This window comes from Enterococcus sp. DIV1304_2 (assembly GCF_050555445.1).
Taxonomy (GTDB): domain Bacteria; phylum Bacillota; class Bacilli; order Lactobacillales; family Enterococcaceae; genus Enterococcus_B; species Enterococcus_B pernyi.
In genome coordinates this window covers 288358-403700 of sequence record NZ_CP187851.1, presented here as the reverse complement: position 1 = coordinate 403700, position 115343 = coordinate 288358, and the positions used below count along the sequence as shown (strand labels likewise).

Annotated in this window: 106 protein-coding genes, 3 pseudogenes and 1 other annotated feature (2 of these 110 only partly in view); of the genes and pseudogenes, 36 read left to right on the top strand and 73 right to left on the bottom strand. The window is 38.5% G+C overall.

Annotated elements, in window-relative coordinates; genetic code table 11:
• Positions 1-1306 carry the 5' portion of an MDR family MFS transporter gene (locus tag IGJ14_RS01960; protein ID WP_019723916.1) on the bottom strand. 167 nt of this gene lie to the left of the window's left edge, so only the first 1306 of its 1473 coding nucleotides appear in the window; the start codon lies at positions 1304-1306; its stop codon lies off the left edge, out of view.
• A 134-nt stretch (positions 1307-1440) separates the two neighbouring features.
• Here IGJ14_RS01960 and IGJ14_RS01955 point away from each other — a divergent pair, with 134 nt between their 5' ends.
• Positions 1441-1908 (top strand): MerR family transcriptional regulator, encoded by a 468-nt coding sequence (locus tag IGJ14_RS01955; RefSeq protein ID WP_010736380.1) that lies wholly within the window; start codon positions 1441-1443, stop codon positions 1906-1908.
• Positions 1909-2097: 189 nt separating this feature from the next.
• Here IGJ14_RS01955 and IGJ14_RS01950 read toward each other — a convergent pair whose 3' ends face one another.
• A complete protein-coding gene (locus tag IGJ14_RS01950) occupies positions 2098-2646 on the bottom strand; it encodes a PadR family transcriptional regulator (RefSeq protein WP_019723915.1) in 549 nt (182 codons plus the stop codon).
• A gap of 103 nt (positions 2647-2749) precedes the next feature.
• Here IGJ14_RS01950 and IGJ14_RS01945 point away from each other — a divergent pair, with 103 nt between their 5' ends.
• Together IGJ14_RS01945 and IGJ14_RS01940 are read left to right on the top strand one after the other, a co-directional pair.
• Positions 2750-3283 carry a phenolic acid decarboxylase gene (locus tag IGJ14_RS01945; protein WP_023519065.1) on the top strand — a complete coding sequence of 178 codons (534 nt, stop codon included), beginning with the start codon at positions 2750-2752 and terminating at the stop codon, positions 3281-3283.
• A gap of 264 nt (positions 3284-3547) precedes the next feature.
• A complete protein-coding gene (locus IGJ14_RS01940) occupies positions 3548-5227 on the top strand; it encodes a hypothetical protein (RefSeq protein WP_019723809.1) in 1680 nt (559 codons plus the stop codon).
• Positions 5228-5413: 186 nt separating this feature from the next.
• Here IGJ14_RS01940 and IGJ14_RS01935 read toward each other — a convergent pair.
• From IGJ14_RS01935 to IGJ14_RS01905, 7 genes and pseudogenes are all read right to left on the bottom strand, one after another.
• Positions 5414-5613 (bottom strand): annotated as a pseudogene (locus IGJ14_RS01935) (Txe/YoeB family addiction module toxin); the annotation flags it as partial.
• 7 nt (positions 5614-5620) lie between these two features.
• Complete coding sequence (locus IGJ14_RS01930; protein ID WP_019723810.1) at positions 5621-5890, bottom strand: type II toxin-antitoxin system Phd/YefM family antitoxin; 270 nt, start codon at positions 5888-5890, stop codon at positions 5621-5623.
• 195 nt (positions 5891-6085) lie between these two features.
• Positions 6086-6316, bottom strand: a pseudogene (locus tag IGJ14_RS01925) (DUF3788 family protein); the annotation flags it as partial.
• Between the two features lie 21 nt (positions 6317-6337).
• Positions 6338-6505 carry a hypothetical protein gene (locus IGJ14_RS01920; protein WP_019723812.1) on the bottom strand — a complete coding sequence of 56 codons (168 nt, stop codon included), beginning with the start codon at positions 6503-6505 and terminating at the stop codon, positions 6338-6340.
• A gap of 105 nt (positions 6506-6610) precedes the next feature.
• Positions 6611-7018 carry a GNAT family N-acetyltransferase gene (locus tag IGJ14_RS01915; protein ID WP_019723813.1) on the bottom strand — a complete coding sequence of 136 codons (408 nt, stop codon included), beginning with the start codon at positions 7016-7018 and terminating at the stop codon, positions 6611-6613.
• A 269-nt stretch (positions 7019-7287) separates the two neighbouring features.
• Positions 7288-8118 (bottom strand): endonuclease/exonuclease/phosphatase family protein, encoded by an 831-nt coding sequence (locus IGJ14_RS01910; protein WP_029594149.1) that lies wholly within the window; start codon positions 8116-8118, stop codon positions 7288-7290.
• A gap of 128 nt (positions 8119-8246) precedes the next feature.
• Positions 8247-10409: a PTS transporter subunit IIBC gene (locus IGJ14_RS01905; protein WP_195339576.1), complete on the bottom strand. Its 2163-nt coding sequence runs from the start codon at positions 10407-10409 to the stop codon at positions 8247-8249.
• Between the two features lie 284 nt (positions 10410-10693).
• On the opposite strand from IGJ14_RS01905, the gene IGJ14_RS01900 reads away from it, so the two are divergent.
• The 4 genes from IGJ14_RS01900 (at position 10694) to IGJ14_RS01885 (ending at position 15730) form a co-directional block, all read left to right on the top strand.
• A complete protein-coding gene (locus tag IGJ14_RS01900) occupies positions 10694-12988 on the top strand; it encodes a glycoside hydrolase family 65 protein (RefSeq protein WP_019722729.1) in 2295 nt (764 codons plus the stop codon).
• Positions 12981-13646: a beta-phosphoglucomutase gene (gene pgmB / locus IGJ14_RS01895; RefSeq protein ID WP_019722730.1), complete on the top strand. Its 666-nt coding sequence runs from the start codon at positions 12981-12983 to the stop codon at positions 13644-13646. The genes IGJ14_RS01900 and pgmB overlap by 8 nt, the downstream gene beginning before the upstream one ends.
• Entirely contained in the window at positions 13639-14649 is a 1011-nt protein-coding gene (locus IGJ14_RS01890; RefSeq protein WP_430608211.1) for an aldose epimerase family protein, read from the top strand. The genes pgmB and IGJ14_RS01890 overlap by 8 nt, the downstream gene beginning before the upstream one ends.
• 64 nt (positions 14650-14713) lie before the next feature.
• Positions 14714-15730 (top strand): LacI family DNA-binding transcriptional regulator, encoded by a 1017-nt coding sequence (locus IGJ14_RS01885; protein ID WP_019722732.1) that lies wholly within the window; start codon positions 14714-14716, stop codon positions 15728-15730.
• 389 nt (positions 15731-16119) lie between these two features.
• Here the strand turns inward: IGJ14_RS01885 and tyrP are convergent, their stop codons facing one another.
• The 3 genes from tyrP to tyrS all read right to left on the bottom strand — a co-directional run bounded on the left by tyrP (position 16120) and on the right by tyrS (position 21204).
• Positions 16120-17538, bottom strand: coding sequence for a tyrosine-tyramine antiporter (tyrP, locus tag IGJ14_RS01880; RefSeq protein ID WP_019722733.1), 1419 nt, complete (start codon positions 17536-17538; stop codon positions 16120-16122).
• Positions 17539-17782: 244 nt separating this feature from the next.
• Positions 17783-19657, bottom strand: a complete 1875-nt coding sequence (gene tdc, locus IGJ14_RS01875; RefSeq protein WP_010736392.1) for a tyrosine decarboxylase — start codon at positions 19655-19657, stop codon at positions 17783-17785.
• Positions 19658-19947: 290 nt separating this feature from the next.
• Complete coding sequence (tyrS, locus tag IGJ14_RS01870; protein ID WP_010736393.1) at positions 19948-21204, bottom strand: tyrosine--tRNA ligase; 1257 nt, start codon at positions 21202-21204, stop codon at positions 19948-19950.
• Between the two features lie 96 nt (positions 21205-21300).
• Positions 21301-21504: a binding site (T-box leader), on the bottom strand.
• A 295-nt stretch (positions 21505-21799) separates the two neighbouring features.
• On the opposite strand from tyrS, the gene IGJ14_RS01865 reads away from it, so the two are divergent.
• Positions 21800-22954 carry a hypothetical protein gene (locus tag IGJ14_RS01865; RefSeq protein ID WP_019722734.1) on the top strand — a complete coding sequence of 385 codons (1155 nt, stop codon included), beginning with the start codon at positions 21800-21802 and terminating at the stop codon, positions 22952-22954.
• A gap of 144 nt (positions 22955-23098) precedes the next feature.
• Here the strand turns inward: IGJ14_RS01865 and dhaL are convergent, their stop codons facing one another.
• Genes dhaL through dhaM form a run of 3 tightly spaced genes read right to left on the bottom strand, consistent with a single transcriptional unit; the run spans position 23099 to position 25102 of the window.
• Entirely contained in the window at positions 23099-23704 is a 606-nt protein-coding gene (dhaL, locus tag IGJ14_RS01860; RefSeq protein WP_029593968.1) for a dihydroxyacetone kinase subunit DhaL, read from the bottom strand.
• Positions 23705-23718: 14 nt separating this feature from the next.
• On the bottom strand, positions 23719-24702 hold the full coding sequence (gene dhaK / locus IGJ14_RS01855; protein ID WP_010736396.1) for a dihydroxyacetone kinase subunit DhaK: 984 nt from the start codon (positions 24700-24702) through the stop codon (positions 23719-23721).
• A gap of 1 nt (position 24703) precedes the next feature.
• Complete coding sequence (gene dhaM / locus IGJ14_RS01850) at positions 24704-25102, bottom strand: dihydroxyacetone kinase phosphoryl donor subunit DhaM (protein ID WP_019722736.1); 399 nt, start codon at positions 25100-25102, stop codon at positions 24704-24706.
• A 193-nt stretch (positions 25103-25295) separates the two neighbouring features.
• On the opposite strand from dhaM, the gene IGJ14_RS01845 reads away from it, so the two are divergent.
• Positions 25296-25616 (top strand): heavy metal-binding domain-containing protein, encoded by a 321-nt coding sequence (locus IGJ14_RS01845; RefSeq protein ID WP_019722737.1) that lies wholly within the window; start codon positions 25296-25298, stop codon positions 25614-25616.
• A 77-nt stretch (positions 25617-25693) separates the two neighbouring features.
• Here IGJ14_RS01845 and nagE read toward each other — a convergent pair whose 3' ends face one another.
• From nagE to IGJ14_RS01825, 4 genes are all read right to left on the bottom strand, one after another.
• Entirely contained in the window at positions 25694-27688 is a 1995-nt protein-coding gene (gene nagE, locus IGJ14_RS01840) for an N-acetylglucosamine-specific PTS transporter subunit IIBC (RefSeq protein ID WP_019722738.1), read from the bottom strand.
• Positions 27689-27957: 269 nt separating this feature from the next.
• Positions 27958-28740, bottom strand: a complete 783-nt coding sequence (locus tag IGJ14_RS01835) for an LPXTG cell wall anchor domain-containing protein (protein ID WP_019722739.1) — start codon at positions 28738-28740, stop codon at positions 27958-27960.
• 238 nt (positions 28741-28978) lie between these two features.
• The gene (locus IGJ14_RS01830) at positions 28979-30634 is read right to left on the bottom strand and encodes an FAD-dependent oxidoreductase (protein ID WP_019722740.1); all 1656 of its coding nucleotides are present in this window, start codon (positions 30632-30634) and stop codon (positions 28979-28981) included.
• A gap of 3 nt (positions 30635-30637) precedes the next feature.
• A complete protein-coding gene (locus tag IGJ14_RS01825; protein WP_019722741.1) occupies positions 30638-30949 on the bottom strand; it encodes a rhodanese-like domain-containing protein in 312 nt (103 codons plus the stop codon).
• Between the two features lie 171 nt (positions 30950-31120).
• On the opposite strand from IGJ14_RS01825, the gene IGJ14_RS01820 reads away from it, so the two are divergent.
• Positions 31121-31381 (top strand): metal-sensitive transcriptional regulator, encoded by a 261-nt coding sequence (locus IGJ14_RS01820; RefSeq protein ID WP_010736403.1) that lies wholly within the window; start codon positions 31121-31123, stop codon positions 31379-31381.
• A gap of 166 nt (positions 31382-31547) precedes the next feature.
• On the opposite strand, the gene IGJ14_RS01815 is transcribed toward IGJ14_RS01820, so the two are convergent.
• Entirely contained in the window at positions 31548-32363 is an 816-nt protein-coding gene (locus tag IGJ14_RS01815; protein ID WP_019722742.1) for a Cof-type HAD-IIB family hydrolase, read from the bottom strand.
• A gap of 73 nt (positions 32364-32436) precedes the next feature.
• Here IGJ14_RS01815 and IGJ14_RS01810 point away from each other — a divergent pair, with 73 nt between their 5' ends.
• Positions 32437-33384 (top strand): LacI family DNA-binding transcriptional regulator, encoded by a 948-nt coding sequence (locus tag IGJ14_RS01810; RefSeq protein WP_029593972.1) that lies wholly within the window; start codon positions 32437-32439, stop codon positions 33382-33384.
• A 274-nt stretch (positions 33385-33658) separates the two neighbouring features.
• On the opposite strand, the gene tnpB is transcribed toward IGJ14_RS01810, so the two are convergent.
• From tnpB to IGJ14_RS01785, 5 genes are all read right to left on the bottom strand, one after another.
• Positions 33659-34807: an IS200/IS605 family element RNA-guided endonuclease TnpB gene (tnpB, locus tag IGJ14_RS01805; RefSeq protein ID WP_430608206.1), complete on the bottom strand. Its 1149-nt coding sequence runs from the start codon at positions 34805-34807 to the stop codon at positions 33659-33661.
• A gap of 16 nt (positions 34808-34823) precedes the next feature.
• Positions 34824-35228: an IS200/IS605 family transposase gene (tnpA, locus tag IGJ14_RS01800; RefSeq protein ID WP_019723868.1), complete on the bottom strand. Its 405-nt coding sequence runs from the start codon at positions 35226-35228 to the stop codon at positions 34824-34826.
• A 220-nt stretch (positions 35229-35448) separates the two neighbouring features.
• The gene (locus IGJ14_RS01795; protein WP_019723867.1) at positions 35449-35820 is read right to left on the bottom strand and encodes a DUF7006 family protein; all 372 of its coding nucleotides are present in this window, start codon (positions 35818-35820) and stop codon (positions 35449-35451) included.
• Positions 35821-36193: 373 nt separating this feature from the next.
• Positions 36194-36745 carry a CDP-alcohol phosphatidyltransferase family protein gene (locus IGJ14_RS01790; RefSeq protein ID WP_019723866.1) on the bottom strand — a complete coding sequence of 184 codons (552 nt, stop codon included), beginning with the start codon at positions 36743-36745 and terminating at the stop codon, positions 36194-36196.
• A 123-nt stretch (positions 36746-36868) separates the two neighbouring features.
• Positions 36869-38785 carry an endonuclease MutS2 gene (locus tag IGJ14_RS01785; RefSeq protein ID WP_019723865.1) on the bottom strand — a complete coding sequence of 639 codons (1917 nt, stop codon included), beginning with the start codon at positions 38783-38785 and terminating at the stop codon, positions 36869-36871.
• Between the two features lie 414 nt (positions 38786-39199).
• Here IGJ14_RS01785 and IGJ14_RS01780 point away from each other — a divergent pair, with 414 nt between their 5' ends.
• Positions 39200-39577: a DUF1093 domain-containing protein gene (locus tag IGJ14_RS01780; RefSeq protein WP_019723864.1), complete on the top strand. Its 378-nt coding sequence runs from the start codon at positions 39200-39202 to the stop codon at positions 39575-39577.
• A 234-nt stretch (positions 39578-39811) separates the two neighbouring features.
• On the opposite strand, the gene IGJ14_RS01775 is transcribed toward IGJ14_RS01780, so the two are convergent.
• Complete coding sequence (locus tag IGJ14_RS01775) at positions 39812-40792, bottom strand: AraC family transcriptional regulator (protein WP_019723863.1); 981 nt, start codon at positions 40790-40792, stop codon at positions 39812-39814.
• A 122-nt stretch (positions 40793-40914) separates the two neighbouring features.
• Between IGJ14_RS01775 and IGJ14_RS01770 the strand changes: the two genes are divergently transcribed.
• From IGJ14_RS01770 to fucO, 6 genes are all read left to right on the top strand, one after another.
• Entirely contained in the window at positions 40915-42093 is a 1179-nt protein-coding gene (locus IGJ14_RS01770; protein ID WP_195273639.1) for an MFS transporter, read from the top strand.
• A gap of 40 nt (positions 42094-42133) precedes the next feature.
• Positions 42134-43582 carry a rhamnulokinase gene (gene rhaB / locus IGJ14_RS01765; RefSeq protein WP_019722529.1) on the top strand — a complete coding sequence of 483 codons (1449 nt, stop codon included), beginning with the start codon at positions 42134-42136 and terminating at the stop codon, positions 43580-43582.
• 14 nt (positions 43583-43596) lie between these two features.
• Positions 43597-44853, top strand: coding sequence for an L-rhamnose isomerase (rhaA, locus tag IGJ14_RS01760; protein ID WP_019722530.1), 1257 nt, complete (start codon positions 43597-43599; stop codon positions 44851-44853).
• A 372-nt stretch (positions 44854-45225) separates the two neighbouring features.
• The gene (rhaD, locus tag IGJ14_RS01755; protein ID WP_019722531.1) at positions 45226-46050 is read left to right on the top strand and encodes a rhamnulose-1-phosphate aldolase; all 825 of its coding nucleotides are present in this window, start codon (positions 45226-45228) and stop codon (positions 46048-46050) included.
• A gap of 17 nt (positions 46051-46067) precedes the next feature.
• Positions 46068-46709, top strand: a complete 642-nt coding sequence (locus IGJ14_RS01750; RefSeq protein ID WP_010736416.1) for a sugar O-acetyltransferase — start codon at positions 46068-46070, stop codon at positions 46707-46709.
• A 5-nt stretch (positions 46710-46714) separates the two neighbouring features.
• Positions 46715-47866 carry a lactaldehyde reductase gene (fucO, locus tag IGJ14_RS01745; RefSeq protein ID WP_019722532.1) on the top strand — a complete coding sequence of 384 codons (1152 nt, stop codon included), beginning with the start codon at positions 46715-46717 and terminating at the stop codon, positions 47864-47866.
• 112 nt (positions 47867-47978) lie between these two features.
• On the opposite strand, the gene IGJ14_RS01740 is transcribed toward fucO, so the two are convergent.
• The 8 genes from IGJ14_RS01740 to IGJ14_RS01705 all read right to left on the bottom strand — a co-directional run bounded on the left by IGJ14_RS01740 (position 47979) and on the right by IGJ14_RS01705 (position 56698).
• Positions 47979-48695 (bottom strand): MIP/aquaporin family protein, encoded by a 717-nt coding sequence (locus IGJ14_RS01740; protein ID WP_010736418.1) that lies wholly within the window; start codon positions 48693-48695, stop codon positions 47979-47981.
• Between the two features lies 1 nt (position 48696).
• The gene (glpO, locus tag IGJ14_RS01735) at positions 48697-50520 is read right to left on the bottom strand and encodes a type 1 glycerol-3-phosphate oxidase (protein WP_019722533.1); all 1824 of its coding nucleotides are present in this window, start codon (positions 50518-50520) and stop codon (positions 48697-48699) included.
• Between the two features lie 16 nt (positions 50521-50536).
• Positions 50537-52033, bottom strand: coding sequence for a glycerol kinase GlpK (glpK, locus tag IGJ14_RS01730; RefSeq protein ID WP_019722534.1), 1497 nt, complete (start codon positions 52031-52033; stop codon positions 50537-50539).
• A gap of 112 nt (positions 52034-52145) precedes the next feature.
• Entirely contained in the window at positions 52146-53606 is a 1461-nt protein-coding gene (locus IGJ14_RS01725; protein ID WP_065096969.1) for a helix-turn-helix domain-containing protein, read from the bottom strand.
• On the bottom strand, positions 53596-54894 hold the full coding sequence (locus IGJ14_RS01720) for an NAD(P)/FAD-dependent oxidoreductase (protein ID WP_065096970.1): 1299 nt from the start codon (positions 54892-54894) through the stop codon (positions 53596-53598). The genes IGJ14_RS01725 and IGJ14_RS01720 overlap by 11 nt, the downstream gene beginning before the upstream one ends.
• Before the next feature lie 144 nt (positions 54895-55038).
• The gene (locus IGJ14_RS01715; protein WP_019722536.1) at positions 55039-55311 is read right to left on the bottom strand and encodes a hypothetical protein; all 273 of its coding nucleotides are present in this window, start codon (positions 55309-55311) and stop codon (positions 55039-55041) included.
• 37 nt (positions 55312-55348) lie between these two features.
• Positions 55349-55666 (bottom strand): hypothetical protein, encoded by a 318-nt coding sequence (locus IGJ14_RS01710; RefSeq protein ID WP_019722537.1) that lies wholly within the window; start codon positions 55664-55666, stop codon positions 55349-55351.
• A 747-nt stretch (positions 55667-56413) separates the two neighbouring features.
• Positions 56414-56698 carry a type II toxin-antitoxin system RelB/DinJ family antitoxin gene (locus IGJ14_RS01705; RefSeq protein WP_019722538.1) on the bottom strand — a complete coding sequence of 95 codons (285 nt, stop codon included), beginning with the start codon at positions 56696-56698 and terminating at the stop codon, positions 56414-56416.
• A gap of 672 nt (positions 56699-57370) precedes the next feature.
• On the opposite strand from IGJ14_RS01705, the gene IGJ14_RS01700 reads away from it, so the two are divergent.
• Complete coding sequence (locus tag IGJ14_RS01700; RefSeq protein ID WP_019722539.1) at positions 57371-57970, top strand: hypothetical protein; 600 nt, start codon at positions 57371-57373, stop codon at positions 57968-57970.
• A 159-nt stretch (positions 57971-58129) separates the two neighbouring features.
• On the opposite strand, the gene IGJ14_RS01695 is transcribed toward IGJ14_RS01700, so the two are convergent.
• The 8 genes from IGJ14_RS01695 to IGJ14_RS01660 all read right to left on the bottom strand — a co-directional run bounded on the left by IGJ14_RS01695 (position 58130) and on the right by IGJ14_RS01660 (position 65006).
• On the bottom strand, positions 58130-58900 hold the full coding sequence (locus IGJ14_RS01695; protein WP_019722540.1) for a Fic family protein: 771 nt from the start codon (positions 58898-58900) through the stop codon (positions 58130-58132).
• A gap of 190 nt (positions 58901-59090) precedes the next feature.
• Complete coding sequence (locus tag IGJ14_RS01690) at positions 59091-59951, bottom strand: aldo/keto reductase (protein ID WP_029593947.1); 861 nt, start codon at positions 59949-59951, stop codon at positions 59091-59093.
• Between the two features lie 26 nt (positions 59952-59977).
• Positions 59978-60655: a type 1 glutamine amidotransferase domain-containing protein gene (locus IGJ14_RS01685; protein ID WP_019722542.1), complete on the bottom strand. Its 678-nt coding sequence runs from the start codon at positions 60653-60655 to the stop codon at positions 59978-59980.
• A gap of 16 nt (positions 60656-60671) precedes the next feature.
• Complete coding sequence (locus tag IGJ14_RS01680; protein WP_019722543.1) at positions 60672-61778, bottom strand: NADH-dependent flavin oxidoreductase; 1107 nt, start codon at positions 61776-61778, stop codon at positions 60672-60674.
• 96 nt (positions 61779-61874) lie between these two features.
• Positions 61875-62309, bottom strand: a complete 435-nt coding sequence (locus tag IGJ14_RS01675; protein ID WP_010736432.1) for a MarR family winged helix-turn-helix transcriptional regulator — start codon at positions 62307-62309, stop codon at positions 61875-61877.
• 221 nt (positions 62310-62530) lie between these two features.
• Entirely contained in the window at positions 62531-62797 is a 267-nt protein-coding gene (locus IGJ14_RS01670; protein ID WP_019722544.1) for a Txe/YoeB family addiction module toxin, read from the bottom strand.
• Positions 62782-63036 carry a type II toxin-antitoxin system Phd/YefM family antitoxin gene (locus tag IGJ14_RS01665; protein ID WP_019722545.1) on the bottom strand — a complete coding sequence of 85 codons (255 nt, stop codon included), beginning with the start codon at positions 63034-63036 and terminating at the stop codon, positions 62782-62784. Before IGJ14_RS01665 ends, IGJ14_RS01670 begins: the two co-directional genes overlap by 16 nt.
• Positions 63037-63386: 350 nt before the next feature.
• Positions 63387-65006: a glycoside hydrolase family 13 protein gene (locus IGJ14_RS01660; RefSeq protein ID WP_019722546.1), complete on the bottom strand. Its 1620-nt coding sequence runs from the start codon at positions 65004-65006 to the stop codon at positions 63387-63389.
• A 311-nt stretch (positions 65007-65317) separates the two neighbouring features.
• Between IGJ14_RS01660 and IGJ14_RS01655 the strand changes: the two are divergent.
• Positions 65318-65768 (top strand): annotated as a pseudogene (locus IGJ14_RS01655) (recombinase family protein).
• 18 nt (positions 65769-65786) lie between these two features.
• On the opposite strand, the gene IGJ14_RS01650 reads toward IGJ14_RS01655, so the two are convergent.
• The 4 genes from IGJ14_RS01650 to IGJ14_RS01635 all read right to left on the bottom strand — a co-directional run bounded on the left by IGJ14_RS01650 (position 65787) and on the right by IGJ14_RS01635 (position 70138).
• The gene (locus IGJ14_RS01650) at positions 65787-66704 is read right to left on the bottom strand and encodes a hypothetical protein (protein WP_430608201.1); all 918 of its coding nucleotides are present in this window, start codon (positions 66702-66704) and stop codon (positions 65787-65789) included.
• Between the two features lie 794 nt (positions 66705-67498).
• Positions 67499-67795, bottom strand: coding sequence for a bacteriocin immunity protein (locus IGJ14_RS01645; protein ID WP_019722550.1), 297 nt, complete (start codon positions 67793-67795; stop codon positions 67499-67501).
• Between the two features lie 24 nt (positions 67796-67819).
• Positions 67820-69898 (bottom strand): peptidase domain-containing ABC transporter, encoded by a 2079-nt coding sequence (locus IGJ14_RS01640; protein ID WP_019722551.1) that lies wholly within the window; start codon positions 69896-69898, stop codon positions 67820-67822.
• An 87-nt stretch (positions 69899-69985) separates the two neighbouring features.
• Entirely contained in the window at positions 69986-70138 is a 153-nt protein-coding gene (locus IGJ14_RS01635) for a leucocin A/sakacin P family class II bacteriocin (protein ID WP_039729568.1), read from the bottom strand.
• Positions 70139-70484: 346 nt separating this feature from the next.
• Between IGJ14_RS01635 and IGJ14_RS01630 the strand changes: the two genes are divergently transcribed.
• Entirely contained in the window at positions 70485-70547 is a 63-nt protein-coding gene (locus IGJ14_RS01630) for a hypothetical protein (protein WP_141566826.1), read from the top strand.
• A gap of 786 nt (positions 70548-71333) precedes the next feature.
• On the opposite strand, the gene IGJ14_RS01625 is transcribed toward IGJ14_RS01630, so the two are convergent.
• The 7 genes from IGJ14_RS01625 to IGJ14_RS01595 form a co-directional block, all read right to left on the bottom strand.
• The gene (locus IGJ14_RS01625; RefSeq protein WP_010736459.1) at positions 71334-72644 is read right to left on the bottom strand and encodes an NCS2 family permease; all 1311 of its coding nucleotides are present in this window, start codon (positions 72642-72644) and stop codon (positions 71334-71336) included.
• Between the two features lie 226 nt (positions 72645-72870).
• Positions 72871-73131: a hypothetical protein gene (locus IGJ14_RS01620; RefSeq protein ID WP_019724093.1), complete on the bottom strand. Its 261-nt coding sequence runs from the start codon at positions 73129-73131 to the stop codon at positions 72871-72873.
• Positions 73112-73522 (bottom strand): glyoxalase/bleomycin resistance protein/dioxygenase, encoded by a 411-nt coding sequence (locus IGJ14_RS01615; RefSeq protein ID WP_023519027.1) that lies wholly within the window; start codon positions 73520-73522, stop codon positions 73112-73114. The genes IGJ14_RS01620 and IGJ14_RS01615 overlap by 20 nt, the downstream gene beginning before the upstream one ends.
• Positions 73523-73741: 219 nt before the next feature.
• A complete protein-coding gene (locus IGJ14_RS01610) occupies positions 73742-74452 on the bottom strand; it encodes a B3/B4 domain-containing protein (RefSeq protein ID WP_065096961.1) in 711 nt (236 codons plus the stop codon).
• A gap of 3 nt (positions 74453-74455) precedes the next feature.
• Entirely contained in the window at positions 74456-74983 is a 528-nt protein-coding gene (locus IGJ14_RS01605; protein ID WP_065096962.1) for a GNAT family N-acetyltransferase, read from the bottom strand.
• Between the two features lie 13 nt (positions 74984-74996).
• A complete protein-coding gene (locus tag IGJ14_RS01600; RefSeq protein WP_062805801.1) occupies positions 74997-75449 on the bottom strand; it encodes a MarR family winged helix-turn-helix transcriptional regulator in 453 nt (150 codons plus the stop codon).
• A 68-nt stretch (positions 75450-75517) separates the two neighbouring features.
• The gene (locus tag IGJ14_RS01595; RefSeq protein WP_065096963.1) at positions 75518-76117 is read right to left on the bottom strand and encodes an NUDIX hydrolase N-terminal domain-containing protein; all 600 of its coding nucleotides are present in this window, start codon (positions 76115-76117) and stop codon (positions 75518-75520) included.
• A gap of 116 nt (positions 76118-76233) precedes the next feature.
• Between IGJ14_RS01595 and IGJ14_RS01590 the strand changes: the two genes are divergently transcribed.
• A complete protein-coding gene (locus IGJ14_RS01590; protein ID WP_065096964.1) occupies positions 76234-77676 on the top strand; it encodes a helix-turn-helix domain-containing protein in 1443 nt (480 codons plus the stop codon).
• An 834-nt stretch (positions 77677-78510) separates the two neighbouring features.
• Here the strand turns inward: IGJ14_RS01590 and IGJ14_RS01585 are convergent.
• From IGJ14_RS01585 to tdc (IGJ14_RS01575), 3 genes are all read right to left on the bottom strand, one after another.
• Positions 78511-81060, bottom strand: a complete 2550-nt coding sequence (locus IGJ14_RS01585) for an HAD-IC family P-type ATPase (protein WP_065096874.1) — start codon at positions 81058-81060, stop codon at positions 78511-78513.
• A 153-nt stretch (positions 81061-81213) separates the two neighbouring features.
• The gene (locus tag IGJ14_RS01580) at positions 81214-82668 is read right to left on the bottom strand and encodes an amino acid permease (protein ID WP_062805805.1); all 1455 of its coding nucleotides are present in this window, start codon (positions 82666-82668) and stop codon (positions 81214-81216) included.
• Between the two features lie 27 nt (positions 82669-82695).
• Complete coding sequence (gene tdc, locus IGJ14_RS01575; protein ID WP_065096875.1) at positions 82696-84531, bottom strand: tyrosine decarboxylase; 1836 nt, start codon at positions 84529-84531, stop codon at positions 82696-82698.
• A gap of 497 nt (positions 84532-85028) precedes the next feature.
• On the opposite strand from tdc (IGJ14_RS01575), the gene IGJ14_RS01570 reads away from it, so the two are divergent.
• Positions 85029-86459, top strand: a complete 1431-nt coding sequence (locus IGJ14_RS01570; RefSeq protein WP_065096876.1) for a DNA-binding protein — start codon at positions 85029-85031, stop codon at positions 86457-86459.
• A gap of 235 nt (positions 86460-86694) precedes the next feature.
• Here IGJ14_RS01570 and IGJ14_RS01565 read toward each other — a convergent pair whose 3' ends face one another.
• The 4 genes from IGJ14_RS01565 to IGJ14_RS01550 all read right to left on the bottom strand — a co-directional run bounded on the left by IGJ14_RS01565 (position 86695) and on the right by IGJ14_RS01550 (position 88012).
• On the bottom strand, positions 86695-87051 hold the full coding sequence (locus IGJ14_RS01565) for a DUF1622 domain-containing protein (protein WP_065096877.1): 357 nt from the start codon (positions 87049-87051) through the stop codon (positions 86695-86697).
• Positions 87051-87413 carry a DUF1622 domain-containing protein gene (locus IGJ14_RS01560; RefSeq protein ID WP_065096878.1) on the bottom strand — a complete coding sequence of 121 codons (363 nt, stop codon included), beginning with the start codon at positions 87411-87413 and terminating at the stop codon, positions 87051-87053. The genes IGJ14_RS01565 and IGJ14_RS01560 overlap by 1 nt, the downstream gene beginning before the upstream one ends.
• Positions 87414-87511: 98 nt before the next feature.
• Positions 87512-87760: a hypothetical protein gene (locus IGJ14_RS01555; RefSeq protein ID WP_081277468.1), complete on the bottom strand. Its 249-nt coding sequence runs from the start codon at positions 87758-87760 to the stop codon at positions 87512-87514.
• 9 nt (positions 87761-87769) lie between these two features.
• Positions 87770-88012 carry an AbrB family transcriptional regulator gene (locus tag IGJ14_RS01550; protein ID WP_065096879.1) on the bottom strand — a complete coding sequence of 81 codons (243 nt, stop codon included), beginning with the start codon at positions 88010-88012 and terminating at the stop codon, positions 87770-87772.
• Positions 88013-88242: 230 nt separating this feature from the next.
• Between IGJ14_RS01550 and IGJ14_RS01545 the strand changes: the two genes are divergently transcribed.
• Both IGJ14_RS01545 and IGJ14_RS01540 read left to right on the top strand, forming a co-directional pair.
• Positions 88243-88371 carry a hypothetical protein gene (locus tag IGJ14_RS01545; RefSeq protein WP_019724379.1) on the top strand — a complete coding sequence of 43 codons (129 nt, stop codon included), beginning with the start codon at positions 88243-88245 and terminating at the stop codon, positions 88369-88371.
• Between the two features lie 46 nt (positions 88372-88417).
• Complete coding sequence (locus IGJ14_RS01540) at positions 88418-90112, top strand: oleate hydratase (RefSeq protein WP_062805806.1); 1695 nt, start codon at positions 88418-88420, stop codon at positions 90110-90112.
• Between the two features lie 94 nt (positions 90113-90206).
• On the opposite strand, the gene IGJ14_RS01535 is transcribed toward IGJ14_RS01540, so the two are convergent.
• Complete coding sequence (locus IGJ14_RS01535) at positions 90207-91049, bottom strand: hypothetical protein (RefSeq protein WP_065096880.1); 843 nt, start codon at positions 91047-91049, stop codon at positions 90207-90209.
• 248 nt (positions 91050-91297) lie between these two features.
• Between IGJ14_RS01535 and IGJ14_RS01530 the strand changes: the two genes are divergently transcribed.
• Positions 91298-92431 (top strand): alcohol dehydrogenase catalytic domain-containing protein, encoded by a 1134-nt coding sequence (locus IGJ14_RS01530; protein WP_065096881.1) that lies wholly within the window; start codon positions 91298-91300, stop codon positions 92429-92431.
• Positions 92432-92458: 27 nt separating this feature from the next.
• Positions 92459-92785 (top strand): YrhK family protein, encoded by a 327-nt coding sequence (locus IGJ14_RS01525; RefSeq protein WP_010736481.1) that lies wholly within the window; start codon positions 92459-92461, stop codon positions 92783-92785.
• A gap of 21 nt (positions 92786-92806) precedes the next feature.
• On the opposite strand, the gene IGJ14_RS01520 is transcribed toward IGJ14_RS01525, so the two are convergent.
• Positions 92807-93265 carry a GNAT family N-acetyltransferase gene (locus IGJ14_RS01520; protein ID WP_181265169.1) on the bottom strand — a complete coding sequence of 153 codons (459 nt, stop codon included), beginning with the start codon at positions 93263-93265 and terminating at the stop codon, positions 92807-92809.
• A gap of 202 nt (positions 93266-93467) precedes the next feature.
• Between IGJ14_RS01520 and IGJ14_RS01515 the strand changes: the two genes are divergently transcribed.
• On the top strand, positions 93468-94196 hold the full coding sequence (locus IGJ14_RS01515) for a class I SAM-dependent methyltransferase (RefSeq protein ID WP_065096883.1): 729 nt from the start codon (positions 93468-93470) through the stop codon (positions 94194-94196).
• Between the two features lie 127 nt (positions 94197-94323).
• Here IGJ14_RS01515 and IGJ14_RS01510 read toward each other — a convergent pair whose 3' ends face one another.
• From IGJ14_RS01510 to IGJ14_RS01475, 8 genes are all read right to left on the bottom strand, one after another.
• Positions 94324-94725 (bottom strand): MmcQ/YjbR family DNA-binding protein, encoded by a 402-nt coding sequence (locus IGJ14_RS01510; protein WP_065096884.1) that lies wholly within the window; start codon positions 94723-94725, stop codon positions 94324-94326.
• 123 nt (positions 94726-94848) lie between these two features.
• Positions 94849-96102: a PTS sugar transporter subunit IIC gene (locus IGJ14_RS01505; protein ID WP_065096885.1), complete on the bottom strand. Its 1254-nt coding sequence runs from the start codon at positions 96100-96102 to the stop codon at positions 94849-94851.
• 35 nt (positions 96103-96137) lie between these two features.
• A complete protein-coding gene (locus IGJ14_RS01500; RefSeq protein ID WP_019723249.1) occupies positions 96138-96455 on the bottom strand; it encodes a PTS lactose/cellobiose transporter subunit IIA in 318 nt (105 codons plus the stop codon).
• Between the two features lie 23 nt (positions 96456-96478).
• Positions 96479-96799, bottom strand: coding sequence for a PTS sugar transporter subunit IIB (locus IGJ14_RS01495; RefSeq protein ID WP_010736487.1), 321 nt, complete (start codon positions 96797-96799; stop codon positions 96479-96481).
• A gap of 256 nt (positions 96800-97055) precedes the next feature.
• Positions 97056-97208 (bottom strand): hypothetical protein, encoded by a 153-nt coding sequence (locus IGJ14_RS01490; RefSeq protein ID WP_155756844.1) that lies wholly within the window; start codon positions 97206-97208, stop codon positions 97056-97058.
• A 4-nt stretch (positions 97209-97212) separates the two neighbouring features.
• Positions 97213-97641, bottom strand: a complete 429-nt coding sequence (locus IGJ14_RS01485; RefSeq protein WP_065096886.1) for a hypothetical protein — start codon at positions 97639-97641, stop codon at positions 97213-97215.
• Between the two features lie 79 nt (positions 97642-97720).
• Positions 97721-98422, bottom strand: coding sequence for a DivIVA domain-containing protein (locus IGJ14_RS01480; RefSeq protein WP_065096887.1), 702 nt, complete (start codon positions 98420-98422; stop codon positions 97721-97723).
• A 13-nt stretch (positions 98423-98435) separates the two neighbouring features.
• A complete protein-coding gene (locus IGJ14_RS01475; protein ID WP_065096888.1) occupies positions 98436-100004 on the bottom strand; it encodes a peptidoglycan DD-metalloendopeptidase family protein in 1569 nt (522 codons plus the stop codon).
• A gap of 509 nt (positions 100005-100513) precedes the next feature.
• On the opposite strand from IGJ14_RS01475, the gene IGJ14_RS01470 reads away from it, so the two are divergent.
• The 8 genes from IGJ14_RS01470 to IGJ14_RS01435 all read left to right on the top strand — a co-directional run bounded on the left by IGJ14_RS01470 (position 100514) and on the right by IGJ14_RS01435 (position 112397).
• The gene (locus IGJ14_RS01470) at positions 100514-101419 is read left to right on the top strand and encodes a helix-turn-helix domain-containing protein (protein ID WP_065096889.1); all 906 of its coding nucleotides are present in this window, start codon (positions 100514-100516) and stop codon (positions 101417-101419) included.
• Positions 101420-101806: 387 nt separating this feature from the next.
• On the top strand, positions 101807-103531 hold the full coding sequence (locus IGJ14_RS01465; protein ID WP_065096890.1) for a SpaH/EbpB family LPXTG-anchored major pilin: 1725 nt from the start codon (positions 101807-101809) through the stop codon (positions 103529-103531).
• A gap of 23 nt (positions 103532-103554) precedes the next feature.
• Positions 103555-108435: a SpaA isopeptide-forming pilin-related protein gene (locus IGJ14_RS01460; RefSeq protein ID WP_430608193.1), complete on the top strand. Its 4881-nt coding sequence runs from the start codon at positions 103555-103557 to the stop codon at positions 108433-108435.
• The gene (locus tag IGJ14_RS01455) at positions 108416-109129 is read left to right on the top strand and encodes a pilin N-terminal domain-containing protein (protein WP_071866196.1); all 714 of its coding nucleotides are present in this window, start codon (positions 108416-108418) and stop codon (positions 109127-109129) included. The genes IGJ14_RS01460 and IGJ14_RS01455 overlap by 20 nt, the downstream gene beginning before the upstream one ends.
• A 203-nt stretch (positions 109130-109332) precedes the next feature.
• The gene (locus tag IGJ14_RS01450; RefSeq protein ID WP_074799639.1) at positions 109333-111078 is read left to right on the top strand and encodes a class C sortase; all 1746 of its coding nucleotides are present in this window, start codon (positions 109333-109335) and stop codon (positions 111076-111078) included.
• A 61-nt stretch (positions 111079-111139) separates the two neighbouring features.
• Complete coding sequence (locus tag IGJ14_RS01445) at positions 111140-111463, top strand: hypothetical protein (protein WP_071866194.1); 324 nt, start codon at positions 111140-111142, stop codon at positions 111461-111463.
• Between the two features lie 51 nt (positions 111464-111514).
• Positions 111515-112003, top strand: a complete 489-nt coding sequence (gene lepB / locus IGJ14_RS01440) for a signal peptidase I (RefSeq protein ID WP_205216901.1) — start codon at positions 111515-111517, stop codon at positions 112001-112003.
• 19 nt (positions 112004-112022) lie between these two features.
• The gene (locus IGJ14_RS01435; protein WP_071866192.1) at positions 112023-112397 is read left to right on the top strand and encodes a hypothetical protein; all 375 of its coding nucleotides are present in this window, start codon (positions 112023-112025) and stop codon (positions 112395-112397) included.
• A 272-nt stretch (positions 112398-112669) separates the two neighbouring features.
• Here IGJ14_RS01435 and IGJ14_RS01430 read toward each other — a convergent pair whose 3' ends face one another.
• The 3 genes from IGJ14_RS01430 to truA form a co-directional block, all read right to left on the bottom strand.
• A complete protein-coding gene (locus tag IGJ14_RS01430) occupies positions 112670-113665 on the bottom strand; it encodes an aldo/keto reductase (RefSeq protein WP_071866190.1) in 996 nt (331 codons plus the stop codon).
• A gap of 220 nt (positions 113666-113885) precedes the next feature.
• Positions 113886-114704, bottom strand: a complete 819-nt coding sequence (gene msrA, locus IGJ14_RS01425; protein ID WP_074799636.1) for a peptide-methionine (S)-S-oxide reductase MsrA — start codon at positions 114702-114704, stop codon at positions 113886-113888.
• Between the two features lie 98 nt (positions 114705-114802).
• On the bottom strand, positions 114803-115343 hold the 3' portion of the coding sequence (gene truA, locus IGJ14_RS01420) for a tRNA pseudouridine(38-40) synthase TruA (RefSeq protein ID WP_074799635.1). 197 nt of this gene lie beyond the right edge of the window; 541 of the gene's 738 nt are visible here — the last part of the coding sequence; its start codon lies off the right edge, out of view; it ends in the stop codon at positions 114803-114805.

Sequence of the window (115343 nt, the reverse complement as noted above, 5' to 3'; positions counted from 1 at the left end):
ATACAGCATCCGTTGGTAGATTATCTTTCGTAACATTCGTCAACACACTGATCAAAATCGCAGTTCCGATCGAACTTGCGATTTGGCGGAAGGTATTGTTCACCGCTGTTCCGTGGCTGATCAAATTGTTAGGTAAAGCATTCATTCCTGATGTTGTCACCGGCATCATGACCATTGAGATCCCAAACATTCGGATCGCATAAAGAATGACGATATACAAAACAGGTGTCGTTTCAGTCAAGAAGGCAAAAGGTGCTGTAGCTGCTGTTAGGATGAACATCCCAACAATCGCAAGACGTTTTGCCCCGTGTTTATCAAAAATCGCACCAGTGATCGGCATCATGGCACCCATGATCAATGCACCAGGAAGCAACATCAAGCCAGAGTGGAATGCCGATTCTCCACGAATATTTTGAATATACAATGGCACGACCATTTCCGCACCGACCATCGCCATATTCGTTACGCCAGCTAAAATCGCTGCAATCGTAAAGGTTGGCGATTTGAAGACACGTAACTCTAGGAAAGGATGTTCTAAGTGCAATTGACGCCAAGCAAATGCGGCGATAAAAATCACACCGACAATCAAGAAGCTGATTACTTTTGTACTTCCCCAACCAGCGTCTCCTACGCTTGAAAATCCGTATAGCAAACTACCAAATCCAATCGTTGAAAGAATAGCAGAGAAAATATCAATACTTGGATTAGATAAAGGAATCACACTTTTCATCAAAAAGAATGCGAGTACTAAGACAAGAACGACGATTGGAATAACCATTCCAAACAGATCGCGCCAATGATAGTTATCAATGATATAACCAGATAATGTTGGACCTAATGCTGGCGCTAATCCGATAACGATCCCAGACATTCCCATAGCAGAACCTCTTTTTTCTGGTGGGAAGATCGATAGCATAATATTTTGCAATAATGGCATAGATACCCCTACCCCACACGCTTGGATCAATCGTCCAATCAGTAGTGTGCTAAAGTTAGGAGCCGTAAAACAGGTGATCGTTCCAATCAAAAAAATCGTCATAGCAGACAGATATAATTTTCTAGAACTAAATTTATTGATCAACCAAGCAGTGATGGGAATCATGATCCCGTTCACTAGTAAAAATCCTGTTGTCAACCATTGCACATCAGAAGCTGAAATATCAAAAGCTTTCATCAATGCTGGAAAAGCAGTTGTCAATAAAGTCTGATTCAAGACTGTACAAAATGTCCCAATCAATAACACGACAACTAATAGTGTACGATTATATGGTTTTCCGTAAATATCTACGGGTTGATTCTTACTCATGTTTCTCCTTCTTTCTGAATGTTTTCTGAAATCACTAAGATACTTTATTCCTATTTTTATCTTTTGTCAACCTACTTGACACGATAGTCAACAAAAGTATAATTAAGGGAACAACCAACAAAGGAGTGTGACGAATGGTGGGGGCTTCACTTAAACAATTATTGGAAAATGACCATTTATTAGTAGGCATCAGTGAATTGAGTGAGATCGTCGGAGTTTCACCACGACAATTGAGATACTGGGAACAAAAAGGCTTTATCCAATCCGTTACTGCTGACGCGAATTGTTCAAGAAAATACCGATTACCGACAGTAGTCAAAGTTGAGATCATCAAAAAATTTTTAGATGAAGGGTACACGTTGACCAAAGCCGCTGAAAAAGCTCAGGAACGTTTAAACAAAATGCACCATGTCCGAAAAGTTTTCTCAAAGTCCATCAAGGACATCCAATTGATTGATGAACGTTATACACTCCTTTTAATTGGCGACTTCAATGATCTGGAACAGCTATGTATTATTCATGACGAAGAAACGGATGAACTATCTTATAAGATCCTTCCAGCAGATGAAACGATCGATCCTAAAAAAGTACTGGAAAAATAAGAAAAGATTGCAGGTTGATTTTTTTACTCCATTAAAACTTGTAGCCGACATGCTACAGTTAAATAAAAAGCCACCACGAGGTCTAGACAGAAGTGTTCATCCTCGAGAAATAAGGCGCCATCCACGAAAATTGTTTTTCAAATTTTTGTGGATGGCGCCTTTTTAAGTTGTTTGTCATAAACTTTCCATTTATTTTCTTATTTCTTGTTCCAATACTTGTGTCAACCAGTTGATATATTCGGTTTCTCGATTGATTGCGTGAGACAAGATCAGATAATGGCCATAATTTTCATGTTGGTCTTTTTCTGTCGGGAAAATCACTCGTTGTCGGACGAATAAATGCTGTCTTTTTTCTTCATGAAGCTCCTTTTGCTGTTCAAGAATCTCGATCCATGTTGGATCATTGATATCTTTCACAAAATACAGTTTCAAGACAAATTCATCTCGGTTGACTGGAAGTTCATTTGGCGAGGTATGGATCCATTCGTTTAACAAAACACGCCCTTCTTCAGTCAGCTGATAAATTTTCTTTTCTAGCTTGACTCCAGTGATCCCTACTTCATGTTTGATGATTCCTAGTTCTTCCATTTTGGCCAGTTCAGGATAGATCTGACTATGCTTTGCCTGCCAGAATTCACCGATTTCATTTTTGAATGCTTGATTCAATTCATACCCCGTTTGATTTTTTTTGCTCAGTAATCCCAGTAATATATAGCGTAATGTATTTTTTCTAGCCATCAAAATTTCCTCCTTGACATTCTCTCAAAATCATTCTATCATAATCACGTAATCAAAAACATGTAAATTATTACATGTTTTAATTTAAAGGGAGATGTTTTACATGAAACAATTCAAAAACTTAGAAGATTTTATTGGAACTCACTTTATCTATACGTATGATAATGGTTGGGAATATGAATGGTATGCAAAAAATGACCACACCGTTGACTATCGTATTCATGGCGGAATGGTCAAAGGTCGTTGGGTCAAAGATCAAGAAGCAGATATTGTAAAATTAACAGATGGTGTTTTTAAAATCACTTGGACTGAACCAACTGGTACAGACGTTGCTTTAGACTTTATGCCAAATGAGAAAAAACTCCATGGCACGATTTTCTTCCCTAAATGGGTCGAAGAACATCCAGAGATCACTGTCACTTTCCAAAACGAACATATTGCGGAAATGGAAGCTGCTCGTGAAAAATATGAAACATACCCAAAACTAGTTGTTCCAGAATTTGCGACAATTACTTATATGGGTGATGCGGGTGTTGATAATGAAGATGTAATTAGCGAAGAACCTTATGAAGGCATGCCAAAAGACATTCGTGAAGGTCGTTACTTCGACGAAAACTACCGTCGCATCAATAAATAATCACTCTACCTCACTCGTATAAAATCAAAAGCCACTCCTTCAATTGATGAAGACCAGTGGCTTTTTGATCATTATAAACGGAGGCTTTTGTTTCTACCCTTTATTTTATTGTAAATAAATGTGGTCATTTAACTTTTCCAATTGATTTCTTTATGATTTACATAAATAATTTCATGTTATTTTCAAATTTTTTCTAATTCCTTGCCTCTCTTTTCATTAACCTTTATGATAAGTTTAGTTATTATATGAAAAGGAGCCAAACAGTTGAAAAAATATAGACCATATTTTTTGATTTTTATTTTCGCAATTATTTTCGTATTGCCAAATATATTATCACACAAATTGATCATCGGGGCTGATGCGCCATTTCATTACAATCGTTTTTATGATGCAGCCCAACAAATTATTCACGGAGACTTACACTACTTCCCATCGATGTATGGCTTTCAACAAAGCGGTCGGATCGTCAATGCAATCTACGGTCCCTTATTCTCATACTTTCAAGGGTTGATCGTACTCGTTGCTAGAAGTTGGTATCATTACCAGATTTTATCGAATTTTATCCTCTTCCTTATCGCAGGTTGGTCCATGTTGACTTTGTTGCGTTATGTAAAAGTACGTGAATGGGTAAGTGTACCGGTTTCAGTCCTGTTCATGACGACCTATTCGATCCAATATTGGGCTGTCAATCAAGGTTTTACGAGCTGGGGAACAGTATTTTATCCTTTATGTATGATCCCGCTCGTTGATTTCATCGTGCATAAAAAATTCCCTGTACTTAAAGTAACTGCAGCGATTGCATTGATGACGCAGATCCATCTGCTATCTTCTGTGATGCTAGTATTGATGTATATTCCTTTTTATGGGTATTATTTCTTCACACAAACCAACAAGGGAAAAGCTCTTTTACAATTAGGGAAATCAATTTTGCTTTACTTTATCCTAACGGCAAACATCTGGGTAGGTATGGCGATGGTTTACAGTGGTAATGAGATTCTTCCACCTTTCGTCAATCGACGCATGACAGAGAAATCAATCAATCTTGAGGGAAGTTACTGGTTGAATTATCCGAAAATCCTACCTGTCGTTTTATTTGCTGGATTTTTATGTTTCTTATTGTTCCGAAAAAGAGAAGAACTGTTTCCAAAACTTTTGTTGCGCACAAGTGTTGTGTTCTTCTTACTTTCAACCAGCCTGATCCCTTGGAATACATTAGTTGAAAACGAAGTACCATTTATTAGCTTGATCCAGTTTCCGTTTCGTTTCTTTGTCCCATTTACCTTGCTTTTCTTACTTTACTTTGCGATTGTCGCCAATCGTTGGGAACACAAAACCTGGTTACGGATAGCTGCGACCTTACTGATCCTGATCAGTTCTGTTCAGACCATCCAAAACTTATACCGTCACCTCGATAAATGGGAAGATGAAACCTTTGTCAGTCGTCATACGTATTTGTTCGATACACCTGATGAAGCAAGAAAAACCTTCTATAGTCGTGATATGTCGAAAAGTTTATTTGTTTTCCAAAAGACAACACCAGACTATTTGCCGATCTATAAACAAACGACAGCGAATAAATACGATCGCTACAATGAAGAAATTTTGGAAAATGAAACAACGTTTATCAAATCCCATCCTGATGGTCGGTTGAGCATCAAATGGAAAAACACTGGTGAACCAACTGTTCATGTACCAGTCATTGTTTATGATCGCACCGTCTTGATGCAAAATGGACAGAAATTAACGGATATTGAATTGACCGATATCGGGACACCGATCGTCAAGCAGCATAATGGCATTAACGAGATCATTCTTTATTATGACCTTCCAGTCTATTTCTACTTCGTTGTTGCTGCGACTATTGCCGGTTGGCTATCCTTTTTAGGCATCTATCTTTCACAAAAGTTTAATTTTAGGAAAGAAAAAAATGTGAAAATCAGCTAGACTATCATTTTTTTAGAACGTTCAAAACATATATGATAAATTGACGACTAAGCGGGGCTGTGACAGATTGACTGTCACAGCCCCACTTATGTTTTAAAATTTGAAAGTATGAAAATCATCCTTTCTCTGCATACAATCGATTGGTTAGTAATGATCTTTTGCAGAATAAATAAAGATCGTCTCATTCTAAACTATATATGTCAGTCTGTGTTCATCTGTAATCCTTCTTGACCATTTCCAAGATAAAACATACTTTAGCGGTTCAGGTTTTCCTAATCCAGCAAAGAGAGAACGGTCGATATCCTTTATTAACTTATTAATTTTTTTATATTCGTTTTGTTTCCTTGCTCATACCAATAAGGATAGTCCTCCCAAGAATCATCAGATCAAGCATTAATCATCAGATTCAACCTCGATTAAATCATGTGTCTTAAACGAAACTCTAGAAAATTGTTCATCTCCTCGATGAATTTTTTCCATCACGTAACTATTAGAAAGTGTTCTTAATGTTTCTTGCATAGAGTCATAGTCTCTTTTTGACAAGACAACCACTTTGTCCTCCACATCTTTACTTGTTACAATCAGAGTTTCTGCGTCTTCATTGACTTTCTTCATGTAACTACGTAAATTTTGTCGGAAATTAGAATATGCGACTGCTTCCATGACTTTTCACTCCCCCTTTAGTATTATCTGAATTAATTGTACAATTAATCAAATGAACATTCTTTTAAATTTTTATTTTAATAACTTTAAATTTCATTCTCTAGTACCCCGTAAGATATATTCTCCATATTTTCTATATGGTTACTCTGCCGCTTACTTATAAATACGTTTGTTTCTTCTTTATTTTTTAAATAGCTATCTGATCGCCACAATCTTCATCAAATCGTTGATGTCTGCTTCTGTCTTTAATTCAAATAGCAAGGGCCAACTAGATGGACCGAATTTTTTTCTTTTTTTCCAGTTTTCTTGGATCTCCGGTTGTAATTCGGCCTGTAGCCGTTCCATTTCACTCACTTTCTTATCGGTTATCGTCATTGTTACGATCAAGCCATTCTTTTTAAAAATAATATCAAATAGCCACTTTTTTTTATGCCAATAACCAAATTGTCAACTATCCCAAAATCTAAACTCACGTTTCACCTCATAACGATTATTTAATATCTCTTCTATCTTAGGTAGTCGTCCGTAAGCATCCTCACTAGTAAACATTTTTATTGATTCTTCTGTGGGTTCATTCTGTTTATCTGATAAAACTTCCGCTTTATTTCGTTTCATAACCTCATTCTCCTTAATCATAGTATTCATTGACAAACACTAAAACCATTTCTTTGAAATCGTTATCAAAATAGTGAAATACTTTAATTATCCTATCTTCAACAACTAAAACTCTTTGTAAAACGATACGAGATTACCTTTGTCGCAAGAAACAAATCCAAATCCCTCATAAAAGTGCCTTACATCTGGAGCATCTTCAGTCAAAAGAATTTTCTGTCTTACGTCTTTATATTCCTGTAAAATCTCAGCCAGTAAATAAGTTCCTATCTTTTTATTTTGGTAATCAGGATGAACTAAGAGATCTTGAATATATATAATTGTCTGACCATCACCAACCACTCTGATCAATCCTACTAATTTATCTTGATGCCAAGCAGTTATTACGGATAAGGAATGAGCGATTGCTTTTTCTAACCTATCTAAATCATTCGTATAACTAGTCCATCCCACACTGGCATATAGATTTTCAAGTTCACTTTTATGTATCTGTGCATTGGTCTGATAATTTATCATGGATTTTCACTCCTATTTATTTTAGCTTGCTCTTTTTATATCGTTACTTCGATTATATCAATATTCCTTCTAAACAGCTTGGTATAACTGCAAAGCAAGGCTACTTATCTCAATTTTTATCTGGCTATTCTAATATTGGTTTACAAATGTTTTTCTAGACCACCAATAATAGTCAGCAATGCTATAAAAGCACATCTTTTTAAAACAGCTGACTGTTTTTAAAAGATGTGCTTTTTTATTATTCGCCTTTTTCTATTTTCACTCTCACTTTATAGATCCATTTCCACAGCTACTCCAAAATGATCACTAACGATCGGACCATTCGTCCCATCAAAGACGCGCGTATACGTACTGACTTTACTCTCCGTTGGAACGAAAATATAGTCGATTCGCAGTGCTTCTGTATTGTTTTCCCAGCCATCGATTTTTTTCTCGATCGTGGCTTCTTCAGATTTTTGTTCAGCTAAAATATATGAATCTTTGATGTTCAATTGGTTGTCTTCATTAACTAAGCGATACCCTTCCTCACTTGCTGGATTATTAAAATCACCCATCAACAAGCAAGGTATTTGATAAGTTAGGAGTTCTTTCTGTAAGAATTGCCACTCGTAGGCAAAGCCCGTTTCTATATCTGACCACCAAGAGAAATGACAGCTTGCGACAACGATTGATTGATTGTCAATAACTGTTTTGGCAACAAGGATCATGCGTGTACGGTAGTTTTCTTTTTCTTTTGTTTCAGACACTATGTATGCCCGACTATCCAAAGGAGCCTTTGATAAAATAGCGTTTCCTTCTTCGTACTTGTCATAACCAATATGACTCATTTCCCAACTCCAAAAATAGGATTCTCCTGCTTCTGCCAGTCGTTGGATCAAGCAATAAGCGAAATTATCTTTGTGGATTGGGGTCTGATTCGTTACTGGACAAAAACCGACTAGCTCTTGTTCATTTACGATTTTTGTTTCAATCAGTTGATTGACCTCTTGTAAAGCAATGACATCATAGCGCTCAGTTAAAATCTTGTCTGCAAGGTCTTGTAGTTTAGTTACTGGTTCTTCTTCCAACCAACTATGGGTATTCAACGTCATTATTTTCACTTTTTTTGAACCTCTTTTCTATTTTTACATAAAAATCAGAGACTGTTACGTCAGCGCTGATCATTGAAGAAATCTCTCCTCAATCGTCTCGCTTTTTCGTCACAATCTCTGATCACTTCTTTTATTTATTATAGCTTGATTTTTCCGATTTCTGTACCCATTTCAACAGAACCAAGTGTAGTGATCGCCACTTCTTTCACTTTATCATCTGTGAAAATGACCATGATCGTTGTATCTTTTCCTTGTTCTTTGACTTTCGCCAGATCCATTCGAGCAATCGGCATACCTGGTGTGACTTCTTGTCCTTCTTTCACAGATACTTCAAATGCAGGTTGCGCCATTTGGACAGTATCGATTCCCATGTGGATCAGTACTTCTGCGCCTTCAGCTGTTTCCATCCCGATGGCGTGTTTCGTTGGGAATACGCTAACGATTTTACCCGCTACTGGAGCAGTGATCGCATCTGTTTCAGGAATGACTGCAAAACCGTCACCCATCATTTTTTGTGAAAAGACTGGATCATTGACCGCTGCTAAAGCAATCACTTCTCCTTTGGCTACTGCGTACAATTCTTTTTCGATTCCTAATGCTGCTGTCGCTGTTTCTTTTTCCATCACGACTTCTTTGACTTGTGGTTCAGGAATATCTGCGCCTGATTGCAACAAATCTTCAATATCTGATTTTAACACATCTGCTTTTGGTCCATAAACTGCTTGGACACCATTGTCTTTGACGATCAAGCCCATTGCGCCAGCACGTTTCCACGCGTCTTCTGAACCAACTCTACCTCGATCTGCCACTGTTACACGTAAACGCGTCATACAAGCATCCACGTCTTTGATATTTTCTTTTCCACCTAATAAATGGATGATTTGGATAATTTGTTGATCCGCCGCTCCTGTTGTCGTGCCAGCGGTTGTTTCTTCACTATCATTGTCATAGTTTCCATTACGTCCTGGTGTCGCAAAGTTGAATTTCTTGATCAAGAAGTTTGCTAAGAAATAAGTGACTACGCCAAAGAGAATGACACAGATGACGAAGTTGATCAAATCGCCGCCAAGTCCTGCTTTGATCCCTAATGGTGTTCGCGTCAATAATTCGATATTCCCGAAGGAGTGGACACGCAACGGTAAAATATCCGCCATCGCAAAAGCTGCTCCTTGGATCACTGCATAGATCGCATACAGTGGAACTGCCGCAAACATAAACATAAATTCTAGTGGTTCTGTTACCCCTGTTAAAAAGACAGCTAAAGCAGCTGAGAAATACATGGATTTGTATTTTGCTTTTTTGTCTGGATCGACATTGCGATACATCGCAAGCGCCATCCCCATCAAAATACCAGAAGAACCAATCATTTGACCGACTTTGAAACGTGCCGGTGTCCAATTGTTCAAGACGAATTCATACTGTGCCATGTCTCCTGCACCTCGCAGGTTCACTAAGTCAGTTGCCCAAGCTAACCATAATGGATCTTGACCAAATACTTGTGTACCGGCTTGTGCGCCAGATAAAATCTCATAGGTTCCACCTAATTGCGTATAGTTGATTGGAATCGTCAACATGTGGTGTAAACCAAAAGGTAGTAATAACCGTTCTAATGTTCCATATAAAAATGGTGCTAAAATTGGTGCGCTATCTTGCGATTGTGCAATCCATAAACCAAAGTTGTTGATTCCTGCTTGAATAGCTGGCCAAACTGCTGCCAAAATAAGAGCTACGATCGTTGACCAAAGAATCACTACAAAAGGAACAAATCGTTTCCCATTAAAGAAAGAAAGTGCATCTGGTAATTTACGGTAGTTATAGTATTTGTTATAAGCCATCGCACCGACGAACCCAGCGATGATCCCTACGAATACCCCCATGTTCAATGCAGGAGCTTCTAAGACACTCGTAAAGAATCCTTTCACCATGATTCGTGTACCGAACAACGTATGTGTGAAGGCGTCTTCGTTTGCTAACATCTCTGTTGTGACCCCGAAGATCGCTCCTGTGATCCGATTGATCAAAACAAACGAGATTCCGGCAGCGAATGCACCACCTGCTCGTTCTTTTGCCCAACTACCACCTATCGCTAATGCAAATAATAAATGCAAGTTCCCAATAATTGCCCAACCAATACTTTCAAGAACGCCACCCGTAGTGACAAGTGCTGCCATGTTCGGGTTGATCAATGGGATCGATTTCCCGATACTGATCATTAAACCAGCAGCTGGCATAACTGCTACAACGACCATTAAAGCCTTTCCAAATTTCTGCCAAAAATCAAAACTAAACATTTTCTTCAATTTCTATCTCTCCTTTACGCAATCGGTTTCGTTAATTCGTATTATAGAGGTAATTCCTTTTTTTGTAAATGCTTTATTTTTATTTTATTTATTTTTTTATCCAAAAGCATGATACAGCTAATATAATAAGAACTATAAAGAAAAACTAAGGCAATGATGCTTTCTATCCCCTTGCGAAGTATTCGCCAATAAAAAAAATTGAGTATTTATCAGTTTACTATTGACTGACGCAACCGGTTGCGTTTATTATAAACCTAAGAAATGAAACATTTAGGAGGAGAATCATGAAACAAATCAAACGCTTATTCCAAATCGACCCTTGGAAAATCAGCACGACAACATTAGATAAAGAAAACTTGCGCTTGCAAGAGTCATTGACAAGTATTGGAAACGGCTACATGGGAATGCGTGGAAACTTCGAAGAAACGTACTCTGGCGATCATCACCAAGGCACTTATTTAGCAGGCATCTGGTATCCTGACAAAACTCGTGTGGGTTGGTGGAAAAACGGCTATCCTGAATACTTTGGAAAAGTCATCAATGCAGTAAATTTTATTGCAATGGATATTTACATCAACGACCAATTGATTGACTTAGCTTCACTAGATCCAGAAGATTTCTCTTGGGAATTAGATATGAGAAACGGGGTCTTGTCACGTCAGTTTACGATTACGACAGCTACAAATAAAGTCCGTTTCTCATTTGAACGTTTCTTGAGTATTGTTAAAAGCGAAGCGGCTTATATTCGTGTAAAGGTTGAATTGATCGCCGGCTCTGCCACTGTAAAATTTGTTTCGAAACTGGATGGAAATGTCCAAAATGAAGATAGTAACTACGATGAGCATTTCTGGAATCAGATCGACCGTGGCACAAAAGACTCGATCGGTTATTTGACAACGAAGACCATTCCTAATGCATTTGACATTGAGCAATTCACCGTCACTGCAGGCATGCGTCATTTTATCAACGGAGAAGCAGCGACACCTCTATTTGAAGAACAAACATTAGCGTTACAAGGTGTCTTCTCGTATGATCTAACACAAAACGAACCTGTGGTCGTAGATAAAGAAGTCTTGATTTTGACAAGTCGTGATATCCCTGAAGCACAACAAGTGGCAACACTTATGGATGAATTTGATCAGTTAACTACTCATTATGATGAAGCCAAAAAAGAACAAACAACCGCTTGGGCAAAACGTTGGGAATTGGCTGACGTAGTGATCGAAGGTGACGACGAAGCGCAACAAGGCATCCGTTTCAATCTTTTCCAATTGTTCTCTACTTATTACGGAGAAGACGAACGGTTGAACATTGGACCAAAAGGCTTCACTGGCGAAAAATACGGCGGTGCGACGTACTGGGATACAGAAGCTTACGCTGTGCCATTATATCTGGCATTAGCTGACCCAGAAGTCACAAAAAATTTATTGAAATACCGTCACAATCAGTTACCACAAGCCATCCACAATGCCCAACAACAAGGATTGAAAGGGGCGCTTTATCCAATGGTGACCTTTACAGGTGTCGAGTGCCACAATGAGTGGGAAATCACCTTTGAAGAGATCCATCGTAACGGTGCGATTGCTTACGCGATCTATAATTATACAAATTATACTGGCGATACCTCTTATCTGAAAAATGAAGGACTTGAAGTATTGGCTGAGATTGCTCGTTTCTGGGCGGATCGTGTTCATTACTCCAAACGTCAAAACAAGTATATGATCCACGGCGTGACTGGTCCGAATGAATACGAAAACAATATCAATAACAATTGGTACACGAACACGATTGCCGCTTGGGTCCTTCGTTATACTCGTGAAAATTATTTAGCGTTCAAAGAAGAAACAACCATTGAAATCAGCGAAGAAGAATTAGCAAAATGGGCAGATATTGTCGAAAACATGTACTACCCGATCGACGAGGAACAAGGAATTTTTGTCCAACATGATACATTCCTAGACAAAGATTTGATGCCAGTTTCGGATTTACCACTTAGCGAATTACCATTGAACCAAAAATGGTCTTGGGATAAGATCTTGCGTTCTTGCTTCATTAAACAAGCGGATGTGTTACAAGGCATCTATTTCTTCAATGAAGAATTTACAAAAGAGGAAAAACAACGGAACTTTGATTTCTATGAGCCGATGACCGTTCACGAGTCTTCTCTTTCTCCAAGTATCCACGCGATTTTAGCTGCTGAACTTGGCTTGGAAGAAAAAGCGGTCGAAATGTACCAACGTACTGCTCGCTTAGATTTGGATAACTATAACAATGATACGGAAGATGGTTTGCACATCACGTCAATGACAGGTAGTTGGTTGGCTATCGTTCAAGGTTTTGCACAAATGAAAACCGCCCATGGCGAATTATCTTTTGCACCATTTTTACCAAACACATGGAATGCCTATTCTTTCCATATCAATTACCGCGGTCGCTTGATTTTCATCGCTGTTTCTGATGAACAAGTCACCTTTACATTACTGAATGGTGAGGCACTGGAATTGACTGTGTATGGACAAACACAAGAGCTAACAGATCAATTGACGATTCCATTAAGAAAGGACGATGCACATGTTTAAAGGTGTCCTATTTGATTTAGACGGTGTCATCACCGACACAGCAGAATTCCATTATCGCGCCTGGAAAAAACTTGGTGAAGAAATCGGGATTTCAATCGACCGAAATTTCAACGAACAATTAAAAGGGGTCAGCCGAGAAGATTCATTAACATTGCTTCTTGCTTATGGCAAGAAAGAAAATGACTTTTCAAACGAAGAATTCGCTGCTTTAGCTAAACGTAAAAATGAGTATTATCTAGAAATGATCCAAGAAATCACGCCAGCAGACGTATTTCCGGGTATTGTTCCTTTATTAACAGAATTAAAGAAAGCTGGCATCAAGATCGCCTTGGCTTCTGCTAGTAAAAACGGACCATTATTACTAGATAAAATGCAACTGACAGATTACTTTGATGCGATTGCTGATCCTAGCAAAGTAGCAAGTGGCAAACCCGCCCCTGATATCTTTTTATTAGCAGCCAAAGAAATCGGATTAGAGGCGACTGATTGTTTAGGTATTGAAGATGCAAAAGCAGGCATCCAAGCGATCATCGCAAGTGGTGCTTATCCTGTAGGAGTTGGACGCAAGGAAGATCTTGGGGAGGACATTCCGATCGTCGCTGATACGTCTTCGTTAACACTCGACTATCTACAACACGTTTGGCGCAAAGATGTCTGAACCAAGCATCTCTGTCCTCCCCATCAAACAAACAAATCTAAAAAAAATCACATTGAAGAACGACGAGCTAGAAGTCGTTCTTCTCAATTATGGCGCTCGCTTGCATCAAATATTCACAGCAGATAGATTTGGACAAATGGAAAATATCTTACTCTCTTACGACAACCTTCAAGATGTTTTATCTGATCAAAGTTTTTTCGGTGCAACGGTTGGTCCAGTGGCAGGTAGGATCAGAAATGGTGAATGGGAACCTCACCAACTAGAAAAAAATAATGGCAACCATCATATTCACGGCGGAACAAACGGCTGGTCCTTTCAGTTTTGGGAGGTAGAAGTATTCAAATCACCTCAAGCAGTGGGTGTCGTCTTTTATTTAAAAGATACATTTTCAGGTTATCCTGGACCCATCACCGCGACTGTGACCTATCAATTAGAAGGAAATAGATTAGTGATGATCACTAAAGCCAACAGTGTAGTAGAAACGATTTGCAACCCGACAAACCATGCCTATTTCAATCTATCTGGAAATGGAAAACGTGATATTGATTCCCATCAACTCCAGATTCAATTAGATAGCTTGTTACTTTTGGATCATGACAAATTACCTACAGGGGAAACACTAGACAAAGCGGACTTACCCATCAATTTTCAAGAACCAAATACACTGACAGAGATTTTATCCACGTATCCTTCAGGTCTTGATGACGTTTTTTTATTAAATACGCCTAAACTCACCAAAAATAGCTTAACTTTATCAGAAGAAGCTTCCGGTCGTCAAATGAATATAGCAACTACGAACAAAAGTATGGTATTATTTTCTACAACTGGGTTCGATGCAGATTTACAGATCAACGGTCAAAACATGCATTCTCATTTTGGCTTAGCGATCGAACCACAAGAAATACCAGATATCGTTCATTTCCCGGAGTTCGGCTCGATTATGCTACGCCCTGGACAAGAACGTGTCAACCAAACAACTTATGAATTTAGTACATTCACTTAACCAGTTTTATTTAACTTGGTTTCAACAAGACGATGGACGATGAAAAAGAAAGGTGATTTAACTTATGGCAATTACAGTGAAAGATGTTGCAAAAAAAGCAGGCGTAGCGACATCTACTGTTTCTCGCGTGATCAATGACCATCCAAGTATTTCCGAAACAACGAAAAAGAAAGTACGAAAAATCATGGATGAACTAGGATATGTCCCTAATATCACAGCGAGAAATCTTGGTAAACGTGTATCAAGCGCTGTAGGTGTCATTCTTCCACCACTCGATTCCAAAGAGCGTCTTGGCAATCCGTTTTATTTAGAAATCATGGAAGCAATCAACGAAGAAGCACGACATCACGGTGTGACAACAGCTATTGCTACCGCAAAAAGTTTCGACGTCTTATTAGAGAACGTTCAGCGGATGCATTTACAAAAACAAGTTGATGGTTTTATCCTAGTCTACTCCGATAGTGATGATCCAGTCATCGATTATCTTTATGAACAACAGATTCCGTTCACACTGATCGGACAACCATACCATCATGAGAACGAAATCATCTACATTGATAACGACAATCAACTGTTAGGAAAGCAAGCCACCGAATTTTTGATCGATAATGGCCATAAAAATATTCTTTTCGTGACCAATACAACACATGAAAGTTTATACTTTGAACGCTATTTCGGTTATCAAAAAGCGATGATGTTAGCAGGACTGAACGCCCATCCAAGTGTGACCTTGGAACAGGCTGAAGATTACTTGGATTTTGACACGATCTTAAAAAAAGCTGAAGCGACAGCGCTAGTTGTTATCGATGATATTTTTGCTTTACGCACGATGCAACTCGCCCAAATGTATGGCTATATCATCCCGGAAACCCTTTCGATGATCAGCTTCAATAACTCGATTTTTTCTACATTGATGCATCCTTACTTAACAAGTATCGACATCGATATCTCTGAGTTAGGTCGAGTCGCGATGCAAAAATTACAAGAACTGATCCATGAAGAAGTGAGCAATGGTGTACGTTTAGTGATCCCCCATCGTTTGATCAAACGCGAAACGGTCGTTCCATTGAAAGAAAAATAGGGCATCCATTCCTAGGCAAATCAAATAAAAATAGCAAAGCATCTTGTCTTCGGACAAAAGATACTTTGCTATTTATTTTACTAGTAATCAACTGATCCATTAACGATAAGTCCACATTTGTATTTGACTAGAAATAATCAAAAAAAGAAATCTCTTCTATTCTTTCTAAAAATCTCTTAAAATGTGGTTAAAGAGGCATGCCTAAACATGCCCCATGTAGTCCGTTCAAAGCGGATGGCATCGATAGAGCATTAGAGCACGTCTACTTCGCCAAAAGTTGAGACGGCTCTATTTTTTTTGCTCTTGATTTTTTAAGAAAAACAACACCTACGAAGAAAACAGTTCTTCATAAGTGTTGTTTTATATTCTCTAAGAGATCATTTTTCCTGTTATTCTTTTAAGTCTGCTTCAACTTCAGTCAACCAGGTTGCTTTCTTCACGCGATTGATGATCAGCGGAATAACGAACATCACGATTGCGATGACCGCAACAAGCAATGCATCCGCTAATGTTGAAGTTCCTAACGTTGAAACAACAACGGCGATAATTGCCAACATCAGCATACAGCTAACCAGCCACGCAAAGCCATTTCCTTTTTTACCGATTCGATAAGGACGAGGCAATTCTGGATGGCTAGTTCTCATTTTCACTAAAGATATGGCGATCAAGAGATATACGATGCAATAAATCACTGTTGTTGCATTCGTCAATGTAAGAAAGACCGCACTTACATCATCCATGACGCCATAAAGTAACGCAAAGAGGGAAATAACTACTGATTGCGTCAACACCACATTTCTTGAAACACCATATTCATTTTCTTTATGAAAGCCAAATTTTGGTGGCAAGAATCCTTCACGTGCTACCTGGATGATCGTTTTAGAAGGTCCAGTTACCCAAGCAGACAATTGTAATAACACACCAATAAAGACCATAAAGCTGAAGATATTACCGATGATCGTTGGCAATCCTAAAATATCACAATAGATCAATACTGGTTGTGTGATGTTTGCCAATTCCATTGTTCCTTCTGGTACGACATTTGCAACAAACAAGGCGTTGATGACATTCAATAAAACTAGTCCGATCAATGCAATAAAGACCCCTTTAGTATAGTTCTTCGTTGCATCTTTCAAACGAGGCATATACACTGAGCTCATTTCGATTCCCACAAAAATAAATGTGATCCCTGCCAAATATTTCAATGAATCACTGTGTTGTAGATCAGGCAATGCTTTCGACCATGAAAAATCCCCCAAATAGCCATTTGAAACAAGTCCCACTTTGAAAAACGCTAAGATCCCCAAAACAAACATGATCACCACAGGAATATAAACACCCAACCAAACACCAATATTCCCGCCAACTTTCGCCATGTCAAACTTCAAGTTGAGCAAGGTGATGATCCAGTAAATGACCAAGATACACCCTAAAACGAAGTAGTGATTGTTGCCAAGAGCCGCGTTCCCAAACGTATTCCCTAACAATGGACCTAAGGTAGAAGCGACCATGACCATTCCTGGGAACATTTGCACCCAAAGTAACCACGCAACGACAAATCCCCATTTACTACCTAGTGCTGTTTTGACCCAAAGTTGCGGGCCTCCTTCTTGTGGCAGCATCGTTGATAATTCACCTGAAATCATTGAAATGGGTCCAGCAAAAAACAAGACGGCAAAAATCGTGTAAAAAATCAATGTCCAACCAACAGCTGACAATGTTGGGATACTACGAACAGTGGCACATAGCGCCATGGTCAAACCAATGAATGTTCCTAGCCCCATTTTACTTACTTGAGCTTTACTCAATTTTGACACTCTCCTTATTCATAAATAAATAGGCGTGTCTTTGAAACTTTTCATTAACAGCAACTAAAAGCAAACGTATGGCCAACTTGTGCTTTGAGTATTCTTTGCTTGGATCATCAAGCTTCAAAGGCACGTCAACGTGAAATATTTGATAAGAGAAAGGAGGCTCATCCTTTGTTCGTTTGGAACGAGAAATGAGCGCTCATTCTACTTACTCTCTCTTCGTTCATCAAAAGATTTACATTTATTTTGTTTCGTTTGCCACTAACTGATCTGCATAGATTTTTTCTAGTTTGCTTTGAAGCGCTGCTTTGATTTTTTCTGCATATTCTTCAAAATGTTCTGCTTTATTCATATAAGGCGTCATGACACTGGCACGTAAGACTGTGACTTTTCCAGCACGTTCCCATTCTTCTTCTGTAAATCCTAATTGTTTTACAAATTGAAGTGGGCTATTGCCATAATCTGGAATTGCAAAGTCTGTATGAGATGTCAAGAATTCATTGCCATAGATGCTTCCTTTGACATAAGAAGAATAGTCATACACATCATGGTTCAACTGGTTCATCGCTACCAGATCGTCATTTCCTTTTTCTTTGAATACATAATCAACCATATTGAAATCTGGATAAGTCAATGGATGAACTTCGATTTCTTTATCGCCCACTTTGAAGGTTAAATTGTTCAAGAAGTGGAAGAAACGATGTGCGCCTTCAATCGATGCTCCCATCAATTTACCATAACCAGTCACATTAAGCGGTAGTACATGATGCGCTGCCCAAACACTTGCGGCAGTTGCTCCGGCTTTTGATCCTTCCAAAATATAGGCACCAAGCAATGCTGGGATATCTGCTCCTTTTTCAAATACATAGGTTGCAAAGTAAGAGATCACATCACGCATACGAATGTCTTGGATCACGATACCTCCAGCAGAGTAAGGAACATAGCCCATTTTATGTGGATCGATCGTCACTGATTCTGCTTCTTCAATTGCTTGATATGCACGGTGTACTTCTTCTAAAAGATAATCTTTATTTTCTGTGAAGACATGATGTTTTGCGTGTACTTCTTTTAATTGATCAAATGGGATGAATTCATTGTTCTCATCAAGGAAGATCGCACGTCCGTAACCACCATAAGCTGCATCTACGTGTAGGTAGAAATAAATGCCTTCTTTTTCTAGCTTGCGACGTAATTCAACGATTTTATCGATTTCATCGATTGCCCCTTCTTCAGTAGAACCAACGACACCAACGACACCTAAAACCGGTGTTTGTTCAGCAGCCAATTCACGAATGATTGTTTCAAGTTCCTTGATGTCCATGCGGTAGTTGTGATCCACAGGCACTGGAATCACTTGATCTAGACCGACACCAATGATGTCTGCTGCTTTCAACCATGAATAGTGTTTTGTTTGTGGGACTAACCATTTACCTAATTGTTGAAGATGTTTTCCACTGCGTGCAGAATGTGCTTTGATCTCATCGATTTTTTCTGGCACTTGATCTAACAGATCAATGATTTCCCGCGTTGAAAGATTCATCAATTCCCAATCTGTTTGACCTGAAACCAATTCAGGTGCCACTTCTTTCATTGCAAGTGGCAATGATTTAATGTTGCGCGCATACCAAAGACCTTCTAAATTTGCTAATGAGCCATCTGCAACGATATGGCCCCAGCCATTTTTGTACCCCATCAATGTAGCAAATTCCATTCCAACTTCTTCTTCCATTTGACTTGTTGCTGGAGAAGATTCATATGCGACGTTATTTCCATTCCATAGCATCGCAAAATTATAGGCTAATAATGATGGCATCAATGTTTCAGAGTTCATATGACCCCAATAACGACCTGCATTATGCCATGGGACAGAGTGTGTACGCATCCGCGTAGAGATTTCAGCTAACACGTCTTTTGTTTTATTGATCGTGTGCGCGAAGCTTTCACTGCTTTTTTCTTCCGGCGTAATGATCGGCATATCTTGTGGCATATAATTTTGACGCCATCCTAAGTGCTCGTCCACTAATTCATTTAACAAAGCTTTATAGATTTGGCCATTCTCTGCTTTGTCTCCAATGAATAGTGCATTCAAATTTAAATCATTTACCTTTGATTCCATTTAGAAACCCTCCTAAAATAATTTTTTAAATTTTGTCGAGGCTTAGATTACACCTGTTTTTTATTTCTGTAAATATCACTATTCCTATTTTCCTCATTTCATTTTAATGTTTTTAATTGTTTGAATTGTTGGTACAATTGATAAAAATTAAAAAAAGGAGGGAATTTACAAATGTAAATTCTCTCCTCATGATTGTATTAACGACAACCGGCGTAACTATTAGGATAAATTTCAAAAATTGGAATTTTGTAATGGAATAGACCTTTTACAAGGTAAAAAATTACTAAATTCTAATCAACTACTTTGGCCAAAAAGTAGCGTTTTTTCCCTTTTCTGATCACTACGAATTTACCATCAAATTCTGTAGCTGGATCAATGACAAAATTTAAATCGGTTACGCGATCACCGTTAATACTTATAGCTCCGTTCGACACATCTTCACGCGCTTGACGTTTTGATGGCTCGATTTTTGTGGAAACAAGTAGTTCCACGATATTTTCAGGGGTACTTGAAATCTCTACATTCGGCATGTTTCCAAAGCCTTGTTCGATTTCTGACGCATTTAGTTCTTTGATATTTCCAGAGAACAATGCAGCTGTGATTTTTTGCGCTTCTTGTAAGTCTTCTTCGCTGTGGACAAAACGTGTCACTTCTTCTGCCAAACGGCGTTGTGCTTCACGTTTTTCAGGTTCTGTCTCCACTTTTTTCGCTAATTCATTGATTTCTTCTTGTGATAAGAAAGTAAAGAATTTCAAGTATTTCACAACATCCCGATCATCTTGATTCAACCAGAATTGGTAGAATTCGTACGGGGATGTTTTTTCAGGGTCTAGCCAGATTGCACCACCGGCAGTTTTTCCGAACTTTGTTCCATCTGCTTTTAGCATCAATGGGATCGTCAACCCAAAGGCTTCCGCTTCTGGTCCTTCCAATTTACGGATCAGATCTAAACCAGCAGTGATGTTTCCCCATTGGTCAGCTCCACCGATCTGTAATTGCACATCATATGTTCTGTGTAAGTGCAAGAAGTCGATCGATTGCAAGATTTGGTAAGTAAATTCGGTAAATGAAATTCCGACTTCCAAACGACTTGCCACGATATCTTTCGCTAACATCGTATTGATGTTGAAGTTTTTTCCGTAGTCTCTTAAAAATTCTAATAAAGAAATATTTGATAACCAGTCATAGTTGTTCACAAATGTAATATTGGCATCTTTCCCAAAAAGTTTGCGCATTTGGTTCGATAATGCATCCACATTATGTTGGACTTGTTCCATCGTTTGTAAGACACGTTCGCTTGTCCGTCCACTTGGATCACCGATCGTTCCAGTTCCTCCACCAATCAGGATGTATGGATGATGCCCTGCTAATTGGAATCTTTTCATCATCATGAACGGGATCAAATGCCCAATATGCATCGAATCTCCTGTTGGATCGACACCACAGTAAAGCGAGATACTCTTTTCTTCAACAAGCTCGCGAAGTCTTTCTTCGTTGGTTTGTTGGTTAATGGCATCACGCCAAGTTAATTCATCAATAATATTCATAACATTTCCCTCCATATCTTTTTTTATGAAAGCAGGTCCCTGCCAGCATGTCATTTATTAACGGGCAGACAACAAAAAAATCCCTTGACAATCAAGTCAAGGGACGAAAATTCGCGGTACCACCCAAATTATATGTTTGTTTTCCAAACATATCTCTCTAACATTTAACGCTGTCGCGTGGCTTCATGCCATAGACTCCTAAAATGTAATTCGCGCTAAAGCATGTACTAGTTCACAGCAACCACTAGCTTTCTGAAACATTGGCTTTATCCACTACTTCGTTTTATTCATCGTCTAATTCCTTATTCATCTATCTCCTATCTTAGAACGCACTGTTTTTTTTGTCAACAAAAAAATTTTTCTTGATCATCCGAACGATAAAAAATAACATCGTTTTTTAATCTTGAACTAGGCGGAAATGGATTTAATTGCAGAAACCTTTATTGATTCCATTGCTCGATCTGTTGAAACATGTTCTTCTTCTTGCACGCACCATTTTTTTCTTTAATTACATAATTGTCGTTACGTTAATAACTCAAACAGCTGTTATATTGTTATAGGTATCAAAAATTATTTTAGAAAGAAGGAATAAAAAATGAAATCGATGATTTTGAAAATTGCTTTATCTGCTAGTGCGATTTTATGTGCAGTCTCATGCTTGAATGTCTCTCAACCTGTCGGCGCTGAGGAAATACATCCAACAGCTGGCGAAACTGACTTCATTGGCGCCTTTGCCATTAGTGGGTCAGATGTTGTATTGGAAGTTGGCGAAACGTCTAACGAGAATATTTTAACAGCTTCTCATGCCCGCATCACAAATTCGATTGGCGTAGAAGTCCCTCCGATCATCAAGTCAGCCAATGTACAAGACACTCCAGGCATCTATCAAGCAACGATCGGCACGACCATCATGTCTTCAGTAGAAAAAGAGATCACAGTCACTGTCGTCGATAAACTTGAAGACTGTCCGACTTATGGTATTTATCAATTAACTGCTGATGATGCAACGGTTCCGGTGGGGCAAGTAGATGAAGCAGCTATCCTTCAAGCAACAAATGCGCAAGCGCTGACTTCTGGCGGCTCTCCAGTAGATGTTGTGATCAAGAAATCAAATGTAGTGAATGATACCCCTGGTACGTATCAAATCGTTTTAGGGATCAAAGAAGAACCAAAGATCCGTAAGACAGTCCAAGTCACAGTTACTAATGACGCAGGGAACGAGCAAGAAAGTCTTTACTTTGTCGACGCATCGGATGCTACTGTCTCGATCGACCAATTGGACGAACAAACGTTGATCATCATGACTAATGCCAAGGCAACTGATATTTTAGGACATTCCTTGCCTGTAGAAATCAAACACTCCACAATCAAGTTCGAGCCAGGAAATTACACTGTTACATTCGGTCTCAAAGGAGACTCAAGTTTATTTACTAAAACTGTCAATCTTACCGTCACTTCGGATAACTACGTTCCTTCCAGATTCTTTTTGCAAGCATTCGATGCAACTGTCCAGTTAGGTCAAACGGATGACCTCTCACTGATCCAAGCAACCGGCGCAAATGCCGTGACTCTCCTTGGGCAAAAGGCAAATGTTTACGTGAAGCATTCCTCGATTGAAGCAAACAAAACTGGCGAATTTGCCGTGACATTTGGCGTAACAGAAGATCCAAGAGTCGAAAAAACGGTAACAGTCTCAGTGGTTGATGAAATCAATCGTCCAGAATTGGGCGGTGGCATTGGGAATATCTAACAAACAACCACTTGTCTCACCTTAAACAGGATAAAGGACGGACCAAAAAATAATGGTTTTAAAAAAGGCGTCATCCACATAAGGTTAAAACCACTGTGGATGGCGCCTGATTTATCGAGGTTAGATCCTTCTATCCAACCTTTTTTATATTTCGTCGATTATTTCTAATAACGTAGTAAACAAGATGGCACTAGATGCCGCACCAGGATCAATATGACCGATTGAACGTTCACCTAAATAAGAAGCACGTCCTTTTTTCGCGACTAAACCTGCTGTGTGTTCTTTTGCCTGCTCAATTACTTCTTTCGTAAGATTCCCTGCGGTTAGTGCTTCAGCTACAGGGAACCAAACATCTAACATGGTTTTATCTTCTTGTTCCGCTTTTCCTCTTGCTTGGATGCCGTTCGCTCCTTCACGGATGAACTCACCTAATTGTTCTTGTGAATCGATCTGCTCTACTCCTTTTGTTGCTTTCATCAAATTCATAAACGCAGAACCGTAAAGAGGACCCGAGGCGCCTCCTACTTTGGAAATCATTGCCATAGAAAACATCTTGAAGGTATCACTGATAGTGTCAGGTGCCTTCTGTTGAAAAGCTGCTTCATAAGCTGTCACACCTCTTCCCATATTATTCCCATGATCCCCATCGCCAATGGGGGTATCTAAATCACTTAGGTACGCTTTTTTCTCTTTGATCTCTTCAGCAAAGCGGTTAAGCCATGCTTGGATCTCTTTTACCGTCAACTTCATTTTTTCATCATCCTTTACCATGCAATCGTTTCTACGTGACTTGTTAAAGCTTCTTTCCAAGTGGTTTCTGTTAAGTCAACCATTGTTAATGATAGTCCCTGCATATCCAATGAAGTCATCAAATCACCGACTTTATGGAAAGTAACATCCACCTGTTCTTCATTCAACAACGTCAACACATCATTCATGAATACAAATTGTTCCATCAATGGTGTACCACCCATCCCATTCACTAAGACACCGACTTCTTTTGGTTTTTCAGTATATTCACTCAAAATTTTCGTGACTAACTCTTTCGCTAACAATTTAGAGGGTTGCAGTTTTTCTCGACGATAACCTGGTTCGCCATGAATCCCTACACCGTATTCGATTTCGTCTTCATTTAGGTCAAAACCCGGCTTCCCTACTTCTGGGACAGTCGCAGCCCGTAATGCGACACCAATTGTTTTGGTCGCAGCAACCACTCGCTCTCCTAATTCCTTCAGTTGAGTCAAGCTCGCGCCATTTTTGGCAGCATCTCCTAAAATCTTATGGACAAGAATAGTCCCCGCTACGCCACGCTTCCCTGCCGTATACGTGCTGTTTTCTACCGCGATATCATCATCGACCACTACTTCTTCGACGTCAATTTCATCCATAGCAGCTAACTCTTTTGCCATTTCAAAATTCAATATATCTCCAGTATAGTTTTTGATGATCAATAACACACCTTGTCCTTGGTCCGCTTCTTTGATCGCTAGTTGGATTTGATCAGGTGTCGGTGAGGTAAAAACATCCCCCAAAACTGCTGCACTTAACATGCCATCTCCGACAAAACCTGCGTGAGCTGGTTCATGTCCACTACCCCCTCCAGAAACTAACCCGACTTGTTCGTTCAACTGATTTTTCGCAATTACACGAGAATCTTCTACACGATGTACTAGCTCTGGATAACTCTTTACGATCCCTTCTAGCATTTCTTCTACGATATCCCCAGGTTCATTCATGATTTTTTTCAATTTACATCCACCCTTTCTTCCCTGCTTGTCGTGCTTCTTCTATGATTTGTTCGATATTGTCGGTTGTCCCTGCTGTAATAGCAGCCGCAAAGGCTCCTTCTACTAAGGGGGCATCCACCAAGTAGTAGTTTTTTTGTTGGGCTTCCTCCAATAAATCTTTTGCCAATTCTGAATTCATCACTGCGCTACCAAGATCAGCAAAAACAAAATAAGCAGATGAATCGGCTGATTGATTGACGGCATCAACGATCTTCATCGGATCAGAACCGAGTTCTCCCTCTTCGATTCCGCCAAGTGATAATACTTCTACGTCATCGGTTTGTTGCATTTGTTCAATCATTTCTTTGATACCATCCGTGACCTTCTTACTATGGGAAAGCAGTAAGATACTTTTCTTCAACGAATTCCCCTCCTTCAGTTTAGCACCCTTTCTGTAAGGGTTTTCTTGATACTGTATTAAGTATATATCAACTCCTATGGGTAATGGAAATAATGCGATATAATGAACGATAGTTTTTTTATTTATGTGAAGATAAAGATAGGACTAAAAAGAGATATTTGCTATACTTTCCTTAAAGAAAGGAGTGATCAAAATGATCATTACAACAACAAATAGCGTAGAACATCAAGTCATTGAGTCTTATGAGGGAATTGTTTTTGGTGAAGTCATTACGGGAATCAACGTCTTAAAAGATTTAGGTGCAGGGATTCGTAACGTTTTTGGCGGACGCTCAAAAAGTTATGAAGGGGAATTATTGACAGCAAGAGAAGAAGCATTAGCTGAAATGGCGCAACGCGCAGAAGCACTTGGCGCAAATGCGATCATCGGGATGAAGATGGATTATGAAGTCTTAGGTTCAGATAATGGGATGTTGATGGTCACTTGTAGCGGGACGGCTGTTCGATTGATTTAACAAAAACGAAACAAATAAACGAGTGAAGACCCGCCAAATTTCTAGGGTATCCACTCGTTTTTTTACTCACACACGTTTCACAATGACTGGACTTGTCCAATCACCTCATTCGCCTCAACCATCGCTCTTTTTTCAATGGTTAGACTTTCAACTTTCTCACTATTTGTAAATACAACGATCATATCTGTTTGTTTACCTGCTTTTTCTAGCATCGCTAAGTCAACAACTGCCAATAATTGACCTCGTTCCACTCGTTGTGCTTGTTTGACATAAAGAGTGAAGGGTTCTCCTTGTAAATCAACGGTGTTGATTCCCATATGCACCAATACTTCAAGGCCATTGTCTGTTTCGATCCCCAGTGCATGTTTCGTCGGAAAAATACTAGTGATCGTTCCACTGATTGGTGCAAATATTTCTTTTGCTTCCGGCAAGACTGCATAGCCATCACCCATCATTTTTTCTGCAAAAACAGGATCGCCGACTTCAGTGATCGGAATGATTTTACCGAGCGCCGGTGCATAGAGTTCAAATGTTTCCTTACTTGTCTTTGAAGCAGAAACCGGCACATCTTGGTGAGGAATTGATTGAGCGGTCTCTCTCTTTAGCTTACTACCTTGTTGGAGTTTCGTCATTTCGTCTGCTACAAATTGGACCTGTGTGCCTACAATGACTTGGATATTTGTTTGATCAATTACTTTTACCCCTGGGACGCCAGTTTGTTTAATCGCTTCTTGATTTACTTTTGCTGTGTCTTTTACCTGTAGACGCAAACGTGTCGTACAATTATCGATTGCTTGTACATTTTCTTTTCCACCTAATGCATCATAGATCACCGCAGCTAGTTGACTAAATTCATTAGTTCCCGTAGCAATATCAGGTGTCTCTTCGCCAATTTCTGTTTCTCTTCCTGGTGTCATCAAATTGAACTTTTTGATGGCAAAGCGGAAGCCAAAATAATAGATAGCTGCAAAAAATACTCCTTGAACAAGCAACATCAATGGTTGATTGGCGACTGGATTCTGCAACGACAAAAAGTAATCCACAAAACCAGCGCTAAAAGCAAAACCAGCTGTCCAATGGAAAAAGGCACTGATTGCTAATGAAATTCCTGTAAAAATGGCATGGATAACATACAACGGCCACGCCACAAACATAAATGAAAATTCTAATGGTTCAGTCACACCTGTAAAGAACGCAGCAAAACCAGCTGCTAGCATCAAAGAAGCGACTTGTTTTTTCTTTTCTGGACGTGCACTTTGATAAATAGCAAAGGCCCCAGCAGGTAAACCGAACATCATGACTGGGAAAAACCCAGCTTGATACATACCGGTTTGTCCAATTATTGCTTTTCCACTATCTAACGCTTGTTGTCCAGCTAAAAAGTTTCCAATATCATTGATACCTGCCACATCGAACCAAAAAACAGAATTCAATGCATGATGTAAGCCTGTTGGAATCAATAAACGATTGAAGAAACCGTATAGTCCTGCACCGACAAACCCTAATTGAGAAATCCCCTTCCCAAAGGAAACCAGTACATCATAAACAGTCGGCCAAATAAATAATAATATCGCAGAAATAACCAACATGCTCAAGGCAGACATGATCGGAACTAAGCGTTTCCCACTAAAAAATGATAGGGCCATAGGTAATTTCACTTGGCTAAACCGATTATACATCGCAGCAGCGACTAATCCTGCCACGATTCCAACAAATACATTGTTATCCATTGTATTGAAAGCCGGATTGACTTCAGTGAGATCTCCCAGATGCAATAATCCTTGTACTGAATCCGCAGATAAAACGGTTTGAGGGATCAAGTAAGCGACCAATCCTGCCAAAGCAGCTGATCCATCTTTGTCTTTTGACATTCCCAATGCCAAACCCACCGCAAACAATAAGGCAAGATGGTTAAGAATCGCTAGCCCCGCATTCATTAAGAAGGTCGTTCCCGCATTACTGATGCCTACTCCTACGAACCAATTCGCAAGACCAACCAGTAAAGAAGCCGCTGGTAAGACTGCTACTGGCAACATCAATGAGCGACCCATTCGTTGCATATATGCTTTCATTCTTTCCACTCCTATTTTCTCTCCGCTCGTGAAAGAGCGTTTATCGTTATTTTTGTAAATTTTCTAGAAAATATCTAAAAACAATAAAACGAGTATACCATTTATCCAAAAAAATAGGAAGCATTGATTGAATACATTTAAAAAACCAGTAAAAGCAACGAAAACGAACGTGAAAATCTATTATCCGACCATTTATTTTTTAAAATAAATATAGACCAATAATCAATCCGTTGTTTTCAAACAACAAAAAAGAGTTTGAGATGTCATTCTCAAACTCTTTTTTGATACACAGCACCGACAAAAACAACCAGCAAGCACAAGCTACCGATCACCGACAAATAAATTGACCGACGATCGCCCGTTTTTGGTAATGTCTTCGCGGGTTGTTCTTCCACTACTTTTGTTTCTGTTTCAGTAACTGTCCCCGCTTCTACCGAACGTTTTCCAGCGGAATGCAAGGTCGCCTTGATTCTTTCGATACTGGCAGACAAATCTGCTTTTCTTGCTTCGAAATCGGCCATTGCCGCTTGAGCTTCTGCTGCTTTTTCATGGATTTCCGTACGAGCTGCTTGAATATCCGCTTGTGTCTGATCCACTGACGCAACCGTAGACGTCGCTAAATCTTGCAATTCCGTTTGTACTTCGGTTGCCCGTTGGGTCGCAGATGCTATTTTTTGTTTTGCTAATTCGGCTTTTTCTCGCTCTTCAGCTATTTTCTCAGCTAACTCATCGCGATCACTCGCTGCTTGATTTGCTAAATCGTTCACTGTTTGATCGATTTCCCTTTGTTTTTCGATAAGTTGTTGTTTCGCTTGTTCCAACGTATCTTCCACTTCTTTACGTTGTTGCTCCAACTTCTCCCAACGAGTCGAATCTGATGGATCAGTTTCGTTAAGAGGTGTATGTGACGAGTCTAGTGGCTCCTGACTCTCCTGGATCTGTGACTCACTGGTTTCTGATGCTGGCTGACTTGAATCTGCCCGGACTGTCTGACAAAGAAAGAAACTGCTGGAGATCAGTGCAGCAAAAAGTACTTTTTTCATTTTGTGCATCTCTGCCATCCCCTTTCATTTTCACTAGTTGTTCATTATAGAAAAAAACTGAGGAATCGCCTATAAACAATTGACGTATTCTGTCTAGTTGTATCGATGAAAGGTTGGAGTTTTGTCATTCGTCAGCTCCTATCCTTCAAAAAAATAGCCTAAAAAAGCGCCAAGTTCTAAAAATAGAAAAACGATCATCCAAGCTTACTACTTCCCTTACAAAGCTCGTCGGTCACACCCTCAAGTTCTACCCTTGAGGATAGCATAATTCATCTGGTCTGACGGCTTGGTACAGAGAAAAAGCGCCATCTAAATTTTTCACAGTGAATCCCGCTTGTTTCAAGATTCTTTCTGCTAAGTAGCTACGTAATCCACTATGACAACTGACGATATATTCTTGTTCTTTATCCAATTCGTCCAATCGTTGACGCAATTCAGATAAAGGGATATGGCTAGCTTTTGGGAAATAACCTTTTTGCAATTCTTCCTTATTCCGAACATCAAGCAATTGTTTCCCATGTGCTAATTCTTCTGGCAATTCATGCCACTGTATCATCTCACTCAATCCTTCGATGACATTCATCGCAATATAACCTAGCATATTTACTGGATCTTTCGCTGAACCAAAAGGCGGTGCATAAGTCAGTTCTAACTCTGGCAGGTCGAAGACTGTCAAATGCCCTTTAATGGCTGTCGCAAGAATATCGATTCGTTTATCTACTCCTTTTTGACCGATTCCTTGAGCTCCATAGATTTCCCCAGTTTCCGGATGGAAGATCAATTTCAACAACAAGTCCGTTGCACCAGGGTAATAGCCAGCATGATCTTTACCTGAAGCATGGAGGACTTGAAAAGATAAACCTGCTTTTTTTGCTTGTCGTTCTGTGATACCTGTGGAGGCAGCTGTCTGACCAAATGCTCGAACAATAGCCGTTCCAAGGCTGCCTTGATTCAGGCGTGGCCGCCCAGCCATGTTATCAGCAGCTTGTCGTCCTTGTCGATTCGCAGGTGAAGCTAAAGAAATCAATGCAGGTTCCTTCGTGATTTGATGTTTCACGACAATCGCATCTCCTACTGCAAAGATTGCCGGATCACTCGTTTGATAATGCTCATCCACAACGATACCGCCACGTAATCCCAACGTTAAACCTGCCATCTCAGCTAAACGACTATCTGGTTGGACCCCCACCGAAAGAATCGTCAAATCTGACTCTAACATTTCGCCATTTTCTAGACGAAGCATGTTTCCTTGTTCTTCAAAACTAGTAACGGCACAATTGGTTAAAACTTGAACATCATTATTTTCTAATTCTTTTTGTATAAAAGAAGCCATCTCTTCATCCAACGTCGGTACGACTTGCGGAGTCCGTTCGACAATCGTTACATCCAGTCCACGTTTTTTTAGATTTTCTGCTACTTCGATCCCAATAAAACCGGCGCCAATAACTACCGCTTTACGAGGTTGTTCCTCTAATTTTCCCATGATAGCATCAACATCTGGAACATTTCTCACAGTAAATACATTTTTTGCCTCAGACAAGCCTGTGATCTCAGGTATAAAGGGTTTAGCTCCTGGAGAAAGCAAAAGGGCATCATACGTTTCTTTGCGAGATTCCCCTCCATGAGAAACTTCCACTTCTTTTGTTTCTGGAAAAATCGCTGTGACTTCATGATCCACTCGAACGTCCAAACGAAAGCGTGCAGCTAAACTTTCAGGTGTTTGGATCAAGAGCTTTTCTCTTTCATCGATTTCACCAGAAAGATAGTAAGGAAGGCCACAATTAGCAAAAGAAACATTGGGCCCTTTTTCAAAAACAACGATTTCTGCATCTTCTTGCAGTCGTCTTAAACGAGTAGCCGCAGACATCCCTCCAGCAACACCGCCAATTATCACAAATTTCATTTTTTATCTTCCTCCAATCTTTTCCCCAAACCATTGATTCATCCCGCCACGAATATTGATTGCCTGATAACCAAGATTTTTTAATTCTTTCGTCGCTTGCTTACTACGCATTCCTGACTGACAAATAACGTATACCGGCGCTTGTTTATCCCCATTATACGTACTAATACGGTGTAAAGGAATATTTTCCGCTTGCTTAATATGCCCACCTCGGTATTCAGCCGGTGTTCTAACATCGATCAATTGGATGTTTTCTTTTAATTTATCTTGCAAATCCTTTACTGTTATTGATTGACTAAGTTGAAATAATCCCATTTTCATTCTCTCCTCTTTTTTTAGAAAAATATACCTACCGGGGTATATTCAACACGATAAATGTGATTATGTCAACCATTAAAACTTTTAATTTCAAAAATTTGCAGTTTTCATTTGCAAATAATACCTATATAGGGTATTATTTGCAAAAAAAGAGTGGGAGGTTCTATGATGACTATTGACAACAAAACAATTCTAAATCGCTTGAGACGTACAGAAGGACAAATTCGTGGTATCCAAAAAATGATTGACGAGGAAAAAGAGTGCATGGATATCATTACACAATTAAGCGCTGTTCGTTCAAGTATTGATCGTGTCATGGGGATGATCGTTGCTGAAAATTTAAAAAACTGCTTGGAGCATCCAGAAAACAGTGTGGAGGAACAAGCAAAAAAAATGGAACAAGCCATCAATATGATCATCAAAAAATAAACGCAGCAAGTTTCTGTCTCGCACTACTTAAAACCGAATAAACGGCGGAAACAAATGGAACCTCTTTGAAAAATAAGGCATCATCCACAAAAATTTGAAAAACAATTTTCGTGGATGATGCCTTATTTCTTATAGCTCAATGTTTCGGTAATTTGCCACCACTAAGTTACGTATATTTCCCTTCTACAATTGCTTGGATCGTATCGAGTACAGCCTCTGTATTATTTGATCCGATAATCGTCGTAGCTGCTTCTTTGATCTTGGGCTGTCCATTTTCCATAGCAAAACTGTGCTTGATCTGTTGGATCATTTCAAAGTCATTCCCGCTATCGCCAAACGTAGCAATCTCATCCTCACTGATTCCCCATTTTTTGCCTAACAAGCGTAACCCGTTTAGTTTGTGGACACCAGGGATGATCAAATCGATATCTCCATGACCACTAGAGACCGGTATCAATCCCTCTCCTAAAGAATGCTTTAAGGCAGTTAGTTTTTCTGCCGCTTCTTGCTCATTGAAGGATAAAGCAAACTTGAAAATCGTTTCTTCTCCCTTAGCTAACGTATACAGGTCTTCTACCTTTTCAAGCTTAGGGTAGTAAAAACTTGCACGTTCAAACAACTCCTTAGAAACCGTATTAGAGAGATAGGCACTCTGTTTCCCACATAAGATCAAGTTCATTGGCGCTAACTCTTCCAATACATCTAATGTCTGAACGATTTTTTCAGGACGTAATTCTGCATTGTACACATGGTCTTCACCAATTAAAATATTTGCCCCATTTTCTGCTACGAATGCTATACTTTTATAAAGATCAGGGAAGAATGAACGCAACTGGAAATATTGATTTCCACTTGCTACAACAAACTTTATTTCTTTTTCCTGTAGCAAGTCAAAAAGTTTCTTAAAGCGTTCTTCATTGTATTTCTTTTGATCATTCAAAAATGTACCATCCATATCTACAGCGATCATTTTGATTGTCATTCCATTCCCACCTTTCAGAAAAAGTATACCTACTGGGACGCGTCCCAAGTCAAGAGAAAAGGAGGAAAATCCCATCGTTACGATTCGAGAAATCGCAAAAATGTCAGGAGTATCCAAATCTACCGTTTCCAGAGTGATAAATAACGACCGTTACGTATCCGATGATTTACGAAAAAAAGTCCAATCCGTTATTGAAGAGACGAACTATGTGGTGAACGGCAATGCTGTAAAATTGAGTAAAGGAGAAACCTATACTTTAGGTGTTACCTTGCCTAACAATAGTTCTTGCTATAATCAATTGGTGGATAGTATCTTGTATCAGGCAAAAAGTAAAGGGTATCAAGTATTATTACTCCCTACTTATTACGAAAAGGAGACGGAGAGTCACTATTACACACTACTAGAGCAAAAAATGATCGACGGTCTTATTCTGACGTCACGAACAAAAAATGATGAACTACTTGAACCTCTTCGCTTCAAAGGAAAAATCGTCTCAACTGAAAAGATGGACAATGACGACCTTGCCATGATTTATCCGGATCGAAAAAAAGCGTATGATCAATTGTTTCTTACCCTGCATACCCGTGGTATTTCCAGAGTCATCTTTACTACTAAACGCAGTGCCTCACAAAGCCAGACTACAAAAAATAAATTGACTGCTTATGAAACGTATTTTGGAAAAGCGATTGAAGGAAAAAACTATTTCACTGGTATCGAAACCTATGCAGATGGCTATGCGTTCGCAATAGAGATCACAACTCACGCCTCTATTCCAGAGGTAATCTATGTCAATGGCGATGATACAGCAGCCGGTGTAATTTCAGGAATGAAACAGGCAGGATTCATTCATAAAAAAGATTTCACTGTCATAGGTGAAGGAAATCTACCATATAGTGAGATATTAGCCTTTTCAACTATTGATTTCTCCCCTAAAAAAATCGGCGCCTCCGCAGTAGATTTTCTCTTATCCCAGAGTGACAGGATCGTGCAAGCAGAAGATCCAGTAATTATTTGGCGATAATGCGAAGTAGCTCCTTCAGAAATAAGCGTGAGACCTCAAAATTCCAAGAGGAATTTTCTGGGTTTCACGCTTATTTCTCAGGGCTGAACACTTAGGTCACAGCTTTTCTGTATAGTGAACTACTCACCACTTAGCTAAACCTACCGGTTTTTAACGCTTGAAGTGGGAGCTTCTTGGGAATAGAGCATACTTGCAAGCGTATTTCTTTACTCACAGCGGTTTCTCTTATTTACCAAGCTATCCCCGTAGTTCCTACGGTTTTTGATGATTGGATCTAAGCTAATCCCATAGAATGTAGTCTTAGACCTTCGGTCAGAATATTGATACTAGCATTGATATCTCGGTCATGATGAACATGACAAACAGGACAAGTCCATTCTCGAATTTCTAGAGATTTCTTGCCGTCTTTGTGTCCACAATTCGAACAGATTTGACTAGATGGGAACCACTTATCCACTTCGATAATATTTCGACCGTACCAGTCAGCTTTGTATTGTAACCTAGTCACAAAACTAGACCATGAAACATCCGAAATACTTTTTGCTAGTTTATGATTACGCAACATACCTTTTGTATTTAAGTCTTCTATACAGATCATATCGTGGTTTTTGATAATCTCTGTGCTCAACTTGTTTAGAAAGTCATTGCGTTGATTCATTACTTTTTCATGTAGTCGTGCTATTTTACGTTTTTGTTTTTGATAATTTCTAGCTTCAAACAGATTGATACCTTTTTGTTTAGCTAATAATGCACGTCTTGACAACTTACGTTGTTCACGTTTTAGTTTCTTTTCCATTTTTGACGTGAACTTATTATTATCAATCTTTTGACCGTCAGAAAGAATGGCAAAATCAGTTATACCAAGGTCAATTCCAATAGAAGAATCGTTTTTAGGAAGTTCAACTATTTCTTCTTTACACAACAAAGAAATATGGTAATTACCACTTGGATGACGTGAGATTGTGGCAGATTTGATAATTCCTTTAGGTTGTCTATGGAGTTTAATCTTGATTAAAGACTTCAACTTAGGAACTTTGATGAATTTATTATCAATCAAAGCTACTGTTCCTTTTTGGTTGTTAGTAGTATAGCTTTGTACAGGATTCTTCTTACTTTTGAATCGAGGAAACCCAACGGATTTATCTCTAAAAAAATTCTTATATGCCTTATCTAAATTAAGTTGTGCATTCGCTAAAGCAAGGCTATCTACTTCCTTCAAAAACGGAAATTCTTCCTTATATTGAGCTGGTGTTGGAAATTTTATTTTTGTAGAAGAATCATTTTTAGTTTCTTCATAATTTTTCATTCGGTCATCAAGCATTAGATTGTAGACCTTACGGACACAACCAAAAGACTTAGCAAAGAAAATTTCCTGCTCTTCTGTTGGATAAATTCTGAATTTATATGCTTTTAGTCGCTCCATAAGACTCACCAACTCTCTATTTGTGGTTATTACCTTGATTCTGAATATACTTTTTGATGACATCAATTGATGCGCTACCAGTTGTCAACAGGCAGAAACTTTTAGACCAAAACATTTCTTTCCAAAGATATTGTTTTACTCTAGGATAGTCACGCTTTATCAAGCGTGAACTAGCGCTTTTATAAGCGTTGATGAACTTTGTCAGCTCTGTTTTTGGCTGTGCTTTGAACATAATATGAACATGATCTTCATCATGATTCCACTCAACGAGAGTGATGTGATATGACTCTGCAATTCGTACAAAAGTTATTTTAGCAAATTCAGATATTTCATCATCAATCACTTGTCTACGGTATTTAGTTACCAGTACAAGATGATAATAGAGAAGAAACACTGAATGATTATTAGTATCTAGTTCCATTGTTATATCAGCTCATTTCTTATATAGACTGATTATAACATAGTACAAAATAAAAAGGCAATATGCCTTATATGTCGGTTTTCGAGTTACCAACGGTAACCCTCATACCGAATGGCATTCATCACCCACCTATAGAGGATGAGCGACTTCTGCCTGAATTAAGTTAAAAACTATGTCGAATCTTTTCCCTTGATAGAGAAATAGCTGTAAGATTGACTGGCTATTTTTCACTCAGATAGATCAATCCGCGCGGAATAGGATCTTTCTTCGTTAACCCTATCCGTTCTCTATAAAAAGAAAAGCTATCTCTCTTGATCATTTCAATGATTTTCTCTTCATTCATTTCTAATTTCAACGATTCGATACATTCCGCCATTTCGTAAAGTATCTGTAGCTGTGCATCGATCCCTAACAACTCTTGTAATTGCTCAAACACAGGTCCGTCCTTTTGAGAGACGACCTCTAAAAAACGATGATGAAGTTCTTTGTAAAAAGAAGCTAAAAGTGGATAGTTGATGGAAAAACAGTTTTCCATAAATTCTCTATAATGTTTTAAGTATTCTTCACTAGATTGAATATTCGATAAATTCATAAATTACCTCTCCTTCTGATGATTGATAGTAAAACCTAAAATATGTACATATGACTGATTGAATCGACCTTATTTTTTGTGAACTACCTGTTTCTCGAATAGATTATAATAAAATCATATAGTCTTCTCTGTGTAATTTCAACTTCACATATTGCCTAACTCCTTGAAATATTTACTCTTGAATCATTGCTACATCTATGCTTCGGCATATTACCAGCTATTTTTTTTGCATTCAGTTGATTTTTTTATCTTAAACAAAAAAAAATCAATCTCAGCCAATTTTGACTTCGATTGATTTTCGATAAATTCTTCACTTAAATTGCAACGATGCTCTTCTCATTCGCCGTTACAACAATAAGATACACCAAACTACCTAGCGCTTCAGTAGTTTACGATACTCCAAAGCATATAAAACAAAGGACTGAGCCAAACTGTAGGTAATGATTGCAAATATCACCATGACCCATCCTTCAGGAATCGCCGGGAAAAGTAACAGCAGAATCATCCCTACATAAATCACAGCTGTCGCCCATTTACCATACCACTTTGCTCCATCTAATTTGACCTGTTTACGCAAAGCAACGATCCCAGCAATCAGCATAAATGCTTCTTTCACAATAAATAAAGCTAAAACGAGCCAGATATACGGACGTTCCCATGCCATGGAGATGATCAAGACCAATTGCGTCAACTTATCACCGATTGGATCAAGAACTTTTCCAAGTTCTGTGATCTGATTGAATCTTCGGGCGATGTATCCATCTAAAAAGTCTGTGACTCCTGAAAAGAGGATGATCGATCCAGCCAGATAGAAAGCTTGCTTACTCATAAAATACAAATAAAAAGGCAATAAAAGAATTCTTATAATCGATAGTAGATTCGGAATCGTGCGAATTTCTTTTCGCCAATCAGATGCTCCATTCATTACTTAACAACTCCCAAAATGTCATTTCATCTATTTTACCGTACTTTCCACGTGGAACCAATTAATTGTCAGTTTTTTATTGCGAGCTCTTCCAATCCTTCGTATGCCATTGTGAATCTGTTATTATGTTTTTTCGGAGTTTCCATTTCGTGCAGCCTGACGCTGACGGGTTTCTTTTAATAATTTTTTGTGGGCTTTTTTTGAACCTCGTTCGATATCTCGTTCCCATTTTCTCGTTTTAAAATCTGTAAATAGCTGATCGATCTCATAGCCTACAGGATAAAGTTCTTCTGCTCTCATTTTTAAAAGGACACGCTGTCGAAGGACCGTTTCTTTTTGGTTATCGACAAAAATCACGATCGTCTCTTCGCCAGTGTCTTCAAAGACTAATGCTTCTTTTTTGTATTGGGTGGCATATACCCGATCCCCTTTTGAAAATAAAACCTTTTCTTCGTTCTTGACTTCTTGCGTCTTCACTTGTTGTTTGAATAAGCGTTTTTCCCTTGAATAGTCTTTCGTAGAAAGATACTGCTGAGCTTGTTGGATCAAGTCCTCTGACATTTGCATTTTTTTAGCGATCCACAATGCTTGGCTTTCCCCTGTTTTTCCTACCTGTAATTGATACTTTGGTTGTAAGGCTTCTCGGTCAAAAGCCATTGCTGCCGGCACAAAATCTTCATGTCGTTCCGCAAACTCTTTGATTTCGCCGTAATGGGTCGTTGCAACCATCAGCGCACCTTTCTCATACATTGCAGACATGATGGCGATTGCTAAAGCTGCACCTTCCGTTGGTTCTGTTCCACTACCGATCTCATCAAGTAAAACTAGGGTATTTCTACCCACTTTATTCAAAATCTGTGCGATATTTTGCATATGCCCAGAAAAAGTACTCAATGCATTCGCTAAATCTTGTTGATCGCCGACATCGACAAAAACTTCGTCGAATACGGCAAGCTCTGTCCCATCTTTTGCTGGTACTTGCAGACCAAACATTGCCATCAACGTCAGCAATCCGACTGTTTTCAAAACAACTGTTTTCCCACCAGCATTTGCACCTGTGATCACTAATCCACGATATTCTGCACCCAAATCAAAATCTAAGGGAACAGCTTTTTCTGATAACAGTGGATGTCTCGCTTGTTTCAGATGGATGCGTTCTGATTTATTGATGATAGGTGTGATGCCATTGATCTCTCTACTGTATTTCCCACGTGCGAAAATAATATCGAAAACGGTGACCGTTTCGATGATTTGATCGATTGCCTGTTCATTTTCAGCTAATGCCCCAGTCAAACTTGCTAGAATCTGATATTCTTCAGCAATTTCCTCTGCTTTCAATAATTGATGTTGTGCGCTTGCTTTAGCGACTGCTGTTGGTTCGATGAATACCGTCGTACCTTTATTCGACTGTTCAATGATCGTTCCGGCTACTTTATTTTTATAACTCGCTTTGATCGGGATCGTTGCGTGTTCCCCTTTTTGAACAATCATCGCTTCTTGGATCATTTCTTTATTCCCAGGATGTCGCAAGAATTTTAGCAAACGATCTTGGATTTCTTTTTCTACCGTTTGGATTTGTTTTCGTACTTTACGTAGATTTTTTGATGCTTCATCTGCGACTTGTTGGTTCTTGATTTGTTCATAAACTAAGTCCTCTACTGATTGAAGATCCGGTAGATTTTTACTGTACGCATACAGTAATGGCGTTTGATATTGGTTTTTTTCAAAGAAGCGAGTGATCATTCGACTGCTTCTTAAAAAATCAGCGTATTCAATCAATTCAGCGGGGGTTAAGATCAAGCCTTTTTTCACTTGGTCAGTTAATGCCACAATTCGTGTTAGCCCCATAAAGGGCACGTGCTGGCTACTTTCTAAAATCGTACGGGCTTCTTTCGTTTCTGTTTGTCTTGTTTCTACGGTCTGCAGATTTGTCGGGATCGACATTTCTGCCAGACGTTCTTTCGTGTGATCTCCGATTGCTCGGGCAATCACTTCTTTTCTGATTTGTTCAAATTGTAATTGTTTGATTGTATGATTCATATTCTCTCCTTTTCTTGAAGAGATACCTGTCCCCAAAATAAATAAAGACCTAAAATAGAATAAAAGGGCAGGACACAGCTAAAATAAGACATGTCCTCCCCTTGATTTGATTACAAGAAATGTTTCAGACAGGTACCATCTATAAGCACACCAAATAAGCCTACTGCTTTATTGGTTATTCAACTTACTCGATTAGATACCTACTACACTCATCAAAATACCTCGTTCATCTAGGTTTTATTTATTTTTCTTTTTTACTATAGCAAGCGGTTGCCAGAATGTCAAACAGATACTGAACTAGTCTGAATGGTATTATTTTAATAATATTTCAAAATTGTCACGTTTTTCGATTTTCAAACACTGTATCAATCGGCGATAATTGGATATATCAAGAAACATAAAAGGATGGATATGATGAAAAAATTGATTGGAGCAATCGCTCTCTTATTGTTATTGTTTGGTGGCTACAAAGGGTATGAATATTACAATCAGACCTACAAAAGTCAAGTAGCTTATGCAAAAGTACCAGAAGCAGTGCCACCATTGACTGATACAGTGGATGATAGCGGTGAAAAAGTTCGGGGGTTGAAGTCGTATGACTATGACTTTACATTTGTGACTAAAGATGGCAAAACGATCAAGTTAGGTTACACGATCTCCTCAGAACATCCAACACCCCTTGAGCCAAATAGTTATGTCAAAGCAGAGGTAAGTCAAAAACGAGTGACCTCTGGTCCAACGACGATCGATGAAAACCAAGTTCCAGAAGATGTTTTAACTAAGTTGAAATAAGTAGCTTCTACTTCTAGTAAATGAAAAAAGCCAAACGCAATCTAAGAGTAGGACATTAAACCTCACCACCCAAAATCGAATAAACGGCGAGAATAGAAGGAACCGCTTCGGAAAATAAGGCGCCATCCACGAAAATTGTTTTTCAAATTTTTGTGGATGGCGCCTTATTTTCCGAGATTAAATGCTTCTGTCCCGACCTTTTCGCAGTTGGCTTTTTATGTATAAATAACTATTTCAGCGTCGTTTGCGAATGGCGATTGGCGTATCCCCAAAATATTCTCGATATTTTTTGTAAAAATGTGTCTTATTGGAAAAACCTACACTGGCCGCAATCTCCTCAATCGAGAAACGGGTAGATAAAATTAGATCCTGTGCTTCATGTAATCGTTGATTCGTAATCAATTGTTTGAAGGATTTGCCTGTCTGTTGCTTGATCAAATTAGACAGATAATTGGGATTATACCCTAACTCATCTGCCAACGTTTTTAGGTTCAATGTTCGATAGTCACTTTCGATCCGTTGCAGAATTTTGATCATTAAGTTGCTTTGTCCATCTTTTTTGTAGATCTTTGCTAATTGTGAGTGATAGACTCTAGAAAGCTGTAAAAATAACACTTGTGAAAAAGCGTTCATGATTTCATTTCCCAGATGTTTTTTTGAAAAATATTCGAGGATCATCTGATCCAACGTGACTTGGATCTCTGGTTCTTTAGCTAAGTGTAACAAAAGATGTGTTTCATTATAGCCGGGTTCTAAAATGGCATTCATCAAAAAATTATACGTCAAACCCCCACTACGATTATCGATTTTTTTCAGAAGATTGATATTGATATCATTTGTTTTGAATAAGAAATTCAGCAAAATATCATGTTCACCCAAAGGCATCAGTTCATGGCGACTATTTGTATCTAAAAGTAATAATTGTCCTTCTTTCAAAGTGATTGGCAGACCGTTGACGATCTGTTCTGAAGTACCGCAATACATATAATTGAATTCTAAAAAATGGTGGGAATGTAGTGGATAATGAGCGAAGCGTCGATGTTGGCGAATCAAAATATTATTTTCTTGAAAAAGATGGTGATCGTCTAATTTGAATTGCTGGTCTTGTTCGTCTAAGTTTTCTCCTTCAAATTCCTTGATCCATTGCCCCGTCTTTCGCTGTTCTAACTCTTCGGGTGTATACGGCAGAAAGATCTTTTGTACAAACGGATTCATCGTTTTACTCCCCCTTGATATGTAAATTTGACACCAATATAGTAACATACTGACATTGTTGCGAAAAGGGTTACAAGATATGATGAGTGCAACAAATACATCTTCATCTGGAGGAACAAGCTATGAGAAAGACTTGGTTGATGAAACTGTCGCTGTTATCCATTTCCTTAGTTTTAACGTCAAATACTGCTATCGCATCCGCTTTACCGATGATGTTAGGCTACTTCAATGATCAATCGGCTTCATCCGTCGAACTACTGATGACCATTCCTCAACTAACTGTTGTGATTTTTATTGCTTTGAGTAGTTTGATTGCCAAAGCCATCGGACAGAAACAAACTGTCTTACTTGGGTTGTTGCTTGCTGGAGTTGCTGGCGTGTTACCTGTCTTCACTGCCAACTTCTATTTATTGATGATCTCCCGCGCAGCATTAGGTGCTGGCTTTGGTCTCTTCAACTCGTTGGCAGTCAGTATGATCAGCGAATTTTTTGAAGGCGAAGAAGCTGCCACATTGATTGGCTTCCAATCCGCCTTTCAAGGTTTAGGAGCTGCAGTCATGACCTTCACTGCCGGACGTCTCCTCACTTTTGGCTGGCAAAAAGCGTTCTTAGTTTACTTGATCACCATTCCGATCATCTTCTTATTTATGGCTTTCGTCCCTGAACCACCCCAGAAAAAAGAAAACTTCGCTTCTAAAAAAGCAACATCAGAAAAAGGAACACTCCGTCCGACCACTCTCATGTATGGCATTTTGATCTTCTTTCTCTGTATTTTCTACATGATCGTTGTCGTTAAGCTTTCGACCTTCATCGTGACTGAAAATCTAGGAACAGAATCAGATGCCGGAACGCTTCTTTCTTTTATGCAGATTGCTAACATGGTTGCTGGTTTCTTATTCGGGTTGATTTACAAAGGATTGAAACGATGGACGTTGCCTATTTCTTTTTTCATCATGGCAGCAAGCTTATTCCTCATCTTGACAGCCAATCATTTATTTATGATCGGTATAGGGGCTGCACTGAACGGTATCGCCTTTGCTCTGTTCGTTCCTTACATCTTCAATGATGCTACTCGTTCAGTTCCGCAGGCAGCAAAAGCAAGTACCACTTCCTTTATTCTCGTTCTAGCAAATATCGGTAACTTTGTTTCACCCTATGGACATCGACTTTTAGAAAGATTCGGTATCGGTTCTGATGCTTTACAAAATATTTTTATCAATGGCTGCATTTTGATGACCGTTTTAGGTATTCTTTTTCTTCTCCTTACTCTTAAAAAGAAGCCACTCCCAAATGAAGTCTAGTTTTCATTGATTCAAGCAAAAACAAATTGGAGGAATTTTGATGAATTATCTTGCTATCGACATTGGCGCTTCAAGTGGTCGTTTGATCCATGCCAATCTTAATGAATTAGGCCGTTTTGACTTACAGGAAGTCCATCGCTTCAAAAATGGATTTGAAAAAATCGATGGTGTCGCAAAGTGGCCGCTCACACATCTAGTCACTGAAATCTTAAAAGGTTTGGAAAAAGCCAAGCAACAAGGTATCGCAGAATGTTATGTCGGCATCGATACTTGGGGTGTCGATTATGGCTTGCTTGATGTTGATGGTCATTTGATCGACGCCCCGACGAGCTATCGTGATGAGCGAACGAAAGATGCCATCCCACAATTTGAACAAAACATGCCACTAGATGAACTTTACCAAAAAACAGGTATCCAACTGCAACCATTCAACACGGTGTTTCAATTACTTGTTGAAGAAAAAGAAACGTTAACAAATGCCCATCGCTTGCTATTGATGCCTGATCTACTCGGTTACCTCTTCACTGGAGAAGCAGTCACCGAAAAGACTAATGCGTCTACTATGCAGCTTCTGAACTTAGAAACTCGGAAGTGGGACTCAGATATTTTAGCTGTTCTAGGCATCGACGCTTCGCTTTTCCCACGAATCACCGAGCCTGGACAGATTCTAGGCGAATTACAAACTGCCCAATTTCCAACCTATGATCTGCCAAAAGCGACCTTTATCACGATTGCTTCTCACGACACTGCTTCAGCAGTTGTCGGCACACCCGCGACTGGTAAAGAGTGGGCATACATCAGTTCAGGCACTTGGTCGTTGATGGGTGTAGAGATTCCTGAAGGCATTTCAACAAAAGAAGCATTTGACGCTAACTTTACAAATGAATGGGGTGTGCAAGGAACCATTCGCTTCTTAAAAAATATCATGGGTATGTGGTTGATCCAAGAAGTTGCTCGTTTGCAAGATGGTGCCTATAGTTTTGCTGAATTGGCAGAACTGGCAGCACAGGAAGCGCCTTTCCAACAATTGATCAATGTCAACGACCCACGTTTCTTGAATCCCCAAAATATGATTCAAGAATTACAAGATTATTGTAAAGAAACAAACCAATCTATCCCTCAAACCCCTGGTCAGCTGGCTCGCTGTATCTATGACAATTTAGCTCTATGCTACGCTGTCGAACTAGAGAACTTAGCACGGATCACCGGAAAAAAATTTCATCGATTACACATTGTCGGTGGGGGTTCAAACAATACCTTCCTTAATCAGCTGACAGCCGATATTTGCAATATCGAAGTCGAAGCAGGACCAGATGAAGCGACCGCTATTGGCAATCTAATGGTCCAAATGATTGCGACGAACGGCTACGGTACGTTGCAACTGGCGCGTGAAGCGATCAGAGATTCCGTTTCATTAGCCACTTTTCATCCTCGACATACCGAGGAAATGACACAAGCACTTGCTAGATACAAAGAATTTTTAATATAAAGGAGAGATTCAATATGATGAATGTCAAAGAACGTTACGAAGAAGCCAAAGCAAAATATGCGAGTATCGGTGTCGATACCGAGGAGGTCTTGCAGAAACTCGCAGAAGTGAAGATTTCGATGCACTGTTGGCAAGGCGATGATGTCAAAGGATTTTTGACACCAGATGGAGAACTGACTGGCGGCATCATGGCTACAGGAAACTATCCTGGAGCCGCACATACGCCGGACCAATTACGCCAAGATTTAGAAAAAGCTTTCTCATTGATTCCTGGGAATCATAAATTGAATTTACATGCCATGTATCTAGATACAGACGAACCGGTCGATTTAAATGAGATCGAACCAAAACATTTCGAGAAATGGGTCGCATGGGCAAAAGAACAAGGGATCGGTCTTGATTTCAACCCAACCTTCTTCTCTCACCCAATGATGAAAGATGGCTTGACACTTGCTCATCCAGACAAAGAAGTACGGGATTACTGGATCGAACATGGGAAACGCGCTCGTAAAATCGCCGAGTATATGGGAAAAGAAATCGGACAAACATGTATCGATAATTTTTGGATGCCTGATGGAATGAAAGACAATCCAATCGACCGCCTATCTCCACGCCAACGATTGATGGAATCTTTAGATGAGATTTTCTCAGAAGAACTCAACGAAGAATATACACAAGATGCCGTAGAATCCAAACTATTCGGACTTGGTGCTGAAGCTTACACAGTAGGTTCACACGAATTTTATATGGGCTATGGATTGACACGTAACAAATTGATCTGCCTAGACGCAGGTCACTTCCATCCAACTGAAGTCATCTCCAACAAACTTTCGTCTTTAGCCTTATTCTCAAAAGGGATCATGCTCCACGTCTCTCGTCCTGTGCGTTGGGATTCAGACCATGTTGTGATCATGGATGATGAATTACAAGAAATCGGCAAAGAATTAGTCCGCAATCATTTACTTGAAAAAACAGCGATCGGACTCGATTTCTTTGACGCAACCATCAACCGGATCGCCGCATGGGCAATCGGCACAAGAAATACGCAAAAGGCATTGTTAAAAGCCATGCTTGAACCAATCGAAGAATTAAAAGAAGCCGAACTAAACTTCGACTTCACCAAACGCTTAGCCTTCACTGAAGAATTAAAAGACTTCCCATACGCCGACGTTTGGAATTACTTCTGTGAAATCAACAACGTCCCAGTAGGCATGGACTGGTACCAAGAAGTCCTACAATACGAAAAAGACGTACAAAGTAAGAGGTTGTGAAAGAAGCGTTCTGACCTGAGCAGTAAGATAGAAAATCAAAAAATAGCTCCTCATATTTTATGATTTTTTAGCTTAATGTTGAAGGTCAGCTTCTTGAACACCGTTTATCAAGGTTGTGAAAGAAGCGTTCAGCACTAAGGCATAAGACAGGAAAATCGAAAATGGCTGTTTCATTTTTGATTTTTCTGGCTTATGACCGAAGTGTTGCTTCATGAACACTATCTATCAAGTTGTAAAAAAAGCCCTTCACCTATCAACAGAAGCTTTCGAGAATCCGTCTAACTGATTTTGAGGTTCTTTCTGTTGATTTACAAAATAACCACATACTACATGTTCTTTCTATTCATCAGAAAAAGAAAAGAGGTCTCACTCGTGAAAAAATTAGCGATGCTCACTGCTCCATTTGTACAAGAGATGATTCAAGCAACAACCAATATGTACCGCCTAGGATGGGATGAACGTAATGGTGGGAATATCACCTATTTATTAGAAGAAGCGCAAGTCTTACCTTTTATCGACCCTACGAAAGTTTTACGAACACTGCCGTTGCCATTTGATGCCCAAGAATTAGCCGGAAGGTATTTCTTAGTGACAGGGTCTGGAAAATATTTTAAAAATGTACAGGCAGAGCCAGAAGAAAATCTTGGACTGATCCGTGTGACTGGAGATGGTCATGCGATCGACATTTTATGGGGATTAAGCCCTGATGCTGTTCCGACTTCTGAGTTACCAAGTCATTTCATGAGCCATATCGCTCGATTAAGTGTCGATCCAGATAACCGCATCGTCATGCATTGTCACGCAACACACTTGTTAGCCATGACTTTTAGTCATCCACTTTCTGAACGCGAATTGACTCGTACATTATGGCAAATGTGTACAGAGTGCTTAGTTGTCTTTCCAGAAGGCATTTCGGTCATTCCATGGTTAGTTCCTGGTTCGAATGAAATCGGCGAAGCAACTGCTGCAAAAATGAAAGAAACCCGTTTAGTCGTTTGGCCACAACATGGGATCTATGGTTCTGGAAAAGACATGGATGAAACATTTGGTTTGATTGAAACAGCTGAAAAAGCTGCCCAAGTCTATACGATCGTCATGGCACAAGGTGGCATCAAGCAGACGCTAGAAGATGATAATTTGAAATTACTGGCTGATGCGTTTGGGGTTGTCCCACGTGCTGGCTATTTGAACGATTAACAATCGTGAGGTGCGAAATGAAATCCAATGTCGAAAAAATGATTGCTGGTGAGGTCTATCGTCAAGATGAAGAATTATTGCAGCTTCGTTTGGTCACGAGAGATCTCCTTTATGAATTCAATCATATCCATCCTCGAAAATTATCTGAACGTCAGCAATTGATCAAAAAAATGTTCAAGCAAACTGGGGACAAACTCTTTGTTGAACAACCCTTTCATTGCGACTATGGAATCAACATCACCGTTGGAGAAAACTTTTTAGCCAATAATAATTGCACGTTACTTGATGTTGCTCCGATCACGATTGGTAAGGATGTCTTACTTGCCCCAAATGTTGGGATCTACACAGCCGGCCATGCCTTAGATCCTGTTTTACGACAAGAGTACCAAGCAGAATTTGGGGCACCTGTTAGGATCGGCGACAACGTCTGGATCGGTGCAAATACATCCATACTGCCCGGGGTGACAATCGGTGATCATGTAGTGATTGGGGCAGGAAGTGTCGTCACGAAGGATATTCCAGCTAATTCTTTAGCAGTAGGAAATCCTTGCCGTGTGGTGCGGACATTCAATAAAAAAGATCGCACCTATTATTTCAAAAAACTGCGTTATCCACCAGAATATATAATTTCTGAAACCGACCTACCTAAAGGAGAGTAAACCAAATGGCAAATCGAATGATTTTAAATGAAACATCCTATCATGGAAAAGGGGCTATCGCAGCTATCCCAACGGAATTTCATGCCAGAAATTTCAAAAAAGCAGTGGTGATCACTGATAAAGAGCTGCATAAAATCGGTGTCGTAGCAAAAGTCACCACCTTATTAGATGAGGCAGAGATTGCTTATGAAATCTACGACGGTATCGTACCTAATCCAACGATCGAGAATGTCAAAGAGGGCGTGACTTTCGTTCAAGAAGCAAAAGCGGATGTGATCCTGGCAATTGGCGGAGGTTCGCCGATCGACACAGCCAAAGCCATTGGAATCATCGTAACGAATCCAGAGTTTTCTGATGTCCGTAGTCTAGAAGGTGTGGCAGATACAAAACATCCAAGCTTGCCGATCTTAGCTGTTCCGACGACTTCTGGTACGGCCGCTGAAGTCACGATCAACTATGTGATCACCGACAAAGAGCGTTCTCGTAAATTTGTATGTGTTGATCCCCATGATATTCCAATCGTCGCCTTTGTTGACAGTGATTTGATGATGGGCATGCCGAAAGCCTTGTGTGCGGCAACTGGGATGGATTCGATGACACATGCTATCGAGGGATTGATCACGAAAGGTGCATGGGAAATGAGTGATATGTTCCATCTCAAAGCCATTGAGATCATCGGTCGTAGTTTAGCCGATTCCGTGAATGGTGATCCAAAAGGCCGAGAGGATATGGCTTTAGGACAATATCTTGCAGGGATGGGTTTTTCAAATGTTGGTTTAGGTCTTGTCCATGGAATGGCGCATCCATTATCCGCATGGTATGACATCCCCCACGGCGTCGCTTGCGCTGCCTTATTACCAACCGTCATGAAATACAATAAAGAGTTTACAGGCAATAAATATCGAGAAATCGCGAAGGCGCTGAACATCAAAGACGCAGAATCTCGTTCCATCGAGGACATTCGTGATGCCGCTTGCGAAGCGATTGATGCTTTGTCGAAAAAAGTTGGCATCCCTGCGACGATCTCCGAACTAGGTGTCAAAGAAGCGGATATTGCAAAAATTGCTGAAGATGCGTTCAATGATGTCTGTACCCCAGGAAATCCAAGAGAAACGAACGTGTTAGAGATCATCGACATCTATCAAAGCTTGATGTAAGTTTATCGACTCTCTTGTTATTATGACTTGACTGATCAATTAAAAATGGTTCTCTTGGTTTGTGAATAACGACCAAGAGAACCATTTATTTTAATATAGAAAATTTATTTCATTAAACCATCAACGTGTACATGCCTACTGCGACGATTGCCCCAACCATTGGTCCTGCAATCGGTACCCATGAATAACCCCAGTCAGAACCACCTTTATTAGCGATTGGTAAAATCGCATGAGCGATACGTGGACCTAAGTCACGAGCTGGATTGATCGCATATCCTGTGGAACCACCTAGTGATAACCCGATAGCTAAAATCAATCCTCCAACAGCAAAGACATTTGTTCCGCCAGCAAATTCTGTTTGACCAAATGCCAATAGTCCTAAGACTAAAACGAACGTACCGATCAACTCTGTAATAAAGTTAGCAGGATAGTTGCGGATGGCTGGTCCAGTCGCAAAGGTTCCTAAGATTGCCCCTTGATCCTTTGTTGCTGACCAATGTGGCAAATAAGATAACCAAACAAGTACCGCACCGACGATCGCACCTAGTAATTGCGCGATGATGAATGGGAAAACTAAATTCCAACCGATCGCACCTGTCATTGCCATCCCAAGTGTTACCGCAGGATTTAAATGAGCGGGTCCCATGAATCCCGAAATAAATACTGCCATCGTAACAGCCATTGCCCAACCAAATGCAATGACGATCCAACCGGAGGCTTGCGCTTTACTTTTGTTTAAATTCACTGCTGCACATACGCCGTCCCCTAAAAGGATCAAAATCATCGTTCCAATAAATTCTCCCATGATTTGGGTCATGTCTGCATTCATTTTATTTTTCTCCTTTCAGGTCACGTAAGTCTGACTCAGCGATCAGTTGCTCTAAATGTTGCGTTTCACGTTCTTTTTCTTCATCTGTCCATTCAAAGTATGCAGCAATCGCATCAATGATCGGTTGTTTGATGGCATCTAACTGATCTCTTTCAAAAAGTAGATGGTTGGTACGGCGAATCAAATAGTCACCTGGAACTAAGACCATTTCGTTTTCTAAACCGTAACGCAAACGTGCAGATTCTGCCAAAGTCAATCCTGGATAAGGACTCATTTCTTTCGCTAATTCAAAGATGTGTTTCGCATTTGTTCCGTAGAAATCTGCGATATAGGCAGCATCTGTTTCATCAAGACCTGCTTCCACACCGATTTTTGTATATTCTTGAACCATTTCTTCTTGTTTTGTCGGATCAAAATCCCCGCCTGAGATCGAGTAAGTCTTCGAATCGATTTCTTTTACGGTTACACCATACTCTTCTTGTAACAGTTGACGGATCAATTTCATCGCGCCTTCTGCCATTTTACGATAATCGGTGATTTTACCACCAGATAAAGTAACTAGTCCATCTGGTTCACGTTCTAATGAACTACCGCGAGAAACAGTTGATGGTGCTTTTTCATCACGACTACTTTCTAAGTGATTCAACACATCTTCGACTTCTACTCGTGATACCTTGCTTTCCTTATAATCCGTTACCGTATCAACGACTTTACGGAAGCTCTTATCAGAGATTGAACCGTTGTCACCACCGTTGTAGTCAGAACCGGCGTTGCCGATCAATAACGGGCGTAATCCTGCCCAACTTGATTCGATATCAGCCAAAGTGATATTTGCTTCTGGATAACGATGATTGATCACGTCTAGTAAGTAATCCACATCTTCCTGTGTTACTTGAGGGTCTGTAAAATCGCCTTGGTAATCGGTATCTGTTGTCCCAAAATACGTTTTGTTTTCACGAGGGATCGCAAAGACCATCCGACCATCTTGTTTTCCTGTATCGAAATAAGTAGGCTGTGGCACAGGCAATTTCTTCGCATCGACTACTAAATGGACGCCTTTTGTCGGACGCATTTTTGGTGAGATCGCACGCTTGAAGTTCAGGTTACGGATCTTGTCCACCCATGGTCCACTTGTGTTGATCACGATTTTTGCTCGGATCTCAATCACTTCATCACTTAACAAGTCACGCGCTTTGACACCGATGATCTGGTCACCATCATAGATAAAGCCGGTAGCTTTCATTTTGCTGACCAAATACGCTCCGTCTTCTGCCGCTTTTTTGATATTATCGATCACTAAACGGGAATCATTATTCCGAAAATCCAAGTAAACACCGGCACCTGTTAAGCCATCTTTTTTAAGAAACGGCTCACGTTCAAGAACTTCTTCAGGTGTCAACGTATAGTTTTCATACTTCGTTCCAGTTACTTTTGCTAATTTATCATAAAGATCCATCGCTACTTTTACAGAAAACATATTGAATGTCGTCGCGCCTTCTCCTTCATAAATCGGCAATAACATTGGATCTGGTTTAGGGATATGCGGTGCCACTTGTTGTACCACTGCACGTTCGCCTACTGTATCTGCGACCACTTCAACGTCAAACGTTTTTAGGTAACGAATCCCCCCATGAACTAACTTGGTTGAGCGTGAAGAAGTTCCTTCTGCAAAATCCTGCATTTCGATCAAACCGGTTTTAATACCTGAAGCTGCTGCTTGGATCGCTACACCTGCACCAGTGATTCCGCCCCCAATAATCAAAAGATCTAATTCTTCTTGTTTCATGTGGTCAATGTTATCTTGTCTTGTTTTTTTTGAAAACATCTTGTGTTCCCTCCCTTTACTCAAATGCTTGAGTTGCTTTCACTGCTTTTTTCCAACCAGTGTAAAGTTTTTCTCTACGCTCTTCTGGCATTTCCGCCTCGAAGATTTTACCAGCTTCATAAAACTCACGAATTTCATCCGTATCTTTCCAATAACCAACTGCTAATCCTGCAAGAAAGGCAGCACCTAATGCAGTAGTCTCCAAGTTACCGGCACGTTGGATCGGTACATTCAAGATATCTGTTTGGAACTGCATCAAGTATTCATTATTGGCTGCACCTCCATCAACTTTTAACACAGGAATCTGGATGCCTGTATCATCTTGCATCGTATCGATGATATCTCGAACTTGGTAGGCAATGGATTGTAATGTCGCCTTGATGATATCCTCTTTCGTTGTTCCTCGAGTAAGACCAAACATAGAACCACGTGCTGCTTGATCCCAGTAAGGAGCGCCAAGTCCAACAAAAGCAGGTACAACGTAAACTTCGTCATCACTAGTCGAACGCTTCGCTGCATCTTCTGAATCACTCGCTTTTTGTAGCATTTGCAGACCGTCACGCAACCATTGGATGGAAGAACCGGCAACGAAGATACTCCCTTCTAGCGCATAGTAAACCTTTCCATTTATTCCGTAACCAATCGTCGTCAACAGATTGTTTTTAGATAATTGTGGTTTTTCACCTGTGTTCATCACAATAAATGAACCTGTACCATACGTATTTTTGACCATTCCTGGCTCAAAAGCCATTTGACCGAATAATGCTGCTTGTTGGTCTCCTGCCATCCCAGAAATCGGTGCTTCACTACCATAGAAGTGATACCCTTGTGTATAACCGTAAACCTCTGAATTTGAGGTTACTTTCGGTAACATCACTCGTGGAATATTCAGTAGATCTAAGATTTCTTGGTCCCAATCCAATTCATGGATATTGAACAACATCGTACGACTCGCATTCGAGTAATCGGTTACATGTGCTTGTCCATCTGTCAACTTCCAAACAAGCCAAGAATCGATCGTTCCAAACATCAACTCGCCTTTTTCTGCTCGCTCTTGTGCACCTTCTACATGGTCTAAGATCCAGCGAATCTTAGTAGCAGAGAAATACGCATCAATGACTAAGCCAGTTTTCTTATGGAAAAACTCTTGGTGCCCATCTTCTTTTAATTTGTTAGCAATACCAGCTGATTGACGCGATTGCCAAACTACAGCATGATAAATCGGACGTCCTGTATCTTTTTCCCAGATCACTGTTGTTTCACGTTGATTCGTGATACCAATACCGGCGATTTGTGTTGGCTTGATACCAGATTCAATAAACGCACCTGCGATAACTGATTGTACGGAGTTCCAGATTTCATTCGCATCATGTTCTACCCAGCTTTCTCGGGGAAAATATTGTGTGAATTCCTTTTGCGAACTACCGATGTGTCTTCCTTTTTTATCAAAGATAATCGCTCGTGAGCTTGTTGTCCCTTGGTCAATCGCCATGATATACGTTGATTCTGTCATTATGATCTCCTCCATTTTTGCAAACGCTTTCTTTAACTACTTTTATGGTACACCTATTTAAGGAGTAGAAACTGCCAAAAAAATAGCAATTCACTTTTTTTTTGACAGTTTTTTAATTTTTGGCTTTTTTTTCTTGCTCGATTTTTTGCTTTAACCTTAAAATATCATAACTTGAAGCAAACTCCGATAGATAATAGTACTCTTGACCTTTTTTATCCTGATTGAAGGTGATCACAAAATCATAACTTTTTTCTGGTTGGACTTCTTCGATCACGATCCCGCTGATCCCCTTTAACTCTCGAATCAAGAACTGTTGGAAAGCAACCCGATAGATCGGTAAGGATTGTAGATCGATGCCAATAACCACAGATTTTTCAATATAGAAATCGATCATCATCAAAATATTCGCGTATTGACTCATCAGATTATCCAAAACTTGATTGGTCAATTTTTTCATAGGAAGCTGTTCGACTGTCGTTTTTTTCAATCGTTCAAGTAATTGAGTCAACGAATCACCCAACATGCGTTGTTGTTGGATGAGTAAGTGTGGCGGATCATAGATGGTTAAATAGCCAGAAAAAAAGTATAACTCATTATTGATTTGTGCCAAGTGATACCCAATTGTTTTCTCTTCCTTGATTTTTAGACGCCTTGGTCGATAATGCCATAGCATGGTTTCTCGAATATACGTATCCAACACCGCTGTAGGTAACTTTTTGCTACGAGTCAACTCGTATTGATAAAATGTCTCTTCCTCCAGTACCGAGAAAGTAACGAGAAAACTATAAAACATCATCGACTCATACGCCGTAACATCAGCTGCTGTTCGACTAAGATATAAGGAAATCACCGGATGGATGGTCTGGTACAGTTGATCTTCTTGATATATTTCTTTTTTCTCTTTTGTACCAGAAAACTTCATCTTATCTGACAGTAACCTTTTCCGTGTAATACCGATCCATGTCGCAATTTTTGTCGATGATTGTGGGGAAAAAGTTGTATTCAACACATGCGCCAATCCTACTATCAACGGACGTTTATCTGGAGTATCTTGTAAATACTGTGGTCTTTGTGACTCTGGGAAAAATTGAAATAAGGAATAATAAAAATAACGGATCTGGAGCTCTTCTCCTTGGATTTGTCCATTCTTTATCTGTAGAGAGAACTCTTTCAATAGCTGATTCAATTCTTTGGTTTTTCTAAAGACAGAGGATTCACTGATCGTAAAAGCTGTTGCCAAACGAACACTTGAAGCTTGTTGGTGTTCAAGAAGATACGTCAAGATCTGATATTTCACGCTTTGTTGTACCAAAAAAAGCATGATTTTTTCTAAACTCGTATGCTCATCTAATTCAAGGACGACTTGAAATTCATTTTTTCGGACAGAAATCTTTGTTTTCATCATACGACCGATCAATTCAAGGTCTTCGATATATTGGTCGAAGGCAGATTTTGATAATTTCACAGAGGAGCGCAACTCATTGATTGAAGCGGAACCACCTTCTAATACAAGCATTCGTAAAATCTCAATTTGGATTTGCTCTTTTTTTTCTAAAAATTCTTCAATCTTCATCGAAAGAATCAACCACCTTTACAAGAGCTGTTGGCGCTCGATACTCTGGTTGAAAGAAGAATTCGCGCGCTTCCAGGTCTGCGAGTGTCCATCCTTCCTCAACTGCTAAAGTCAGTCGGTCTAAAAGATAGAAAATCACTGCTTGGCTATGACATTGCGCGCCAATCAGTTTTCCTTCTTCCGTCAATAGCACTTTTATTTGGATCAACTCCTGATTCGCAGCAGAAGCTCTGGTGGTTAAATATTGTGTGTTGATTTCTCCAGCATAAAAGATACTTTCGCTTTCTGTCAAACCGACACTCCCAAAATAATGTCCAAACCAGTGATTACCAATTGGACGATACGTACCTAAATCCTTCTTTTGTTGCCCACTGATATTTTTACTGGCGATCTTCGCCGTTCGAATCGCATTATTGACTAAAGACACGTACATCTTTTCTTGCGTTGGTCGATAGGTTACTTGGATGGCATCGCCGATCGCATAAATATTTTCCTGGGATGTTTGCAGGTAGTCATTTACCCAGATCGTCCCATCATCATTCAATCGCAAGGATTCTTCCCATAATTGATTATCTGGTCGGGTGTAATTTGCTAACAAGACTAAATCATACGTCTCACTTCTTTTTTCCGTGAAGATCTTTGTTTGTTCTGCTTCAATGATTTCTTGTACTTGTTCATTTAAGAAATATCGAATACCTCGATTGTTCAGCTCGCGATACAACGGCTTGATCATCTCTGGATCAAAATAGCGGAATAAAACTGTCGATTGGCTTTCATACAGATGAAGTTCTTTTCCTAGGTTCGCTAATCCTTCGATGAGTTCCAAGCCAACTTGTCCTGCACCGATTACTGCGATTTTTTTTGCATTTCCGATACGTTGTTGGAATTGTTGCGAAGTTTTAGGATCTTTGATTGTCCAAATCGTGTCGTTTTCTTGTGTACTAAAACGGAAGCGTTGTTGTGAGCCTGTCGCAATCACAAGAAAATCGAAAGACAATATTTCCCCATCATTTAATTGGATTTGGTTTTTATCGCTGTTTAGCGCAGTCACTTCTGTTTCTACCCGTACTGCTATCTGATGTTCTTGAGTCAATTGCTCTTTAGTGATCCAATAATGATGGGCTTCTTCATGAAATTCCCCTTTTAAGATCAAATTGACACTATTCGGGATAAAGCCTATCCGTGCTTGCTTCTCAATAATGATTATCTCACTTTCTGGACAGTCGTTGCGCAAAGAAATAGCTGTCTGAATGCCCGCAAATGAGCCACCGACGATTACGATCCTCATATGTTATTCTCCTCTTTTTCATCTGTTATCCTTAGAGTATCATTTCTTAGAAAACGTTTCAATCAGTAAAGGAAACAGCGAGTATAAACAGCGTGTCAATTGCTTTATTCATATTCTGCTGGTTGCTTCTACCTACTATAGATTTTATTCTTTCTTTAATTGCGTATAAAGTCTGTGGCTCTTCCTAAATTCGATATCTGCTAGTTTCAACACCTTTTTTATTACTTCATCTGAAGAGTCAAACTGATACTGTCTCCTTTCAAACCCATCTTCGACAATACTATATCGTGCTTGATCATACGTGATGCGTATCGAGCGATCTTTTTTGAAGGTAAGGATTTTTAAAGTGACACAGTCCTTTGACTTAACGTTTCTTTTCAAAAATTGTTTTAATTGCTTTTTATAGATCATGTTCATTTTACTATTTCTCTACCTTTATCATAGATTTAGTCACTCAGTGTTTTTTGTTTGATCGAACAACTATTTTATTCACTTCTTTATCAAATCGTTCTTTTTTCAACGTTTGACTAATATAAAAAACCTGAACCTTCTTCTCATTTACCCTAAAAGCAATACGGAAATTTTCCTTTCCTAAATGGATTTTCATTTCATAAATCGATTCTTTTACAGACATCTCAACGGGTTTGATTCGATAAAAATCGTGCGTCAAATACTCATGTACTTTATAGATAATTATTTCTTGATACTTTTTTGATTGATTCGCCGTAAATACATTTCGAATTGCCTGGCTGACTTCAACCTCATATTCCATAGCTATTCCTTCTTTATTTGATTATTTATGTAGATAGAGACCTCTCTAAAAAGTAAATATGTAAGCATATATATAATACGCTTGCATTATAAACGATATTCATCCTATTTTTTATTCGTTTATTTTATATCAATTATTTTTATTTATTTTCGTTAATTCTACTAGAAGAATAGCCATCTGAAGGCGCTGGGTCAATCGTGTTTCCTCTCACTTATTATTATACTTTCTTTTGTGATATTCCCTAGTTCAGCTGCTTTAGTAGAAAAAATTCTGGGACATTAGTCACCTTGTATACCTTAAAACCGAATAAACGATGTTCCAAAAGTAGCTCCTACAGAAATAAACGTGAAACCCCAAAATTTGAAGAACAATTTTCGGGTTTCACGCTTATTTCTCGGAGTTGAGCACTTCTGTTACAACTTCTCGTTTTGTTGTAAGTTTTTGATGAATTCCATCAATCGAGCGCCATCTTCTTTCGTTAGCGTACCTACCTTGGCGTATTTTATTTTTTCATTTCCTTTAGGTATTGCTCTTGATATACCAACGTCTATCCATGAAGCTTTATGTAGAACTGACTTTTTCCAATCTTTGATAGGAAAATATACTTGTTTTATCTTTTTTGACTTATGTTCATATTGACTAGTGATACTAAAAAATTCAATACAATCATTTTTATCTTATATAACCAATATAGGTCTTTTCTTTCCACCTTATTTGTCAGTGTAAGTCACATAAACCGTTACTATTTCATTCGTATTCATTTAGCCACTCATTTAGCTTTTCATCTGTATCAAGCAATTGAACAGGCATACTTTGTGTTAATTGGCGCAACTTGATTGCTTGTCTTTCTTCTTCATTCAATTTTATTTCTATTGGAAACTCACCTCTTGATACAACTTGCTTATATAAAATGGTAATTGCTGTTGTCGCATTCAAACCAAGTTCTTCTAATATTTGTTCTGCGTTTTCTTTTAGCTCTTTATCAATTCCGACTTGTATTCTTCCTTTTTTTGCCTTCTCTTTTGTTTTCATATTATCTCCTCCTATTGAGTGAAACAAACTCAAAATATTTCAATATCATCATATATTTGATTATATCAAACTCATAAAAGAGAAATGATGCAAAAATCAGTAGTTGATTTTCTTAACTACCTCTTTGCTGTCTATCTTACTTTTTCAGATATAATTTGTTGAGTTTTTCTAATTTCAGTTTAGGTGACATGTTTATTTCTAAATTCAATAGTTTTTGGTGATTAATTTTTAGCAACTTTTTTGATCTATCCACTATTTAACTAAAATTACTTCTTGGAGTTGGAGATTTTAGAAAAGAGCTTAGACTTGTAAAAATCCGCTCCGGTAATTTCTAATATTCCGACTTATTTCCCTCAGAAGTTACTTTTATAATAGCGTTTTTCTCACTTGTAAAAATAGTACTTTTACTTGAGCAATAAGGTGAAAAATTGATTTTAGTTTGTTTTGCGTATATATATAATATACAAAAAGAAGACATTTTTTGACGAAGCAAAATAGAAAAAACGATTGCATGTTTACCATGTTTACATAGAAATAAATTTCATCTGTTGAGGAGCTATGGCATTAGTTTGTTCTCTCCGCCTTAAGTATTCCATAAGTACCTCCTATTACATATCACTACTTTTAGCAGAGAAATCCACAAATATATGTATAAGAAAGAGTTGATTGCTTATGAATGAACTAGTGTATATCAAAGAAAATTTCAACATCGTAACCGTTGCTTTTGTAAAAAACGGGAAAGTCATGAAAAAAATTTATGATTGGTACCTCCCTTATTATTATCAGGATAGGCTCCATATCCATACGAATTCCTCTATTCATATCAATGGTCAAAAGAAAAAAGTTTTTATTGTGGGTACGTCTTATCATCCTGATGCACAAAAAATGTATAAACAATTTCCACTATTACACTCACAACCTAGCTGGCAGATACAACTTATTGCTCAAATACTTAACTCTAAGAATATTCAGTATTATCGAGAGCGAACGTTCAAAAATCTTACTACAGTCGAGAATCGTCCTTTAAGAATTGATCTTTCATTTCAACAAAATAATCAATGGTACTTTATTGAATATCATGGTGTTCATCACTACTTCAAGAAAAGAGCTACTACTAAACGTTTTCAAAACATACTAAGAAATATGGAAATAAAGAGACAGTGGTGTTTAGATAATAGGGTGCTGTACTTAGAAATTCCTTTTTTCAGACAAAGAGAAATTCAAAAGTTGGTGGAAACTTTTCTAAAATCTACGTTACTAGATCCACACTGATGAAAATCTTTTTAATCGTGCAAGGTAATCTATCCTCCTATTCTATGGATATCACACTTATACAAATCAAAGTTGGCTCCTCTATTTATTGTGAATAAACAAAGACCTGTAGTAAGGCCAAAAACTCTTTTGGATTACTACAAGTCTCTATTCACATCTTTATTCTCTTACTATATCTGGCTTGCTCAATTGCTCTTTGATGCGATACGTACTCGCATCAAAATTTTTATTTTCTTGAATAGGTGCATGTAATGCCAGTTCTCTTTCTTTAGGTGATGGTAGTGTGTCTAACATACGTTCAAACGCTTTTTCTTCCTCTGTTGGTGTCTTTGCTTGGTAATAACGCATCAAATTCAATGTAAATTCCACTCGATCTAAATCATTGAAAGGAAGAGTGAGGTAATTTTCATTTTCAAATGTTCCATAGGCCGAGTTAGCTGCAATTAACGCAGTTCGCTTGTTACCATCTTGGAATGCTTGAAGTTTTGATAATCGTGCAAACACACGCCAAGCATCTATTTCTTCCTTTTTCGACTTCTTGAATGTTTCTACGATTTGATCAATATCGACTCGCGTAACGATCTCCGGTGGCAAATACGCTTCCTGACTTTGTTGATCGATAATAATAGCGATGCGATCTTCTTCATTATAATAAGCATTTCTCAAATGTCCGGGCAAACCCGGTTGTTCATTTGATGGTGAATCAAACTGTGTATTTACTGCAATGATCCCATCCGTAGAGAATCCTATTTTTTTTATTACATCGATTCCTTTTAACGCATCTGTAAAAATTGCGATATCGTCTTTGTTTTGTCGCAAAGGTTTCGTCGATTTTTGATCAAGTGCTTTTTTCGTTTGTAAAACCGTACTACCGTAATTATTTAGACTACCTAGTGAGGTAATAAACCTTGCAAGAGCTGTATTATCCATCGGTTCTCTCTCCTTGTTCTACCAATGTTTCTGTCTCTTAGTATACTATGAAAATCAAATCCATAGTAGAGAAAATCAACTTCACTCCATTTATCAAACTCACTTGGCAAACTACGAATTTTTTCACCTATTTCTTATGAGAAGTACCATCGTATCTATATGACTTATTGTCAATGGGTCCACGTATCCCTTATTGATCCGCTTGATCAATGGAGATATTATGCAGATTTTCAACTAAGGTTCGATGTTCACGAGGGCCGGTCGACTCTGGTGCTTGATCGAGCTGTTCAATCAAATTTAATTCTTCTTCTGATAATCGGAAATCAAAAATGGCGATATTTTGCTTCATACGATCCACATGGACAGACTTAGGGATCGTGATGATCCCTAGTTGTGTTTGCCAACGTAGGATGATTTGTGGGACAGTTTTATGGTATTTTTCAGCTAATTCCTTTAAAACTGGTTCATCAAAGATCCCATCTTTTCCTTGGTTAAAGGGACTCCATGCTTCGGTCACGACATCAAAATGCGTGGCTGTTTCTCTTTGTTGTTTTTGTTGACGGTATGGATGTTGTTCGATTTGGTTGATCACTGGTTTGATCCGATGATTCAAAATCAAATCAGTCAAACGACCTGTTGAAAAATTGGAGACTCCGATCGCCTTTACTTTGCCTGCATCATAGAGTTCTTCCATGGCACGCCATGCACCATAATAATCATTGTAAGGTTGATGGATCAAGAAAATATCAATATAGTCTACCCCTAATTTTTGTAAAGAACGTTCATACGCTTTGTATGCGCCCTCGTAAGAAGCATCAGTGACCCATAATTTTGTTGTGATAGTGATCTCTTCTCTTGGAATCCCGCTTTTTTTGATTGCCCGACCAACGGCTTCTTCATTGTAATAAACAGCCGCAGTATCAATCAGGCGATAGCCAGCATTCAGCGCTTCTAAAACGACTTGCTCACATTCTTCTTGATCCCAGATTTGAAAGACGCCAAATCCAAGTACAGGAATTGTCAATCCGTTGTTCAAGGTCCGTGTTTCCATCATTGATTTTCTCTCCAAACTCCACGTTATTTCGTCAATTCAGCAACGACTTTTTCTCCTAATAAATGTGCAGACTGTGGGTTTTGTCCTGTTAATAAACGCCCATCTGCATGAACAACTTCAGTAAAAGCTTTCCCTGCCTGATAATCGGCCCCTTTTTCTTTCAATGAATCTTCGGTCAGGAATGGGACGTTATTCGTTGTTCCGTTTAATTCCTCTTCTTCATTACTAAAGCCAGTCACTTTACGTCCAGCTAAAATGGACTGTCCGTTTTCATCAACGACAGGTAATAAGCCTACGACACCATGACAAACCGCTGATACGATCCCATTATTTTTGTAGATCGCAGAACCAATCTCTGCTAATTTTTCTGATCCGGGGAAATCCCACATCGTTCCATGACCACCGGCATAATAAATCGCCGTATACTCTGTTGGGTCCACTTCATCCGGACGTAACGTTTGACCTAACGCACGATTACGAAAGTCTTCATCTTGGTAATAGGTCCAATCCACTTGGTCCATATCTAATATACTTTTTGGTTCCAATGGTACGTATCCGCCATTCGGGCTAACAAAATCAGCTTCGATCTTGTTTTTGACTAATACATCATAAAAATGAGTCAATTCACTTAACCATAAACCTGTTGGACGCTCGATATTGTCGTATTTTTCTACATTTGTCAAAACAATCAAAACTTTCATTTTTTCAGCTTCTTTCTTAGATATTGATGGTTGATCCATAGCGTTGATCAAGAAAATTATACAACGGACTTGGTAAATACAAGTCTTTGTATGCTTCAGAAAAAGGTTTCGTCACAAATTCAGCATCTCGACCTTCTAATAATTTGACCGCCCATTCAGGATCTACCAACATTTGTTGACCTATTGCTACGAGTTCCGCATGAGCTAACACAGACTCGACATCTTTGCGGTTACGGACATTCCCGACACCTACTAATGGAATTTTCCCTTGAATCGCTTCGTGGACATATTCAAGAATTGATTTTTCGTTATAAGTTTCAGAACGAGCCACACGATCATAGGTGTTCAATGAAACATGCAGATAGTCTAATTTCGTTTCACGTAATTGTTCCATCAACCAAATCGTTTCTTCAAAACGGATACCTGGTGTTTCAAATTCTTCTGGTGAAAAACGATAGCCAACAATAAATGGTTTGGTTGCGTGTGTTTCAACTGCTCGGAAGACAGATTTCAATAATTCTTCAATAAAATGATAACGTTTCTCTAAAGAACCACCCCATTGATCTTCTCTACGGTTCGAATGAGGAGAAAAGAATTGTTGGATCAAGTAAGTATTCGCACCATGTAATTCTACTCCGTCAAATCCTGCTTCAATGGCTCTGCGTGTTGCTTCGCCAAATGCTTGGATCGTTTCACTAACTTCTTCATCACTTAATGCCCGAGGTGTTTCGGCATCTGGACGTTCTGCCGGAATCGCACTAGCAGATACTGTTTGTTCTCCTGATAATGTCGCACGGCTTGTCATACGACCGCCATGGAAGATCTGCACGATTGCCTTGGCGCCTTCGCCTTGAATGGCTTGTGCTAACTCGCTTAGACGAGGAAGCATTTCATCATGGGCGATACTCAATTCACCTGGCCAACCTTTACCGATGTCTTGCACATTTGCTGCACCAGTGATCACTGCTCCTAATCCTTTTGAGCGTTGTGCATAGTATTCGATCTCGTCTTTTGTGATTACCCCATTAAAAAAGCTAAGTTCTGTAGTCATTGGTGATAGCATCAACCGATTTTTCAGCTCACTACCTGATGGAAATGTGATTGATTCATTGAATTTTGCCATTCTTCTTCCTCCAATATGACGAATGTCACTTATTTTTTCTCGTATTTATTTAACCATACGATTAGTTGTACATGCAACTGTTATGTTTAAAAAATTTTATTTTTTTTGTAATTTATTGGTCGCTTCATTCAGCTCTTGAGAAAGCCGCTCGCTCTCGGCAGCACCTAAAACAACTTTATATGCATGGTGCAACTCATCCCAACTACTGTCGATCTCTTTGACAAATTCACGACCTTCATCAGTTAAAAATACCAAAGATAACCGTCCTTCTGTAACCGTTTTGACATAGCCTTTATATTCTAATTTTTCTACGAAACGTGCAATCGTTGAAGGCGCTGAATACAACATCTGCGCGATATCTTTTTGAGGAATACCGTTTTTTTCTTTCAAAATCAGTAAGATAAATCCATAAGTAGGTGCAAGTCCCGTTTTCTTGAAGGCTTCATCAGCTAACTTATTCAATACTCGATCGAGCTTCTTCACACTAAAAAAAAGACATTCTTCTAACGAACGTTCAATTGATTTCCCCATTTTTACACCTCCTGTTAGCGTACATATCATAGTATGATTTAGTTGATTTGTCAAAGAGGAGGATAGCATTCATATGTAGTTCAAATGATCACCTATAAAAATACAATGATATGTAGAAGCATCTATTCAGTTTTAGAATGTGTAAAATAACTAAGGGCAAATTTCCACTGTAGTGTCTAAACAGTCATATATCATGAAATGAGCAATTCAGTTTACGCACTTTAAAACAACCCACGCTCATAATAAGACCAGACGGAAAGAATGGTTACTATTTTCCTCTCAATATCCACACTATAAACTAGTCTATGCTGAATGTTGATTCTTCTTGAGTGATACGGAATCCCTACTAGTTTTTCATACGGTGGCGGTGACTGAAAAGGATTCTTTCGAATGACCTTGAGTAATTCATCAAACTTTTTATGTAACCCAGCAATTTTAAGTTTAGTAAAATTTTTTTTGCATTTTTTTATTTCTATAATGTATCCCAATCAATCTTATTTAACTCTTCCGTTTCTTCCTCTTCGTATTGCTTAATCTGATTGAGCACGCCTGTATTTTGTAAATACAGCGTTTCCTGAATTGCATTCCAATCTGCCTTACTAATAATTACTACACTTTCATCTTCACTTTTAGTATTGATAATTTCAACCGGTTGATTGTGTGCCACAACATGCTTAATCAAGCTATACAAATTATTTCGAGCCTTCGTTGGTGTAATTACTTCCATCTCTATTCACATCCTTCTTTATTATTAATAATAACGTACATAAAAGCGTAAGCCAATAAGCATAAATTGGTTGAATTTTGTCTTATACTTCTTGTTAATGTAGGCTTCATCATCTGACTTAATTGACTGATCAAAAAAGAAAGAAACATAGCTTTTTATACACTATCTTCCAGCCTATCTTAAAGAATGCAACAATAGGCTGGAAGATATTAGGAATCTTGCACACTTAAACCGAATGAACGATGTTCTAGAAATAACGACTAGTGAAATAAGCGTAAATCTCAAAAATTCGAAGAACAATTTTTGGTATTTCACGATTATTTCTCGGAGCTAAGCACTTCTATCACTCATTATCCAATTTTCACCACAAACGCTTCATAAGGACGTAATTCAACTTCTCCCATAGGCACTTCTCGGTCATAGTTTGCAATGATCAGTTCCGTTGTTTCTTGTGGCACAGTCAATTCATGTGTTTGTTCAGATAAGTTACAAACGATCAACCAACGTTCTTCATTGAGTGTACGATAATAAGCGAAGACTTCATCTGGAGTTTCTGCCAACAATTCATATTCTCCCCAGACAATGATTTCATTGTGTTTGCGTAACTCGATCAAGCGTTTGTACGTATGGAAAATCGAAGATGGATCTGCGATTGCTTGTTTCGCATTGATGGTTTTGTAGTTTGGATTGACGGATAGCCAAGGCGTTCCTGTCGTAAATCCACCATGTGCTGTTTCATCCCACTGCATTGGGGTACGCGCATTGTCACGCCCTTTGGCATTGATAGACTGCAAGATCTCTTCTTTACGATAGCCAGATGCGAAACGCTCATGATACATATTGATTGTTTCGATGTCTTGGGCTTCTGAAATGTCCTGGATCGGAGCATTAGTCATACCTAGTTCTTCTCCTTGATAAATGTAAGGAGTCCCCTTCATCATGTGGAGTAAAATAGCAAACATCTTTGCACTTTCCACGCGGTATTCTTGATCATTTCCCCAACGTGAAACAATTCTCGGTAAATCGTGGTTATTCCAAAATAAGCTATTCCAACCTTCATCACCTAATGCTGTCTGCCATTTGGACAAGACTTGTTTCAGTTCAGAGACATCTAAAGCTTTTAGATCCCATTTATCCTTGCCTGCTTGCTGGTCCAAAGTCATATGTTCAAATTGGAAGATCATGGATAGCTCATTTCGTTTGGGGTCAGAATAAAGCTTCGCGATTTCTGTCGTTGCGCCCCAAGTTTCTCCTACCGTCATCAAATCTTTATCTCCAAAAGTTGCTTGATTCATTTCTTGTAAATATTCATGGAGTCGAGGACCATTATTGGTGATTTCTTGATCCGGTAATTTGCCGATCGTATCGATGACGTCCATACGGAATCCACCAATTCCTTTATCGATCCAAAAATTCATCATATCATAAACTTCTTGTCTGACCAGCTCGTTCTCCCAATTCAAATCAGGTTGTTTCTTGCTGTATAGATGCAAATAATATTGACCCGTCGTTTCATCAAATTCCCAAGCTGGTCCACTAAAAATCGAACGTAGCGAATTAGGCACGTCTCCATTTACTGGATCACGCCAAATATAATAATCTCGATATGGATTGTCTTTGCTTTTGCGAGATTCGATAAACCATTGATGTTCATCAGAAGTGTGATTGACGACTAGATCCAAAATGATTTTGATGCCTGATTTCTTCGCTTCCTCAATCAGTTCGTCCATTTCAGCCATCGTCCCAAACTCAGCCATGATTGCTTCATAATCGCTGATATCATAACCATTATCATCATTTGGGGATTCATAGACAGGAGAAAGCCAAATCGTATCGATCCCTAGATAGGTTAAATAATCTAATCTTGAAATAATCCCTCTTAAATCACCAATTCCATCTCCATTCGTATCTTGAAAACTACGTGGATACACTTGATATACAACTGATTGATGCCACCATTTTTTCTCCATATGATCCTCCATTTGTTTTGTCCTATTCTTAAAGAATTGTAACGCTTACAAAAACAAGAGTAAACAGGTACAAACATGTTACCGATAACAATAAAATCCGGGATTTTTGAAATAAAAAAGAGCGAGGGGAAAGTTTCAATCAATGGATTAGCGCCTTAAAACAGAAACTGTTGATTGAAATAAGTATAGATTGCTATCAACATGTCTGTTTAGAGTGCGCCCTAAATAGACACCGAGAAATCATTGAAAAATCTAGTTTCAGTGTATGATTAGGGCGGATTTTAAATAGTTCGAGAAAGTAGGTGAAAATTTTGAAACTTGCTTATATTCGAGTGTCATCGATTGATCAAAATGAACAACGCCAAATCGAAGAAATGAAAAAGTTCGGTGCAGAAAAAATTTTCATTGAGAAACAATCTGGCGCAACGATGACTCAACGACCGATTTTCCGGAAAGCCAATCGGAAATCCTCACATGGATAAGTTCATCAAGGATTTAATCATTCAGATCCTGGCCATGATTGCTGATCAAGAGCGTACTGAATCTAAGCGACACCCGGCGCAAGGGATTAAGATTGCTAATGCGAATGGTGTTTATAAAGGAAGTCCTAAGCTATACAGTGCGGACGCAAAAGATCCCCAACATCGCCTTGTTTATAAAAGCATCATTGAGGATCTAAATCAGGGAATTGCTATTTCCAAGATTGCTAAAGACTACAATGTTACAAGACAAACCGTCTATCGAATAAAAAATGAGATTTAATCTTTGGTTGTACATCACTTATTTTTTCGAATTGACTCTATTAAAAATAATAAAAAGTATTACCACTATATTTGTTCCAATATACCAATAAAATTTTTGATCCGCTACACCCAAATCCGTAGTTACATTTTTTATAGGTTCGTAAGAAAATATAACAGATAGTAACACTCCTAAACTAGATATTAGAAACTCACTATTATTTAGTTTATTTTCAATCTCACTATTTATTATGTCCAAGTTCATATTATCAATTTCTTGCAACATTTGTTCAGTTTCTAAAGGAATGATTTTTGATTTAAAGTAGTAATATAATTCAACTCCACTGTAATAATTTGAAAACATAGTTAAATTTTCTGAGATAAGATACTCTCGTCTTTTTTTCTTCGCTTTTAAAATATTCTTGTTCGCCCAAGAATCAGAACTAAATATGAGATTGGCAAATCTTTTTAATAAAATTAGTTCTAATACACCTTGTATATTCCCGAGTATTTGTATATCAGTATCTAATTCTCCTGCTTTCATTTCTTGAATTCTCTTTTTCCCGATAGCAATTACGCTTTTCTTTGAATTTGAGAAAACTGTCATTTTATCTAATAAAAATTTATTGTGCTCAATTTCTTGTTCTTTAGGTATTGTTTGATATGGAGATTTACTTATTGAGTATAATTTTTTTTCAGTTTGTTTATTTTGATTTTCATCACTAGTGATTATGAAAATATTATAATCTTGAACTAACTGATTTTTTTCACATTTTTCAAAGAAAGTTTTTATATAGCTATTAATTACATCTTGTACATTAATCTTTTCTTTATTTGACTCTTCTCTTACTTCTTTATAAGCTTTTAAACCGTGTGGGTAGTGATACGAATAGAATGAAGTTTCAGGTAGAACTGTATGATTTGTTTTAATATCCGCTTCACTAAAAGAATGTGCCATTCTAATGATTTTTCTTCCATCATGATATAAATACATTATTGGAAATACATACTCTTTTTCCAATTTAATTGGTAACAGAACTGAGACACATGAAATTAATAATTTACTATCAAAAAAAATTAAATCTCTATAATTTAACAATTCATTTTCATTAGATAATATTTTCTCTATATCTTTGTAAATCGTTGGAATTTCTTGTGCTAATTGATTGGGTATAATGTTTTTTTATATACATTCCCACTACTTACTTCAATAGTTGCTAAAGTATAATCACTTAATAAATTCTTTTTTATATTAGAATTTATTATATAGAATGTGTTTATAACACCTTCCATTTACTTTCAACTCCTTTATTCTTTTCCTAAAAATAATAAATATACATAAATCAAATATATTATCTGATTTCATTGCCCAGTATCCTTGACCTTTTATTCTGTAAACAAGTTATATATTATATTAAAAACCCAACAAGGTATACTCTGTTGGACTCTAGGTAAATATCTTACTAAACCTAATTAAGTGAACAGCTGAAAGAATTATAAAATAAGCTAGTTAAAAAGGATCAAAAACTTAAAAGCTTCTGACCCCTTTTATTAATTGTCTTACTTGTTTGTAACTTTTAGTAACTTATTCAGGATATTAGAATTAACAATAGGGATTCAATTAAAATCGTTATACATTCCCACAACCAATAACTATTTATAAGTATTTTTAACGACACCGATAAAAATTAACTCTATCTAATTGAATTTCCTTAAATCTACTTTTTTCTAGCATTTTGAATAAAGAAATCACTAATATCCATATCTAATATTAGATATAGATATTAGTTCTTTTAATTTTTTAGATTGATTTTCATTTAACGATACACCGTCTTTTTTTATTGCATTAGATATCTCTATATTCATACGACTTAAAACTAACGGAACTGAAGTTCCTTCATTTTTCAACTTTTTAAGATAGGAGCCTAATACTTTTCGAAGAGATTCATTTCCAAGATCTATCTCTAAATCATCTAATAATTCAGTAATAATCACTTCTGCTTTTTTACGTCGATCGTCTCCACCAGAAAACCACTTTAAATTACTCATATATTCATCCTCCTTGATTCCTTTTTATGAATCCCTTTCGTCTAAATCAATGATTAAGTCACACTTGTCTATTAATTTATCATTATGAGATATCATAATGATTGACTTATTAGGGTACTTTAATAATTTTTCAAAAATCAACATTTCAGTTTTAGAATCTAAAGCACTCGTAGCTTCATCTAATAATAAAATTTTACTTCCTAATAATAAAACTCTTGCTAAAGCAATTCTTTGCTTTTGACCACCTGATAAATTCGCACCATTTTCTTCTAAATACGTATCAAGTCCTAGAGGAAGCGCAGTAATATAACTCCATAAACAAGTATCTTTCAGTACTTTTTCGAGTTCTTGTTCATCAGGAATACTTTCTAAACCTAAAAATAAATTGTCTTTAATAGTTCCACTCATAATAAAAGATTCTTGAGGCACATAGGTAATCAACTTACGTAAATCTTTTCTATTAATATTTTCAATATTTTGCTCATTTATACAAATTCTTCCATTATCTGGAGAATAAAATCCAGCTAGAAGTTGTGCTAAAGTTGATTTCCCAGCACCACTATCACCTTTTATTCCTATATTTTTACTCACAGGTAGAGAAAAACTCATATTATCTAACACATTAGGATATTTAGTAGAATAACTAAAATATACATTTTCAAATGTAATCGTTGCTTTTTCAGTTAATTTAGCCAAATGAATAAACTTGTCTTTATTTTCATTATTTATAGAAAATACATCGTTAAGCCGATTATTTGCAACTTGTGCTTTTTGGAATTTTTCTTGTAGATTTATTATATTTTGTAGAGGTGTAGAGAAAAATATAGATAATGAATTGAAAGTTATTAGTTCTCCTATTGTAATTTCTCCATTGATAACATAATACGAACCAAACCATAATACAAAAGCCGAGGTTAAAAGAGAAACCAAAATTTTTAAATTTTGAATTATAGAATCATACATATTTCTCTTTAGTGATACATCAAAAAATTCATTTAAACTTCTATATATTTGATTTACAATCTTATTCTCACTACAAAGTGCTTTTATAGTATATATTCCGTTTAATCCTTCAATAAAATTAGAATCAACTATTGAATTTTTTTGCATCTCTTCTCCGTTTAATCGACTCATTTTTTTATTTGATCCTAATATAATTAGTATATAAAATGGAATAGAACTTAACGTTATTAAAAATAATTGTTTATTAATATTGATCAATATAATCCCCACAACAATGACTGAACTTAAATCTAAAAAAATAGATATGGTAAAGCTAGCTAAAGCTTCTATAATTTTATTAGCATCAGAAAATCTAGAGACAATATCTCCAGTTTTTCTTTTAGAAAAAAAGGAAGCTGGTAAAATGAAAATATGTTCTAAATATTTAAATAAAATGCTTCTACCTACATCTTGTCCTAGCTTTTCTAAATTATATCTTCTTGTAATTTCAAATATACTTGTTATAAAAATGCCTATGATATAGCTAATTGATATCATAAATAGATTTAAAAAGTCTTTTTCAGGAAGTAACCAATCTATTAAAATTCTAAAATAGCAACTTGATAGTATTCCTATAATTGTTATTATTAATGAAGATAATATCACCAATAAAATTTTTTTATATTGATCTTTTAATAAACTTATTGAAGAAAAAAAACTTTTTTTTGTATTATTTATGGGTTGGAAATCAGGTGTCTTTTCAGCAACTAAAATAACACCAGTCCATTTATTGTTGAACTTTTCTATTGATTCTTTGTATTTTCCAATCGCAGGGTCAGCTATTAACAATTTCTCTTTTTTCATACCATATACAATACAATAATGAAGAAATTGATTATTCGTTACTATATTAGCAATTACGGGATAATTGAACTCATTTTTTTTCCATACATCACTATTAGCTTTATAGGCTTCACAATTTATTCCTAATTTAGCAAATCCGTTAACTATACCTAATGCACAGGTACCTTCAGAATCGGTTTCAGTTAAGTCTCTTAAAACTTCCACTGAAATCCATGAATGAAAATTATTTAAAATCATCTGCATACAGGCTATACCACAATCAACTTCATTATACTGTTTTATTAATTTTTGTCTCAAAGAATCACCTATAAATAAGAATACTCATCCATAGAATTTTTGAATGAGTATTCTAAAAATATAATACACTAAAATAAAAGGCTTAAATTAACTTTTCCAACCAGCTGCTCCACCAGTAGCTAAATTCGCAGCAGAATTATTTCCAATAATGCCAATAGCTTTTCCCCAATCAACACTGCACCCTTTTTTATTACATGAGACTCCATTACCGTAGTATTTTCCACCTACTACTTGTGACATTTCTTTTGCTGTTAATTTCTTCAAAACTTAAACCTTCTCTCTTTTTTTGAACAATAAATAATTGTCCTTATTTAAAAGATAGCATATTTTTTATATTTTCTTGCTTAAAATCACGTTATTTTAACTTACAATTTTGTCATCTAAAAACACATTTTATTTTATTATAAATATGGATTTCATAAACGTAGCTTTTGATGTCATAAAAGTTATTTTTAATGTCATAATCGTAAATATACTTACTTTGATTAATTTGCCTAAATCTAAAAAAATATTTTAAACAAATAAATAGTTGTCTATCCTACGGTCTTACGAGCAAGAAAAAGTATTCGTGTATGCCTAATTCCACATCCTTGTCGGTTTACTAGTAGCCACATACGAGTACTGGCTAAATACTCGTAACAAGAAGTAAAACAAATACGGCGGCATTAGCCAAAAAAAGAAAAGCCCTAGAGTATCCTACTACTCTAGGGCTTCAGTGTTCACATGTTCTTTTTCTGCAAAACAATCATATCATGATTTGTTGTTTTATTCAAATGGTACCTCATTTATCTTTTTCCTTTGTATGTTCAATTTTTTTAGAACTATCTCTTCAACTAATCGTATAAACTTGGACTGTAGGGTTGCTGCTACGTAATTAACAAAGTTTTTATCAGTGTATTCAAAAGACCACATATATTTTAAACAATTATTATCGTAAAGATCGATTAATTTCATGTCGTCATATTCTAGTCCTTATTTTTCAACGGTTCGATTTGTGGGTGGGACAAAAAATAAAATTCATTTTTGTTTCATACCTTAAAACCAAATAAACAGTGTTTGCAAACCGGCTCCTTCAACATTAAGCTAAAAAATTGTAAAATATAAAAAGCAATTTTTCAATTTTCTATCTTACTGCTCAGGTCAAAACACTTCTGTCACAACCTCGTCGAACCAGTGACCGGTCATCTAAAGGCCCACTTGGGGTGCTAAATTTTTCACTAACGTGGGCGAGTGGTATCAGATTGGCGCTCATGGCACTAGATCTAAGGAAATTAGGGGAACACATGGATAAAAAGTGTGTATATGACTAAAAACGAGTCCAATTTTGACAAAAAAACATCAAAATCAGACTCGTTTTTTATTTTTGAGAAAGGACGACTGGACTGCCCCTCACTCTTTTAAAAGCGAATGAACACTCAAGTTCTACCTAAATCAATCAAACATTCAAGATCCACATGAATCCTATAAAGACAAAGAACAGCGCGTACATGATCGGTGAGACTTCTTTGCCACGTTTTGCTGCTAGCATGGTGATTGGATAAAAGATGAATCCTAGTGCAATCCCATCTGAGATACTATAAGTCAGTGGCATACCGATCAAGATCAAGAAAGCAGGAATAGCAATCTCCATTTTTCCCCATTCGATCTGACGTAATGATTGGGCCATCAACACACCAACTAAAATCAGCGCAGGTGCAGTTACTTGAGAAGTCACGACTGATAATAATGGTGAGAAAAACAACCCGAACAAGAATAAAATCCCTGTTGTGATTGCAGTTAATCCAGATCGTCCACCAACGGCGATCCCTGCGGATGACTCAACAAAAGCCCCAACGGGCGATGTACCTAACAATGAACCAGCTAACATCGCAGTAGAATCCGAAGCTAATGCTTTCCCAACACGTGGCATTTTGTTATCTTGCATGAAACCAGCTTGGTTTGCTAGACCAACCAATGTTCCAGCTGTATCAAAGAATGTCACTAACAAGAACGTCAAAACGACTACCCACATTTGTAAGCTATTGATATCACCAACGTGTTTCAATGCAACTAAGAAAGTGGGTTTCAAGCTAGGTGCTGCCGCAACAAGTTGTGAAGGCATAGGAATCAGTCCAGTGACTAGTCCTAGAAGTGTGGTAGCTACCATTCCGATAAAAATCCCTCCTGGTACACGACGAACTAACAATACCGCAGTAACGATCAAACCAAAAATCGTCAACCAAGTGGAACCGACACTCAATGAACCTAAGCCAACAAGCGTTGATTCATTTGCCACGATCAAGCCACCTTCACTCAAGCCTAGAAAGGCAATAAACAAACCAATCCCACCAGAAATCGCAAACTTCAAGTCTGTTGGAATGGCATCAATGATCATCTCACGTAATTTAAAAATGGTGATCAAAATAAAAATCAACGAAGCGACAAACACTCCTGCCAATGCTGTTTCCCATGGAATTCCCATACCTAAACAGACCGAGTAAGCAAAAAAGGCATTGATTCCTAGCGCAGGTGCTGTTCCAATCGGGTAGCGTGCAACGACCCCCATCAAAATACAGCCAATGGCACTGGCTAATGCTGTCGCAGTAAACACTGCCCCTTCATCCATCCCCGAAGCACCAAGCACTGTTGGATTGACAAATAAGATATATGCCATAGAGATAAATGTCGTAAACCCAGCCAGTATCTCACGTTTCACCGTCGTATTCAGTGCGTCAATCTCGAAGTAGGAAAGTATCTTTTCCTTCATCGTTCATCCCCCTAAAACCGAACATTTATAAAAAAGTTCTTACTATATTAGATTTATTAATAAAACAACGTGTTTAATATTATCCCAAATAAAGAAATAAGTAAACAAAAAATTCGGATTTAATCAAAAATCCGAACATTAATATTTACCTATTCCGCTTTCATCTAGAGAAGAGTATGTCGATTACTAATAAATAAAACTAAGTACACAATAGTTGAAGAAGCTTCTATCTATGGGTTTCTTTACCGATTCGCTTTTGTTCTTCCGCACGAAATTGCTGATTGTCGATTTGGCTGATCGGTAAATTACTCCCTTTTCCACGATAATCTAAAGAATTTAAACCACCGAAGCCTGTATCGACCATTTTATTCCATCCTTTGGCAGGATTTTTCCCAGATTTCAAATTCTTCATTCTCAATTTATCACTCTTTTTCATCCGTTGCTTTTTGAAATAATCTTCAAGTGTTTCAGTGATCGAGATTTTCATCTTCTGTCTCCCTTTCATCTACTTTTTCTGTCGATTCTAATTTTGCAATCACAAAAAAATTTCCTTCAGGATCGGAAAAGTTAAACGTCAACAAGCCATTATTCTCCAAAATTTCACCAGCTGTTTCGATTTGTTCGTAAAGTTCATCAAACTTATCTGTAAAGAAAATCATAGACGGTGGTGGACCTAACACTTCTGGTGAAAATCGTTCAACGAATGTCCGAGGAAAAATAGCCAACTCCAATTCTTGCGACATACGCAAGACAATGCTTTGATATTCCTCTGGCAATTCCAACGTTTCTACTATTTCTGCCTTCAATTGCTCAACGAAAAACCGACTGACTAACGCGACATCTTCGACATATAGCATGACACGAGATTTATGGATCATTTGACAACGCCTCCTCTAAATAAAAGCTTGTTTTCATTATAGCACGAAAGCGGAAACACACTTAGTGGAAGTCACTGCTATTAAGCACAAGATGATCGAGCGAAGGTTGCTTATTTTCGTGTTAAGCGATCAAAAGACAAATCACCCGCCATCTTCAAGTTTGCTTTGTTTGAAGATTACGAGTGACTCCATCGTTTTGATTATTTCCTACGTGTCCGGTCACAAAGTGATTTCTGATTGTTCTTTCGTCACTGTTTGTCTAGTACTCGTTACACCAAATGTTCGTTCAATGTCTTCTTGTAAAGCAGTCATTGCTTTTCCGGCAACTTCTGCTTGTTGTGCGTTGACTGCCTCGATCACCAACACAGCGTTCGTCGTTTTTTCTGTTAACATGGTCCGTTGCGCTTCACGCCAGTTAAAGCAGCGACAAACTGCGCCTTCTTTATCATAATAAATGATTTCTTCTGGTAATGCGGGCGCATCTTCTTCTGCGCCTAATGGCAAGAAATTTTCTCCACCTTGGGCTTTACCCAAATGAAGATCCCCAACGATCGTGTCAAGATCTTCTCCGCCACAGGGTACGCCAAAGCGCAAAGAGATACTATTATAGATATCCACTAACGGACTGATCGGGAAAAATTCGCGACCTTGACTGGCTCTTTTTAGTAGTGCCTCGATCGATGAACGTGCGCCTTTTTTTGTCTTGAACTGGGTAAACGCTTGACGCCATTGTGCAATCACTTCATTTTGACTAAAAGGTTCTTCTGTTAAATAATTTCTTGCTTCTTTAGCAGCACGATTCAATTTGTCATAATAATCTGCTTTGTTTTCTTCAACGACTTCGTTATTGATCCCTTCTACCGTTAGGATCTCGATTTTTGCTTCTGGGAACACTTCCCAAAATGATGGATCTGCTACAAATTTTTTCATTCGTTACACCTCATTGATTTTTTTGACTAAGATATGATCGATCTGTGCATCGTCTCCTATATAAAACACATGTTGTCCTTGGCGTATGAAACCATGCTTACGGTAAAAAGCTTGGGCGGGATCATTATGTTCCCACACACCTAACCACACAGCTGTTTTTCCCTGTGCTTTCGCTTGAGCCAACGCCCAGTTCATCAAGTGAGTGCCGATCCCTTTTTTCTTATAGGGTGGTCGAATATAGATCCGTTCGATTTCTAGATGATCCTCAGGCATTTCCTCGGATTGTGCTTTTCCTGTGTTCAGTTTTAGATAACCCGCAATTTCGCCATGATCTAGTGCCCAGAAAAAAGCTGATTCTGGATGGATCAGTTCTTTTGTCAATCGCTGCAAATCATATGCTTGCGAAAGATATGCATCCATATCTGCCTGCGTGTTATATTCGCCAAAAGTATCCGTGTACGTTTCAATGCTGATTGCTTGAAGGCGTTCCACTTCACTTTCCACAATCGGTCTGATTTCTACCTTTCCCACTCCAACATCCCTTTCAATACAGGCGTTTATTGCCCTTTTTTACAAAATTCCAGTCTTCGCTGATATTTTTCCTTACGTGTGTCAATAATCTTTCCAACTGTTGGATTTCTTCTTCAGACAAGCCAGCTAAAGCGACTTTCGTAGAATGATGGTGTTCTCGGATGATCATCGGATAAAGTGCTTCTCCTTGGGCCGTTGGATAACACCTTTTATTTTTCTTATTCTGTTCGTCCGTTACACGTCGAATCAAGCCATTACTTTCCAGCTTTTTCAGCGCACGGGCAGTTGTCGTTCGATCGACTTTAAGCATTTCGGCTATTTTTTCTTGAATGATACCTGGATTTTCACAAATCCGAACGAGATACAGGTATTGCCCCCTCGTCAAAGCGACTTCTTTAAACTCAATATTACTGATCGAATCTAACGCTCGTGCTATCGCGCCGATTTCTCTTATGATCTCAGCCATCTCTTCTCTCCTTTAGTTGTACTTTTATTGTACTGATTTTTGTTGCAAATGCAACAAAAATATATTGATCAGTCAAAATAAGGCAAATGACCTTTCGCTAAGATCGCAAGCTGTTCTTCTGTCGTCCGTTTTTGGGAAAGAGTAGGTAAATCATCCAATGCAAAAAAGGCGCTGTTTGAAGTTTCATTATTCGTGATAAAAGAACCTCCGATGATTGAACATCCAAAAATGACTTTATAGTATTGAAAGGCTTGTGGAATATCTTTTCGGGTATTGGTATCAAAAATCGCCAGTAGTTGATCCACCGTCACTGTTAGCCCAGTTTCTTCTTTCACCTCTTTTTCGATATTTTCCTTTGGTGAATAACCAATTTCCGCAAAACCACCCGGTAATGCCCACTCTTTTGTATGGCTGTCTTCCACTAACAGTACTTTATCCTCTTGTTTGATAAAAGCACGTACATCGACTTTTGGTGTTGGATACCCTTCATTTTGTTCTAAAATAAATTCAAGGCGTTCTTCGATTTCCTTGTCGCCATTACTTAATAATGATAAAGCAATCGATTTCAATTCTTGGTAACGTTCTTCGTCAAATGGATCTTTGCCATAGAAGAGACCGGCTTCTGCGATCGCTAATAAACGTTTGTATTTTTCGTTTTTTGTTGCCATTGCAATTCATTCCTTTCAATAAATCCACGCTGTTATCTCTCACTCCAAAACTACAAGAAACCGCTTATGTAAGTCAAGGATTGTGTTATAATTTGTTTTAAAAGGAGGGATGTTGGATGTACTCGCTCATGCACCAAATCATCACTGAAAAAGATTTACAACGACAAGTCACGTTGATTGAACTACTTTTAAACCATCCCAAAATCACTGTCAATGAGCTTGCTGAAGAAACAAATACAACGGAACGTACGATTTTTTCCGATTTACAAGTGATCCGTTCACAATTACCTGAAGGCTGGGTAATCGATAGTGATCAGTCAGGGATCCGTTTACTCAATCAAAAAAATTTACTTGCCAATGATCTATGGGAGTTATTTCTAAAACAATCCGTCAGTGTGCAATTGATCAAAGAACTATTGTTTACAAAGGAATGTTCGACAACGAATTTCTTAGCAGCCAATGGACTTTCTTACGAAACGCTGAAACGCCATACAAGAAAAGTCAATCGCCAACTCCTTCGTTACGGGTTACAGATCAAGCTGACAAAATATACAAGTACGATGAGTGGTTCTGAGAATGCGATCCGTTTGTTTTATCATCGTCTTTTGATGCCATTTACTCATAATAATTATTTTTTTGAAGATTATTCCATCCATGAATCCCATTACTTTCGTTTTTTGAAACGCTTGAAGCAAACCCCCTTTTCTGTTGAAACAGAAGAGATTTTTGGCATTTGCTGGTTTTTCATCAACACGATACGTGTCAAGGCAAATTGCCGTATCGAGGACTCTTTCTTTGAACCTGAAGATACTCTTTACTCCACGTATGCTACTGAATTGACCGAACTTTACGAATTAGAAGGCGTTTATTTACAAAAAGATGAATTGATTTTTGCTTTCTTTTGCTTTTTAGAAAGTTGGAATTACAACAATCAATACCAAGAACCCGTGGCAGATATCTTGCAAAGTTATCCTTTTTCGGGCAAGATCAAACAATTCGTTCAGGATTTAGCTGATACCTTGCACTTAGAAAAACTAAACGAGACAAAACTTGCTGATAACCTGATCTTGTTACTGTTGAAATACCATGAATCACCTATCTTGATCGAGCAGTTGAATTTGCAGTATCACTATTTTTTGGAAGAATATGAGCAACAATATCCGCAGCTGTACCCATTCAAACAAGAATTACTTGAGCAACTGAAACAAGAGTTACCTGTTCAAGAAGACGAGTACTTTCTGCGCCTACTATCCTTCTTGATCCAGCAAGCGATCTTATCCGTTCGTCCAAATAAATTGAACCTATATTTCTTCTTTCAAGGCGAACCCTCTTGGAAAGCCTTTTTGCAACAAGAATTAAATGATTACTTTGGGAAACGAGTTCAATTGATCCCAGTAGAATTATCTCAACTTTCTGACATCACGTTCCATAAAAACGACTTGTTCGTCTCAAACACCCCCCTCGACCAAGTCCCGATACCAATCATCTACATCTCTACCATACCAACAAAAAATGAGCTCGACCAATTGACCGAACTCACATTTAGAAGTTATTTGTAAGGTTGTGAGAAAAGCGCTCTGACCTGAGCAGTAAGATAGAAAATCAGAAAATAGCTCCCCATATTTTTTGATTTTTTAGCTTAATGTTGAAGGTCAGCTTTTCGAACACCGTTTATCTAGGTTGTGAAAAAGCCGTTCAGCTCCAAGTATTAAGGCAGAAATTGAGAAAATAGCTTCTCATATTTTTTCAATTTTTGACTTAATATTGAAGGAGCTGGCTTTCGAACACCGTTTATCACAGGTTGTGAAAGAAGCGCTCTGACCTGAGCAGTAAGAGAGGAAATCAGAAAATAGCTTTCCATATTTTTTGATTTTTCAGCTTAATGTTGAAGGTCAGCTTTTTGAACACCGTTTATCTAGGTTGTGAAAAAACCGTTCAGCTCCAAGTATTAAGGCAGAAATTGAGAAAATAGCTTCTCATATTTTTTCAATTTTTGACTTAATATTGAAGGAGCTGGCTTTTGAACACCGTTTATCTAGGTTGTGAGAAAAGCGCCTTGACCTGAGCAGTAAGATGGGAAATCAGAAAATAGCTCCCCATATTTTTTGATTTTTTAGCTTAATGTTGAAGGTCAGCTTTTCGAACACCATTTATCAGGTTGTGAAAGAAGCGTTCAGCACTGAGTAATAAGACAGAAAAATCGAAAATGGCTTTTTCATTTTTGATTTTTTTGGCTTATTATTGAAGTGTTGCTTCTTGAACACCGTTTATCATAGGTTGTGAAAAAGCCGTTCAGCTCCAAGTATTAAGGCAGAAAAAGCGGCAGTCTTCCTCTAATGTAGTATAGGGGAAAACTGCCGCTTGGATTTTACCTGTAAAACGATCGACGATTCTCAGTTACCGGCAAAAGCTTCTCTTTCTTTTCTTTTGATCCATGTTTTACTGATTCGTTTCTCGACTTCTACGATTGTAAATAATAGAAGTACATTTGCAAGGATTGGCAAATGTTGAGCAAAGCTCAAACTTGTTGTTTCAATGACTTGTTGCGCAAAGGGTAGATAAATGACTCCAGTTTGGAGGACAAATAAAATACCTAATGAAATAAATAAGAATTTATTTTGGAAGAAGCCTTTGTTCAATGAAGCATCGACTTGCTCACGGCAATTGATCATATAGACGGCTTGGGCAGCAACAATGTTTTGTAAAAGAACAGTTTGTTGTAAGGCTTGACCTTCAAACTGCATTGCCAACCAATAAGCTGGGATAATGATCAAAAGGGACACATAGAAAATCCGGAAAACATTGTACTTAGTCAAAATCCCTTGGTTAGGATCTCTTGGTGGCCGACTCATCGTGTCTTTACTTGCTTGTTCAAAGCCTAACGCATAGGATAACGTGATTGTTGTCACCATATTGACCCATAAGATTTGGATCGGTGTCAAAGGCAATGGCTGATTCGCAAGTAATGCCCAGATGATCACCAAACCTTGTGCTAAAGATGTAGGTAAGAAGAAGCTGATCGTTTTTTGTAAATTATCTAAAATCCGACGTCCTTCTTTGACTGCTTTAGCGATCGTATGGAAGTTGTCATCGCCTAAGACCATATCTGCGGCTTGTTTACTGACTTCACTTCCTTTGATCCCCATAGCGATTCCCACATCTGCTCGCTTCAATGCGGGCGCGTCATTGACACCATCACCGGTCATCCCAACGATTTCGCCATTTTTCTGCAAAGCTTCTACGATCCTTAATTTATGCTCCGGAGTCGTTCGAGCAAAGACATCGACTTTGCTCACTTTCTTCGCTAAATCTTGATCAGAGAGTCGATCGATATCGATCCCTTCAAGGACATTACTCGTATGCTTCAACCCGATTTGATCAGCAATTGCTTGGGCTGTGTCTTTATGGTCACCAGTAATCATTTTCACCGAGATCCCTGCTTGCTGACACTCTCTTACCGCTTGGATCGCACTCTCTTTTGGTGGATCAATGATTCCTGCAATCCCAACAAATGTCAGTTGTTGCAACTGTGCATGGTCTAATTCTTGCTCAATAGGCAATTGCTTGTAGGCGAACCCTAATACACGTTGGCCTTTTTTTGCTAGTTGTGATGCTTGGTTGATCCATTGTTGCTGTTCTGATTGTGACAAAGAAGATTTCGATAATAAAACTTCTGGCGCTCCTTTGACAAACACTACTGCATGGTCCTGTTCTTCATGCAATGTTGCCATATATTTATAACTTGAGCTAAATGGCAGTTTAGCAAGCGCCGTTTTTAGGGGAAGATTCTGTTCAGCTGTGTATCGTAATAAAGCCAGCTCAGTTGGATTGCCACTCAACGTTTCCACTACTTGATCATCTTTCGTTTGCACTTCTTGACAATTTTTCATGATTTCAAGTAAGCGTGTCTCATCTTCTGTCATTGTTTCCACAACAGTCATTTCATTTTTGGTCAACGTACCCGTTTTATCTGAACAGATCACCGTCATTGAACCAAGTGTTTCAACGGAAGGTAGTCCTTTGATAATCGCTTGTTCTTGTGCCATTTCATTGACCCCCAGTGAGAGGATCATCGTCAATACCGCTGGCAAGCCTTCGGGGATCATAGAAACGATCAACGCAATGATCGTTGAGAATAAAAAGTTCCATTCTAAGCCATACCTAAATGAGGTAAAGAAAATCAAGAATAAACTTAGAAAAACGATTCCTCTGAAGATTTGCTTGTTCAACTGATGGATCTTGCGAACCAAAGGGGTCGTTTGTTGTTGAACTGATTGTAATGCCTGATTGATTTTACCAATCTCTGTCGTATTCCCTGTTTCAACGACGACACCAAGCGCCGATCCAGCTTGGACAAGTGTACCTGAAAAAGCCATATTGAGTTGATCTCCTGCGCCTAATTCATCGACTAACGACTCACTCATTTTCTCTACCGCATCGGATTCACCGGTCAACGCAGCTTCTTCGATCATCAAACCATATGTTTCGACTAAACGAATATCGGCAGGCACGACATCTCCAGCTGTTAAACTAACTATATCCCCTTGCACGATCTCAGTGGCAGGGATACTTTTCTTGACGCCTTCAGAAAGAACCACTGCGTCTTGACTCATTAAACTTTTTAACCCATTGAGTGACTCTTCTGCTTTTCTTTCTTGCCAATAACCAACAAAACTATTGATGATCACTACAAGTAAAATAATACTACCTTCAATATAATCACCCGTTAAAAACTTCAAGACAGAAGCCACCATCAGGATGATCATCAACAAATCCGTAAAATGCTTCAAAAATTTCCGAAGCGGACTGACTTTCTTTTTCACTTCTATTTCATTTCGTCCTTGTATTTCTAAACGACTGGTACGTTCTTGATTTGAAAGACCATCTTTGGTCGTCTTTAATTTATTCATTGTTTGTTCAGCAGTTTCTTTGTACCATGTCATCGGCAATTCCTCCTGTATTTCATTTGATAATACTTATTATACGTAAGAAGGAGGGTTTCTTATGTCGATTATTTCAGGCAAACATGAAATAATTAGTGTGATTTAATATGAGCCAGGTTTATAGGTTTGCTTTTCAAACGAAATTTTTTCCCTTTACTCCGATTGCTTCGTTGATTTTTGTTCACTCAATTTGTTTTTTATTTCTTGTTCCCAAGAAGGTTTTCTAATTTTTTCGATACATAATGGGGCAACAAAAAGAATGCCGCTGATCAATGCGACAGCCACAAAGTTGATCCATGTACCAGCTTTTAATGTAAGTCCGACAGAAAAAACGATTGCTGCAAATAAGACTAACACAACAAGCCATGCACCGAGATTCCCATTTCCCTCTTTTTTACCGATGCGAAATGGACGAGGGATAGTTGGATTTGTTTTTCTAAAACGTAAGAATGCGACACCCATGATGAGATAGACGATACAATAAATCACTGTCGTTGCATTTACTAACATCAAAAATGCTTGATTGACTCCTGGAATCAATAAATAAAATAGTGCAAACACAGAAATGATAATGGATTGTGTCAAGATCACCGCTTTTGACACATCAAATTCATTGGTTTTCCAAAAATTGAAACGAGGAGGATACGCGCCTTTTCTTGCACTTTCTGTAACAGTTTTGGCTGGACCAGAAGCCCAAGCAGACAATTGTACAGCGACACCGACAAATACAAGTAAGCTGAATAGGTTCACAATCATATGTGGCAAGCCAAGAATTTGGCAATCGATCGAAATGGATTGGGCAATATTATTCAACTCCATTTGACCCTTTGGTACTACATTGGCAACGACTAACGCATTCAGCGTGTTTACCACAAATAAAAAGACTAACGCAGCGAAAATACCGCGTATATAAGTTTTAACTGGATGTGCCAATCGAGTGATATAAACAGAAGACATTTCGATGCCAGTAAAAATGAACATGATCGGTGCAAAATAAACGAATGATTTTGCAGTACTTGGATCGGGAACTAAAAGATCCCAAGAAAATTTCCCTAATGTTCCATTTGGCATGATACCGACCTTGATCCATGCTGCAACACCTAATAGGAGCATCAATGCCAACGGGATATACAACCCCAACCAGACACCGATTTTCCCGCCAATTTTTGCCATGTCGAATTTTAAGTTCAATAGTGTGATGATCCAATAAACGACTAAAATCACGAGTAATGTGAATTTACTATTCAAGCCTAGTGGGACGTTATTGACCATGTTGCCAAACAATGGGGCGAGTGCTGAGGCAACCATGACCATCCCTGGAAACATTTGAACCCATAAAAGCCAAGAGACGACAAATCCCCATTTTCTACCGAGGGATTGAGAGACCCATAGTTCTGGCCCTCCCTTTTGAGGAAACATCCCTGCAAACTCTCCTGAGATCAGAGAGATCGGAAACGCATAAAAGAGTACAGCAACTAACATATAAAACAACATCGTCCAACCAGTGGCAGCGACATCAGGAATATTGCGGACGCTTGCGACTAAAGCGCAAGTCATCCCAATAAACGTTAACGTTGACAGTTGTTTGGTAGATTTTGAGTCTGTCATGATTGATCCTTCTTTCTATCACTAAAACTACGCAAGAACTTCTCTTAGTTTTTCTTCCATTGCGTGTTTGATGGCTTCGGTGTAATAAGCAAAGATGTTGTCATCGGTTAAATACGGGGTCATGATCGCAGCTCGCAACAAAGTAACTTGTTGTTCTTTTTGCCATTCTTCTTGTGGAACACCCATGCTTTCAACAAATGCTACTGGAGAATCGCCATAATCCGCTTGCGTGAAGGTCGTATGAGAAGTAATAAAGCGTTCTGCGTACACATCACCTTCCATATAAGAGGAGACATCAAACATTTCTTCATTCAAACGGTTGATTTCTTTTAAATCTGTACAACCTTGGACTTTGAATGCCCAATCGACCATATTGAAATCTGGATGATTCAATGGATAGACTTCGATTGTTTTCCCATTGACAGTAAAGCTTAATTGATCAAGAAATTCTCGGAAACGTTGAGCGGCTTCGATCGATGCACCAATCAATTGACCATAGCCAGTGACATTCAAAGGCAGAACTCGGTGTGCCGTCCAAACTGCCGCAGCCGTTGCCCCAGCTTTTGAACCTTCTAAAATATAGGCACCTAACATATCCGGTGCTTTAACGGATTTTTCAAACACATAGGGAGCAAAATAAGAGATGATATTCCGCATACTTTTATGTTTGATCGTGATTCCTCCAGCCGCATAAGGAACATACCCCATCTTATGGGGATCAACTGTTACTGATTCGGCTTCACTGATTGCCTTGAAGCCTTCATAGACACTTCTCTCGATTTTCACTTCATGATGGAAAACATGATGTTCTTCAAAAAATTCTGCTAATGATGCGTAAGGTACAAATTCATACGCTTCATTCATGAACAAGCAACGGGCATAGCCACCATAAGCTGCATCCACATGAAGGTAGAAATAAATGCCTTCATCTTTCAATTTTTCTCTAAGTTCAACGATTTGATCGACACGATCGACTTGTCCTTCTTCTGTTGTACCTACAACAGCGACCACACCTAGGATGGGGATATGTTGGATAGCTAGTTCACGAATCGTCTTTTCCAATACTTGGACATCCATTCGGTAGCAGTCATCAACGGGGATCGCGATCATTTGATCCAACCCGACACCACAAATATCTAATGCTTTCATCCATGAATAGTGTTTGGTTTGAGGAACAAGCCATTTGCCCAATTCTTGGATGTGTTTCCCACTTCGTGAAGATGCAGCTTTGACATTGTCTAATTCTTCATCAGTAAATGTTTCGATCATTTCTAATATTTCTTCTACAGATAGATTAAGTAATTCCCAGTCCGATAGGTCTTTCACTTTTTCAGGATAAGTTTCTTTGACCGCTAAAGGAATCGATTTGATACAACGGGCATACCATAGACCTTCTAAATTCGCAATTGAACCATCCGCTGTCAGATGTCCCCAACCATTCGGCATACTAAACAGCTTCGCAAAGTCTTCTCCGATTTCTGCTTCCATTTGTGATGTGGCCATTGAGGATTCCAATGCCACGTTATTAGGATTCCAAAGCATCGCAAAGTGATAAGCCAACAAAGCTGGCATCAATGTTTCTGCATTCATTTGTCCCCAATAACGTCCGGCTGAATGCCAAGGAATTGAACCGGCACGCATTCGTTCACTGACTTCATCTAAGACCTCCATCATATGTTGTCGAGTCGTAAGATAAGACGTTGTTGATTTGTCTGCTTCACTGATTGCGGGAAGGTCAGCTGGTAAATAATTTTCACGCCAACCTAAATGTTCATCCAACATCTTATTCAATAACATTCTATACACTTGGCCATTTTCTGCTTTGTCGCCAATAAAGACGGCTTTGATGTCCATATCTTTCATGATTCATTTCTCCTCTCTTGTTACCTGATCACAGGAAATACTCAGCCGGCTGTTGTTGCTTGATCAGTTTACGTGTTTGACTATACGCTCAAATTTAAAAAAAATTTTTTTAATAACATATCTTTATATTTCTTACTTTGAAGACAAAAAAAATAAAGTCTGATTATTCTGTATTTTTAGCTCAAAAAAACGAACGTTGTGACTAAACTTCCTACTAAGAATGGTTCAATTTATTGATTATAACGTTTAAGTCACGAACAAAAAAAAGAAATCAAATGTACTTATTCGTTGAAAAATAGTCATATTTGTTTTTTCTATTTGGTTCTTTTTATCAATCAGTTCCCAATTTTTTTAATTAAAACAGATACAATAACAAAAATAAGTAAATTTAGCATTTTGTTTGCTAAGAAAGGTTGGGTGATAGATGCGTATCTACAAAAAACATGGCATAATAGCTAAGTGCTTGTGCATGACTATACAAATAGGGAGGATTCCCCATGATTGAACATTATCTTGAGAAAAATCTCTTACGCCAACTCTTTCTTTGTGGACAGTTTTATGTAAATAAGGAAGTCGATCTTCCAACGACAGCTACTTTGTTACATGTTTGTCAAACCACTCTGTTGAATGATATCAAATCATTAAGTAGAGAATTGAGCGACCAAATCATTTATCAATCAAAAGAAAAAGAAACCTATTCTTTATACTTCGCACCAACAACTTCTCGCTTCCAATTGATGCAACGACTCTCTCGGCCGTCTTTATTTTTAAAAACTTGCCTTCTTTACTTAGAAGATGAACCAGATTATATCCAATTGACCGAACTCGAATTTGTTTCAGTCAGCAAAGCTTACGCATTGAAGAAACAAGTGTTAGACTACTTTCAAGCATGCGATATCGCCATTGAACATCATTCCCCTCACTTTACTGACATCGAAAGACGCTTGGTTTTGCTAAATGTGAGCTATCGGACAGGCACATTGCCTGACCTCTCTCTTCCTTGCTCTTTTGATGTCCGAGCGCAAGAGTTTATTCAAGCAGTCACTAAAAAAAGTGGGCGAATCTATGATCGGGATACCCAAGAGATTTTGCAAACAGGCTTTCTGATCAGTCTGTTCTATCAAAAAGATGCCCCGCTATCAATCGATCCATCATTCATCGATGAAATCAAAAAGAGACCGATTTATCATTTCGTTCTTGCTGCTTGGGAAGAAAGTCCGTTTAAGCAATTTTTTCAACCAAATGAATTTTATTTTATTCTGATACTCTTCAATCTATGTGATTATGGATTTGATTCTTATGAAGCAATCGAAGAGGATTTTGCCCAATTGCATCAGGTCTTTATTGAAAATAATCCAGAGACAAAACAATTGATCCAACGATTTGAACAACATTTTGACCATCCTTTTCTTGGAAACAAAGCTTTTGAGCGTGCTTTGATACGTATTTTGCGTTCTGCTTGGAAAAACTATCAATTGTTCTTACCTGAAAAATTTCATTTATTGACCGATGAACAACGAGAGTTATTTGAAGAAGTAAAACGGATCGTTAGCGATTGGAGCCATGCACTTCCTTATCAATTAAAGATCAATCCAAATTGTCTGCGGTCATTCGTTATTGAATTGACTGGTATTTTACGCTTAGATAAACAAAAATTAACTGTGCGGATCGTGACCAACTCAGATATCAAATACTTGATTTATCGCGAAGCTTTAGAGGCCGTTACGACATGTGACATTTCCGTTGAGCCAATGATTTATAAACAATTAAGTAAAGAAGCTCTCGATTTTGTGGCAGCCTCTTCTAACCGGCTGTTGTGTGAACGTACACTCTACACCCCTGTTGCCTTGTCCATGGAACATGTTATTCCAATCTCAGTCGAAACAGTGGAACAAGCGATTATACTGCTTGTAAAAAATAGTTCATGAGGGAGGCATACTTTCGTAATAGTAACTCTTGCACACATTTATTCTGTCGTATAAAGCGTGTGAAAAACTAGACAGTTCCATAAAAAAAGCTAGAAAACCAAAAATTCATCCTACAAGATTTTGGTTTTTCTAGCTTTTTTTATAATTGTTACTTTCTGAAAAACTATTTATCCAATTTTAAGAGACGTGATCACTAATATCATTTGCCCATTCTGCCTATGATGATTATGCAAACTTAGACATCCGCTGGACCGATTTCTTTATTCAAGAAGTAAGAGATGATCGTACGAATCACGACTAATGCGGCCAACTGAAAAATATCTTGTAATGTCGGTTTGATGATCGACTCGATGATCCCAGCAGAGATCAATATCTCTAAACTCAATAAGATATACCCACCCAGCATTTTTTTGATGCCGTTATTTTGGTGAACCCGTTCATTTTGTTTGAATGACGGGTTCAAGGAATCTTTCAAAAAATCTTTGATCGAAAGAAAACCACCCCATAATAAGACCGCAATGGCAAAAACATCTAAAATCAAGACCAACCATTCAAGATATGGATAAAGAAGTGTCATCCAACTGATTTCCATCAAACTTCCCTTCTTTCATGCGATACATGACTCGCGATTTCTAAATTTAAGAAATAAGAGATGATCGTGCGAATGATAATGATCAATGCTAATTTTAAAATGTCTGTCCAAGTTGGTTTAATGACAGATTCAATGAGATCTGCTACGATCAGTACTTCTAAACTCAACAAAATGTAACTAGCTAGTAGTTTTCGAATATCCGCATTCCGCCGATTACGCGTCGCATAATCTTTGATCAATGGACGTTCCATTATCAAATTTTTTAAAACTAAAAAAATACCAACCAACAAGACTAAAATCGAGAAAATATTCAAAATCGCAGTCACCCATTCCAACAAATGGACCAATGTTTCACTAAACATCTTTACACCCCACTTTTTCTTCTACTCCTATCCTACTAAGAGTACGGAGTTTCGTCCAGTTTGAACAAATATTACCAATCAAAATAAGATGTTTCTTTTTAACTATTCGGTAACATATGCATATTTTTTTCGATTCGTATATGATATGTACGTTCATGAAAATGATTCAACGCAGATATTTCTTCGTGCATTTCGGGAAAATTTTTTGTAAGTTCTATTGATTGATCGATCATCCTTGTAAAATGTCGAATATTTTCTTTAGATAAAAATAATTCATTTCCCCATCCATTGATCAGCTGCTCTAACCTCTGGCGAAAACTCTCCGAATACACGATCGTATCTACCATCTACTCACCTCAACCATACTTACTAAATGTATCTTTCATTTCAGATTCGGAAACTACTAAATCTTTTGAGAAATCAGTAAATGCTTTTTCTATTTCTTTACGGTCTTGTTCTCTCATCACTTCCTTTGTATCAATTATCAATGTTGTACCTTCTTTCGTATAGCTCAAAATATCCCCCTCATATAACCCAAGTTCCTTTGGTAAAATGCTACCGACAATGTTCCCAATTTTTCTCACCTTTAAACTCTTCATCTTTTCCACACCTTTCTGATTCACATGAATTAAAACGCGTTATAACTCATTCCCAAAATTTTTTTACTTCTCTTTGTTAAGAATTTATTACAAAATACACTAAAAAACAGACACTTCCTCTGAACTGTCAAAAATTCTGGTTGCTCACTTACCCTATCATTTGGCTTATTTTTCTAAACGCTCTATGCTTTGAAGTAGAAATAGTTCACAAACCAAAAGGAGGTTTTTTTATGAGCAAGAAATGGTTGAAAGTAGGCATTGGCTTAGGACTAGTTGCTATAGGTGCTGTTTATCTTGGCAAAAAAACAGGCTTACTAGAAGATGATAGTCACCTTTATGATGAATTTGAATCAATCTAGAAAAATCGCTTTGAAAATGAATTGGTAAATATTGGAGGAACGCATGATGCAAAAAAAGAAAGCAATTATGATTGGTGCAGGAATCGCGAATATGGCAGCAGCTGTTTATTTGATCCAAGAAGGCAAATGGCGTGGAGATCAAATCACTTTCTACTCCTTAGATGACCATGGATCAAATGACGGCGCTCCTGTGGACACAGTTACTGATGAATATTGGAACAAAAATCACCCCTTAGAAAATCAAAAAGGCTACGTTGCACGTGGTGGCCGTATGCTGAATTACCGTACGTATGTCGATTTGATGGATCTACTCAGTCGTATCCCTTCTGCCACAGAACCGGGCATGACAGCCGAAGAAGATACACGAGATTTCGATGCCAAACATCCGACATTTGATAAAGCTCGCTTATTGGAAGGTGGCAAGGGAATCGTTGATGGCGGTAAATTAGGCTTCAACAATAAAGATCGCGTATTATTAACGAAACTAATCGCCATGCCTGATTCAGAAGAAGAAAAATTAGATAATGTGACGATCGCTGAGTATTTCAAAGATGATCCTCATTTCTTTGAAACAAACTTCTGGTTTATGTGGGAAACGACTTTTGCTTTTCGAACACGTAGTTCTGCACAAGAATTACGTCGCTATATGCATCAAATGATTTATGAGTTTACTCAAATCGAGCATTTAGTTGGGGTCAATCGGACACGCTATAATCAATACGAAAGTATCATGTTGCCACTGATCAATTATTTGAAAGAACAAGGTTGTAAAATCATTTTGAATCGTCGTGTCGTTGACTGGGAATTCAAAGAAACAGCGATGCAAGATGAAATCACTGTGACTGGCTTGAAGATGATCAATACAAAAACACAAGAAGAAGAACATGTCGTCGTTGATGGAGATACTGGCGTATTATTTACGAATGGTTCGATCACTGATTCAGCAACACTTGGCGACTACGAAACACCCGCAGAGGAAAATATGGATTACGGTGCTGCTTCTAGTTTGTGGAAAAAAGCCAGTGAAAAATTCTACAATTTAGGCAATCCAGATAAATTTTTCGCAGATCGTGACGCAAGTGAATGGGTCAGCTTTACGTTGACAACGAAAAATCATGTGTTGCTAAACGAGATCACACGTATCACGACACAAGAACCAGGTAATGCGTTGAATTCATTTATTTCAACGACACCGATTACCCCACTTGGTCAAAAAGATGTCAATATGTCGATCGTTGTGCATCATCAACCGCATTTCACTTCACAAAAACCGAATGAAACAGTGATTTGGGGCTACTTCTTATATCCAAGACGTCGTGGTGAATTTGTCGACAAAGAGTATATTAAAATGAACGGAAAAGAAATGTTGGAAGAATTGCTTGGTCAGCTTTCAAAAGTTGATCCTGGTCCAGTAAACATTCGCGAAAAAGAAACCGAAATCTACGATAGTGTCATCAATAATATTCCGGTTTACATGCCATATGCTTCTGCCTTATTTAACAATCGTGCGAAAAGTGATCGACCAAAAGTCATTCCTAAACATTCAACAAACCTTGCCTTTACTGGTGAGTTCGTGGAACAGCCTTATCAAATGATCTTTACCGAACAAAGTGCTGTTCGTTCAGGAGAAATTGCGGCATTCCATTTTGCAGGTATTCCAATGTCACGTTTGGTGAAAACACCACGTTATGACAAAGATATCCCTACGTTGATGCGTGCAGCGAAAAAAATGTTTGATTGAGGTTCACTAAAGGAGTCCACTTTCCTGTGCGACTTCAGTCCTAAAACAAAAGTCCTCCACCTATGGAAATAGGCGGAAGACTTTTGTTTTTTCGCTATTTTTGATTTTGTCCGACAGTTCTTTTTTTGTTTTCTCTTTTTGCAAGGAGCCATGCGAAGCCGCCCACAACAATCTCACTTCCTCCGATCAATAAAACAATCAGGGTAAAGTTAGTGAGATATGTTCGCATCAAGCCTTGAAGTGACTCCATTTGCTCATCCGTCTGCAAAATCTGCGCATAGTATAAAGTTGTGGCAAATGCTAGACTGATCAGTCCAGCGCCCATCAGACTACACGCAAATTTTTTGATACGTGAACGGATAGAGCCTGGATTGAAATAAATGAATCCTGCTAAGATCAATAGGCTCACACTCACAATGCCCCAAGCATAGTGAAGTACCTGGTGGCTCAGGTCATTGATTCCTCGAATAAAAAGATGCAGATAACTTGGTTGGACACTTCGTTCAAAGATCCCGCCGATCATATGTAAAGCGAGTTCTTCTCCCGCAATCCCTTCTTCAATATTGATCTCATGTTCTGTTTTATATGTATGGATCGTCTCTTTGATATGTTCTTCCAACTCCGTTGCTTGGATCAAGCTTGGTTGCTTGTCACGATAAGTTTCTTTGACAAAATGCTCGATATTCTTTTTGACTAATTCCTCAGATATACTGTCGGCAAGCACCTCTGGAGTGACTCTTGCTTCTTGGTGATAGCTCTGGACACGACCATTGATCTCTTTCGTTACCTTTTGTATGTAGTTTGCTTGTTTGATTTGTTCATTCATAAATCCTTCATTTGCTAAAGTCGTATAAAAAAGTCCGCCAATCGATAAAAAAAAGAGCCAGACTGTACACACAACTCCTATAATTATTTTGATTAATCGACTATTTCTCATTTCTCTCCTTTCCTAGGTCAGCACAAAAAATTGTTCTTTTACGTTTTATTTCGTTGAAAATCAACTACTATAATTATAACTTTCAGTCAATAAAACTACAACTTCCTTTTTTCGTCAAAAGTTATTTTACTGTTTTAAACTAAAACTAAAAGCGCGTTTCATTGTGAAAAAAAGTAACATTCCCTTAGAATGAGTTTATAAATAACTATCGTTAGTTTTATTAACGAAAACAGGAGAGGAGCACTACGATGAAAGCAGTCACTTGGCAAGGAAAGCAAAAAATGGAAATTAGAAATGTTGATGATCCAAAAATTTTAGCACCAACCGATGCAATCATCCGTATCACTGCAACAGCGATTTGTGGATCTGATCTCCATCTTTATCACCATGGGGAATCCGTTATGGAAAAAGGCTATGTCGTTGGACATGAACCTATGGGGATTGTTGAAGAAGTTGGTTCTGAAGTGAAGAAGTTGAAAAAAGGACAACGTGTCGTTATTCCTTTTAATATTAGTTGTGGTCATTGCCATTTTTGTGTAAACCATATGGAAAGTCAGTGTGATAATTCCAATCAGGAAGAATTATACGGCGGATTATTCGGTTTTGGTAAATTGAACGGAAATCACTGGGGTGGTCAAGCAGAGTATCTTCGGGTACCTTTCGCCGACTCTACGTCATTTATCGTTCCAGATAATGATTTACCTGATGAAAAAGTTTTATTTTTATCTGATATTTTACCAACCGCTTATTGGAGCGTTGCAAATGCAGGGGTTAAAAAAGATGATACAGTCGTCGTCTTAGGTTCAGGTCCTGTTGGTTTATTTGCACAAAAATTTGCTGTAATGGCAGGAGCAAAACGTGTCATTGCGGTCGATCCAGTCAAACACCGATTAGACAAAGCAGTCCGCTATAATCAAATCGAAACCTATCTATTAGACGACGTGAACCAAGCCGGAGATGATTTATATGAGTTAGCTCGTGGCGGTGCAGATGTCATCATTGATTGTGTCGGAATGGATGGCTTAGAGCCAACAAAAGAAAAAGCTAAAAATTTAGTTAGCTTACAAAGTGGAACGATCTCACCTATCCAAATGGCTGCTAAAGCGGTCAAAAAATTTGGGACAGTGCAAATCACTGGTGTTTATATGACACCTGCTTCTTCCTATCCACTTCAAGAATTCTTTATGCGCAATATTGACGTCAAACATGGGCAAGCACCAGTTGTCCATTTGATGCCAAAAATTTATGACATGATTGCAGAAGGAATGTTTGATCCAACTCAGATCATCACTCATTCGATGCCGTTAGAAGAAGCGGCTCGAGCATACGAGATTTTTGATAAAAAAGAAGACAAAAATATCAAAGTTGTTTTGAAACCGTAGAAATAAAAACTAGTTAGGTGATTTTATATGCCAAGAATCAAACGAAATACCCATGATGTCGAGATTGGCAAAGAAGAAGATATTGAGATCCGCGGACGGCGTTTTCGCTTGTATTTCCAAAATCGTTACACATTGATTTCTTTAGCGGTTGATTTACTCACAGGGATTTTTTATGTCTTAGGGAGTATTGCTTTACTCACGAAAATCCCTGATTATTACAGTAATTACTTGTATTTAGCAGGCGCCATCTTCTTGACTACTCGCCCCATCTTACGTATCGTGCGAAATGTCTTTATTTACGATGAAAAGAAACAACGAAGAGAACAAGCGAAAAAAGAGAAGCATGAGATTTGATCCAACATCTCATGCTTCTCTTTATGTTGTTGTAGTGATTTGATACAACCGGGCAGTTGTTCCACTTTCTTCCTTGACCATAGTTAAAAATGACCAATCATATCGTTCATAAAAAGAGGTGTGGTCTGTCATCAAATAAAGTTTTTTGAACCCTAATCGATGCATCTCTTCTCTGGTTTGTTCTAATATCCATTTTGCTAATCCCTGATTCCGATGCTCCGGTTCAACATATAAAGCACAAAGATTAGGTGCTAAATCTGGGCGGTCATGGAAGTCATTTTCGATGACACCTGCTCCTCCAACGATTGCACCTTTTGCATCGAGAATGACATACCATTGAGGAATACTTTCCTTCTCGATGATTCCAGTACGTATACTTTCCGCATAAACCTCCGCAGGAATGCCCCACTTTGAGGAAAACCAACTTGCGGTTTCTTCCAGTAATTCTGGGTGTTCATTTAATTTGATCCATTGATACATATTCAACTTTTAAACCTCCATTCATTATTCATGCGTCGTGTAAAACAGATTCCTAAGCATGTTTATCTATGTTTGAATTTTTGCTTCTTCTTACGACCTAAGCTAGAATAGATGTCAAAGGAGTGAGCGAGATGATTGCACACAAAAGAGACGGACTCCATGTAGTTTAAGCAAATAAAAAAATTACATGGAGGAATCAAACATGACAAATATTTACGATGATCAACAATTTTTTGACCAATACAAAGAAATGCCTCGTAGCCAAAAAGGCTTACAAGGTGCTGGAGAATGGCCCACGCTTGCAACTATCTTCCCCAATCTCCATGGACAAACAGTCCTTGATCTTGGATGTGGCTATGGGTGGCACTGTCGTTACGCTGCTTCGCAAGGGGCAAAAAAAATCATTGGTGTCGACTTGTCTGAGAAGATGCTAGAAGAAGCTAGAGTTCGAACAAACGATACCACGATCAGTTATATGCAAGACGATATTTCAACGATCAGGTTTGCCAAAGACTCATTTGATTTCGTGTTCAGTTCTTTAGCGATCCATTATGTAGAAAATTGGGAACAACTCGTCCAGCATGTCCATCACTTTCTAAAACCAAATGGTCAATTTCTTTTTTCAGTTGAACATCCTATTTTTACAGCAGATGGTCGGCAAAACTGGATTTATACAGACAACGGTCAGATCATGCACTTTCCAGTTAATCATTATTTTGACGAAGGGGAGCGTGACACAAACTTCCTAGGATCTTCTGTAAAAAAATATCATCGAACGATTACAACTTACCTTGAGACATTATTGTCTAATGGCTTTCAAATCAACCATGTGCTTGAACCAATGCCACCGTCACATATGTTAGATATGCCTGGTATGAAAGACGAATTAAGACGTCCGATGATGTTGATTATTTCTGTGACAAAGAGGTAGAGGCGAATCATCGATCCAAACATTCTTAGTCCATCTGCACAAATTTTATTAAGCGTCTGGAAACAGGTTCCCCCTATTTCCAGACCTTTTTCATCGACTAGAAAATGATTGATGCCCCTTCAAGCTTTCAATCACTTTCTATCACTGAGTTTTTGATTTCTTCTTGTTTCTTTTTAGCGAATTTAGCTAGTACCAATTCATAAGAAATCAAAATCATTTTCTCGATTTCCTCGTCTGACAATTCATCTTTGCCTAACATGATCGAATTCCAATGTTTCTTATTGGCATAGTAACCAGGTATAATGATCCCAGGGTACATCGTTCGTAATTCCTCGTTTTTTTCTGGAAAATGTTTTAACGTGATCAATGCTTTTTCATTCGCTTCTGGACTCATCATCCCAAACTGTTTACCATCCAAATCAAAATAAAGCGTTTCCCAATCTTCACGAAAATATACTCTAGCTCCTGGAAGTGTGTTCCCATATGCTTGGAATCGTTCGATCCTTTTTTGAATATCTGTTGTATTCATACGCTATCCTCCTATTCAAATAAAATGCTTACAAAAACTATACGTTGCTTTCTGAAAAATAGCAATGATAACAGTAGTAACAAAAAAACGGAAAGCAATCACTTGCTCTCCGTTTATTATTTCTTAGGCGTTCAATGCGTCTTTTTTCATTTCTTGGATCGTTGCTACTTTAACGAATGGTAGATAGATCAGAATTGAAATCAGTAAGTTAACTGCAGATAACACTGCGCCTGAAAGACTGTTTGTTGCTAAAAATCCGCCGATCACTGGTGGTGTTACCCATGGTGGCATTACTGTAGCTGCTGGTACAAGTCCTGTTGATGTCGCAAAGTACGCAACAGTTACTAAAACCATTGGTGTTAAAATAAATGGAATAAACATCACTGGATTCAAAACGATTGGTAGACCAAACATGGTTGGTTCGTTGATATTGAATACTCCTGGTGCAATCGATAAGTTCGTTACGACCATATAAGGTTTGTTTCTACGTCCTACTAAATAGATCGCAATCAGTAATCCTAGTGTCGCACCTGTACCACCTAAATTGACAAAGCTGTCAAAGAAAGGTTTGTTGACAATAAATGGTGCACTTTGACCGTTGGCAATCGCTTCGACGTTTGCTTGGATCGCTGGCGCATTGATGGTTTGCATCAATGGATCGACCATGTTTGCTCCATGTAATCCGAAGAACCAAAGGAACGGTGTAATAAATGCAAGCAATAATGCAGATGGGTAAGAGTTAGCAAGACCCATGAATGGTTCTTGAACCACTGTGTAGAATGCTCCGACAATATCAGCAACACCGAATGCTGCAAAGATTGCAGCAACTAGTGCGAACAATGAAATCGTGATCATTGCTGGCAATAATGACGCAAATGCTTTTGCTACTGCTGGTGGCACTCCGTCTGGCATTTTGATGATCAATTTTTCATTTCCACTTAAACGAACAAAAATCTCTGTTGAAATAATTCCGACAATAATTGCAATAAATAATCCGTTTGAACTCATACCTAAAGCGCCGCCTAGTGCGAAGAATGAACCTAATGAAATCACTCCGGCAGATACGCCATCTTTACGGTAACCGTTTGCTAAATGATAAGCTAATAAGAACGCAATCAAAACAGAAAGAATCGCAAACGTCCCGTTCCAAGCAGCCGCACCGAATCCTTTCCATGCTTCACCACCAAAAATCGAATTCATCAATTCTTGGAATCCAGGGATCGGCAAGTTATTGATCATTACAGCTAAAGCGCCTAAGATCATCAATGGCATACTGACCATAAAAGCGTCACGAATGGCCACTAAGTGGCGTTGCGCACCGATTTTTGATGCGACTGGTATAAAGTGTTTCTCCATAAATGCTACAAAGCTATCCATATCTTTTCCTCTTTTCTCCTTTAAAAAACTTTTATTTAAGCCTCTATACGACGGTATAGATCAATAATTTCTTTTGCTAAATCTGTAAACGCGATCGATGTCATCAAATGATCTTGACTATGAACGGTCAACAAAGTAACTTCCATGTGTTCCCCTTGTGCTTCTTGTGTTAATAACCCTGTTTGCGAATGATGTGCTTGAACCAATGATTCTTCTGCATCTTTGATTTTTGCATCTGCTAATTCAAAGTCACCTTTTTTCGCAGCCGCAATCGCTTCCATTGCATCGCTTTTTGCGTTGCCGCCGAACATGATCAAGCCCATGATCGCTTCTAAATTTTTTTGATCTTCCATTTTCTTCCCTCTTTTTCTTGTTTTTATTTATTGATCAATGATTCTGCTTGTTCCAATACTTTTGCACCGTTCATCATGCCATAGTCTTGCATGTTGATAACATCTAACGGAATCCCTTTTGGTGCTAGTTTTTCAGCAAATTGACTTTGCATGAAACGTACTTGTGGCCCTAATAATAAAACGTCTACATTTTTTGATTCTAGTTGGCTATCAGCTTCTGATGCTGAAACTGCAAAGATATCCGCTTCTACGCCTTTTTCTTCTGCTGCTTTTTGCATTTTTGTCACTAATAAACTTGTACTCATTCCTGCAGAGCAGACAAGCATGATTGTTCTTTTTTCCATTGTGAACACTTCCTTTTCTTCTTCTTACACTTTTATATAATGCAAGTATCGTGCCAACTTTGAAATCGCTTTATCAAGTTGGTATAAAAGGGTTTTCATGTTGTTTTTTTATCAAGCACACTCTAATCTTTGTATTGCACACTATTTTTAGTGTGCAAAAAGAGAGAACAGAGTACAAAAAACACCAAGTAAAAAGTATGGCTACTCCTCACTTGGTGGATTTCGATGATTGTTTGCTAGAAAAATCAACAAGTAGTTACTTCATTGATTTATTTTTTGATTCAATCGTATCGATTCTTTTCATAAATTTCAATTCTTGTAATACTTCTATAGAAGTAACACGTTTCTTAGCCAAGACTTCTAATTTTTGTCGTTTGTAAGCCCATACGTTTTTATCGAATCCTGTCACCTCTTCAACCTCCAAACTTTTTTTGCTGAACTAATCCAACGTTTCTCTCATGCTTCCTTGTACTTTCGTTTATCTCTTCATTCAGAAGAGCCATCGAATGGCGCCATGCTTCGATATTCCTTGTTCGAAAATCTTCGAATTCATATAGCCTCTGTTTTAACTCTTTCTTCAAACAATGGATGCTTTCTTTTTCAATAGACAGTGCTTCTTTTGCTTGGGTGATTTGAATCGCATCCGTTAACTTCTCAGTCTGTTCGGTCGAGGAAGACTTTTCTAACACATTTATCTTAGTCATTTTTTCTTTTAATATAGAAGAAACGGTCGCATTAGCTTTGATCAAATTGATCAATTCTGTTGTTTTCTTTTCATTCTCAAGAGTTAGCTTTTGGATAGTGTGGGTCATTTCTTCATGCTCTACTTTGATTTTTTCCAAAAAAAGGTCAACTTCCGATTTATTATATCCTCCGACTAAGTTCGTGGTGAAAGTAGGGGTAGTCGAAAGGTTATTCGAACTATTCAATACCATCGCTGACTGTTTTTTTAACTGTATTTATCCAGTTTTGCCATTTCCCCTCAGACAAATTATTGATGGCACGTTGATATTCTGAAATGATTTGCAAGCGAACGTTATTCGCTTCACTTTCCAACTGCAGGATTTCTTTGGTCCTTTTTTCTTTTTCGCTTTCCAGCTTCGTCATCTGTTCTTCATAATAAGAGTTCGCTTCACTGACTTTTCCATTTGCTTCAGCTAATAAATTATAGGCTTCGGCTTTGATGCTATTCCCTTCAACCTTTGCTTCTTTGAGAATATTTTCTTGTTCAGTCCTTGCTTCACCTACCATACGTCTGGCTTCTAATTCAGCATTTTCTTCAATCTTCAACGCTGCATCTTGCGCAATGATCAAGGCATTTTCAAAACTTCTTTTTTTGGCATGCACGTCTCTTTCATCTTTACTTGCTTCATTCAATTTAGCGTTTAATTCTTTGATCTCAGCCAAGTAATCACTTTTTTCTTTTTCAAATACTTTTAATAAATTCTCTTTTTGATTTTCAGCAAGTGTCAGTCTTTTCTCTAATTCTGTGTTGGTCTCTTTCATCGCATCATAATCATTTGCTGCGTGTGTCAAAAAATCATCTACATCCTGCTTTTTGTACCCCGCGAGAGAAACCGTGGGGAAAGTGATCTTCCTTAATTGCTCTGCATTAAAGTTCATAGGTTCCTCCTTTTCATCGTCGCATGATTTCAAGCGGATCGATTAAAAATCGTTGTTCCATACTGGCATCTGTCGATAATTCAAAATGCAAATGTGGTCCTGTAGAATTTCCCGTCGAACCAACAAAACCGATTACTTCCCCTTTTTGAACCACTTGCCCTGGCTCAACAACATTGACACTTTGATGCGCATACAATGTAAATAGTCCGTTCTCATGACGTATCGAAATGACATTCCCCCACGAAGCGTGATATTCGGATTTTATAACTGTCCCTGCTTCACTGGCAAAGATCGGCGCTCCGGCATTTGCAGCTAAATCGATCCCCCGATGGAACTCTGCTCCCCTCATACCGTAGTGACTCGTAATCGTAAAGTGTTCCAACGGGTTGATAAATCCGTTTTCTCCCATCATTAGTTCATCGATTTCAATATCAAACTTTTCCAAGTCATAGACATCGATCAACGCATCTAATTTTTGGTAATAGGACGTGTCTGTGGCATATCTGCCCGTTAGAAACCTTGTAGCATCTTGATAGGAAGAAGTATTCGAACGCCAGACACCTGAATAGAAATCAGCATCGTGCGTTAATCCCTCTCGTAATAATTTGGCGTAATCTAAAAAGCTTTCTTCATAGGATTCATAAGATTTGAAACGTGCACTGATCGTGTATAAGTTTCCTGTCCCATCATCTTCTTGTGTTAAAAATTCCACCGAATCTTCCTCGGTGTAAGCTTTTATTCCAAAGAGATTATAATGAGGAGATGAACTTAATTGACTACTTCCGCTACCCGATTCTAAAATGGCTTGGGCGATCATCACAGATGCATATAAATCGTTGCTTAAAGCAACTTTTCTAGCCCCCGGCGCAATTTTTTGGATAAAAGCTTCCGTGGTCGTATTGGCAGAAAAACCTCTAAAAAAGATGTTACTCTGTTCGGTTCGGGCAGTCGGTCCGTTGGTTTCCGTTACACTTTCTCCCGTTTCAGTTGGCACCGCCTCAGTAGGTACCGCTTCCAAAGATGATTCAGATATAGACCTCCATGACTCCCCCTCGGGTTCCGTTTGAATCGGAACTGACCCAACATCATTTATGCCGGAGCCCTCACTGCCATTGGTTTCCGATACTGTTGGTGGAGGCGTTGTTGGCGTCTCAGGTGTTATTGTTGGCGGTCTTGGTATTGGCGGCTTGGGTGTTTCTGGTACAGATGGTTGCGGGTTAGAGGTCTCTGGTGCCGGTTGATGTGGCACCTCTGGGACAGGTGAAGGAGGAATCACTTCAGTATCTTCATCTGTAGATATCTCTCCCTCCTCTTTGACTTCAGGTAGTTCACTATCTGGTTCCTCAGTAGTTTCTGATACGACCATCTCATCGATCGGTAGAATTGGTGTCTCTTCTATTTCAACCGCATTCGTGATGATTTGATCAGCTGAAGCAATACTATGACTAAAACTACTTGCTACCGTACCGATGACCATCAATGCTCCTGCAATCTTTCTTTTGTAAATATTACTTTTTTTGATACTCGTACTCCTAATAATTATTTTCTTGCCATTTTTATATAAAATTTTTTCCTTTTCCATAAAAATTACTCCTTTTACTGAATCATTGATTTTCAGTGATCCTATTTTATCTCCTACATACGAGTAGTTAATAGCTTATTATCCTTACCCTAAACTGAAATAGATCTACAGTGGCAGAGAGTTTCATATATGACACTCTTCTACGATTTTTTAAGTACGATCAAAGGATTTTTTGTACACATTTTCACAGAAATCAGATTAGTGACTCATTTCTTAAAATTTTCTTAACTTAAAAACAGTTTGATCTTTCAACAAGCAAATAACTTTATCACTCAACCAAAAAAAATTACACTTAAGATAACCTAAAAATTATTTTTTAATAACAAAAATAAAATTATAAGTGTTATCAACAATAATTACCATACTAAATAAACCCAATATTATAATGTTTTTATAGTTGATTTACTCGTTCCTAAATTATTAAATTATACAAAAACATAACTTTCATTATATATAAAATAACTATTTGTTTTTTATTTTGAACATAAAAGGAAGGAAGGCTGAATCCGATGATCAACAACGTAACCAATCCTCTTGTTTTAGGAGAACTCTTAAATGATATTAGAAAAGAAAAAAAGATTTCCACAAAAACGATTTTTGCTACAGGCATCACAAGACCTACTTATTATCGCTTTGTTCGCGGAGAAGGAGAAATCAGTCTGACCAATTTTCTAAAAATCATTGATATTCTTGGGATCGAATTAACTGAATTTGAAGAAGTGATTCCTTTGATCAAACAAGGTTCTAAAATTTTAGAAAATCAATTAGCCGAAGCCCTTGCTACGTTTGATTATCTTGAGATCGCAAAAATAAAAACGCAAGCGTTGGATCAATTTATTAAAACAGATGGCTTGGGTTATCAATATGTATATTGGCGTGCTGGTCTAATCCATAGCAAGTATGTTGGGGATTATCAAGAATACGAAACATTGATCCAACAAGTAAAAAATTACTTGAACAGTATAGATTTATGGACAAATATTGAACTAAAACTTTTTTCTTCAATTACGGAAACGCTTAATTTTGAAGAATATGATTATTTTTTTAAACGCTTTTTATACCGCAGAACGAATCATGAAGAAGTATTAGACCCCTTAGTCTTGGATCTATTGTACTTTGGGTATTACGAAACAGCCTTAGACTCTTGCCATAAAAGCAATGTCCTAGTTGCAACAACATTTATTTTGAAGCGGACGCCCCACCGTTTTAATTACCGATTTCGAATTTGGCGATTATTCTTGTATGCCGCAAAACTAACACTTAACGGAGAATTTGAACGAGGACAAAAAAAATATACCCGATTACAAAAAATCATTGCCTATGTCTTTAGAGACGAACAAAAAGGGGTATTCGAAATCAAAACACTCCATACATTATGGGAAAAAGTGGAGGTCATTGCGCAGATGCCCGAATAATTTCAACAGTCGATCCCATCACCCAACACGTATAGAACAATCAGACGATGCTTCCCACAGCTATCCATCTGATTGTTCTTTTATCTACTCAAAACCTATGTTCCTCGTCATTTTCCCAGTGATGCTTCATATTTATTTCCATAACTATTTTTTAAAGAGTCCTACAAGGGTATAGAATCCAAAAGCCAGAACTAACCCTTTTATCATTATAAACTCATCTTATTCTAATTATAAAAGTGTCATTAATGAAACTTTTACGATAAAAAACTCTTTCATCCTCTACTCTTGATCTATATAGGAAAAAAAGCGTACCTGTTTATTTGTTCAGTGAACCCATGGATCACTCACTATTGGACATGTATTGCTTTCCAGTTGAGGAGGGAGAAAATGAAGAAAAAAAATTCAACAATGAACGTACTATCGAAACTCATATTAGCTACAACATCTCTATCAATCAGTCTATCTTCTGGTATTGACTCGTTACGACTACCGAACACCCAAATAGCCTTAGCAGAAACCGTGGATAATGCCATCGCCAACGAAACATCAAGACGAAGTTTGACGATTTGGAAGTATGCGATCACTGACTTCAGCGAGTTAGAACCACGAGGAGATGGTACTATCACCAACCCAGATAGAGAGTTGATTCCAGGAATCAATTTCAAAATAGAACGGGTGAGAAAATTACCAAGTGGCAGCTCTTTAACTGATCCAAAACAACAACAATTGGGCACCGATTACGAAATCGACACCACTTTCAACGCACAGACGATTACAACTGACACTAGTGGGAAAGCCACTCTCGACTTAGGCATTGGTCGAGCCAATGATGGCATCTATTTAGTCACTGAATTACCTGATGAACGAACAGGCGCAAATTTAGCTGCAACCGATGGAAAAAAAATCGAAACAGCTGTTTACCCTTTCTTTGTGCATATTCCCCAAACCAGTCGTACCGATTTATCTTCATTGATCTATGATGTACAAGTTGAACCAAAGAATATTTTAGAAGATCTTCTCCACCCAGATAAAACATTCAACGACAAAAAAGGGGATTCAGTGCAAGCAGGACAACCCATTAGATGGGAATTAACAACGAATATCCCTGCCGGACTCTGGCAAATAGCTAGTCAAACAGGAACGATCGACATCTTAGATGCCGCTGGACAGACGGTGGACACTGTCGAGATGATTGCTGGTCAGCCCATTGTATATCGAGATACTAATGGGTTATTACAGCCAAATTTTTCAATGGTAGACGAACTGAATAGTGACTTAACTTATGTTCCAGATAGTGCAAAAATGCAAGTGAGACAAGCTGGTGGTGAATGGACAGACTTGGCGCCTGCCGATTATACGGTCTCATTTGATGTTGAGGCAAATAGACTGACAACCACTTTGACAGAAGCCGGTCTAATCAAAGCGGGATCAGTCGCAAATGGCTATACTGATATCCGTACGGTGCTTACTACACATGTTCCAGAATATTGGAACAACATTGTTGAAAATACCTTTACCGTCAATCACCAACTCCCAGGTCAACGACCAAAAAGTACGACACCACCAGAAACGACGAACCCGAAATACTATACTGGTGGCTTTGATATCGAAAAAATTTCAGAAAATAGCGGGACTGGTTTAGCTGATGCAGAATTCAAAATTGCCATCTCTGAAAGTAATGCGAACAATAAAATTTTCATTGCTAGTAACGGAAATAGCTATGCAGAAGATGCCAATTTACCATCAGGGGTCACTTTCTTAACTTCGACTTCTGATGCAAATGGCCACGCTACTTTTGATGGATTAGCTTTAGATTGGACAGATGCCAATAATAATAACTATGTCGAAAACAGCGAAGTCGCACGCGATTATTGGGTAGTGGAAACACAGGCGCCTACAGGCTATGAATTATTGAAGGCCGCCCAAAGAGTAACTGTCGATTTAACGACCGCAGATGATGCAACGATTGAACTGACAGTCACTAATAAACCGCAAACAAGCTTGCCTTTTACTGGCGGTATAGGAAGAAATCTGATTATTGCGATTGCACTTGCAGCCATCATTGTTGGCACAACAGTGGTCATTATCCAGAAAAAGCGAAAACAGACGTAAGTCCAGAATGAAAGGAGACTGCAATGAATACTAGATTTTCTAGACTCAAAGTAAAACCTCCTATTCTAATAGTGATTGGTTTAGCGATTATCCTTGGTATAATCGCTAAAGTCGTTATTGTAGGTGGTCCTCTTCGAGCCAAAGAAGAAGCAAATTTAGTCGAAGTCATTAATAGCGATCAGACATATTTGACCAAAGATACACAAATTTCTGACGACCCGGCAATGGTCACGATCAGAAGTAGCGAAAATCGTTTACTCGTTCTTCCATCTAGTACGGATTATACAATCACTACCTTAAATGAGGAACAGGAGCAAACCATCCCGATCTATACCACCGAAGATTTTGTTCAAGAAGAGGAGCTGGCTCGTCTAGGCATTGGTCTAGAAACGACAGAAACAACTACCACCTCAACTACCGAGACCATGGCCGATTCCCTTGTTACTATGGTTGAACCGGCAGAAGTAAGTGATGTGATTGGTGTGACATCCGACGAGACCTCGGAACAAGCGACTATTTACTTACGTTTAGTCAAAGATCAGCCAGTCACTCTCGTTTTTCGAGAACCAATGAAAGATATGAGTATCGTATTAACGGATGTCTATTCTCAACAATATCAAACGCTATTTCAATGGTTAAGTTCATCTGATGTAACAGTAGAAGAAACTGCTGAATCCATCACTGAAGAAACGACACTTTCTTCTGAAAAAGCAGACTACGAGGAGCAAACAGAACAAACTGAAAGACAAGAGGAAGCCAGCGACACCACACTTCCTCCATTTGAGGAAGCCATCGCTGAGGACAATGTCTTAGTGGTTGAAACGAAAGAAACCGATTTAACAATGGAAGAACTTCTTGAAGAAGAGTTTCCTGCGGAAGATTCCATCATTACCCCTAAGTTATTGACCGAAGAACTCCACACAATGGAAGAACTAGCAAGTAGTCCCATCACGATTAAAGATGCGAAGTTAACGATGGCAACTGGAACAGATAGTTTTGATTCCCATGATGCACCTGGGTATGATAGTTCTCCGGATAATAATATCGTCCGTTCCAACGATCAAATCTTATACCGACTTGGTTTTTCTATCCAAACATTGGCGACTGATCATTATACGAATATCCGCTATCGTGTCGTTAGCACATTGCCTAACGCGACTACCTTGATCAATGATGCGCCGTTTATTAATGGAGAAATTGCCAATGGGACTTATGCAGACAGCGGCGTTGGTGATGGTTCGAAACTCTCTGAAGGAATCATGGAATCAACGATTGGCGCATCTGGACAAGTATTTGTTCCTATCGTTATCAATGTGTTTGGGGCAAAGCAAGGTACAGTCATACAACCAACTTTCAAATTACAGATTATTGATGCAGTGAATGTCGATACAGGCGAAACCGAAACCTTTAATCAAACGTATACAAAAGAACATCTTTCCGAATTGAATGTGCCTGAAACAACGGTTTCTTCCAAACCGTCAATCACTGCTCAACTTGTTCGTGGCGAACAAACAACCTATCAAATCTATGATCCTAATGCAACAAATACAGATTTGGTTTACAACATTGGTTTAGTCATCAATTTGGAGCGTTTACCAGAAAGAATTACCGGAGATCTACGTGGCTCCGCCTACCCAGAAGGCCCGATTTCCTTTGATCTTGTCCAAGAAGTCACTAGTGTTTCAGGCGACACGGTTACACCAGTTAGTAAGGATGAATATGATGCTGCACAAACACGTTTTTATTCGGTTACCCATACGGATCGGTCAGAAGCAAATTGGCAAGCAACTACCGCCGGAAGTCCATATACGGCGACCTTTGATCCAACACGCCTCATCTATCCAATCCAAATCCCCAATGGAGATACGGAAGCCCTTTACTTTTCTGAACCTTCTGGCGATCGAACGGCAATTGGGGTATACAATTCAGGAAATGTGTCAATCGAATTAGGATCTTACAAAGAAACTTGGGAAATCTCAAATTATACTGGCTCAAAAAATCCTTACACATATACTACATCAGGGACTACTTTTTCAAACGATACATTTATCAGTACAGAATTTATTTTCAATTGGGATGACGCGAAATTACATGCATTAGGAGAGGCGAATGCTTGGGAGTATTATACTTTACACTTAAGTATCCCTACTATTAGCTATGATGGACAAGTGTCAGAAAATAATACCACATTGAATTTCAGTAACTACGCTCCACCTTCAGGACCTATGACAGGTGGTCCGAATATCGTTGATTTGGGGGAACCTGACCCCGATACAGGGAGAAGAACGGTAGCAACAAATCAAGATATGGGTTATAGCATTTGGAGTTATAATATTGGACAACCAGTACTGATGAGAGGACAAGAAACCTACTTAGGAGGATGGTTCATTAGTGAATACCATCCTCCTAACTCCACTACCGAACAGATCTTCCAATGGAATACGAATGGTTTTGAATATGATGATACTAGGCAACCTTATACTCAACGATATGAACCAGATTACTCTAATCGTCATTATTTGTCTTATGGTGTTCGCAATAATGGAAATGCTATGCCGAACCTTACCCATTCAAATTTAGATGCTGTAGCTGCTCAATACACTTGGTACGAAACGTCACAGGAAGCACAGGCTGCTGGAACAATCAGTGCCGCACGCTTTAGCTACTATATAAATGAAGGATTATTTTCTACTTGGAATGGGATTCCAGTGAGAGTTATTGGTCAGCCAGGTCCTTTCGATGAAGAAAACAATCCCTATGTTCATTTATCTATATTTGGAATAAAAAATAGTGCAGGAACCGTGGTCAAACAAAGTGTACCAGACAATATTACATTTATACCAGCGACTTGGGAAGCGGATGGTAGCGATATTCTATCACCATATAATACCTCACTAAATGCTTATGCTCCTTTTGTAGGAACTAATGCATTTATATTGAACTTTGGTATTGATACAAATACAGAAGTAAGCAAGTCTCTGTATCAAACAGAAGAGAAGATCGATATTAAAGTCAGAGGATTACTTACTGGTGCCGAAGAAACTTCGTATGATAGCGCCCTGAATACCACCTTACCAAGAGGGATCCATTATCTGTTCGGCTCGTCTAAAGATGCCCACAACAATCCGTTACCTGATCCCGTGATCACCACAAACGAAGATGGCACAACAACGTTACGTTGGGTCTTTCCCAATTCTTCTCTGGCTACCGGTACCGAGGTTAATTTCCAAGCAATGAGTGATATCTCAGAATTGACATTTAACAATATGGGATTAACGTCCCCCCTTGTTATCCAAACAGTTGGAGAAATGTGGACATCTGATACACCAGATATTTTTGATATCCGTACTGAAGAAACTCGTTCTTCGCAAGATCAATTTATTACTGAATTATCCCAAAAACTAGTAATTACTAAAACAGTGGATAAGACAGTAATCGAAACAGGAAATCAAGAAATGAATCCTTTGACCGAAGCGGATGCTGATACTTCATTCACTTATTCGATCACTTCTGCTAACAGTGCCTTACAGCCAGCTCAAGATTTTCGTCTGATGGATATCTTACCGTATAACGGTGATTCTCGTGGCTCTTCTTTCCATGGCACGCTAAAAGTTCTTTCAGTAGATGTCGACACAGAAGGATATACGATGTATTACACCACCGAACCAATAGAAGATGAGACGAACCCAAATGAGATCGATCTTGCTACATGGACGGAATACACACCCGGTTCGACACCTGACGAAGAAATCAAATATGCCACAGGTTTTATGATCACCAAACCAACTGTTCCGATTGGTGAATCGGTCACTCTCTCCATCACCGTCCAACCAGTTGACCAATTACCGGGTGACCAATATCGAAATACCGCCCATATGAATGCGCAAATCGACTTACCGGTCCATTCACAAGAAACCATTACCCGAGTATATGGCAGAGAGTTGAGCGGATTCGTATGGTTAGACGAAGATCGCGATGGTCTAGCCGATGATGGCGAGGAAAAGCTAGCAAATATTCCTGTCAAACTCTATCGAACAAGCCTGACTCACCCAAGCGAAGTAGCCGATCAGTTGGTCGAGCATAACTTGAAAGGAACATCATTTGTTGACAGCAACGGAAATTCCACACTAAAAACAGATGCAAATGGTCATTACAGTTTTAATTATCTACCAGAAGGAACCTATGTAGTAGAATTCCAAATCGGCGATCAAATCGAACGAAAAGAAGTTGCAGTAACGATACCAATGGTTGGTGAAGATCCTTCCATCAACTCAAAAGCAAATCAAACCACCTTCCGAACCAATGAGTATATCGCTGAACCTTTAGCCAATTTACCGGGAATGATCACGACAGATGATTCTATCTATCATATTCCTTATTTGAATCTAGGGCTTGTCAGTACACTCGGAGAGATTTATTTGTATAAGTTAGAAGCAGGTACCGCTGTAGATGATGATCAGGATGATCAACCAGATATCAATGACGAAAATCAGTTGATTGGAGGAAATAAACTGGCTGGCGCTGAGTTTTCCCTCCACGAAAAAGAATCAGGCGTGATCCTCCAAACGAAGACAACTGACGCGAATGGACGTATTCATTTTGAAGAGGTTCCCTTCGGTACCTATGAGTTGGTTGAAACAAACGCACCCGATGGCTATGAACTATTGAAACAACCAAGCGAGGTCACATTGGATGAAAACAACACGATCGTTCATCTCTTTGCCGAAGATGAGCTGATCACTGAATTGCCTTTTGCCGGTAACAGTTCAATCATGCAACGTGTCCTTATCGCAGCTGCTAGTTTATCCCTGATTGGTTTAATCGGATTAGGTACAAAATACCAATTGGAGGAAATGAATCGAAAAAAAACAGGAGGAAAGAAAGATGAACCCAAAAAAAGATGATCATTCCATTTTATTTATTCGCCTCCTGTTGGTTCTACTATTCCTCTTCGGTGGTTCAATTGGAAAATGGACTACTCCTGTGGCATACGCAGAAGAAGCCTTCCAATTAACAATTGTAAAATATAAGCTTTCAGAGCAGGAAATGGATAATCACCTACTTCCTTCTGAGCCAACTGGCTCCTTAGAAACGGGATTAACGAACGAACAGGGACAGGCATTAACCCCCTTTCCTGGGATTCGTTATCAAATCAAGAAGGTCACACCGAGTAATGATGCCAGTGATCCTTTTACGGAAATCCCAAGTTTTGAACCAATCGAAATCATCACGGGGTCAAACGGGCAAGCGACTATTCCATTGACTGAAGGACTCTATGAAGTCACCGAACTTGCAAACGATGCATTGTCTTCCCCAGCTAAGCCAGTCGTTGTCCAATTACCTGCAATTACTGCCGATGGCACTCGTTTAGATCAATTGTTTATTTATCCAAAATCAAGCGTGGTCGTCTCTCCTGAAGAAGGAGCTACTCCTAGATCGATTATACCGAAACAAGGGCAAGCGACTACAAAAAGGATTCCACAAACAAGTGGGAATCTCGGTTCACTTTTTCCGGTTTATTTTACACTGGCATTGATCATCTTACTAGGGATCGTCACAATCGTTAATTTTAAACCAAAAGGGAAAAAAAAGCCTTAAACAGTCTAGAACCAATTGTTTCTAACCTAAGAAGTAAGAAGAAATTCACAAAAATCGAGTGTTGATTTTTGTGGATTTCCGCTTATTTCAGAATTTTTCACAACTCTCGTTTTTACATTTCCGAAAGCAGAAAAGAGAAATGACTTTGCTTTTTTCGCAAATCTAAAAACAAAAATAATGAAATGAAAATGAGGTGAACAACCTTGATTGAAAAAGAAAAGAAGTCTGTTCTTTTGTTATTTGCTTCACTATTGATTCTTTTAGGAACGCTCACTTTGATCTATCCGATTTTTGCGAACTATCTCGCAAATCGTGAACGTAGTACTGCTTCCATCAATTACCATCAAGCATTAGAACAGCTAACGAAAGATGAATTAGGGCATAAATTCGAGCAAGCAAAACGTTACAATGAATTGATTTATAAAGAACAACAAGGAGACTTGGTTGACTTCGATGAAATTGAGTACCAAACATTGATCAATACCGCTGGGGTAATGGGTACACTAGACATTCCCGCTTTGGCAATCGAAACCATGCCTTTTTATCACGGCACTGATTTTTTGACACTTAATCGTGGCTTAGGACATTACGAAGCGAGTTCGATTCCAGTGGGCGGTGAAAACACACGATCGATCATCACTGGTCATAGCGGTATCCAGAACCAAGTTTTATTTACTGATATCATCCATCTTCAAATTGGCGATCTATTCTTTCTCACGATTTTAGGTGAACGCCTCGCTTATCAAATCGAATCCTTTGAAGAAGTCTTGCCTACTGAAGTCGATAAAGCCAAAATCATCCCTGGAAAGGATATGGTCACCTTATTGACTTGCACGCCACCAGGAATCAATACGTATCGATTATTAGTAAATGGTGTCCGGATTCCTTACAACGAAGCCGTTAATCGACAAGTTGAAAAACGAAATTTCTGGAGTTATCAAACCATTGTATTAGGCTCTTTCAGTGTTTGTCTCACTCTCGCTCTCCTACTTATTGTTCGTTTTCGTTATCTAGTCAAACGCTTTCGCTCTGAAGACCCCTTTGTCAAAGAAAAATCCAGAAAAAAATTGCTTCGCCTTTATTTCTTGACCAAAGGACTCTTTATTACTTTAGTTCTTTCAATGGTTGCTTTACTAAGTGTCGGAATCTATGGCTATACACAAATTCAGAAACAACAAGAAATGGAGAGCATTGATATAGGACAAAATACAGACCTTTCAACGTTCAACTTGCCAAAAATAGCGGCAGCTAACTACTCTGAAATCGACATTGCGAGTGTCAATCTCAGTAATTTTTCCAAAGCGAAGATCAATTACCAACAAAGCATCAATGACTGGGGCATCGGAAAAATAATGATCCCAGAAGTAGCGATCGACTTACCGATACTTGCCGGTATGAATAATGACAACTTGATGAATGGCGTAGCCACTTACACGCAAAATCAACAACTCGGCAAAGGAAATTATGTCCTCTTATCACATAATGTATTTGAACAAAATGTCTTGCTTCATCAAATCGCTCAACTTCGTCTCAATGCAAAGATCTATGCGACAGATTTCAACGAGCTATTTGTCTATGAAGTGAGCTACAACGATGTCGTTGTTGATACAGAAATCGAGTTACTCGAAATCAAAAAAGAAGCACCACAAGCTATGATCACTTTAGTGCGTTGTGAAGGTGACATCGGCACACGTTTTCGTCGAGTCGTTCAAGGAAATTTAAGTAGCGTAAAAAGTCTAAGCACCTTATCCGCTACTGAATTAGCCCAATTAGGCTTAGAAAAAAACCGTACAAACATAGATGGCACGATTCTCGCGGACTCTCCCGTCCATCCCATTAATTCGTGGTCAATGTCCGTGGCGTCTAAGATCGTCGCCGAGCCATTACAGACCTTGATCCCGATCGTTTTTTTCTTATTGATACCGATACTGTTGTTCCATCTTGTTTAAGTGTTTTCCCCCATTGAGCAAAACATCTTCAAAAGAACTACTTATAAAGGAGGTCTCTTTCATGCTTATCAACAGTATCTTATCCCTTGTTGTGTTGGCTATTTTATTTTTCTTGGGAATCCAAATGATAAAACAAGGGAGATTGATTTTGCTAAAAAAGAAAGCCGGTGATCAACCGCTTCTATATAAAAAAATCAGTATTTATGAACTGAAATTATTGAAAAAACAATTTTTTTATCTTTTGATCATTAATAGCTTGCTAACTATTGCATTGGCCTTTTGTGTCTACATGCTGTTTGAACTACAAAATACTCGAATAAATGACCATCAGACAATCCTTGAGTTAGTTGAACGGGTCCAAGAACTAAAAAATCGATTGGACTAATCAAAAAGAACAAGCAAGTAAAAAAAGGGGGCTGTTTTCTTGTTTATTTGGGTGAATGGTCAACTTCGAAAAAGGAAAAAGAAAGGACCCTATTTCTTAATATGTCTGCTTCTATGCGTTACGTTTACTTATTCGCTTCACCGCTATCACTTTCATCAAGTTACTGGAACATCGATGGAGGATACTTTAGTCAACGGCAACATAGTGATCGTGGACAAATTTTCTTCGCTTACACGTTATAGCATCATCGCTATTCAGCGATCCTCTACGGATGAAATCGTAAAAAGGATTATCGGAATCCCAGGAGATTCTATAAAAGTACATGGGAATGAACTGACCTTGCATTTAGGCAACAAGCCGCATTCTCCTACAGAGATTTTTCGACTGAGTCCAGAAGCAGTCGCGCAAATGAAACATTTGACCTATCTTCCTGAAAATACCTATTTTGTTTTAGGCGATAATCCGGATATTTCTGAAGATAGTCGGACATTTGGACTTGTTAGTCATTCTCGTATTTTAGGAAAAGTTATTTTTAAATAAAAGGAAGTGTTTGACAACTATGGGTAAAAAAAAGAATGATGGTTGGTTTTTCTCAAAAAGTTTATTAGATGAAATTTATCAACTACCACTAGAGGAAGAGATTGATTTGGAAACTGAGGAAGAACTACATGAACCATTCACAAGAAAAATAAGTGAGCTAACGCTAGAAACAGCGACAGTGTCAGAAAAAAAAACAGAAATCGATAGCCACTCGTCTCCCGTATCTTTAATAAAAACCGCAGAAGATGGGCGTATGTTGTATGTGAAGGCTCCTTCTGTTGCGTCTGAAACAAATTTGGAACAAATAGAACAGGAACAAAAAAAGCAAGACGATAAAACCTTCACTTTAGAAGAACAAGCAGGCAAGTTATTGTACCAAGTAAAAAAGAAGTGAAGAAAACAATCTGCGCCGTCTGTCCCTACATCACCTCTCAAACACAAAATACGATAGCAGAAACAAGAGGAGGTTGGAACAGAAGTGTTTAGCCTCGATAAATAAGGCGCCATCCACGAAAATTGTTTTTCAAATTTTTGTGGATGGCGCCTTATTTCCGAAGAAGTTACTCCTGTTTCCGCCTTTTATTCGGTTTTAAAATATGCTAGAGGACTAATGCCCCAGACACTCTTGCTTTTGTTGTATCCACTTCAACGTGATTTTCTCACACGTTAATTTTCTGCCAAAATCGTTTCGATCGTTGCTAGTTCTTCTGGTGCAAAGACGAGATTATCTTTCATTTTGACACTTTCCTGCAACTGACTCAAACGGCTAGCACCGACTAAGACACTTGTCACTGATGGTTGTCGCACATTCCACGCCAATGCCATCTGAGCCAATGTTTGTCCTCTCGCTTCCGCCACTTCCTGTAACTGTGTGATTTTACGTAGTGTCGGTGCAATCTGTTCTTCTGAAAGAAAAGGGATTTCTTTTCGATGGGCACGTGAATCTTCAGGAATACCATGTAAGTAGCGATTCGTTAACAAGCCTTGTGCTAAGGGACTAAACGTGATTGCACCTAGTCCATTTTCAGCAAGAACAGGTGCTAAGTCCGTCTCAAGTAATTCTCTTGAAAACAGATTGTAACGCATTTGATGGATCACGAAGGGGGCATCTTTTTTGCGTAAAATTTCCGCCATTCGCTGTGTGTCCGCCCCATTGTAGTTAGAGATACCGATATAAAGGGCCTTTCCTTGTCGAACTAATTGCATCAATGCCTCTGCGGTTTCTTCCAAAGGTGTTTCAGGATCTGGACGATGATGATAGAAAATATCCACATAGTCCAAACCCATACGTTGCAAACTCTGGTCACAACTGGCAATGATCGACTTACGAGACCCCCAATCGCCATATGGGCCATCCCACATATGATAGCCTGCTTTACTAGAGATAATCAGTTCATCTCGATAGGATTTGAAATCCTCTTTAAAAAGTCGCCCAAAGTTTGTTTCAGCTGCTCCAGCAGGTCCACCATAATTATTGGCTAGATCAAAATGGGTGATGCCTAAATCAAAAGCCCCCCTTAAAATTTCCCGCTGATTACTGATGGGATCATATTCCCCAAAATTTTGCCATAACCCTAAAGACAGTAAGGGCAGCTTTAAGCCAGATCGACCGCTTTTACGATACTCCATGTTTTCGTAACGCGTTTTATCAGCTACATACATTTCATTCACTCCTTATTTTTTATGATTATCACAGAAGTCTTCCACTCCGAAAAAATAAGGAGTTACTTCTGGAATGCCGTTTTTCATTTTCAAGGATAGCAGATGACTACTAACCCAGCTTTTTGATCCATCTCTATTTCAAGTACCCATGTAACCTCGTCTACTTTCAAGTGATACATCAGCTCTGTCAGAAAACGCTATCATAATTGTGTTAACTTATTTATTTCTTGGCTTTTTTTCCCCAATTGTGCGTCATTCTTTGCAAAAATGCTAATTGACGACGGGTTTGTTTTATTTTTTTGTAACGTTTTGGTTGCTTCTGGTAAAATTGTTGATGGTAATTTTCAGCCGGCCAAAAAGCTGTCGCTGGCAAAATAGCTGTAACTATCGGTTTTCTGTAGCGACCTGATGCGCTTAATGCTTGTTTCGACGCTTCAGCAGTTTTTTGTTGCTCTTCATTTTGAACAAAAATGATTGGGCGATATTGTTCTCCGCGGTCTTGGAATTGTCCAAATTCATCCGTCGGGTCCGTTACTTGCCAGTAAATCTCGACTAGCTCTTGATAACTGATCACTCGCTTATCAAATATGATCTCCACTGCTTCCACATGACCAGTATAGCCGCCACTGACTTGGTCATAATTAGGGGAATCAAACTGTCCACCTGTGTACCCGGACATCACAGAAACAATCCCTGCTTTTTGCTCAAAAGGCTCTACCATACACCAAAAACAACCGCCAGCAAATACTGCTCGTTCTTGAACAGTCGGATCTGTCATTTCGTGTTTAGAAAAATCATACCGCGCTTCCCCTAACGGATCGCCGATCATTTGCAAATAGAAATCCATGACGTCTGGCGTTAGATTTTGTCGTAAAGCTAATGGTCGTAAAGAAACTTCCAACTTTTCAAGTACCTCTTTTAGAGAAACAGAAGTTGCTAACTCTTCTTTTGCTGTAATTAGTTGTTGCCGTTCCCAGTCTCGCGTGTTTGGGTTTAAAATCAAATTATAGAGAGTGGTGATTTCTTCCTCTTTCTTCATCGGATCTCCTCCTCCCAAAGTGTCCCTTGTCGATCCAAGGAAACAGGAAAAAGCTGAGATTGCTTTTTCACTATTTTCTTTGAATCATTTAACATCTCTTAATAATACACTTCATCTAGAAAAAGCGCATGTGCGGGAACTGTCTCGCCTGCTTGCTGTCTGACTTTCGTTTCAAAAATCGTATCGATCAAAGATAAATCAGCTTTACCTGAACCAATATCTAAAATCGTTCCCATTAAGATCCGTACCATTTTATACAAAAAACCATCTCCTACAAATGTAAAATGAAGCATATTGCCTTCTTGTTGGACCGATAATTCTTCAATTGTACGTACTGTTGATTTTTTTGTTTTTTTCAATGCTGAAAATCCAATAAAGTCATGTTTTCCTTCTAGTTTCCGACAAGCTTCTTCCATTTTCTCCAAATCAAGTGCCTTCGGATAATCAAAACTATGGTTTCTTTCAAACACTGTTGGAATCGGTGCATTCCAAACGTAGTAACTATATTTTTTCCCTTTTGCATTATATCTAGCATGAAAACGTTCAGGTACTTCTTCCACTTTTTTCACCACAATATCTCTTGGCAAATAACGATTGAGGAAATCCAGCATCTCCATTCGACTCATTGTACTAGCTGTT

Excerpts from the sequence above, each read along its gene's own strand:
- IGJ14_RS01885 (WP_019722732.1), top strand. The coding sequence starts at position 14,714 with ATGGCAATTACAGTGAAAGATGTTGCAAAAAAAGCAGGCGTAGCGACA.
- IGJ14_RS01645 (WP_019722550.1), bottom strand. The coding sequence starts at position 67,795 with ATGAGTAATTTAAAGTGGTTTTCTGGTGGAGACGATCGACGTAAAAAA.
- IGJ14_RS01455 (WP_071866196.1), top strand. The coding sequence starts at position 108,416 with ATGAACCCAAAAAAAGATGATCATTCCATTTTATTTATTCGCCTCCTG.
- IGJ14_RS01955 (WP_010736380.1), top strand. The coding sequence starts at position 1,441 with ATGGTGGGGGCTTCACTTAAACAATTATTGGAAAATGACCATTTATTA.
- IGJ14_RS01545 (WP_019724379.1), top strand. The coding sequence starts at position 88,243 with ATGAGCAAGAAATGGTTGAAAGTAGGCATTGGCTTAGGACTAGTTGCT.
- IGJ14_RS01505 (WP_065096885.1), bottom strand. The coding sequence starts at position 96,102 with ATGGATAGCTTTGTAGCATTTATGGAGAAACACTTTATACCAGTCGCA.
- tdc (WP_010736392.1), bottom strand. The coding sequence starts at position 19,657 with ATGGAATCAAAGGTAAATGATTTAAATTTGAATGCACTATTCATTGGA.
- IGJ14_RS01900 (WP_019722729.1), top strand. The coding sequence starts at position 10,694 with ATGAAACAAATCAAACGCTTATTCCAAATCGACCCTTGGAAAATCAGC.
- IGJ14_RS01585 (WP_065096874.1), bottom strand. The coding sequence starts at position 81,060 with ATGACATGGTACAAAGAAACTGCTGAACAAACAATGAATAAATTAAAG.
- IGJ14_RS01770 (WP_195273639.1), top strand. The coding sequence starts at position 40,915 with ATGAGAAAGACTTGGTTGATGAAACTGTCGCTGTTATCCATTTCCTTA.
- IGJ14_RS01665 (WP_019722545.1), bottom strand. The coding sequence starts at position 63,036 with ATGGAAGTAATTACACCAACGAAGGCTCGAAATAATTTGTATAGCTTG.
- dhaL (WP_029593968.1), bottom strand. The coding sequence starts at position 23,704 with ATGAAGTTGACGGTAAAAGAGATCCAAGCATGGCTTAACCGCTTTGCT.
- IGJ14_RS01740 (WP_010736418.1), bottom strand. The coding sequence starts at position 48,695 with ATGAATGCAGACATGACCCAAATCATGGGAGAATTTATTGGAACGATG.
- IGJ14_RS01695 (WP_019722540.1), bottom strand. The coding sequence starts at position 58,900 with ATGGATAATACAGCTCTTGCAAGGTTTATTACCTCACTAGGTAGTCTA.
- IGJ14_RS01530 (WP_065096881.1), top strand. The coding sequence starts at position 91,298 with ATGAAAGCAGTCACTTGGCAAGGAAAGCAAAAAATGGAAATTAGAAAT.
- nagE (WP_019722738.1), bottom strand. The coding sequence starts at position 27,688 with ATGAAAGCATATATGCAACGAATGGGTCGCTCATTGATGTTGCCAGTA.
- IGJ14_RS01660 (WP_019722546.1), bottom strand. The coding sequence starts at position 65,006 with ATGGAGAAAAAATGGTGGCATCAATCAGTTGTATATCAAGTGTATCCA.
- IGJ14_RS01620 (WP_019724093.1), bottom strand. The coding sequence starts at position 73,131 with ATGAAAATCTCGATCACTGAAACACTTGAAGATTATTTCAAAAAGCAA.
- IGJ14_RS01725 (WP_065096969.1), bottom strand. The coding sequence starts at position 53,606 with ATGAAGATTGAAGAATTTTTAGAAAAAAAAGAGCAAATCCAAATTGAG.
- IGJ14_RS01580 (WP_062805805.1), bottom strand. The coding sequence starts at position 82,668 with ATGACAGACTCAAAATCTACCAAACAACTGTCAACGTTAACGTTTATT.
- tnpA (WP_019723868.1), bottom strand. The coding sequence starts at position 35,228 with ATGGAACTAGATACTAATAATCATTCAGTGTTTCTTCTCTATTATCAT.
- IGJ14_RS01790 (WP_019723866.1), bottom strand. The coding sequence starts at position 36,745 with ATGAATGGAGCATCTGATTGGCGAAAAGAAATTCGCACGATTCCGAAT.
- IGJ14_RS01555 (WP_081277468.1), bottom strand. The coding sequence starts at position 87,760 with ATGGTAGATACGATCGTGTATTCGGAGAGTTTTCGCCAGAGGTTAGAG.
- glpK (WP_019722534.1), bottom strand. The coding sequence starts at position 52,033 with ATGACAGAATCAACGTATATCATGGCGATTGACCAAGGGACAACAAGC.
- IGJ14_RS01475 (WP_065096888.1), bottom strand. The coding sequence starts at position 100,004 with ATGGAAAAGGAAAAAATTTTATATAAAAATGGCAAGAAAATAATTATT.
- IGJ14_RS01705 (WP_019722538.1), bottom strand. The coding sequence starts at position 56,698 with ATGAAAACAAAAGAGAAGGCAAAAAAAGGAAGAATACAAGTCGGAATT.
- fucO (WP_019722532.1), top strand. The coding sequence starts at position 46,715 with ATGGCAAATCGAATGATTTTAAATGAAACATCCTATCATGGAAAAGGG.
- IGJ14_RS01480 (WP_065096887.1), bottom strand. The coding sequence starts at position 98,422 with ATGAACTTTAATGCAGAGCAATTAAGGAAGATCACTTTCCCCACGGTT.
- IGJ14_RS01560 (WP_065096878.1), bottom strand. The coding sequence starts at position 87,413 with ATGTTTAGTGAAACATTGGTCCATTTGTTGGAATGGGTGACTGCGATT.
- IGJ14_RS01680 (WP_019722543.1), bottom strand. The coding sequence starts at position 61,778 with ATGGCAAAATTCAATGAATCAATCACATTTCCATCAGGTAGTGAGCTG.
- IGJ14_RS01430 (WP_071866190.1), bottom strand. The coding sequence starts at position 113,665 with ATGTATGTAGCTGATAAAACGCGTTACGAAAACATGGAGTATCGTAAA.
- IGJ14_RS01945 (WP_023519065.1), top strand. The coding sequence starts at position 2,750 with ATGAAACAATTCAAAAACTTAGAAGATTTTATTGGAACTCACTTTATC.
- IGJ14_RS01515 (WP_065096883.1), top strand. The coding sequence starts at position 93,468 with ATGACAAATATTTACGATGATCAACAATTTTTTGACCAATACAAAGAA.
- IGJ14_RS01785 (WP_019723865.1), bottom strand. The coding sequence starts at position 38,785 with ATGAATCATACAATCAAACAATTACAATTTGAACAAATCAGAAAAGAA.
- IGJ14_RS01865 (WP_019722734.1), top strand. The coding sequence starts at position 21,800 with ATGAAATCGATGATTTTGAAAATTGCTTTATCTGCTAGTGCGATTTTA.
- IGJ14_RS01445 (WP_071866194.1), top strand. The coding sequence starts at position 111,140 with ATGCTTATCAACAGTATCTTATCCCTTGTTGTGTTGGCTATTTTATTT.
- IGJ14_RS01700 (WP_019722539.1), top strand. The coding sequence starts at position 57,371 with ATGAATGAACTAGTGTATATCAAAGAAAATTTCAACATCGTAACCGTT.
- IGJ14_RS01795 (WP_019723867.1), bottom strand. The coding sequence starts at position 35,820 with ATGAATTTATCGAATATTCAATCTAGTGAAGAATACTTAAAACATTAT.
- IGJ14_RS01595 (WP_065096963.1), bottom strand. The coding sequence starts at position 76,117 with ATGGCAACAAAAAACGAAAAATACAAACGTTTATTAGCGATCGCAGAA.
- IGJ14_RS01775 (WP_019723863.1), bottom strand. The coding sequence starts at position 40,792 with ATGAATCCGTTTGTACAAAAGATCTTTCTGCCGTATACACCCGAAGAG.
- IGJ14_RS01520 (WP_181265169.1), bottom strand. The coding sequence starts at position 93,265 with ATGTATCAATGGATCAAATTAAATGAACACCCAGAATTACTGGAAGAA.
- rhaA (WP_019722530.1), top strand. The coding sequence starts at position 43,597 with ATGATGAATGTCAAAGAACGTTACGAAGAAGCCAAAGCAAAATATGCG.
- IGJ14_RS01600 (WP_062805801.1), bottom strand. The coding sequence starts at position 75,449 with ATGGCTGAGATCATAAGAGAAATCGGCGCGATAGCACGAGCGTTAGAT.
- IGJ14_RS01950 (WP_019723915.1), bottom strand. The coding sequence starts at position 2,646 with ATGGCTAGAAAAAATACATTACGCTATATATTACTGGGATTACTGAGC.
- IGJ14_RS01825 (WP_019722741.1), bottom strand. The coding sequence starts at position 30,949 with ATGGGATTATTTCAACTTAGTCAATCAATAACAGTAAAGGATTTGCAA.
- IGJ14_RS01615 (WP_023519027.1), bottom strand. The coding sequence starts at position 73,522 with ATGATCCATAAATCTCGTGTCATGCTATATGTCGAAGATGTCGCGTTA.
- IGJ14_RS01525 (WP_010736481.1), top strand. The coding sequence starts at position 92,459 with ATGCCAAGAATCAAACGAAATACCCATGATGTCGAGATTGGCAAAGAA.
- IGJ14_RS01540 (WP_062805806.1), top strand. The coding sequence starts at position 88,418 with ATGCAAAAAAAGAAAGCAATTATGATTGGTGCAGGAATCGCGAATATG.
- tdc (WP_065096875.1), bottom strand. The coding sequence starts at position 84,531 with ATGAAAGATATGGACATCAAAGCCGTCTTTATTGGCGACAAAGCAGAA.
- IGJ14_RS01570 (WP_065096876.1), top strand. The coding sequence starts at position 85,029 with ATGATTGAACATTATCTTGAGAAAAATCTCTTACGCCAACTCTTTCTT.
- IGJ14_RS01565 (WP_065096877.1), bottom strand. The coding sequence starts at position 87,051 with ATGGAAATCAGTTGGATGACACTTCTTTATCCATATCTTGAATGGTTG.
- pgmB (WP_019722730.1), top strand. The coding sequence starts at position 12,981 with ATGTTTAAAGGTGTCCTATTTGATTTAGACGGTGTCATCACCGACACA.
- IGJ14_RS01835 (WP_019722739.1), bottom strand. The coding sequence starts at position 28,740 with ATGCACAAAATGAAAAAAGTACTTTTTGCTGCACTGATCTCCAGCAGT.
- IGJ14_RS01500 (WP_019723249.1), bottom strand. The coding sequence starts at position 96,455 with ATGGAAGATCAAAAAAATTTAGAAGCGATCATGGGCTTGATCATGTTC.
- IGJ14_RS01890 (WP_430608211.1), top strand. The coding sequence starts at position 13,639 with ATGTCTGAACCAAGCATCTCTGTCCTCCCCATCAAACAAACAAATCTA.
- tnpB (WP_430608206.1), bottom strand. The coding sequence starts at position 34,807 with ATGGAGCGACTAAAAGCATATAAATTCAGAATTTATCCAACAGAAGAG.
- IGJ14_RS01535 (WP_065096880.1), bottom strand. The coding sequence starts at position 91,049 with ATGAGAAATAGTCGATTAATCAAAATAATTATAGGAGTTGTGTGTACA.
- tyrS (WP_010736393.1), bottom strand. The coding sequence starts at position 21,204 with ATGAATATTATTGATGAATTAACTTGGCGTGATGCCATTAACCAACAA.
- IGJ14_RS01465 (WP_065096890.1), top strand. The coding sequence starts at position 101,807 with ATGAAGAAAAAAAATTCAACAATGAACGTACTATCGAAACTCATATTA.
- IGJ14_RS01830 (WP_019722740.1), bottom strand. The coding sequence starts at position 30,634 with ATGAAATTTGTGATAATTGGCGGTGTTGCTGGAGGGATGTCTGCGGCT.
- IGJ14_RS01625 (WP_010736459.1), bottom strand. The coding sequence starts at position 72,644 with ATGAAGGAAAAGATACTTTCCTACTTCGAGATTGACGCACTGAATACG.
- IGJ14_RS01610 (WP_065096961.1), bottom strand. The coding sequence starts at position 74,452 with ATGAAAAAATTTGTAGCAGATCCATCATTTTGGGAAGTGTTCCCAGAA.
- glpO (WP_019722533.1), bottom strand. The coding sequence starts at position 50,520 with ATGTTTTCAAAAAAAACAAGACAAGATAACATTGACCACATGAAACAA.
- IGJ14_RS01470 (WP_065096889.1), top strand. The coding sequence starts at position 100,514 with ATGATCAACAACGTAACCAATCCTCTTGTTTTAGGAGAACTCTTAAAT.
- IGJ14_RS01820 (WP_010736403.1), top strand. The coding sequence starts at position 31,121 with ATGACTATTGACAACAAAACAATTCTAAATCGCTTGAGACGTACAGAA.
- IGJ14_RS01460 (WP_430608193.1), top strand. The coding sequence starts at position 103,555 with ATGAATACTAGATTTTCTAGACTCAAAGTAAAACCTCCTATTCTAATA.
- IGJ14_RS01510 (WP_065096884.1), bottom strand. The coding sequence starts at position 94,725 with ATGAATACAACAGATATTCAAAAAAGGATCGAACGATTCCAAGCATAT.
- IGJ14_RS01915 (WP_019723813.1), bottom strand. The coding sequence starts at position 7,018 with ATGATAAATTATCAGACCAATGCACAGATACATAAAAGTGAACTTGAA.
- IGJ14_RS01685 (WP_019722542.1), bottom strand. The coding sequence starts at position 60,655 with ATGAAAGTTTTGATTGTTTTGACAAATGTAGAAAAATACGACAATATC.
- IGJ14_RS01715 (WP_019722536.1), bottom strand. The coding sequence starts at position 55,311 with ATGAACATGATCTATAAAAAGCAATTAAAACAATTTTTGAAAAGAAAC.
- IGJ14_RS01930 (WP_019723810.1), bottom strand. The coding sequence starts at position 5,890 with ATGGAAGCAGTCGCATATTCTAATTTCCGACAAAATTTACGTAGTTAC.
- IGJ14_RS01690 (WP_029593947.1), bottom strand. The coding sequence starts at position 59,951 with ATGGAAACACGGACCTTGAACAACGGATTGACAATTCCTGTACTTGGA.
- IGJ14_RS01710 (WP_019722537.1), bottom strand. The coding sequence starts at position 55,666 with ATGGAATATGAGGTTGAAGTCAGCCAGGCAATTCGAAATGTATTTACG.
- IGJ14_RS01435 (WP_071866192.1), top strand. The coding sequence starts at position 112,023 with ATGGGTAAAAAAAAGAATGATGGTTGGTTTTTCTCAAAAAGTTTATTA.
- IGJ14_RS01845 (WP_019722737.1), top strand. The coding sequence starts at position 25,296 with ATGATCATTACAACAACAAATAGCGTAGAACATCAAGTCATTGAGTCT.
- IGJ14_RS01635 (WP_039729568.1), bottom strand. The coding sequence starts at position 70,138 with ATGTCACAAGTAGTAGGTGGAAAATACTACGGTAATGGAGTCTCATGT.
- IGJ14_RS01550 (WP_065096879.1), bottom strand. The coding sequence starts at position 88,012 with ATGAAGAGTTTAAAGGTGAGAAAAATTGGGAACATTGTCGGTAGCATT.
- IGJ14_RS01650 (WP_430608201.1), bottom strand. The coding sequence starts at position 66,704 with ATGGCACATTCTTTTAGTGAAGCGGATATTAAAACAAATCATACAGTT.
- IGJ14_RS01590 (WP_065096964.1), top strand. The coding sequence starts at position 76,234 with ATGTACTCGCTCATGCACCAAATCATCACTGAAAAAGATTTACAACGA.
- IGJ14_RS01780 (WP_019723864.1), top strand. The coding sequence starts at position 39,200 with ATGAAAAAATTGATTGGAGCAATCGCTCTCTTATTGTTATTGTTTGGT.
- IGJ14_RS01815 (WP_019722742.1), bottom strand. The coding sequence starts at position 32,363 with ATGACAATCAAAATGATCGCTGTAGATATGGATGGTACATTTTTGAAT.
- IGJ14_RS01495 (WP_010736487.1), bottom strand. The coding sequence starts at position 96,799 with ATGGAAAAAAGAACAATCATGCTTGTCTGCTCTGCAGGAATGAGTACA.
- IGJ14_RS01720 (WP_065096970.1), bottom strand. The coding sequence starts at position 54,894 with ATGAGGATCGTAATCGTCGGTGGCTCATTTGCGGGCATTCAGACAGCT.
- IGJ14_RS01675 (WP_010736432.1), bottom strand. The coding sequence starts at position 62,309 with ATGGGGAAATCAATTGAACGTTCGTTAGAAGAATGTCTTTTTTTTAGT.
- IGJ14_RS01920 (WP_019723812.1), bottom strand. The coding sequence starts at position 6,505 with ATGAAACGAAATAAAGCGGAAGTTTTATCAGATAAACAGAATGAACCC.
- IGJ14_RS01750 (WP_010736416.1), top strand. The coding sequence starts at position 46,068 with ATGAAATCCAATGTCGAAAAAATGATTGCTGGTGAGGTCTATCGTCAA.
- msrA (WP_074799636.1), bottom strand. The coding sequence starts at position 114,704 with ATGAAGAAAGAGGAAGAAATCACCACTCTCTATAATTTGATTTTAAAC.
- rhaB (WP_019722529.1), top strand. The coding sequence starts at position 42,134 with ATGAATTATCTTGCTATCGACATTGGCGCTTCAAGTGGTCGTTTGATC.